We start from the raw sequence: 94,925 nt of genomic DNA, 5'->3' as shown, positions 1-94,925 counted from the left end.
GCGGGAGGCGGGTGCCCGGTGCCGGAAGGCGGGGGTGGAAGCCGGAGGCCGGAAGGTGTGCCGGGCGCTGGGCGCCGGGGTGCCGGGGGCGGGAGCCCGGTGTCGGAGGGCGGAAGCCGGAGGGCGGAAGGTGGAGACCGGAAACGGGAAACCGGAAGCCAGGAGCCGGAAGCCGGAGGGCGGAGGCCGGAAGGTGGGCCGGGTGCCGGGTGCCGGGTGCCGGGTGCCGGGTGCCGGAGGGCAGGCCGTGCCCCAAGTGCCCTGCGCCGGGCGCGAGTTACGTCAGTTTCCCGCCCGGCGTGACCATGCGACCGGTGCCGCCAGCTCGGACTCCAGCGCGTCGAGTCGGGAACGCACCGGTGCCGTCGGCCGTATCGCCGCGAGCGCCCGCCAGACGTCGAGGTCGTCCTCGCCCCACGGCGCGTGCGCCCAGTCCGCCAGCAGGTCGGGGTCTCGGCGGGCGATCAGCGCCGTACGGAGGCCGTCGGCCAGGCGGGTCCTGAGCCGGACCACCGCCGGTGCCTGCGAACCGGGCAACAGCGGACCCGTGTACGCACTCGCCGCTCCCGTGACCGCGCCCCCTTCCAGGCGCCGCTCTACGATCGCCACGTCGGACTCGACCGGCGACGTGAGCCGGTAGGGACGCGAGGCGAGCAGGCCCGGGCCCAACAGCCGCCGCAGCCGCGCCAGTTCGGCCCGCAATGTCACCGGCGGCACCGACTCGTCCTCGTACAGCGCGCACAGCAACTCGTCGCCGGTCAGTCCCTCGGGATGCCGGGCCAGCAGCACCAGGATCTCGCTGTGCCGACGGCTCAGCCTCATCTTGCGCCCGTGGAGGCACAGTTGGGCCTCGTCCCGGCCGAGCGCCGTCAGCTCGGGCCCGTCGGCATACGTCTGCTCCGGGGCGAGCAGCGCCAGTTGGGACTCGGCGGCCCGCGCCACCGCCTGCACGAAGCCCAGACTGTGCGGATGCGCCAGCCCGTCCCCGCCGGTGATGTCCACGGCACCGAGCACCCGCCCCGTGCGCGGATCGTGCACCGGAGCCGCCGCACACGTCCACGGCTGCACCCGCCGGATGAAGTGCTCGGCCGCGAACACCTGCACCGGCCGGTCCACGGCGACCGCCGTACCCGGTGCGTTCGTCCCGACCGCGCTCTCCGCCCAGCGCGCACCCGGCACGAAGTTCATCAGGCCCGCCTTGCGCCGGGTCGCCGGATCCCCCTCGACCCACAACAGCCTGCCCTGCGCGTCGCACACCGCCAGCAGATGCTCGCCGTCCGCCGCGAACGTGCCCACCAACTCCCGTATCAGCGGCATCACCCGCGCCAGCGGATGCTCCGCGCGATAGACACCCAGGTCACCGTCCGTCAGCTCCACACTGGCCGTGCCCTCGGGACCGACACCGGCCCGCGCGGAACGCCGCCAGGAATCGGCCACCACCGACCGCACCGGCTGCGGCACCGTGCCCGCCACGGCGAACGTCTCGTGCGCCCGGCGCAGCACCCGCACCCGCTCGGCAGGGTCGGCCCCCGGCTCCAGGGCCACCCACGGATCGGTCAACTCAGCCTCCCCTGAAGTCGATCCAGCGACGATACGGCGACGATATGGCGGTGATACCGCGCCGACACGACAGCGATACGGCGTCGCGACGGCTGCGCACATCGTTACTCCGCAGACGGATCCGGACAACCGTTTCGACCAGGGCCGACCCGAACGAACCCCATCGTGCTCGGAACAGACTCGGAACCGGCCCGGATCCACCTCGGCTCAGGCGAAATTGACCATCCTTATGTAACGCGTCCAATCCCAGTTCGGCCCCGGATCGGTGTGGTCGGTGCCCGGTACCTCGTAGTGCCCGATGATGTGCGCGCGGTCCTTCGGGAGCCCGTACTTCGCGCAGGTAGCCGCCGCCAGCTTGGCCGACTGCTCGTACAACGCGTCGGTGAACCACTCGGGTTGATCCACCCAGCCCTCGTGCTCGATACCGATACTGCGCGTGTTGTAGTCCCAGTTCCCCGCGTGCCAGGCGACATCGGCCTCCCGCACACACTGCGCGACATGCCCGTCGGCCGATCGCACGAGGTAGTGCGCGGACACCTTCTTCTGCGGATTCTGGAAGATGGACAGGGTTTTGGGATACGTCTCCTGCGTGACGTGGATGATCACGTAGTCGAGGGCATAGGCGCTGGGGCGGTTGGACGCCGTGTAGTTGGAGGTGCTCGCCGGCTGCCACTCGGCCCCCGGATAGTCGACGGCCTGAGTCTGCGCGCCGGCCTGTGGGTCGGGAAGTAACGCGTACGGTACGGCGGCCAGCGCGGCACCCTTGAGGATGCGCCGCCTGCTGGGGAGCGGTCTTGAGCGGTCCACTGCGGGTTGCCTTTCAAGGATGTTCGGGGCGTTCGGGTCAGGGGTGTTCGGGGTTTTCGGGGTGAGCGGCGGGCTCTCAGTGCCGGAATGCCGCCGCGGTCTCACGCAGCCGCGCGTGCAGTCCGCGATGCGTCTCGCGCGCGGGCAGCCATTCCTTCCGGATCTTCGCCACACAGGTGTAGTTGGTGTCGCACACGTTGGCCAACGGCGACTCGACCGCCTGAGTTGCGAACTGGTAGGCGTCCAGCTCGCTGAACCCGTAGTCGCGCACCAGCCAACGCACCAGGTCGAGCTGGGAGATCCGGAACGCGTCCTCCAGCGGGCGTGCCGAACCCGTCGAGATGATGTGCGTGTCCGACTCGATGCGCGGCCAGGGTGTGGCGACCCCCTTGAGCAGCTCCACGATCACCACGGTGTTCATCGCGCACTCGACGGCGACTCCACAGGTCTCGCCCTCGCCCTGCCGGGCGTGCCCGTCACCGAGGCTGAGCAGCGCGCCCTCTACGTTCACCCCGAGGTAGCAGGTGACCCCGGCCCGCATCTCGGGCGTGTCCATGTTCCCGCCGTGCGCGTCGGGCACCAGCGCCGAACGCACCTCGAGATTGGCGGGGGCCACGCCCACTGTGCCGTGCATCGGGTCGAGGGGCAGCTCGACCTCGATGTCACTGTCCCGCGCGCGGAACAACGCCGTGCGGCGGGTCCGGTCCAGCTGCCAGATCCAGACGGTCTCCGGGAGCGGCGGCTGCAGCGTCGCCGTGGTGTGGGTCGAGGTGAGCGCGCCGAAGAGGGGAACCGTGGTCGAGGCGGCCCAGTCCCGGGCAGGTTCGATCGACACGAAGTGCACGGCGACCGTGTCGCCCCGCTCCGCGCCCTCCACATGGAAGGGGCCGGTCTGCGGGTTGAGGAACGGGAACTCGCACACCTCGGACACCAGGTCCTTCTCGGACCGCACCCGTCCGGCGAAGCAGTCCTCCGTATACAGGTCGAGGACCGTGCCGGGCGCGATGCGTGCCACGGGCGGGGCGCCGCCGAACGTCCAGGCGTACTCGCCCGGTTCGGGTCGCACCGTCAGGATCCGGGGGTCGTTCATGGCTGTACTGCTCCGTTCTGCGGATGACCGGTGGAGGCGGTTTCGTCGAGATGGACACGTGCGGTTTCGGCTATTCGCTCGGGGTGCCGTCGTAGCAGAACGAGCAGGACCACGACCCCGGCCGCCATCCAGATGCCGACGACCGGACCGGCGTAGGACACGGGAGCGGTCAGTTCGGTCACGAAGTCGAAGGCCGGGAGGCCTGCCGCGGTGAGCAGGGCGGGGACGAACGCGACGATCCCGAGGAGGGGGACCAGCAGGTGCCGTACCGGCTTGAGCAACTCGCGTCTGCGGCGCAGGAAGTAGCCCGCGCAGGCCAGGTTCACGACGATGTAGACGGCGATGACGACCGTGACGATCACCGTGGCCAGGAGGAGGAACGCGGTCACCGGGTCGTAGCCGAAGCCGAGGCCCAGTACGGCTCCCACCGCGACTCCGGTCTGCACGGCGATTCCGGCGACGGGAGAGCGGTGGCGTGGGTGCAGGGTGGCGAGGACGCGGGGGAGTACCCGGATGCGGGCCAGGGCGAAGGCGGTGCGGGTCGAGACGGTGGCGCACGCGTTGGCGTTGGCGATCGTCGAGTTGACCACGGCCAGGAACACCAGCACCCAGAAGAGCCCGAACGACGCGCGTGCCACTCCCTCCCAGGACGCGGCTCCGGAGGCGCCGAATCCGCTGAAGCGGTCGGGCCCGAAGTACACCGTCATGGCGTAGGTCGTCAGCACGTAGAACAGGCCGATCCCGAGGGCCGCGCCGAGCACCGCGCGGTGCATCGTCCGGCGCGGGTCCCGTGTCTCCTCGGCGAGCGGTGCGGCGGCCTCGAATCCGGCGAACGCGAGCACCGTGTAGACCGAGCCGGCGAAGACTCCGCCGAGCCCCGAGTAGTCCTTGCCGGTGTGCGAAGTACCGAACACCGAGAGGGTGTTGTCCCCACCTGCCTTGACGATCAGCCAGACGGCGAATACCAGGAAGACGACGATCTCGAAGACCCCGAGGACCGTGCCGAAGCGGGCCGAGGCACGCGCGCCGAACCAGCCCGCAGCCGCGATGATGGCGGCACCCGCGAGCGCCCACGGCCACCACAGGCTCTCCGGATATGAGGACCACTCCTGGTGCAGGGTGCCCGCCGTGGTGAAGCCCAGTTGGAGGAGCAGCAACGGCGGGACCAGTGCCTCCACGAAGACATATCCCCAGCCGACCAGGAAGCCGACGGCCGGATGCAGTCCCTGCGCCGCATAGGTGGCCACCGAGCCGGCGGCGGGCAACTCCCGCGCCAACTCGGCCACGCAGGACGCGGTGAACAGGCAGGCCACCAGCGCGATCAGCACCGACAGCGGCAGACTGCCGCCCGCGAAGGCCGCGCCCGACGGGATCGACGCGGCGACCGCGGCCGCCGGCGCCATTGCCGTGACACTTTGAAACAGCACCTCACGCAGCCCGACGGCATCCCGCCGCAGCCCCTGAACTGTCTCCCCCGACACGTGAATCCCCCCTCGTCCACCCGCGTCTGCACTCACACCCGCACACCGTCGTCACGACACGGCGGCTGCGCCTCGCGTGAATCACGGTACGGCGCTTGCGGGTTGGGCAGTAGGGCGTGCCGTGCTTCCGTGGACGACGGCGGAACTGTGGATAACTCGATCACTCGGACGGGCGAACTCGGCCGTGTTTCAGGCCTGTTCGGCCGCGATGTCCCCAGCTCGGCCGGCCACGATTTCCCCAGCCCGTTCGGCCACCGCCGCCGGATCGTCGAGGACGGCCCGCACCACCGAGTGCGCGGCCCCCAGCAGGGGACCCTCGGGCCCCAGCCGCGACACGGACACCGGACAGGCGGGCCCCGCCGTGCGCCGAGCCAACTCGGCCTCCAGCGCCGGCAGTAGCCAGGGCGCGAGCCCGGACAGCGCGCCGCCCAGCACCACCAGCTGCGGATCGAGCAGGTTGACCGCGCCCGTGAGCGCGATGCCCAGCGCCGTACCGGCGTCGTGCAGGGCACCCCGTACCGCCTCGTCGCCGTCGGCGGCGCGCGTCGCGAGCAGACCGACCCGGTCCGCGCCGGGCTCGAGACCGGCGGCACGCAGCACGGCCTCCTCGCCCGCGTACTGTTCGAGGCATCCACGCCCGCCGCACGCGCACTCCGGCCCGTCCGGACGCACCGGAACATGCCCCAACTCGCCCGCGAATCCCCTTGTTCCGCGCAGCAGCCCCCCGTCGACGACGACCGCGGCGCCGATGCCGATCTCGGCCGACACATGCAGGAAGTCGCGCGGAGTGGTGTCGCCCAGCCAGAGTTCGGCGAGCCCGCCGAAGTTGGCCTCGTTGTCCACAGTGGGCGGGAGTTCGGCGGGCAGCAGGGTGCCGAGATCCGTGTCGTGCCAGTCGAGGTTCGGGGCGCGGACGACCGTCCGGCCGTCGCGGGCCACCAGACCGGGCACGGCGACCGCGAGCCCGGCCGGCCACAGGCCCTCCGCGTCCGCCTCGGCGACGACCTGCCGTACCAGCGCGGTGAGTTCCGCGAGCACCGGCTCGGGGGAGCGGCCGCGGTTCACGCAGTGCCGTACGGCACGGGCGCGTATCTCGCCGCGCAGATCGACCGCGCAGACCGCGAGATGGTCGACGCCGATCTCCGCGCCGATCCCGGCCGGACCGCGCCCGCTGACGGCGAGCGCCGATCCGGGGCGGCCCACCCGGCCGGGCCGCTCGGGGCCCAGCTCTTCGAGCAGCCCCGACCGGATCAGCTCGTCCACCAGTGTCGACACCGCCGCACGGGTCAGCCCGATGCGCGAGGCCACGGCCGCGCGCGAGAGCGGGCCCTCGGCGCTGACCGTGTGCATCACGCGCGCGAGGTTGCGCCGGCGCATGCCCTGCTGGGTGTCGGGCAGGGCACGCCCGGACCCGGCGGGGTGCGCCTCGTGCAGCGGTGCGGTCATGCCTCCGTCAGTCCTCGGTCGGTGTGCGTCAACGGGCTTCCGGCCCCCGTTCGAGCAGCGGAGCCGCGTCGGAGAGTACCCCGGAGATCCTGGCCAGCGTCGCCTCGTCGCGCTCCACGGCGTCCAGCACCGGCCCGGCGGCCGTGTTCCAACGCCGGGCCACCGCGGCCGGATCCTCGCCGGTCAGCAGCCCCGCGGCCTGCGCGGCGGCACCGAGCGCGACCAGCTCCTTCGCCTCGGGCACCTGGACCGGACGTCCCGACAGCCGCCGTACGGTCTCCTGCCAGGCCGTGCCCCGGGCGCCACCGCCGATCAGCAGCAGGGGCGTGGTGCGGTCGGCGTCCTCGTCGAGGACCAGGTCGAGCGCGCCCAGCAGGGCGTGCACGGCACCGTCGTAGGCGGCCTGGAGGAGCTGGCCGCCGGTGGTGTCGTGGCGCAGGCCGTGCAGCAGGCCCGAGGCGTTGGGGAGGTTCGGGGTGCGCTCGCCGTCCAGGTAGGGCAGCAGCGTGACCGACGTGCCGGGTTCCACGGCTTCCCGGTCCAGGCCCAGCAGGGCCGCGACCCGGTCGACGGCGAGCGTGCAGTTCAGGGTGCAGGCCAGGGGCAGCCAGTCGCCGTGCGCGTCGGCGAAGCCCGCGACCGTGCCGGAGGGGTCCGCGGGGCGGTGCTTCGACACCGCGTACACGGTGCCCGACGTGCCGAGGCTGAGCACGGGGACGCCGGGGCGCAGCCCGAGACCCAGCGCGGCGGCCGCGTTGTCGCCGGTGCCGGGGGCGACCAACGTGCCCTTGGAGAACGGCAGGTCGTGGCCGTCGCGCACTGTTCCGGCCACCTCGCCCGGCCGCACCACCCGGGGCAGCAGCGCCGGGTCGAGCCCGACATGCCGGAGGATCTCCTCGTCGTACGACTCGGTTCCGGACGCCCACCAGCCGGTGCCGGAGGCATCGCCCCGGTCGGTCGTGCCCTGTCCGGTGAGCCGCTCGGTGAGGTAGTCGTGGGGGAGACGTACGGCCGCCGTTGCGCGCACCGACTCCGGCTCGTGCTCGGCGAGCCAGGCCCACTTCGTGACCGTGAAGGAGGCGCCGGGCACGCTGCCGGTGCGCTCCGCCCAGGCCTTCGGGCCGCCCAGTTCCTCGATCAGACGGCGGGCCTGCGGCGCGGAGCGCACGTCGTTCCACAGCAGCGCCGGGCGCACCGGCTCGCCCTGGGCGTCCAGGGTGACCAGGCCGTGCTGCTGGCCGCCGATCGACACGGCCGCCGCCTCGTGGGCCGCGTCCCCGCACTGGCGCAGTGCCTCGCACAGGGCGTCCCACCACTGGCGGGGATCGCTCTCGCGGCCCGCCCCCGAGGAGACGGTGTGCGGCGCTTGACCGCTCGCGACGATCCGGCCGGTGGACACATCGACGACCAGCGCCTTCGTGGACTGGGTGGACGTGTCCACGCCGACGACGAGCGGACCCTCGGCTGCTGACATCGGGCTCTCCCTGTTTTTTCCGCGGCTCTGCGGGCTCTGACCTGGTGTTTTCAAGGCTGTCCGGGTGCGGTGACCCGTACCCCACTCCTTCAGGGACACCTTGTCCCTTCCCAGAGCTGCGTGTGCATACTAATTTGTAAACCGCCATGACGAAATAGTCGCAGCGAAGCAACAAGGAGCCGCGTCATGAACTACCAGCCCACCCCCGAGGACAGGTTCACCTTCGGCCTTTGGACCGTCGGCTGGCAGGGAAGGGACCCGTTCGGCGACGCCACCCGCCGTGCCCTCGACCCGGTCGAGACGGTGCAGCGCCTGTCCGAGCTCGGCGCCCACGGTGTGACCTTCCACGACGACGACCTGATCCCCTTCGGGTCCTCGGACACCGAGCGCGAGGCGCACATCAAGCGCTTCCGCGAGGCCCTCGACGCGACCGGCATGAAGGTGCCGATGGCGACCACGAACCTCTTCACGCACCCGGTCTTCAAGGACGGCGCGTTCACCGCCAACGACCGTGACGTGCGCCGCTACGCCCTGCGCAAGACGATCCGCAACATCGACCTCGCGGTCGAACTCGGCGCTGAGACCTACGTCGCCTGGGGCGGCCGCGAGGGCGCCGAGTCCGGCGCCGCCAAGGATGTACGCGTCGCTCTCGACCGCATGAAGGAGGCCTTCGACCTCCTCGGCGAGTACGTCACCGACCAGGGCTACAGCATCAAGTTCGCGATCGAGCCCAAGCCGAACGAGCCCCGTGGCGACATCCTGCTCCCCACCGTCGGCCACGCCCTGGCGTTCATCGAGCGCCTGGAGCGCCCGGAGCTCTACGGCGTCAACCCCGAGGTCGGCCACGAGCAGATGGCCGGGCTCAACTTCCCGCACGGCATCGCCCAGGCACTGTGGGCGGGCAAGCTCTTCCACATCGACCTCAACGGCCAGTCCGGTATCAAGTACGACCAGGACCTGCGCTTCGGCAACGGCGACCTGCGTGCCGCCTTCTGGCTGGTCGACCTCCTGGAGAGCGCCGGTTACGCCGGCCCGAAGCACTTCGACTTCAAGCCGCCGCGCACCGAGGACCTCGACGGCGTGTGGGCGTCGGCGGCCGGCTGCATGCGCAACTACCTGATCCTCAAGGAGCGTTCGGCCGCGTTCCGCGCCGACCCGGTGGTCCAGGAGGCGCTGCGCGCCTCGCGTCTGGACGAGCTGGCGCAGCAGACCGCGGCGGACGGCCTCAAGTCGCTGCTCGCGGACCGCTCGGCCTTCGAGGACTTCGACATCGAGGCGGCCGCCCAGCGCGGGATGGCCTTCGAGCAGCTCGACCAGCTCGCCATGGACCACCTCCTGGGAGCACGCGGCTGACCGCACGCACGCGTGCGTCACTCACGAGCCCGTCGGTGTCCGTGAGTTGTCGATCGTGACCGACCCCCGCGCGGAATGCTCCGGAATCATGCGATCCATGGCATGAGCCCGTATCAACCACCGCGCGGGGGTCGCGCCATGACCTCCACGAAGGCGACCCTTGACGGTATGGCCATGCCGCCCGTACCGCCTCGACCGCCCGGGCCACCGGACGCCACCCCGCCTCAGGGAGGCGGCTTCGGACCACCTCCCGAAGACTTCGGGCACGGATCAGGAGGTGACTACGGGGACTACGGACCGCCTCCCCGCAGGCGCCCCCGTCCGCTGTTCATCCTGCTAGCCGTGATCGTGGCAGCCGGGGCCGTCGTAGCCGTCGTGCTGATGGCCTCCGGGGGACATGACTCACCGGACAAGAAGGCGCCCGCCGAGACCAGTGCGAGCACGAGCCGCAGCCCGTCCCTCACCCTCCCGACGAAACTCCCCACCAGCCTGCCGACCAAGCTCCCGACCGCGCTGCCGTCGAACTTCCCCTCGGAGCTGCCGAGCGAGGTTCCCAGCGACATCGAATCCCTGCTCCCGTCCCTGTTCGGCTGACTGCCACAGGAGTCGACGCGGACTCAGATGCCGTGCGGCAGCTTCAGGTACACCACAGTCGTCTCGATGCCGCTGTCGACCAACCGCCCCTGCGCGTCGAACGCGCCCGCGCCGTCCGTCATCCCGAAGTCGTTGTCATTGATCAGGGCGAGCGTGTCGTGATCCACGCGCGCGATGCCCTCGATCTTCTGCGGCACCCCGGAGACGGTCCCCAGGTCGACGATCAGCTTCTTGGCCAGCACCGGGACACCCGCGGCGGCCGGGTCGTCGAGCTGCTCCAGCGACGGGGACGTCGTGTCGTCGTCGTAGCGACCACCGAGGATGTTCGACTTGCGCCCCAGCTGGACCAGTTGGAGCCGGGCCGCCTTGTCGGTGCGCTCCTCGACGAGCAGTCGGTCGTCGCCCACGGCGACCACCGAGGAGATCTTGAGCTCGGAGGTGTCGTCCTCGCTGGGGTCGACCACGTTCACCGGGTCGAAGCGGTACGCGTACTCCGCCGTGACCGCCTTCTTCTTCGTCGAGAAACGCAGCAGGCGGGTGTTGAGCGACGCGTCCCCGGCGTCCCCGTCCGGCAGCGACAGCGGGCTCTGGAGGGCCATCACCAGGTCACCGCCGGGCAGTTGGGCGAGCCCCTCGAAACCGCGGTTGGTCTTCCGGTGCAGCAGGACGGACGGCAGCGCCTCCACCACGGGGTAGTCGGTACCGGTCAGATGCAGCCCCTTGGGCACGTACCGCGTGAGCACCTTCCCGCGCGCGGAGACATGCACCAGGGAGGGCCCGTACTCGTCGACGAGCCAGAAGGATCCGTCCCCGGCGCGCACGATGCCTTCTGTGTCCAGCCCGTTCGGGTTGTACGACAGCGCCGTCTGCGCATCGTAGGAGTACGGCGCCTCGTCGCGCCCTTGCTGGTTCGACAGCCCGGTGACGGCCTTCCCGGAGGACGTGGTGATCGGGATGGCGTCCAGGACCTTCACCGTGTCTCCGGATACACGGATCTTCACGATCGCCGGGTCGAAACCGGGCACGGGGAACGTACGGCGCTTCGTCCCGCCGACCTTGATCTGGCTGTTGGGCCCGCGGTCGGTGATCGTCCAGAACTCGCCCTTGCGGCCGGCCGGGTAGATATCGCTGCCGATACCGCCGAGGTCCACTCCCCGGTCGTTGCCCACCGTCCCGGGCAGCAGCGCGTTGCTGAACGCGCCGAGCGGAATGTCGCCGAGCGTCGCCGTCCGCGTGACATGGGCGGCCTCGGCCTTCGCGGGGGCTCCCACGGCCGTACCGGCCGCCACGAGGGTGACCACCACGGCGAGCGGCACACCCACCGCGACGGGACGACGGACGCGGCGTCGGACGAGGTCGTGCGGGGACATCGGGCCTCCTGAGGACAAGTTCGCTGACAGCGGCCAGGGTTGGGCGTCATGAGGAACGGTGCTCGACGGCGAGGTGAATCCAGGGTGTCGGCCGCTTGTCGGGCGGGCGTGGCGCCTGCGAGGGGGCGGCTGCAATTCGATCGCGTCCTGTGGCGCTGTCGGCTAAACAGGCGCCGTGGATGATCCCTACCTCCTCCGCACGGCCACCCAGGGAGCACGCCTCCGCTGCGACAAGCGCGCTGTCCGCTTCCGTCCCGGAACCGACTTCGGCGACGGAACCATCCGACTCCAGGAACGCGGAGGCGCGAGCGCGTCGCGTTTCGCGCTTCACCACGACGCGGACGGCCGGACGACGGGATACGCCCTCTACCGGATCAAGCAGGACGCATCAGGAGGCGGCGGGAACGCGATACGGGTCCGTCGGAGTTGGCGACCGCCTCCCGGCAGGCGTACGCCCGCCCTGTGGCGCTTCCTCGCCGGTATCGACCTGGTCTCCTGGATCGAGTACGAGGGGGCGGTGGACGAGCCGCCGGCGCACCTGCTGACCGATCCGCGTGCCGCGCGGTCGACGCCGGTCGATCGCCTCTGGGTGCGACTGATCGACGTCGACCGAGCGCTGGAGGCACGGCGTTACGCGGGCACACTGGATCTCGTCCTCGACATCGAGGACGCCTTCTGCCCCTGGAACACGGGCCGTTACCGGTTGCCGAACTCGGAGCGGCCTTCCTCGGCGGCACCACGCTCGCGTCCCTCGCCGGGGCCGGTCTCGTCGAGGAGTTGCGAGCCGGAGCCCTGTCCCGGGCGACGACGGCGTTCCGCGCGGACCGGGAGCCGTTCTACCCGGGAGGCTGGGCGTTCCCTGCGTACTGACGACAGCGGGTGGGGAAGCGCCTAGTGGGCGGCGCCGAACCAGCGGGGGAGCCGGCTCAACAGTTCCTCCTGGTCGTCACCGACCCACGCCACGTGGCCGTCCGGACGTAGAAGTACCGCGGGTGTGTCCAGTTCCTCGCTGACGTCGACTACGTAGTCGACGCGATCCGCCCACCCCGCGACCGAGAGCTTGCCGGTCTGGTCGAGCAGGAGCCCTCGGCCGGTGCGCATCAACTCGTAGAGGCGCCCCTGCTTCAGCCTCACGTCGCGCAGCCGTCGGCCGAGCAGGTCATGTCCCTCGCCGAAGTCGTAGCGGATCCCGACTGCGGTGATCATCTCGGTGACGTACTGGTTCACCTCCTCGAAGTCCATCAGTGTCGAGAACAGTTCCCGCAGTGCGGTCGCACCCGGATCGGTCCCCAGGAGCGTGATCTGCGCGCGCGTGTTGCCGATCACCCGGGCACCCACGGGGTGTCGTTCGGTGTGGTAGCTGTCCAACAACCCTTCCGGAGCCCAGCCGTTGACCGCGGCCGCCAGCTTCCAGCCGAGGTTGAACGCGTCCTGCACACCGAGGTTGAGCCCCTGCCCGCCCGTCGGCGGATGGATGTGTGCCGCGTCCCCGGCCAGCAGGACCCGGTCGACCCGGTAGCGCTCGGCCTGCCGGGTGGCGTCGCCGAACCGGGACAGCCAACGCGGCGAGTGCACGCCGAAGTCGGTGCCCGCGACGGCCCGTAGCCGCTGCTTGAAGTCGTCGAGGGTCGGCGGGGTCGCACGGTCCTCGGCAACGCCGTCGGCGGGCACGACGACGCGGTACACGCCGTTCTCGCCGGGGCTGACGCCGAACCGTAGCTGGGTCCTGCGGACTTCCTCGACGACCGCGGCAATCGTGGCAGGATCCTCGGCCACCTCCATTTCGCCCAGCAGCGTCTCGACCGTCGCGGGCTCGCCGGGGAAACCGACGCCGAGGAGTTTGCGCACGGCGCTGCGGCCACCGTCGCATCCGACGACGTAGCGCGAGCGCAACTGCGCGCCGTCCGCCAACCCGACGGTCACCACGTCCTCGGCCTGACTCAACCCGACCACTTCGCAGCCGCGCCGGATCTCGGTGCCGAGTTCGACGGCGCGCTCCTCCAACAGCCGCTCGGTGACCGGCTGCGGGGTGGCGACGCCGTACGGGTGAGCCGTGTCGGACCGGTCCGGCCAAGGCTTGACGATGCCCCCGAAGAGACCGCCCACCTGGAACTTCTCACTGACCGCGAGGAACCGGTCGAGGAGGCCGCGCTGGTCCATGATCTCGACACTGCGCGCGTGCAGACCCTGCCCGCGGGACTCCCCGGTCTGCTCGGTCAACTTCTCCAGCACGACCACGTGCACGCCGTGCAGCCGCAATTCGCAGGCCAGCATCAAGCCGGTCGGTCCGCCGCCGACCACGATCACGTCAATCATCAGAACGCCCATCCAACGAGATTGGTTTCCGGTCGCCCGCTCGGCGGGCCTGTGCTTCGAGGATCTTTCGTTTCCGCAGGTCCGGGCCTTGGTCGGCCAGTCTGAGGGACGACCCGGGCCTTGCCGCAAGCCCCCGGGTGGGCTATACCTTGGGTGTGGCAAGGAGTGGATGAGCTCCTTGCCATCGCGTTTTTCCGGGCACTTCTCCGTAAGCCCGTCCTCCGGGGACCGGGTCGGTGAGGGTGTCGTCAACCCCCCTGCGAGGACCCGGCTGACCCCCGTACGAACACGGGGGGTGCCGCCATGGTCGCGACTGGTCACCGATTCGTACGTTTGCTCAGGTCAGCCCGTTGCCTGAGAGAGCCGGAGACCGGACATGTCCCAGCCCACCGCAGTCGTCGGCGCACATGATCCGGGGGATGCCGTCGCGGCGCCCCCAGGAAGCGAGTTCGCGCCCCTCCTGCGCACGGTCAAGGGCAGAGGTCTACTGGATAGGCGGTGTGCCTGGTACGCACGCTGTATCGCCGCCAACACCCTTGCGCTGGGCGCCATCGTCACGGGCATCGTCCTGATCGGCGACTCCTGGCTGACGCTGCTTCTGGCCCCGCTGCTTGCCGTGTTCGGTGCTCGCACGGCCTTCATAGGCCACGACGCGGGCCACTCCCAGATCGCCGGCGGGAAAGGTGCCAACCGCCTCATCGGCCTGATCCACGGCAACCTGTTGCTGGGGATGAGCTACTCCTGGTGGAACGACAAGCACAACCGCCACCACGCCAACCCCAACCACATCGACAAGGACCCGGACGTCGTGGCGGACGTCCTCGTCTTCACCGGCGAGCAGGCCAAGGACCGCTCAGGCTTCCGGCGTTGGCTCACCCGCAACCAGGCATGGCTGTTCTTTCCGCTCACCCTGCTCGAAGGCGTCGCCCTGAAGGTCCACGGTTTCCAGGATCTGCGGCGCCAGCCCCGTCGAGAGCGGGCCGTCGAAGGCGCCCTACTGGTGAGCCATGTCGTGGCCTACGCGACGTTGCTGCTCATTTCGATGTCCCCGGGGAAGGCGCTCGCGTTCGCCGCGCTCCATCAGGCCCTGTTCGGCCTGCACCTCGGCCTGGCCTTCGCACCCAACCACAAGGGCATGGAGATGCCGGACCCGAACGGCGAACGGTGGGGCCATCTCCGCCGCCAGGTCCTCACTTCGCGGAACATCCGTCGCGGCGTCCTGACCGACTGGTTCCTCGGCGGCCTCAACTACCAGATCGAACACCACCTCTTCCCGAGCATGCCGCGACCCAATCTGCACCTCGCACAGCCCCTGGTGCGCGCCCACTGTCAGGATGTGGGTATCCCCTACGTGGAGACCGGGCTCGTCGACTCCTACCGGCAGGCCCTGCGCCACCTCCACGAGGTGGGAGAGCCGCTGCGCATGGAGTGGACGGAGTGACGGAGAAGCCGACGACCCGGGTACCAGTAGGGGAAGCGCCTCAGGGATGTCTCAGGGTCGCGATCCGGAACTGTGGGGAGCGCGGACCCGTTTTCAGAACAGAGAGCGGCTGCGGCCGCGGAGGAGGCGACATATGTCGAAGAGCGCGAAGATCGCCGTAGGAGGAGTGGCGGTCGGACTGATCCTGTTGATCTGGCTGCCCTGGTGGGTCGCATTCCTGATCGTCGTGGGAGTGCCGACGGCCGCTTATCTCACACTGGACCCCTCGCAGCGGCGTCGGCTGCGCCGTGTGGCGGGCAAGGAGATCGGCCGCTGACGCACCGATGCCGGACCGTGTTCCCGCCCGGCGCGCAGGGGCGGAGCACGGCACAGCACCGTTCGCGGGACTGTCGACAACAGCCCTGTGGACGGTGCTCGGGCGAGCACCGTCCACTGACCGAGGAGGGTGAAGTTCGGTAGCGGTTCCGGGACGGCTACCGGCGGGGGCACGGGGCATGCGTGCCCCGTGGACAGTGCACGGTCACGCGTGCGTAGGGCCCTGTTCACGTCGGCCGGATGCGCCCGTCCAGGCTCCGCTCGTCCAGCCTGGACGGATCTTGCCAACTGCCCCACGGACCACGGACCACGGATCCGCGCCCAAGGGCTCAACTCGGCCGTACGGCCAGCTTGTCGAGTGCTTCCAGGAGTCCGGGCAGTTCGGGGCCCCGGCCCACCGGCAGGACCTCGCCGGGCTCGTCGTCGAGCAGGACGAACGCTATGTCGTCGGTCCGGGCCACCAAAGACCAGCCGGGGCCGTCGGCGCGCAGTGTGCGTGCGTCGCCCGGTGCGAAGGACGATCTGACGCGGCCCAGGGGTGGCGGGGTGTCGACGTACGCGCGGACCTCCGTCAGCACGCGGCGGATCCCGCTGTGGCCCGTCTGAGGGCCTTCCCCGGTGCCGCCCGCGGAGGTGCTGTCCGACGCGTTGTCGTCCGGCGGCGTCTCGTCCGCCTCGGACGCGGCGGCGGGGGTGGCCGGGGTGGCGAGGGTGGCGTCTTCCGGGGTGGTGTCTGAAGCGGCCTCGTCCGTCTTCGACGCGTCGCCCGCCGCGTCCTGAGCCTCCTGCGGCCCCTGCGCCTCCTGCGCCGAGAAGGTCGAGTCGTCGATCTGCTCCCGCCACATGGCCCACTGCAGCGCGATCTCGTCGGCGCCCAGCCGTCGTTGGGCCGGACCCCAGATGGTCGTGTCCGGCGGGGCCAGCGGCGGCCGGTCCACGAGGTCGGGGTGCGGGTCGTGCGGCGGGGGCACATTGGGAGCCGCGACGGCGACCGCGAGCGGCCAGCCCGGGAGGGCGGCGACCACCGTGCGCTCGCTCGGCGACAGGTCGTACTCCATGCCGCAGTCCCAGGACGCGATGGCGACCGCGACCAGTGACACGTCGTCGATGACGACCGTCCACCGCGCCCCGTCGCCGTCCTGGCCGATCACCAGGCCGTACCCGTCGGCGAGCGGCGCCATACCGAGCGCCGCACAGGCCTCCGGGTAGTCGTCGCCCAGCACACTCGGGAACTTCGCCGGCGTCAGCAGTACCGCCGTGAGCACGTAGAGCGCATCGTCATCGGCGGCGACGGCCTCTTCGTCCGTGTCGGCCATCCCAGCCTCCCCATCATTCGTCCAATCGCGCGCACCCTAGTGTGCGCGGAAGCCCGTTGTCACGACTCCCAAGTACACCCGGAGCTGCAGTTTTCCGTCTGGACAGGGCGAAATGACCACCGGTAACCCGAACTGTCAGGCCGCCGGGAGCCCAAGAAGCGCACGAGCCACCGTCCGAGGCGACTCGTCACGCTCCCTCGCGAGCGCGACGACGGCCCGGCACGCCAGCTCGCTCACCCCGAAGGACAGCGCCTCCGGCGACACCCAGCCCGCGGCTTCGTCGATCCGGTCCTGATCGTCCTCCGCGCGGGCCGACACATAGACGGCCGCGGCCTCGAAGAGATTGTGCGGGCGCCCCTCCGGGGCGCTGCTCGCCGCCGCGCGCGTGGAGGTGAGAAATCTGGCGAAGGTCTTGCGGGGCCTGTCGAACATGCTGACCACCCTTCCCCCTGCGTGGTTTTCTGTCGCTGATCGTTCATCTACTGCTACCCAACGTAGAGTTGGAGTTGCGGCGACAGAAGAGGAACGTTGCGGTGAAGCGCGTCGAAGGCCCCGCGCGGAGACGGGTCGGCCGTCGAGTGATACCAACGTGGCGCGGAGTCAGGTCAGTTCGGCCCGGCTCGTAGCCCGCAAGATGGTGAGGCTGCCGCGCCGGAAGGGACCGTCCAACTCCCGGGAGGCGCGCGGGCTCAGCTCTCGCGCACGGCCAATGCCAGGAAGCGGGCGTCCTCGTCGACGTACGACGTCATGCGCCACCCCGAACCGGCAAGCAGCGGACGGAGATTGGGCTCCGCGCGCAGGTCGTCCGGTCCGATCTGCCGCCCCTGACGCGCCGCGAGGGCGGCCCGGCCGATCGGGTGGAACAAGGCCAGCGAGCCGCCGGGGCGCACGACACGCGCCAACTCCCGCAGATTCTCCTCCGGTTGGGGCAGGTGCGCGATCAGGCCCGCGGCGAACACGGCGTCGAGCGACTCGGACCGCAGCGGCAGCGCGGCGACGTCGGTGAGCAGCAGACGCCCGTCACGGCCGCGTCCGGCCCGTACGGCGGCTTCCAGCATGGCGGGGGTGAGATCGGCCCCGACGACCACTCCGGACCGTCCCACGGCCGCACGGAGCGGCGGCAGCGCGCGTCCCGTCCCGCACCCCGCGTCGAGCACCCGGTCTCCCGCGCGCAGCCCGAGTTCGGCTACCGCGGCTGCGTAGGCGGGGCCGTCGTCGGGAAAGCGGCTGTCCCAGTCGGCGGCGCGTGCGCCGAAGAACTCCTGGACATGTGTGTGGTCGTCGCTCATGTTCGGCATGATCCCTCACCGACACGGATGACGCTTCGGCGCACATGTTCGAGCGTGACGCGGTCGTTCAGGCACCTCTCTGTGTCACATTGCAACACCTTTCGAAATGCGCCCCCTTTGTGCACCCGTGCCCCTACTAGCGTCCCCTGGTCATGGGACACCTGGACCACGCCACCTTCGGCTGGCTGACCCCCGCGCTGTCGTACGTGATGGCCTGCATGGGCTCCGCACTCGGGTTGCGCTGCACCGTCCGCGCGCTCGGCGCCACCGGCCGGTCGCGCCGCAACTGGCTCGTCACCGCGGCCTCCGCGCTCGGCACCGGCATCTGGACCATGCACTTCGTGGCCATGCTCGGCTTCGGCGTCAGCGGCACCGACATCCGCTACGACGTGCCACTGACCGTGCTCAGCCTCCTCGTCGCCATGGTCGTCGTCTGCGCGGGTGTCTTCGCGGTCGGCTACGGCCGCGACCGGGGCCGCGCGCTCTTCCTCGGCGGCCTCACCACCGGACTGGGCGTCGCGAGCATGCACTACCTGGGCATGGCGGCGATGCGGTTGCACGGTGGCGTGAGCTACGACCCGATGCTCGTCGGGCTCTCCGTGCTCATCGCCGTCGTCGCGGCGACAGCGGCCCTGTGGGCGGCCCTTAACATCAAGTCGCCCGTCGCGGTCACCGCTGCCTCCCTCGTCATGGGCGCGGCCGTCAGCAGCATGCACTACACCGGCATGTTCGCGGTGCGCGTCCACGTCACCCCCTCCGGGGCAGTCCTGCCGGGTGCCACGGCGATGCAGTTCATCTTCCCGCTGGCCGTAGGCCTCGGGTCCTACCTGTTCCTGACCTCGGCGTTCGTCGCACTGTCGCCGACCACGGGAGAACGCGAGGCCACCGCCTCGGCCCAGCGGCCGGTGGAGAGCCTCGCCCGCTAGCCCGGCCCGCGCAGCACGCCCCTGAGAACCACTTCCGAGCGAGGAGGCCATGCGTACCCCCCGTAGGACCCCGAGAGCCGGCGCCGAGACGCCGCCCGTGCGCGGTCGTCGCGCGCACGCCGGACCACCCGCCGACGAACTCTTCGACGAGCCCCTCGACGCGCCGTCGGAGGACATACCCCCGCGCGCGGGACGCTGGCGGATACGTCCCCGCACCGTACGCGCCAAGATCGTCTGCCTCCTGATGGTGCCGGTCGTCTCCCTGCTCGCCCTGTGGGCGTACGCCACCGTCAGCACCGCCCAGGACGTCTCCCGGCTACGGCAGTTGCAGCGCGTGGACTCCGCGGTGCGCAGCCCGGTCGCGGCAGCCGTCGCGGCACTGCAGGACGAGCGGTCGGCCGCCGTGCGCTACGCGACCGACCCCGACACCGAGCAGAGCGGTGACCTGAAGAAGCTGGCGGCGAGCACGGACCGGGCGGTCGCACGGTTGCGGCTGGGCGACGACAACACCGTTGCCGACGGCGAAGAACTGCCGGCGGGAGTCGCCCGACGACTGAAGGCCTTCGTCACCGGAGCCGAGCAACTGCGGTCGCTCCGGGCCGACGTGCTCGGCCACCGCGCGGGATGGGACGAGACCTACGGGCAGTACACGAAGACCATCGCGACGGCCTTCGCCGTGGGCGGGGCGCTCACCGGAATCCCGGACGCCGACCTCGGATCCGACGCGCGCGTGCTCCTCGAATTCTCCCGGGCCGGGGAATCGCTGTCCCAGGAGGACGTGATGCTCGCCGGTGCCCGTCTCGACGGCAGGCTCGACGGGGAGCGGCTGAGGCTGTTCACCGGCGCCGTCGCCACCCGACGCACCCTCACCGACTCCGCCGTCGCGGACCTGACCGGCTCGGAACGTACCGCCTGGCAGAACCTCGCCGACACCAGCGCCTACACCGCGGTCGGCACCGTCGAGGACAAGGTCCTCGCCACCAGCTCGGGCACCCGGGCGATCGCCGCGGCTCCGGAGACGACCTGGAACAGCGCGCACGCACGCGTGCAGGCCGGCATGCGCACCATCGAGTCGGACGCGGGCAGCGGGGTCGCGGACCGCGCCGATCCGTTCACCCGAGGGCTGCTCACCTCCGCCGGTGCCGCGGTCCTGCTCGGTCTCGCCGCCGTCATCGCGTCGCTCGTCATCTCGGTGCGCATCGGACGCGGCCTCGTCGTCGAACTCGTGAGCCTGCGCAACGACGCCCTGGGGATCGCCCGCCACAAACTCCCCGAGGCCATGCGGAGGTTGCGTGCGGGGGAGGAGATCGACGTCAGGGCGGAGGCCCCGCCCGGGTCGCCCTCGGAGGACGAGATCGGACAGGTCACCGAAGCCCTCGGTACTGTGCACCGCGCCGCCCTGCGCGCCGCCGTCGAACGTGCCGAACTCGCCAGCGGCATCTCCGGGGTCTTCGTCAACCTCGCCCGCCGCAGCCAGGTCCTGGTACACCGTCAACTCAGCCTTCTGGACCGCATGGAACGCCGCTCAGAGGACCCGAACGAACTGAGCGACCTGTTCCGTCTCGACCACCTCACCACCCGAATGCGACGGCACGCCGAGAGCCTGATCATCCTCTCCGGAGCGGCACCCGGCCGGGCTTGGCGTATGCCGGTCTCCCTGACCAACGTCGTCCGCGCGGCCGTCTCCGAGGTTGAGGACTACGCGCGCGTGGAGGTACGCCAACTCCCCGAGGCGTCCGTCGTGGGTGCGGCCGTCGCCGACCTCACGCACCTGCTCGCCGAGATCGTGGAGAACGCCGCCCAGTTCTCGCCGCCGCACACACGCGTGCGGGTCACCGGGGAACCCGTGGGCAACGGCTACGCCGTCGAGGTCGAGGACAGGGGCCTCGGCATGGGCAAGGAGTCCCTGGGCGACGCCAACCGCCGCATCGAGCAGTCCGAGGCCCTCGACCTCTTCGACAGCGACCGGCTCGGCCTCTTCGTGGTCAGCAGGCTCGCCGCCCGCCACGGCATCAAGGTGCACCTGCGGACCTCGCCCTACGGCGGTACGACGGCGGTTGTCCTGCTGCCGACGGCGCTGCTGCACGGCGGTGCGGCGGAACGTGCCCCGCGCGCGGCGGTCGAGGACGGGGAGCGCGCCGTGGAACGCGAGTACGCGCGCGTGCCCACCGCACCGCAGCACCAGGAGTCCGTCCCGGCCACGGCCGACCGGCCCGCCCTGGCGGTCTCCCCACGGGCCGGGGTGGAGTCGGCGAACGACATCCCGCCTCCCGGAGTCACCACCTTGCGACTGCACCGTCCCCCCGAGGACACCGAAGGGACCGACGACCTCCCACGCCGCGTACGCCAGGCGAACCTCGCCCCCCAACTCCGCGAACAGCCCGCCGCGGAACGGGAACAGGCACCGGCGGCCGCACGCGACGAGCACCGCACTCCGGAGGTCGTACGGGACCGGATGGCGGCCTACCGCGAAGGCTGGACGCGCGGTGGCGGCAGGCAACCGGGCCGTGGTGCCACCCCAGGCCCCGCAACGGGCAGCGACAGCAGCGAAGGAGACCCCGCGTGATCCAGGACCCGAGCATGAGGGCCGCCCAGCGGTCCGGTGAACTCGACTGGCTGCTGGACGACTTGGTGCTGCGCGTGAGCGAAGTACGGCATGTCGTGGTGCTGTCCAACGACGGCCTCGCCGTCGGCGCGTCGACCGATCTCAAGCGCGAGGACGCCGAACACCTCGCCGCGGTCGCCTCCGGATTCCACAGCCTGGCCAAGGGCGCGGGACGGCACTTCGGAGCCGGTGGAGTACGGCAGACCATGGTGGAGATGGACGATGGGTTCCTGTTCGTGGCCGCGGCCGGAGACGGCTCCTGCCTCGCCGTCCTCACCGCCGTCACAGCCGACATAGGCCTGGTGGCGTACGAGATGGCACGACTGGTCAAGCGCGTCGGCGAGCACCTCTACACGCCGCCGCGCGTCGGTGCGCGGCCGCCCGCAGCCGGATGAGGCGAGAGGGCGATCCGCTCCGATGACCGAGGACACGACCGGCGCCCAACAAGAGCCGGGCAGCCAGTGGTACGACCAGGAAGCAGGGCCTCTCGTCCGCCCCTACGCCATGACGGGCGGACGTACCAAATCAGGCCCTACAGGAGTGCGTTTCGACATGATCGCGCTCGTCACGCTGGACGTGGGCGCACCCGACTTCGACGACGACACCGCGCTCGGACCGGAACACCGGGCCCTCATCGACCTGTGCCGCCCAGAAACGCAGTCCGTCGCCGAACTCGCCGCCGGAGCGGACCTTCCGCTGGGGGTGGTCAGAGTGCTTCTGGGCGACCTCCTGGAGCTCGGCTGCGTCACCGTCAGCCGTCCGGTGCCGCCCGCGCAGCTGCCCGACGAACGGATTCTGCGCGAGGTGATCGAGGGACTACGGGCACTGTGAAGAAACTTCAGAACCACTCGAACGCGTACGACGCCGACTTGTGCACCCTTTCGCTCACCGAACGGGTACGAGGCGGTCACATCGGGCAAATAGCGGTCCAACCGCCCAGGGTGAGGCCGCACTTGCCAAGATGCGTATCCACGGACGTCGAGCGTCGCCGGCACTCCCGAGAGAAGTGATCGATGGTCTCCGAGCACTCCGACGCCGAGGACGGCGAGACGACCGCCCTGGCGTTGAAGATCCTGGTCGCCGGCGGATTCGGCGTGGGCAAGACCACCATGGTGGGCGCGGTCAGCGAGATCAGGCCGCTGCGCACCGAGGAACTGCTCAGCGAGGCCGGGCAGTTGGTGGACGACACCGACGGCGTGGACCAGAAGGTCACGACGACCGTCGCCATGGACTTCGGCCGCATCACCATCAGGTCCGGCCTCTCCCTATACCTGTTCGGCACGCCGGGCCAGGACCGCTTCTGGTTCCTGTGGGACGAGCTGTCGCAGGGGGCGCTGGGGGCCGTCGTCCTCGCGGACACCCGGCGACTTGAGGACTGCTTCCCCGCGGTCGACTACTTCGAGCACCGGCACATCCCGTTCGTGGTGGCCGTCAACTGCTTCACAGGCGCCCGCAGTTACGGCGCCCGCGATGTCTCCCGCGCGCTGGACCTCGATCAGGGAACACCAGTGGTCCTCTGCGACGCCCGCGACCGCGACTCCGGGAAGGAGGTGCTGATCCGGCTCGTCGAGTACGCCGGGCGGATGCACACCGCCCGGATGCTCGACTCGGTGGGCTGACAGGGGCGTCTCACTCCGAAATGCCCTTCTGGGCCAGGACCTTGTCGACCGTGACGCGGACGAGGAGTTCGCCCGGGACCCCGTTGCGGGCACCGAACTCCTCGGCGCGCTCCTCGCCCATGTAGCGGGCCCCGATCCGGGCGGCCCAGTACCGGAGTTCGCCCGGCTCCTCCGACAACGCGGCGCGCCCCTGCAGCACCACGAAGTCGAACGGCGGCCGATCGTCGTCCACACACAGGGCGACTCGCCCGTCACGGGCAAGATTGCGCCCTTTTACCGTTTCCTTCGCGGTGTTGAACACCACATCGTCTCCGTCCAGCAGGAACCAGATCGGTGCCACATGGGGGCTCCCATCGGCGCGAACGGTCGACAGCTTGCCGGTGCGCGTGCCGTGCGAGACGAACGCCCGCCACTCCTCGTCGGTCATCTTCTGTGCCATGCCCCTATCCTCCTTGCCCGGGCGACGGAGGTGGGGAAGGCTGACGGGAGATCCTCCGGCCAGGGGGAGAGGCGACACGGGGAGGCCGGAACATGGCGCAGAACCAGGGACTGAGCTGGCTGCTTGACGATCTGACCGAGCGTGTCGAGCACGTACGCCACGCCCTGGTCCTCTCCAACGACGGGCTGGTGACGGGCGCGAGCACGGGGCTGCGCCGCGAGGACGCCGAACATCTCGCCGCCGTCTCCTCCGGACTGCACAGCCTGGCCAAGGGCTCGGGACGCCACTTCGGCGCGGGCGGCGTGCGGCAGACGATGATCGAGTTCGACGACGCCGTCCTGTTCGTCACCGCCGCGGGCAGCGGCAGCTGTCTGTGCGTCCTCAGCGGCGCGGATGCGGACATCGGCCAGATCGCCTACGAGATGACACTCCTCGTCAACCGCGTCGGCGAGCACCTCGGCGTGGATGCACGGCAGCCCGAGCGGACCCCCGTCACAGATCTCTGACCTGCGACTTCTCCGGCCTCCGCGGAGTTATCCACAGGCCTGCCACGAGATCCGCCGAACCGGTTACGGTTTGTTCATCGCAAGCGCACACAGCGTGAGCAATGGACTCCGCGGGGGAGATCGACCATGGCAGGAAACACCATCACCAAACCGTCCGACCTCTCGTGCACGCCCAGTCGTGCGGCACGAGAACTGGGGCTCAAGCGCGGCGAGTTCGACCTCGCCGTACATCTCGGACGCATCCGCACCGCGCCCGACGAAGGGGGCGGCGGCCGCCGCGTCACCCGCGCCGAGATCGACCGACTGCGCTCGGCGGACGGATTCCCCGAAACGCTCCTGGAAAGCGTCAAGACCGTGGGCACCACGGACGGCGCGGCCCTCATGGAGGTCACCTCCGCCAGGTTCACCCGCTTCGCCCGGCTGGGCCTGGTGGTGCCGGTGAGGTTCTACGTCAACCGCTACCGGGCCGTGGTCTGGCTCTATCTCGCCGAAGAACTACGGCAGTTCGCGGCCGACAAGAACCACACCTCGCTGCTGAACGGCCGCACACCCGAGGGACTGAGGGACCAACTGCAGGCCGGCCTGGATCTACGGCCCCGCAACTGGCGCGGACGGCATCTCGGGTTCCTGCTCCGTCAGGCCGACGGCCCGTGGGAGCGCGCCGGCGCCCTGGCCGCGCTGCTCGACCCCGTCCAGATCGCGGAAATCGTCCAGGACCCGTACGAGCGCGCTCACTTGAACCGCTTCCGGCCGGACCCGCCGGCCCACGGGGCTCCCGGCTCGCCCGCCTCACACATCGCCGAGCGGATCATGACGGCGGAGGACCCGGACGAGATCAGCTGGCTGCGGGCGGATCTGACCCAGGTGCTGGACGAGGCGCGCCGCCACCGCCCCGCACCACGGCCGACAGCCGAACTGACTGCACCACGGCCGACCGCCCAACTGGCCGTTCCACGACCGACGGCTGAACCGGCCGTCCCACGACCGACCGCTGATCCGGCCGAATGGCCGCCGACCGCCGAACCCGCCGAACCCGTCGGACCACCGCCGACCCTGAGCGAGCACCCGCCCGAGCCTGTGCCGGAACCCGCGCCGGAGCCCGAGCGATCACGCGGCATGTTGGGCTGGCTGCGCCGCAGAAACGCGTGAGCCGCAGCGCGCGCCCACCAACTGTGGTGCGCATTCGGCAACCGCAGCGCCCATCCGTCGGCTACAGCGCTCTGAACAGCCCTTCCTGGACGACCGAGACGAGCAGGCGTCCCTCCAGGTCGTAGATGCGTCCGCGGGCCAGACCGCGGCCGCCCGTTGCGATCGGGGACTCCTGGTCGTACAGGAACCACTCGTCCGCGCGGAACGGCCGGTGGAACCACATGGCGTGGTCCAGTGACGCCATGTCGAAGTTCCGCGGTCCCCACAGGGGTTCGACGGGGATCCGGACGGCGTCCAGGAGCGTCATGTCGCTGGCGTAGGTCAGCGCGCAGGTGTGCACCAGAGGATCGTCGCCGAGCGGCCCGACCGCGCGCATCCACACCGCGCTGCGCGGCTCGGCGTCCTTGATCTCCTCGGCGCTCCAGCGCAGCCCGTCCGCGTACCGGATGTCGAAGGGCTGACGGCGCGCCATCCGCTCCAACTGCTCGGGCAGCACGCCCAGATGGGCCCGGACCTCCTCCGACACATTCGGCAGGGACTCCGGGTCCGGGACCTCGCGGGCCGGCAGCTGGTGCTCGAAGGGACCTTGCTCAGGCTTGTGAAAGGAGGCGGTGAGATTGAAGATCGTGCGGCCCTGCTGCACGCCGGTGACCCGACGGGTGGTGAACGACCGCCCGTCCCGTACCCGCTCGACCTGGTACACGATCGGCACGCCCGGCCGGCCCGGGCGCAGGAAGTACGCGTGCAGCGAGTGCACCGGCCGGTCGCCTTCCGTGGTGCGCCCCGCGGCGACCAGCGCCTGGCCCGCTACCTGGCCGCCGAAGACCCGCTGCAGGGACTCGTGCGGGCTCCGGCCACGGAAGATGTTGACCTCGATCTGCTCCAGGTCGAGCAGGTCGACGAGCCGCTCTGCCGGGTTCGTCATGGGTGGGATTCTCCTGTGCTCACAGCTGGCCGACGTCGGTGACGCGGACGACCGCACGGCCCTCCTCGTCGGAGGCCGCGAGATCGATCTCCGCGCTGATGCCCCAGTCATGATCGCCGTTCGGGTCGGCGAAAATCTGCCGAACGCGCCACAGGCCGTGCTGCGGCTCCTCCTCGATGAGCAGGAGCTTGGGCCCGCGGGAGTCGGGGCCGGTGCCGAGGTCCTCGTACTCGTCCCAGTACTTGTCCATCGCCTCGCCCCAGGCGTCCGCGTCCCAGCCCGCCTCGGCGTCCAACTCGCCCAGCTCGTCGACATGGTCGAGGGCGGCGAGTTCGACGCGGCGGAACATCGCGTTGCGGACGAGGACCCGGAAGGCGCGCGCGTTCGCGGTGACCGGCTTGACCTGGTCGGCCTTCTCCTGGGCCTCCTCGGCGGTCATCTCCGCCGGGTTGGCCAGCTGCTCCCACTCGTCCAGCAGGCTGGAGTCGACCTGGCGCACCATCTCGCCGAGCCAGGCGATCAGATCCTGCAGGTCCTCGGACTTGAGGTCGTCGGGGACGGTGTGGTCGAGGGCCTTGAAGGCGCCGGCGAGGTAGCGCAGCACGATGCCCTCGGTGCGGGCCAGCTCGTAGTAGGAGGTCAACTCCGTGAAGGACATGGCCCGTTCGTACATGTCGCGGATCACGGACTTCGGGGACAGCGGGTGGTCGCCGACCCACGGGTGGCTCTTGCGGTACGTGTTGTACGCGTGGAAGAGCAACTCCTCCAGCGGCTTGGGGTAGCTGACGTCCTGGAGGCGCTCCATGCGGTCCTCGTACTCGACGCCGTCCGCCTTCATCGCGGCCACGGCCTCGCCGCGCGCCTTGTTCTGCTGGGCGGCCAGGATCTGGCGGGGGTCGTCCAGCGTGGACTCGACGACGGACACCATGTCCAGCGCGTACGACGGCGATTCCGGGTCCAGCAGTTCGAACGCGGCGAGCGCGAAGGTCGACAGCGGCTGGTTCAGGGCGAAGTCCTGCTGAAGGTCGACCGTGAGGCGCACGATGCGGCCCTCGGCGTCCGGGGTGTCGAGCTTCTCGACGATGCCGCCGTCCAGGAGCGAGCGGTAGATGGCGATCGCCCGCCGGATGTGCCGCAACTGCTGCTTGCGCGGCTCGTGGTTGTCCTCCAGGAGATGCCGCATCGCGTCGAAGGCGTTGCCGGGGCGGGCGATCACCGACAGCAGCATCGTGTGCGTGACCCGGAAGCGGGACGTCAACGGCTCCGGATCGGAGGTGATGAGCTTCTCGAAGGTGCCTTCCGACCAGCCGACGAAGCCCTCGGGCGCCTTCTTGCGGACGACCTTCCGGCGCTTCTTCGGGTCGTCGCCCGCCTTGGCGAGCGCCTTCTCGTTCTCGACGACATGCTCGGGGGCCTGTGCGACCACGAGACCGGCCGTGTCGAAGCCGGCGCGTCCGGCGCGGCCCGCGATCTGGTGGAACTCACGGGCGCGCAGCGTGCGCACCCGAATGCCGTCGTACTTGGCCAGCGCCGTGAACAGCACGGTGCGGATGGGCACGTTGACGCCCACCCCGAGCGTGTCCGTACCGCAGATGACCTTCAACAGGCCCGCCTGCGCGAGCTTCTCCACCAGGCGCCGGTACTTGGGCAGCATGCCGGCGTGGTGCACACCGATGCCGTGCCGTACGTAACGGGAGAGATTGCGGCCGAACTTGGTGGTGAAGCGGAAGTTGCCGATCAGCTCGGCGATCTGGTCCTTCTCCTCGCGCGAGCACATGTTGATGCTCATCAGCGCCTGCGCCCGCTCCACAGCCTGCGCCTGGGTGAAGTGCACGATGTAGACCGGCGCCTGCCTGGTCTCCAGCAGCTCGGTCAGCGTCTCGGTGAGCGGCGTCAGCCTGTACTCGTAGGACAGCGGCACCGGCCGGGTCGCCGAGCGGACCACCGAAGTGGGGCGCCCGGTACGGCGGGTGAGGTCCTTCTCGAACATCGCGACGTCGCCGAGCGTGGCCGACATCAGGATGAACTGCGCCTGCGGCAGCTCCAGGATCGGGATCTGCCAGGCCCAGCCGCGGTCCGCCTCCGCGTAGAAGTGGAACTCGTCCATGACGACCTGGCCGACGTCCGCGTGCTTGCCGTCCCGCAGCGCGATCGACGCGAGGACCTCCGCGGTGCAGCAGATGATGGGCGCGTCGGAGTTGACGGACGCGTCGCCGGTCAGCATGCCGACGTTCTCGGTGCCGAACATCTTGCACAGCTCGAAGAACTTCTCCGAGACCAGCGCCTTGATCGGGGCGGTGTAGAAGGTGACCTCGTCCCGGGCCAGCGCGGCGAAGTGCGCACCGGCGGCGATCATGCTCTTGCCGGAGCCGGTGGGCGTCGACACGATCACGTTCGCACCGGAGACCACCTCGATCAGCGCCTCCTCCTGATGGGGGTAGAGCGTGAGACCGCGCTCCGTGGCCCACGACTCGAAGGCTTCGTAGAGGGCGTCTGGATCTGCGGTCGGCGGCAACTGGTCGATGAGGGTCACGACCCCATCTTGCCTGGCGCCGTGGCCGATGGGGGAATCGGCTGCGGAGACGAAGATCGCTACCGCTACGCTGTGTCGCCGACAGAGTGTCAGGGCGCCCGAGCAACTGACCGGCGGCGTAAGAGGAATGGGGCGGGGAACGGCCATGATGGGACCAGCACACTCACTGTCGGGAGCGGCGGCCTGGCTCGGCGTCGGAGCGGCGACCGCCGCGGCCGGGCATCCGATGCCCTGGCCGGTGATCCTGGTCGGCGCCCTGATCTGCGCCGGCGCCGCGCTCGCCCCGGACCTCGACCACAAGGCGGCGACCATCTCCCGGGCCTTCGGACCCGTGTCCCGGGGCCTGTGCGAGATCGTCGACAAGCTCTCGTACGCCGCGTACAAGGGGACCAGGAAGCAGGGCGACCCGCGCCGCTCCGGCGGGCACCGCACCCTTACCCACACCTGGCTGTGGGCGGTCCTGATCGGGGCGGGGAGTGCGGCTGTGGCGATCATGGGCGGCCGCTGGGGGGTGCTGGTGATCCTCTTCGTGCACATGGTGCTGGCCATCGAGGGTTTGCTGTGGCGGGCGGCCCGCGGCTCCAGCAGCGACATCCTGGTGTGGCTGCTGGCGGCGACCAGCGCGTGGATCCTGGCCGGAGTGCTGGACAAGCCGGGCAACGGTTCGGACTGGCTGTTCACGGACCAGCACCAGTACCTGTGGCTGGGACTGCCGGTCGTGCTGGGTGCGTTGGTGCACGACATCGGGGACGCGCTGACCGTCTCCGGCTGCCCGATCCTGTGGCCGATCCCGCTGGGCCGCAAGCGCTGGTACCCGATCGGCCCGCCGAAGGTGATGCGGTTCCGCGCGGGCAGCTGGATCGAGCTCAAGGTGCTGATGCCGGTGTTCATACTGCTCGGGGGAGTGGGCTGCGCGGCGGCGCTCAACGTGATCTGAGGCCCGCCTTCAGTTCCGGCGTCAGCGCTCGCGCACACCTCAGCACTCGTGCGCACTCCTGCGCCTACGCACATCCCCGTGCCGGCTCACGTCCCGCCGGAACCCTGGGCCGCCTCGCCGCTGCCGTAGCGCCGCTCGAACTGGGCGATGCGGCCCTCCGTGTCCACCGTCCGTGCCTTGCCGGTGTAGAAGGGGTGGCTCTCCGAGGAGATCTCCACGTCCACGACCGGGTAGGTCTCTCCGTCGTCCCACTCGATGGTCCGGTCGCTGGTCGCGGTGGACCGGGTCAGGAAGGCGTATCCGGCGGCGCGGTCCCGGAAGACCACGGGGTGGTAGTCGGGCTGCTTGTCCTGCTGCATGGCTGCTCCTTCTGCGGCGACAGTGCGGTGGACGGCGAAGGGGCGGCGAACTCAGCCGTACAGGGAGTCCTCGTCCTCGTCGACGATGTGCATCGCGGCCTCCTCGGCGGAGGCGGCGGCGCCGTCGATGCCCACGTCCGTGGCGATCAGGCCGCTCTCCTCGTCCTCGTGCGCCCCTTCGTCGGGTGCCACGAGCCGGCCCGAGCGGACGTCACCGACCTCGATGTCCCGGAGTTCGCCGTCGGTGTCCTCGGAGTCGCCGAGGCCGTCGCCGTCGGACACGGCGAGATCCGGGACCTCCTCGGCGAGGCGCTGGTCGAGCGTCTCGCCGTGCTCGCGCCCGGCCGCCGTCACGTCGTCGCGTTCCACCGCCCAGGGGCGGTCCGGTGGGGACCAGCCGCGGTCGAGGGGGTCCTCGACACCGTCGGCCACCAGGGTGTCCTCCGCGTCGAGCAGACCCGCGTCGTCCTGCACCTCGGATCCGTCGGGCTGGTAGACATCGTCTCCCCATCCGTCGACGCTGTTCACGGGTACCTCCAGGTGGTGGGGACCGGCCCGTTCTCATCCCAGCCTTCCACCCCTTTTCCCCCGGGCGCAACGGCAGGCGCCCGGTTCCGGTGCGGTACAGCGCCCCGGAAGGGGCGCGGGGCTGTGACATATGCGGCTCCGCCGCGTGGGCGCGACCAGCCCCCACCGGCCGGCGGGTACTCACCGGCCCGCAGATCAGTCACCTCTCTCCCCGACCAGCCCCCACCGGCCCGCAGGATTCCACCGGCCCGCAGCTCAGTAACCGCTCGACCAGCGGAGCTACCCGTGCCACGACTGCCACAGCGCCGCGTACGCCCCCTCCGCCGCCACCAGCTCGTCATGGCTCCCCAACTCGCTGATCCGCCCGTTCTCGACGACGGCGATGACGTCTGCGTCATGGGCGGTGTGCAGACGGTGGGCGATCGCGACGACCGTGCGGCCGTCGAGGACGCGGGCCAGGGAGCGTTCGAGGTGCCGGGCCGCACGCGGGTCCAGGAGCGAGGTCGCCTCGTCCAGGACCAGCGTGTGCGGGTCGGCCAGCACCAGCCGGGCCAGCGCGATCTGCTGGGCCTGGGCCGGAGTGAGCGCGAGCCCGCCCGAGCCGACCTCGGTGTCCAGGCCGTCGTCCAGTGCCCGCCCCCACCCGTCCGCGTCGACCGCGCCCAGCGCCGCCCACAGCTCGGCGTCGGTCGCGTCGGTCCGGGCGAGCAGGAGGTTGTCGCGCAGGGAGCCGACGAAGACGTGGTGCTCCTGGTTGACGAGGGCCACATGGGAGCGGACGTGTTCCGCGGTCATCCGGGAGAGTTCGGCGCCGCCGAGGGTGATCCGGCCGTCCCGGGGTGCGTAGATACCGGCGAGCAGCCTGCCCAGGGTGGACTTGCCCGCGCCCGAGGGGCCGACCAGGGCCAGCCGGGTACCGGGCGCGACCTCCAGGGACACCTTGCGGAGCACGTCGACGCCCTCGAGGTAGCCGAAGTGCACCCGGTCCGCGTGCACGTCCCGGCCCTCGGGGGACAGACCTGCGTCCCCGGCATCGGGCTCGATGTCGCGGACGCCGACCAGCCGGGCCAGCGAGACCTGGGCGACCTGGAGCTCGTCGTACCAGCGCAGGATCAGGTTCACCGGGTCGACGAGCATCTGCGCGATCAGGGCACCCGTCGTCAGTTCGCCCACATCGATCCAGCCCCGCAGGACGAACACCCCGCCGAGCATCAGGACCGAGCAGAGCACCGTGACATGGGTGACGTTGATGACCGGGAACAGCACCGACCGCAGCCAGAGCGTGTAGTTCTCCCAGGCGGTCCACTCCTTGACGCGGCGCTCCGAGAGAGCGATCCGTCGGTCGCCGAGACGGTGCGCCTCGACGGTCCGGCCGGCGTCCACGGTCTCGGCGAGGGCCGCGGCCACGGCGGCGTACCCGGCGGCTTCGGAGCGGTAGCCGGCCGGTGCGCGCTTGAAGTACCAGCGGCAGCCGATCACCAGGACCGGCACCGCGATCAGCACGGCGGGCGCCAGTTCCGGCACGGTGACGACCAGGCCGCCGAGCAGCAGCACCGCCCACACCACGCCGATCGCCAGTTGCGGCACGGCCTCGCGCATCGCGTTGGCGAGCCGGTCGATGTCGGTGGTGATGCGGGACAGGAGGTCGCCGGTGCCCGCCCGTTCGAGGACACCCGGGGGCAGTCCGACCGACCGTACGAGGAAGTCCTCGCGCAGGTCGGCCAGCATGTGCTCGCCGAGCATCGCGCCCCGCAACCGCACCTGCCGGATGAACAGGGCCTGGACGGCGAGCGCGACCACGAACACCCCGATGGTCAGGCCGAGATGAAGCTCCCGCGCTCCGTCCGACACCCGCTCGACGAGATCGCCGAGCAGATAGGGCCCCACCATCGAGGCGACCACGGCGACCGTGTTCACGGCGACGAGAAGGAGGAAGGCACGGCGATGCCGCTGGAACAGTTCGGACACGTAGGCGCGTACGGTCGCGGGGGCACCGACCGGCAGGGTGTTCGCCGTGGTCGGGGCCGCCGGGTCGTAGGCCGGGGGCGCCACGCCGATCATGCGCTCTCCTCGATTTCTTCCAGTGCGCTCCGCAGCGCGGCTTCGTCGTCCAGGGAACCTCGCAGGGAGGCATCGTCGTCGTCCGAGGCACCCCGGAGGGGACCCTCGTCGTGTTCCGCGGCACCCCGGAGCGGGGCATCTCGGGATCCCAACTCGCTCCGCAGCACGGCCTGTTCATCGCGCGACGCGGACTCCTCCTCCGTCTCCCGCGTCACCACGGCCCGGTACCGGGGCTCGCTCCGCAGCAGTTCGCGGTGAGCGCCGACCGCCACCACCGCGCCCTCGTGCACCAGCACGACCCGGTCCGCGTGGTCCAGGAGCAGGGGCGAGGAGGTGAACATCACCGTGGTCCGGCCGGTTCGCAACTCCCGTACGCCGTCGGCGATCCGGGCCTCGGTGTGGGAGTCGACGGCGGACGTCGGCTCGTCCAGGACGAGGACCTCCGGGTCCGTGATCAACGACCGCGCCAGGGCGAGTCGTTGGCGCTGTCCGCCCGACAGCGAACGTCCGCGCTCGGTGATGCGGGCGTCCATCGGGTCCTCGGTGTCGAGCGACCCCTGCACGAGCGCCACCAGCACGTCCCCGCACTGCGCGGCGGCCAGCGCCTCCTCCGCGCCGACCGCACCCGAGGAGGGCACATCGAGCAGCTCACGCAGCGAACCGGACAGCAGCACCGGGTCCTTGTCCTGGACGAGGACGGCGGTGCGCGCCGAGTCGAGAGGGAGTTCGTCGAGCGGTACGCCGTCCAGGAGTACGGAGACGCCCTCCTCGGCGGGGTGCCCGCCGAGGCGTTCCGCCAGCCGCCCGGCCGCGTCCGGGTCCCCGCACACCACGGCGGTGAGCCGGCCGGAGGGGGCCAGCAGACCGGTGTCCGGGTCGTACAGATCCCCGGCGGGGGCCTCGGCCGCGCGTGTTCCCCCGGTGTCGGTGACCCGCTCCAGGGACAGCACGTGCGCGGCGCGTTTGGCCGAGGGCCGGGAGAAGGAGTACGCCATGGCGATCTCCTCGAAGTGCCGCAGCGGGTAGGACATGACCATCACCGCGCTGTAGACGGTGACCAGTTCGCCGACGGTGATCCGTCCCTCGCGGGCCAGCCGCACGCCGTGCCAGACGATCGCGATCAGCAGCAGCCCCGGCATCAGCACCTGGATCGCGGAGATGACCGCCCACATCCGGGCACTGCGCACGGCCGCGTGGCGTACCTCCTGGGAGGCGCGGCGGTAGCGGTCGAGGAACAGTTCCTCGCCGCCGATCCCGCGCAGCACCCGCAGTCCGGCGACGGTGTCGGAGGCGAGTTCGGTGGCGCGGCCGGCCTTCTCGCGCTGCACGTCGGCGCGCCGGGTGGCGCGGGGCAGCAGCGGCAGCACGGAGACCGCCAGCAGGGGCACCCCCACGGCGACGACGACACCGAGCGCGGGCTGGTACACGAACAGCCCGACGCACACGATGACGATCGTCAGCGCGGCGGCCAGGAAGCGGGACAGCGCCTCCACGAACCAGCCGATCTTCTCGACGTCGCCTGTCGACACGGCCACCACCTCACCGGCGGCGACCCGCCGGGTCAGCGCCGAGCCGAGGTGGGCCGCCTGGCGGGCCAGCAGTTGCTGGACGCGGGCGGCGGCCGTGATCCAGTTGGTGACGGCGGCCCGGTGCAGGAAGGTGTCGCCCACGGCGATGCCCGCCCCGCACAGCACCATCAGCCCGCCGGTCAGGGCGAGTCGACTCCAGGAGCGGTCGACCACGGCCTGCACGGCGAACCCCACACAGAACGGCAGCGCGGAGACGGACACGAAGTGCAGCAGCCCCCAGGCCAGGGACTTGAACTGTCCACCGAGCTGATTCCGGCCGAGCCACCACAGGAATCGGGGCCCCGAGCGCGCGTCCGGCACACCCGGGTCGGGATACGGAAGGTCTTGAATCTGCATGACGTCCCAGTGGCTCTTGTTCAGGCGGGAAGGGGGAGGAGGGAACCGCGGAGCGCGGCGACGGACCGCGAGCGGAACGCGGCAACAAACCGTGAAAGGTTCGCGTCGCAGCGTGGTCGGAAGCAAGCGGTTTTCCCTGGCAGGGGTCAGAACCGGCGTTCACCCATCAGGGGCGAGATGTCCGTGACCTCACGCAATGCCGCCGAATGCGATGTGACCATGGCCCGATGCAGAGTGGCGGCACACGACGTGCGACGGTCGCGATGGCGGCTCTCGGTTCTCTTCTGACGATGACGACCCTGTCCGCGTGCGGCAGCGCGCACACCGGACACTCCGGCGGCCGGGAAGGGAGACCGGGCGCCCGGGCGACCCACCCGAGACCGGTCACCACCACCGCGGCCCCGGACCCGACCCGCATCCCGGACGTCGGCGACCGGCTCCAGCGCGCCATCCCCGCCGACACCGGCCAGGTCCTCACGGTCTACGGCAACGGCAACGACTCCCCGGACTCCACCGCCGTCCTGTTCACCAAGAACGGCAACACCTGGGAACGGGCCGCCAGTTGGCCCGCGCACAACGGCAAGCTGGGCTGGACCACCGACCACCACCTCGGCGACAAGCGCAGCCCCGTCGGCGTGTTCACGCTGACCGCCGCGGGCGGTGTGCTCGATGACCCCGGCACCGCACTCCCGTACTCCCAGGACGAGTCGTACGAGGCACCGCGCGACTGGGACGAGTCGCACTGGCACGACTTCGACTACGTCATCGCCATCGACTACAACCGTGTCCCCGGCACCCCGCCCGACGACGCGGAGCAGCCCGAGGGCGAGGACAAGGGTGGCGGGATCTGGCTGCATCTGGACCACGGCAGCGGTACGTCGGCCTGCGTCAGCCTGTCCAAAGAGGCGATGGAGTATCTGCTGCGCACGCTGGACCCGGACCGGCATCCCGTGGTGCTGATGGGGGACAGGGCGGACCTCAAGGGGTAGAACACCGCCCATGAGAAACCGGATAGTCATGTCCATGCTCGCCGGGGTGACCCTCCTGGCGAGCACCCTCCTCGGGGCGAGCCCCGCACAAGCGGCCGAAGCGAAAGCTCAACTGGTCGGCTCGAAAGCCCAAGCAGCCGACGCGAAAGTCCAAGTCGCCGACGTCCCCGCCGACGTCCCCGCCGAGTTCGGCACCGACTGGCACGACCCCCTCACCGCCGCCGCGCCGATCGCCAAGCCCGCGACGAAGTCCTGCCAAGTCACCCTCGCCGACACCGAGTTCCGCGACTTCACCCCGTACAAGGGCACTTACACCCCGCCCAAGGCCTGCGGCGACCACTGGAGCAAGGTCGTGCTGCGCCTGGACGGCACGGTCAAGGGACGGCAGTACGACCGACTCGGCTATCTGCACGTCGGCGGGGTCGAGATCCTCCGTACGTCGACGCCGGAGCCGTCCCCCGACGGCATCGCCTGGTCCGTGGAGAAGGACGTCACCCGCTACAGCGCCACCTTCCGCACCGCGCAGGACGTCGAGATGCTCATCGGCAACGTCGTCGACGACACGTACACCGGAGTCATCGGCGTCAAGGCCACGCTGACGTTCTACGAGGGCAGACCTGCCGCGGCGCAGACCCCCGACCGTGTCCTCACCCTCGCCGCCGACTCGACCCTCACCACCCCGCGCAACACCGAACGCATCGTGGCCGAGGTGTACGCCACCGGATCCGGCGGCGGCTGCGAGGAGTTCTGGTACCTCGCCGTGCCCGACTCGGCGCCGTACTCCTGCCAGGCCGACAAGGGCCCCTACCGCGAGGTGCAGATCAAGGTCGACGGCCAACTCGCCGGAATCGCCGCCCCGTTCCCGAACGTGTGGACCGGCGGCTGGTCCGACCCCTTCCTCTGGTACGTCATTCCCGGCCCGCGCGCCTTCGACGTCAAGCCGATCGAATACGACCTCACACCCTTCGCCGGTCTCCTCAACGACGGCCGCCCGCACCACATCGACGTCTCCGTCGTGGGCGTGCCCGAGGGGCAGAGTGGGTGGAGCGCGCCGGTGAACGTGCTCGTCTGGCAGGACGCGCAGCGCGCCCACGTCACCGGAAAACTCACCCTCGACCGGGCGGGCGAGCTCGCCAACTCCTCGATATACACGCCCGGTTCGGAGGAACGCGTGGACACCGACGCGGGCCACCGGCTGACCACCGCCGGGTATGTCGACACCTCGCACGGCCGGGTGCGGACCACCGTCGACCGGACGCTCGCGAACACCTCCGTACACCGTTGGATCGACGGCGAGAACATGGACGGGCTCGACGCGACCTGGACGGACGACGAGTCGGTGACCGTCGACGGACGTGGACCGGCCCGGACGACGGCCACGCACCGGACGTACACGATGAACGGCGCGACGACGATCGGGACGGACGACCGGCTGCGTACCGTTCTCACGCTGGGCGACCGGGCGGCCGTCGTCGATACGCGGGACGGGCGTCGGGCGGGGTGGTCGCGGTTCGACGACACCTACAGCGGTGACGCGACCTACACGCTGAACGTGCCCCGCGACCAGCGGCACGCAGTCGGGACGTCGAGTGAGCGCTACCGGCTGTACGGCTCGGGCGGTTGCTACGACCGTTCGCTGTCGACCGCGCAGGGGGTGCTCACGGAGGACCACAGCGGCTGCTGAACTGCTGTGCGTGCGATGCGTCACTCAGATGTGTGATTTACACGGCCGTCACACGGAGGTTTTCCGGGCGATCAACAACGGCTTCAAAGTGTCCACTCGGAAGCCGCTTTCCGTATCGCAGAAGTCGCCCCCCATCGACTTCCGCGAACGACCGTCCCCCCTCAAGGAGTGCCCGTGCCGCCGTCCGTCCCGCCTCTGCCGCGACGCGTCGCACGCATACTGCGTACCTCACTCTTCGCGCAGGTCGCCTGCGCGCTCGTCCTCGGAATCCTCGTCGGAAAGCTGTGGCCCGACGTGGCCACGGACCTCCAGCCGCTCGGCGACGGATTCACCCGGCTCATCAAGACGATCATCTCGCCGCTCGTGTTCTGCGTGGTCGTCGTCGGCATCGCCAAGGCCGGTGACCTCAAGGCCTTCGGCCGGATCGGCCTCAAGGCGCTGATCTGGTTCGAGGTCGCCAGCACCGCGGCGCTGATCATCGGTCTGGTCCTCGCCAACGTCGTCCAGCCCGGTTTCGGGATGCACGTCGATCCGTCGACGCTCAACACCTCGGCGGTGGACGCGAAGACGGGCGGCGCCGCGCTGCCCTCGACGACCGAGTTCATCGTCAACGCGCTGCCCACCAGCTTCATCGGCGCCTTCGCCGAGAACTCCCTGCTCCAAGTCCTCATCCTGGCCTGCCTGGTGGGCGCCGCACTGCTCCACCTCGGCCACACCAAGGTGCCGCAGGTCCTGCCCGCGATCGAGCAGGCGCAGGAGATCATCTTCGCGATCGTCGGCTTCGTCATGCGACTCGCTCCGCTCGCCGTCTTCGGCGCGATGGCCGTCCTGGTCGGCCAGTACGGGCTCGGCGTGATCAAGACCTACGCCAAGCTGATCATCCTCTGCTACGTCGCCGCCGCGCTCTTCCTCGTGGTGCTTGCCGTCGCTCTCCGCATGGTCACCGGGCTCAGCCTCTGGAAGTTCCTCCGCTACATCCGCGAGGAGATGCTCCTCGCGCTCGGCACCGCCTCCACCGAGTCCGTCATGCCGCGCGTGATGCAGAAGCTGCGCAAGGCCGGCGCCCGGGACGACGCGGTCGGCCTGGTGCTGCCCACCGGCTACTCCTTCAACCTCGACGGTGCTTCGCTCTACCTCTCCATCGGCACGCTGTTCATCGCCCAGGCCGTCGGCGTCGACCTCAGTCTCGGCCAGCAGATCACCGTCGTCCTGGTGCTCATGCTGACCAGCAAGGGCATGGCCGGCATCCCCGGTTCGGCCTTCCTCGCCCTGTCCGCGACCGCCTCCTCGCTGGGCGCGATCCCGGCCGGCGCGGTCGCCCTGCTCCTCGGCGTGGACCGCATCATGGACTCGATGCGCGTCGTCACCAACCTCCTCGGCAACTGCGTCGCCGTCTTCGCGGTCTCCCGCTGGGAGGGTGCCCTCGACATCGAGCGGGCCAAGAAGGTCCTCGACGGCGAGATCACGGACGTAGAAGAAGGTGAAATCACGGCCGGAGAGGAAGCGGCTGTGCCGGAAGAAGCCGTAGAAGAGACCGTTCCGGAAGAGGCGGAGATCCCCGCGCAGCGCGTCAAGGAGACTGCCCCCGAGGCCAGTTGAGGGTGAGTCGGTTTGTCGTGGCGGGCTGCGGCTTCTGCTCCGTTTCTACGGTGGGGGAGTCGCGGCCCGTTTTTCGGTGACCCGGGTGGGGCGGTTTCCTACGCCTCGGTGTCTATGAGGTCGACCGGGTAGTCCTGGTCGAAGTCGGCCGAGCGGCTCACCGATTCCCATGTGGCCGCCTGGGCGATCTGGTCGCGTGAGTAGTTCTGCGCCATCTCGACCGCGATGACACCCAGGAGGAGATGGGAGGGGAGGTTCGGCTGCTTGACGAGCCGGACCAGGATCTCCCCGGCGCGCTTCGGGTCGCCCGCGGCGACCACGGGGCCGTCGAAGAGGCGGATCAGCGCGCCGACGGTCTCGTCGTACTCCGGCGCCACCTCCGGGATCTGCATCGACGAGCCGGCCCAGTCGGTCGCGAAGCCGCCCGGTTCCACGACGAGGTACCTGATGCCGAACGGTGCCGTCTCGGCCGCGAGCACGCGCGTGAAGCCGTCGACCGCGAACTTGGCCGCCTGGTACGAGCCGAGTCCGGGGTTCCCGCCGACCCGGCCGCCGATGGACGAGAACTGTACGACCGTGCCCGCGCCCTGCGCCTTCAGGAACGGGAGCGCCGCCGTCGAGACGTTGTAGACGCCCCAGAAGTTGGTGTCGAACTGTCGGCGGAAGTCGTCCTCCGGTGTCGTCTCGACCGGGGAGAGATTGGCGTACCCGGCGTTGTTGACGACCACGTCGATCGTGCCGAAGCGGTCGACCCCCGCCTGTAGAGCCGTCGTTGCGGCCGCCCGGTCGGTGACGTCGAGCGCGACGGGGAGTACGTCGTCGCCGTACTTCTCCACGAGGTCGTCCAGCTGCTCCGGCTTGCGGGCCGTGGCGACGACCTGATCGCCGGCCTCCAGGGCCGCGACGGTGAGGTTGCGGCCGAAGCCGCGGGACGAACCGGTGATGAACCATGTCTGAGTCATGCAGCTAGCAAAACACCGTTTCGTTATTAGTGCAACCCTGTTGCGCTAAATTAATGCAACCAAGTTGCGCTACGCTCTGGGTCATGAGCACGCCCAGTCCCCAGCGCGCCCGCAGCGCGGCGGCCAAGCAGCAGCGCGAGCGGGCGATCCTCGACGCCGCCCGGTCCCTCGGCGCCGAACGCAGTGTGCGCGAGGTCACCCTCACGGACATCGCCGCCGCCGTGGGCTTGCACAAGTCCGCCATGCTGCGGTACTTCGAGACCCGGGAGCAGATCTTCCTGGCGCTGACCGCCGAAGGGTGGGAGGACTGGTCGGCGGAGCTTCGGGTGCGGTTGAGCGAAGTCGCCGACGGGGATTCCGACGCGGTCGCCGCCGTCATCGCGCAGACCCTCGTCGCGCGGCCGTTCTTCTGCGATTTGCTTGCTCAGGCGCCGTTGAACCTGGAACGCAACGTCTCGCTCGACTCGGTGTACGAGTTCAAGACGGTCGTACTCGGCGTAGTCGCTTCGCTGGCAGCCGAGTTGTGCCGGATGCTCGCGATCACCGGGCGTTCGGCCGTCGATGTGATCGCCACGGCGACGAGCATGGCCGGTGCGCTGTTGCAGATGGCCGCCCCAGGGACCCGCCTGCGCACGCTCTACGAATCCCGCCCCGAGTTGGCGCACGCACTGGTCGACGTCGAGCCCCAACTGACGCGCATCCTGGCCGCGTTGCTGACCGGGCTGCGCACTGCTGAGGCGCCAACACAGCCTCCGGCGGAGGCGTGAGTCGAGGCAGGGCGGGTGTGAGCTGGAGCCATGGGCCGCGGCTCACAGCATCGGCGAGTGGCCCCGCGTACTGGCGAACCGGCTGCGGTAGTGCGTCGGTGTCGTGTCCAAGTGGCGGGCGAAGGCGCGGCGGAGAGTTTCGTCGGTGCCCAGGCCACTGTGGTGCGCTGCGGAGGTGACGCTGTGGCCTTCGAGGAGGAGATGCCGGGCGCGGTCGAGACGGACCCGTTCGACCCAACGGGCGGGCGTGGTACCGAGTTCGGTACGGAAGAGGCGTGTCAGGTGGCGGGGGCTGACTGCCACGGTCGCCGCCATCGTGGGGAGGCTGTGGTCGGCGGCCGGGTCGGCCAACACCGAGGCGACCAGCGACCGTAGCGGATCGGTGCGCGGTGGTGGGGTGGCGGTCGCGGCGGAGAACTGGGACTGCCCGCCCGGGCGTTGCATGAAGACGACCAGCTCGCGCGCGATGTCCCTGGCCACGTCCGCGCCGTGATCGTCCTCGACGAGGGCGAGCGCCAGGTCGATCCCGGCGCTGATGCCCGCCGAGGTGACGAAGTGCCCGTCGCGGATGTGGATGGCGTCCGGCTCGACGCGCACGAGGGGGTAACGGCGGGCCAGCGTCTCGGCCTGCCGCCAGTGGGTCGTGGCCGACCGGCCGTCCAGCAGGCCCAGTTGGGCGAGGACGAAGGCGCCCGTGCAGACGGACGTGACCCGCGCGGTGTGGTCGGTGAGGGTGCGGGTCGCGGTCAACAGCTCATCCTCGACGGACTGTTGGGCCAGCCGGTCCCCTCCGGCGACCACGACGGTGTCGACCGGTCCGGCGTCGATCGCGGTCATCGTGCCTGTCAACGTCAGCCCGTTGGACGCGGTGACCGCGCCGCCGCGGGGCGAGACCAGCACCAGCTCGTAGGGATGCCCCAGCTTGCCCGACTGGTGCAGCACCTCGGCGGGGCCGCTGACATCGAGCATGGTCACGCCGTCGAAGACGATGAATCCGACCCGATGCGTCATGCCGGAAGCCGCGTCTGAAGCCATGCCGGAGGCCACGCCTGGAGCCATGTCCGAATCTGTGGTTTTCCTGGCTGTGAGGACATGGCTCCAGCGTACGCCGCTGACGATCCTGGAGGCATACGGCATGCAACGGCATCCAGGAGAGGCAAGAACGATGAGTGAAGTGATCGCAGGCGTGGAGATCCCGGACACCGCCCTGGTGCGGGAGGCGACCGAGCTGGTGCGCGAGGCGGCGACGCCGTTGCTGTTCGACCACTCCCGGCGGGTGTTCCTGTGGGGAGCCCTGCGCGGCCGGGAGCAGGGGCTCGGATACGACCCCGAACTGCTCTACGTGGCCGCGATGTTCCACGATCTCGGGCTCACCGAGAAGTTCCGCCGCACCGATCAGCGCTTCGAGATCGACGGCGCCGACGAGGCCCGCCGGTTCCTGCACGCCCACGGCATCACCGGTGAGCCGGCCGACCGGGTCTGGGCGAGCATCGCCCTGCACACCACGCAGGAGATCCCGTTGCACATGTCGGCCGAGATCGCCCTGGTCAACCGGGGTGTGTCGCTGGACGTCGTGGGCATCGGCTACGACGCCGTCTCCGACGAGGAGCGCGCGGCCGTCGTGGCGGCACATCCCCGCCCGGACTTCAAGAACGGGATCCTCGCCGCCTTCACCGAGGGCATCAAGGACCGCCCCGAGACCACCTTCGGCAACATCAAGGCGGATGTACTGGAGCACTTCGTGCCCGGTTTCGTACGCGGCGACTTCGTCGAGCGCATCAAGGACTCGAACTGGCCCGAGTAAGGACTTGAACCGGCCCGAGTGAGGAGAGTCCGGCCTCCGGAGGGAACGGCGGCGCGGGTCAGCAGGAGTGCCTGTGCCCGTGCCCCTGCCCTTGCGCCGCATGCTCATGTCCCTCGTGCGCACCGGTCGGCCCGTCCACCAAGGTGTCCAGCAACCCCCGCAACACCTCACGCTCCACATTCGTCAGCGGCGCCAGGATCTCGTGTGCCGCGCCCCGCCGCGCACCCCGCAGCTCCTGCAGCGCCTTCCGGCCGTCGTCCGTGATCTCGATCCGGATGACCCGCCGATTGGACGGATCGGGCACCCTCCGCACCTTGCCGCTCGCCTCCAGGCCGTCGACCAGCGTCGTCACGGCACGCGGCACCACCTCGAGTCGCTCGGCGAGGTCGGCCATGCGCGGCGGGGAGTCGAAGTGCGCGAGGGTGCGCAGCAGTCGGGACTGGGCGGGGGTGATGCCGAGGTCGCGATGCTCCAGATGGCGCTTCTGGATGCGCTGCACCCGGCGGGTGAGCCGCAGCAGCTGATCCGCGAGCAGGCCGTCGGAATCGGGGGTGGTCATACGGGAACAATATCAGGACCTTGTGCATTGTGAGTATAGGTAACAATGAGCTATGCTCCATCAGGTCTCATCGCTCCACGAGTTCTGAGCACTTGACCAGTCCTGATCGCCTCACCATCCGTAGGAGACCATGCCCCGCGACGACATCAACTGGACACCGTCCCCCGGCGCCCCGACCGACGAACCCCGGCAGGTGCGCCGCATCCTCAAGCTCTTCAAGCCCTACCGCGCCCGGCTCGCGGTCGTCGGCCTCCTGGTCGGCGCCGCGTCCCTGGTCACCGTGGCGACCCCGTTCCTGCTGAAGGAAACGCTGGACGTCGCCATCCCGCAGAACCGCACCGGCCTGCTGAGCCTGCTCGCGCTCGGCATGATCCTGAGCGCCGTCCTGACCAGCATCTTCGGCGTGCTGCAGACCTTGATCTCCACGACGGTCGGCCAGCGCGTCATGCACGACCTGCGCACAGCGGTCTACGGCCGACTGCAGCGCATGTCGCTCGCCTTCTTCACCCGGACCCGCACCGGCGAGGTCCAGTCCCGCATAGCCAACGACATCGGTGGCATGCAGGCCACCGTCACCTCCACGGCCACCTCCCTGGTCTCGAACCTGACCAGCGTGGTCGCCACGATCATCGCGATGATTGCCCTGGACTGGCGGCTGACCGTCGTCTCGCTGCTGCTGCTCCCGGTCTTCGTGTGGATCAGCCGCCGCGTCGGCAACGAGCGCAAGAAGATCGCCACCCAGCGCCAGCGGCAGATGGCCGAGATGGCCGCCACGGTCACCGAGTCGCTGTCCGTCAGCGGCATCCTGCTCGGCCGCACCATGGGCCGCTCCGACTCCCTCACCCGGTCCTTCGCCGAGGAGTCCGAGGGCCTGGTCGACCTCGAAGTCCGGTCGAACATGGCCGGGCGCTGGCGCATGTCCGTCATCTCGATCGTGATGGCCGCGATGCCCGCCGTCATCTACTGGACGGCCGGCATGACCCTCCACCTGGGTGGCCCGGACGCCTCGATCGGCACGATCGTCGCCTTCGTCTCGCTCCAGCAGGGCCTGTTCCGCCCGGCCGTCAGCCTGCTGTCGACCGGCGTCCAGATCCAGACCTCGCTGGCGCTCTTCGCCCGCATCTTCGAGTACCTCGACCTGCCGATCGACATCACCGAGCGCGAGAACCCGGTCCACCTCGACAGCATCAAGGGCGAGGTCGCCTTCGAGGACGTCGAGTTTCACTACGACGACAAGAGCGGCGTAATCCTCGACGGCATCGACATCACCGTCCCGGCCGGCAACAGTCTCGCGATCGTCGGCCCGACCGGCGCCGGAAAGTCGACCCTCGGCTATCTCGTGCCCCGGCTCTACGACGTGACCGGCGGCCGGGTCACCCTCGACGGGGTCGACGTCCGCGACCTGGACTTCGACACGCTCGCGCGTGCCGTCGGCGTCGTCTCCCAGGAGACGTACCTCTTCCACGCCTCGGTCGCCGACAACCTCCGCTTCGCCAAGCCGGACGCCACCGACGAGGAGCTGTACACGGCGGCGCGCGCGGCGCAGATCCACGAGCACATCGCGGGCCTGCCCGACGGGTACGACACGGTCGTCGGCGAGCGCGGACACCGGTTCTCCGGCGGCGAGAAGCAGCGCCTGGCCATCGCCCGCACCATCCTGCGCGACCCGCCCGTCCTCATCCTGGACGAGGCGACCAGCGCGCTGGACAACCGCACCGAAGCGGCCGTCCAGGACGCCATCGACGCCCTGTCGGCCAACCGCACCACGCTCACCATCGCCCACCGGCTGTCCACGATCCGGAGCGCCGACCAGATAGTGGTCCTCGACTCCGGGCAGATCGCGGAGCGGGGCACGCACGAGGAACTGCTCGACCAGGACGGGCGGTACGCGGCTCTCGTACGCCGGGATGCCCAACTGGAACCGACAAGCTGAAGATATGCCGGGTTTGTGACGATATGCGGGTTACCGTGCCCGCATGCAGATGAACACTCCGCCACGGAGCACGATTCGACTGACCCGCAGGGGCCGGGTCGCCCTCATCGCGACGGGGGCCGTCGTGGCCGGCACCGCCGTGGCGGTGCCGCTGCTGAGCCTGGAGAGCGAGGGGGACGCACGGCCCACATCACTGGTGATCCCGGAGGGCTGGCGCTCGGGCCAGATCTACGCAGCGGTGGACAAGGTCCTCGCGCTGCCGGTCGGCACCACGAAGAAGTCGATCGCGAAAGCCGGCCTGAAGCTGCCGAACGACGCGGAGGGCAACCCCGAGGGCTATCTCTTCCCGGCGACATATCCGTTGAAGGAGAAGGCGACGCCCGAGTCGCTGCTGTCCTTCATGGTCAACACCGCCAACCAGAAGTTCAACGGCGCTCCGGTCGCCGCCGGCGCCCAGCGCAACGCGATGAACGTGTACCAGGCGGTCACCATCGCGAGCATCGTGCAGGCCGAGGCGGCCTCCAAGGCGGACATGGGAAAGGTGGCGCGGGTCATCTTCAACCGCCTCGAACGCGGCATGCCGCTCCAGATGGACTCGACCATCAACTACGCGCTGAACCGCGCCACGTTGAAGACCACCACCAGCGACACCCGGCTCGACAGCCCCTACAACTCCTACCAGCGCATGGGCCTGCCGCCCACCCCGATCGACAACCCGGGCGAGGACGCGATGCGCGCCGCGATCAACCCGCCCCCGGGCGACTGGCTCTACTTCGTCACGGTCAAGCCCGGCGACACCCGTTTCGCGGCCACCTACGAGGAACACCAGCGCAACGTCGCCGAGTTCAACGCCGCCCAGAAGAACGCGGCTCAGAAGAACAGCGCGTCGCCCACGAAGTGACCCGAGCGGGACGAGGTCGGGCGGCGCTCGGCATTCCGGCCGGCGCCGCCTGATGTGTCACGGGAGTGCGCGGAGTCGATCGCGGACGGGTGGGGCGGCGCGGCGTCAGGTTCATGTGCGCGTTTCGGGGTGAGTGGCTTGTGTTTCGTTGGCGGGTGCGGGTGCGCTGTGGCTGGTCGCGCAGTTCCTCGCGCCCCTCAAAAAGACCCTTGGCCAGCCGGTAAGCGCCCCGAACAACCTCAGACCGCCACCGGCTCCCCGGCCAGCAACCGCCTGATGTCCCGCACAGCCGCGCGCCCCGCCCGGTTCGCGCCGATGGTGCTTGCGGACGGCCCGTAGCCGACGAGGTGGACACGCGGGTCGGCGACCGCACGGGTTCCCTCGACGCGGATGCCGCCACCCGGCTCACGGAGCTTCAGGGGTGCCAGGTGGTCGATCGCGGCGCGGAATCCGGTTGCCCAGAGGATGACATCGGCGTCCACATGGCGACCGTCGTTCCAGTCCACCCCGGTCGGCGTGATCCGGTCGAACATCGGCCGGCGGTCCAGCACTCCGTCCGTGATCGCCTGCCGGATCGCGTCGTTCAGCGGCAGCCCGGTCACGGAGACGACACTCTTCGGCGGCAGCCCCTGCCGCACCCGCTCCTCGACCAGCGCGACGGCAGCCCGGCCCACGTCCTCGCTGAAGGGACCCTCGCGGAAAACCGGCGGACGCCGGGTCACCCACGTCGTCGCGGCGGCGTACGGAGCGAGCTCCATCAGATGCTGCGTACCGGACGCGCCCCCGCCCACCACGACCACCCGCAGCCCGGCGAACTCCTCGGGCCCCGGGTACTGCGCGGTGTGCAACTGCCGCCCCCGGAAGGTCTCTTGACCGGGATAGCGCGGCCAGAACGGCCGGTCCCACGTGCCGGTCGCGTTGATCACCGCCCGCGTCGACCACGTACCGTCCGACGTCTCGACGAGCAGCCGGCCACCCTCGCCTTCCCGTACCGCCTTCACATTCACCGGCCGCCGTACCCGCAGGTCGAAGGCCTGCTCGTACGCGGCGAAGTACTCGGCGATCACCTCGGCGGACGGGCGGGCCGGGTCCGCGTCCGTGAGTTCCATGCCCGGCAGCGCGTGCATCCCGTGCACCTTGCCGTACGTCAGCGACGGCCACCGGAACTGCCAGGCGCCGCCCGGCGCGGGCGCGTGGTCCAGCACCACGAAGTCGCGCTCCGGCTCGAAACCGGTGCGCCGCAGGTGATAGGCGCCGGCCAGACCCGCCTGCCCGGCGCCTATGACGACCACGTCGACCACACGCGTGTTGTTCACGCCTGTACGAACAGCACCGCGGCCATGGATCTTCCCGCGCTCAGCGCCCGCTCCCCACGAGGAACGGCACCCCCGCCCGCGCCGGCCCCTCGACCAGCCCACGCGCCGCCAGCTCGGGAATCACACCCTCGCCGAACCAGTACGCCTCCTCCAGATGCGGATACCCGGAGAGCACGAAGTGTTCGACACCCAGCGAGTGGTACTCCTCGATCAGGTCGGCGACCTCGGCATGGCTGCCCACGAGCGCGGTGCCCGCGCCACCCCGGACGAGACCGACCCCCGCCCACAGGTTCGGGTGGATCTCCAACTCGGCCCGCGAACCGCCGTGCAGGGCCAGCATCCGCTGCTGGCCCACCGACTCGCTGCGCCCGAGCGCCGCCTGCGCGGCGGCGATCGTGTCCGCGTCCAGGTCGTCGAGCAGCCGGTTCGCGGTCGCCCACGCCTCGGCCGACGAGTCCCGCGAGATGGTGTGCAGCCGTACCCCGAACCGCACGTCCCGCCCCTTCCGCTCGGCGAGCCCGCGAATCCAGTCGATCTTCTCCTTGACCTGCGCCGGCGGTTCTCCCCAGGTGAGATACACGTCCGCATGCCGGGCGGCCACCGGCCCGGCCGCCGCCGACGACCCGCCGAAGAACACCTGCGGCACCGGATCGGGCGGCAACGCCGTCAGCCCGCCCTCGACCTGGTAGTGCACACCGTCGAAGTCGTACGGCTCTCCCCGCCACGCCCCTCGTACGACCGACAGGAACTCGTCCGTACGGGCATACCGCTGATCGTGGTCGAGACGGTCGCCGAAGCGACGCTGCTCGGCCGAGTCGCCACCGGTGACGACATTGAGCAACAGCCGCCCCCGCGTGAGGCGTTGATAGGTCGCCGCCATCTGCGCGGCCAGCGTCGGCGAGATCACCCCGGGCCGGAACGCCACCAGGAACTTCAGCCGCTCGGTGTGCTGGGCCAGCGCCACGGTGGTCAGCCAGGCGTCCTCGCACCAGGTGCCGGTCGGCGTGAGCACCGCCTCGAAGCCCAACTGCTCGGCCGCCTTGGCGATTTGGGCGAGGTACTCGATGTCCGGCGGACGCACCCCGCGGACCGCCCCCGCGCGGTTGGGCCCGTAGGCGTGTCGGTCGACGAGCGTACGGCCGTCGCCGCCCGTCGGCAGGAACCAGTGGAGACGCACCGTCATGTCACTTCTCCTTGTAGACGCGCGGCGCGGTCGTCGAGGCCGGCAGGCTGCCGTTGAAGCGGGTGTCGACGAACTCGGCGAAGTCGACCTTGCGCGGGATGAGTTTCAGACCGGTGAAGGTGTCGGCGATCTGCTGCTCGGAGGCGATCAGCGGCTTGTCGACGGCCACCGAGATACGGGAGGCGTTCGTGCGCTTCACCGAGGCCAGTGCCACCGCGTACGGCAGCCCGGTGTCCTTCGCCCACACCTTGGCCCACGCGTCGGGGTGGTCGTAGACCCAGTCCTGTGCGCGCCGCAGTCGTGCCAGATAGTCCTTGATGGCCGCGGCCTTCTTGCTGTCGCCGAGCGCGGAGGGCGCCGCCACCTGGAAGTTGAGCCCGTTGACCAGGCCCTGACCGGTCGTCAGGATGCGGCCCTGTTTGGCCTGGAGGACCTGCGAGGTGTACGGGTCCCAGACCGTCCACGCGTCCACCTTGCCGCTGGTGAACGCGGCCAGCGCGTCGGCCGGCTGCAGGTACTTGACCTTGACGTCGCTCAGGGTGAGCCCGGCCGCCTTGAGGGAGGCGATCAGCTGGAAGTGCGCGGACGAACCCTGCGCCACGGCTATGGACTTGCCCTTGAGCTGCTGCGGCTCGGTCAGCTTGGAGTCCTTCGGTACGAGGATGGCCTCGCCCTGGGAGTTGCCGTGCGAGGCGGCCACCACCTTGATCTTGGAGCCCGCGCCCGCCGCGAACACCGGCGGGGTGTTGCCGACGGCGCCGATGTCGACGGCCTTGGCATTGACGGCTTCCAGGAGCGGCGGACCCGAGGTGAACGTGGACCACTTGATCTTGTAGTCCAGGTTCTTGAGCTCACCGGCGGCCCGCAGTACCGCCTCCGAACCGCCTTTCTGGTCACCGACGTTGAGCGTGAGGGAGCCCTTGCCGTCGGTGCCGGTCGAGGTCTCGGCGGCCGAGTTCCCGCCGCAGGCGGTGAGCAGGAGGGTGAGGGGGAGGAGCAGGGCGGCGGGGACGAGGCTTCGTCGCATGGGGGATCCGATCTCGGTAACTGGGTTGACGCGTGGGGGAGTTCAGGCGGCTTCGGCGGCGGTGTCGACGCCGAGGCGTTCCAGGAGTCCGGCGCGCAGTTCGGCGAACCGGGGGTCGGTGATGTCGCGCGGCCGGTTGAGGTCGATGTGCTGCTCGTGTGCGATGACGCCGTCGTCCATCACCAGGACCCGGTCGGCGAGCAGCACGGCCTCCTCGACGTCATGGGTCACCAACAGGACGGCGCAGCCCCGCCGTTGCCACAACTCGCCCACCAGCCGCTGGGCCTTGATGCGGGTGAGCGCGTCGAGCGCGCCGAACGGCTCGTCGAGCAGCAGCAGATCGGGCTCACGCACCAGGGCACGCGCCAACGAGGCACGCTGCGCCTCACCACCGGACAATGTCTTGGGCCACGCGTCGGAGTGATCCCCGAGCCCGACCTCCGCCAACGCCCTTTCCGCTACGGCCCGTTCGGGCTTCCCGGGCAGTCCCAGCAGGACGTTGCGCCACACCTTCTTCCACGGCATCAGCCGGGGCGCCTGGAACGCGACGGCCTTGCGACGCGGCACGAGGACCGTGCCCTCGATGTCCCGGTCGAGCCCGGCGAGGATGCGCAGCAACGTGGACTTGCCGCACCCGCTGCGGCCCAGCAGCGCCACGAACTCGCCCTGCTGTACGTCGAGTTGGAGCTTGTCGATGACGGGACGGCCGTCGAAGGAGCGGGTCAGCCCCTCGACCCGTACCGCCTGCGTGGTCACCGGCGAGGGGGTCGCCGCCTGCGGGCTCACCGGCCCGTGAACGTCGGTCGCCATTGCAGCAGCAGCCTTTCGAGGGTGCGGACGAGGAAGTCGGCCAGCAGGCCGAGGAAGGCGTAGACGATCAGGCAGACCACGATCACGTCGGTCTGCAGGAAGTCCCGGGCCTGCACCATGAGGAAGCCGATACCGGCGTCCGCGTTGATCTGCTCGGCGAAGACGAGCGCCAGCCAGGCGATACCGAGGGAGTAGCGCAGCCCGGTCATCGCGTTGGGCAGCGCGCCCGGCAGCACCACATGCCGTACGAGCCCCCAGCGGGACAGCCCGAGCGACTCCCCGGCCTCGATCAACTGGCTGTCCACGCCCCGGATTCCGGCGTAGACGTTGAGGTACAGCGGGAAGGTCACACCGAGCGTGATGATGGCGACCTTGGGAGCCTCGCCGATGCCGAACCAGATGATGAACAGCGGGATCAGCCCGACGAAGGGGACGGTCCGCAGCATCTGCACGGGGGCGTCGACCAGGTCCTCGCCGACCCTGAACAGGCCGGAGACCAGGGCGAGTCCGGTGCCGATGACGGTACCGAGCAGCAGCCCGATGGCGACCCGCTGGAGCGAGGTGGTCATGGCCGAGGCGAGCGCACCGCTGTCGATCAGATCCCAGCCGACCCGGGCGATGCGTCCGGGCGAGGCGAGCACGTCGGAGGTCAACATGCCTGTGCTGCTGAGGAGTTGCCAGAGCGCGAGCAGCACGAGGGGGCCGGTGGTGCGACGCAGCCAGCGGGGGACGCGGGTGCGGCGGGAGGAGGTGGGGACAAGGGGGACGAGATCGAAGGAGGAGCGATCGTCCGTATCGGTCTTCGGTGAGCCGGATATAGGAGAAATATCCGGCTCTGAGGAGTCGGGTGGGGCATGGCTGATGCTCATGGGTGCTCCACGGGTGGGGGAGAGCGTCCGGTGAGAAGGGAGGTACGCCTCAACGCCGCCGTGCCGCGACGGTACGCACGGGCACGGCGGAGTACGGGAAGAGAGAGGGTGAGGCGGAAGAAGACGTCAGCAGCCGCGGCGACACGCGGCGGAGGCCACCCGCAGCAGGTCGATGTGACCGCGCGTGGTGAGCAGAACTGAACGCAACATGCGGCCGAAACTAGGTCAGATGGCGTGCCACGGTCAACGGTGTCTCGCAGGCTGGACCCCTCGTATCACAGGCCGGTCGATCGGCGAGGCGTGGAACCCGGCGGATGGGTCAGGATGAGAGGCATGTCAGCTGCCTTCACCACCCGAGTCCTGAACGTCGCCACCGGATCCAGGGAGCGGGTCATGGACCTGACCCGCGACTGCGAGGCCTTTCTCCAGGAGGTGGCGACCGGCCGTGACGGCCTCCTCAACGTCTTCGTCCCCCACGCCACGGCGGGCGTCGCGATCCTGGAGACGGGCGCCGGCAGCGACGACGACCTCCTCGCCGCCCTGCACACCCTCCTCCCCTCCGACGACCGCTGGCAGCACCGCCACGGCAGCCCGGGGCACGGCCGCGACCACGTCCTCCCGGCGTTCGTACCGCCGCATGCGACCTTGCCCGTGGTGGGCGGGCGGCTGGAGTTGGGGACGTGGCAGTCGGTGTGTCTGGTCGACACGAATCGCGATAATCCGAACAGGCGGGTTCGGCTGTCGTTCCTCGGCTGAGGGCCGGGGCGGGGCGGGGTGTGGTGACCGTGGGTGTGATCAACGCGCACTCGGCAGGCCTATAAGCCCTCGTTCAGTCGACGGCGAGGATGGCCTTGGCGATCTCCTCGGGGTGTGTGAGCAGGCCCTCGTGGGTCCCGGGTACGGCGCTGGGTGTCGGCCCGGCGCGCTGGGCGAAGAGTTCGCCCGGGTGCGGCAACGCGTGGTCCTCGTCGCCGAGCAGGTAGTGCAGCGGGATGCCGAGGGTTGTCACGGCGGGTCTCTCGGCCGGGTCGAGGAAGTAGTCCCCGGGCATGGGTGTCAGGAGGTCGGCGACCAGTTGCTGAACCTCGGGCGCGGCACCCTGCATGAGGATGTGCTGGACGAACTCAAGGGTGGGTGCGTTGGCCGCTGCCGAACGGCTCCTGGCCGAGGGCACCTCGTTCTCCGCCTTGTCGATGCAGTGCATCGCGGACGAAGCCGGCGTAGCCAGGTCCACGCTGTACCTGTACTTCAAGGAGAAGAGTGCCCCGCTGATTCGTCCGGCCAGTGGTCTCGAGAGCGGCTCGTACCGGTTGATGAGCAGCTGGTCGCCGGACCGGCCGGACGCGCTCAACCGTCTGGCCGACACCCTCGAAGAGGTCATCGGCCACTACCGGCAGCGGCGCCACGTACTGCGCGCCATGCTGGAAGCGGCGGACCGTGACTCAACAGCGGGCCGACTCCGGGCCGACGAGCCCGATCCCTTCCAGGAGCTGTGTCAGCGCTGGATCGGGCAGGCGCAAGCGACAGGACGGACATCCGCCGCCGTCGACCCGGCCACCGCCGGCCAGGTCATCGTGCACGGTGGCTTCCGGGTGATCGCGCATCAGGTTCTGACGGGCGATCCTGATCGCGACGCGACAGTGGCCCGCGAACTGGCCGCCAATCAGTGGTACGGAGCCTTCCGGCGGCCGGGCTGAATCCGCGTCAACCCGTAGCTCCGTACCACTGATTGCAGGCGGAGCGCCGACGTGGCACGCACCGCAGGCCTGCCGTTCTCCGCGCGCCTTCGTCAGTAGACGGACAGCCCGTACGCGCTCAGCACTTCCTGGATCGGCTGGTAGTACGTGGTCCCTCCCGTGCTGCAGTTCCCGGAGCCTCCGGAGAGGATGCCGATGACCTTGTCGCCGGCGTAGAGCGGTCCGCCGCTGTCGCCCGGTTCGGCGCAGATATTGGTCTGGATCAGGCCGTAGACGACTGCTCCGCTCCCGTAGTTGACGGTCGCGTTCAGTGCGGTGACCACGCCGCAGTGGACACCGGTGGTCGCCCCCCGACGGCAGACGCTCTGGCCGACGTACGCGGTCGCGGTGCCGGTGACGTCGACGGATCCGATGGTGCCGGGGTGTGGGACGGCCGTGTTGGTGTAGCGGACGACTCCGAAGTCGTTGGTGGGGTAGCTGGTGGCGGTCGTGGTGCCGATCGTCGTGGCCATGGCGGAACTGGTGTACCAGGTGGACGCGCCGTCGGTGCAGTGGCCGGCGGTGACGAAGTAGTACACGGAGCCGCTCTGCACGTTGACCCCGGCCGTGCAGCGCCCGGTGGACGTGTAGACGCCGTCGCCGCCCGACACGAGGGTGCGCAGTGAGCCGTCGAGCCGGTCGAGGGACATGGCACCCGCGAACTGCCGGGCGGCGCCGCGCAGTTGGAGCAGGTCCGGGTCCGAGACCGTGGAGTCGGCGAGCACCCGCAGCTTCCCGGTGTGCTCGTCGAGGGCCCAGGTCGTCCCGGCGATTGCCAGCGACTCGACGGCAGAGGTCACGCGGGTCACCGAGGCGGCGGCCGGTGCGGCGCCGACCGCAGGCGCCGCGGACGCGCCGGTGTCGGACACCGCGAGGACGGTCACGACGAGCAGGCTCAACACCGAGGCGATCATTCGTGAACGCCCGATGGTGGTACGGGGTGTTCTCATCAGCCAGTCTCCCCCGAGGTCGGTAGGTCAGGTCGGAGCACGTCCGATGGGGCAACGGGCGTGCTGCGCCTGAGTGTTGTGCTGCTGTCAGTGTGCTCAGCCTTGCCCGGCGGGGGTAGGCGGACTTCGGCCGAAGGGGTCGGCCCGCCGTCCCGGCCTCCCGGCTGCCCGGGCGGATGACCGCTCCGGGCAGCCGTACCGCCTTGATCAGGTGGTGAAGTGGTGAGTGCCGGAGCCGACTCGGTACACCGCGCAGTCGTCCTCCTGGCGCAGGTAGGTCCCGTGCGTGTGGGTCACCGCGTCCGGGGTGGACGTGGGGATCCACACCTCGGCGGTCGTGTTGGGTGGCACCGCGCAGGTCAGCGTGAACCGGCCGGACCGCTGCCGCCAACCGGTGGAGACCGGGCCGTAGACCGAGGTGAACGTGGCGCGGGCGGTGGTGACGGTTCCGCCGGGGCGGGGGCGGATGACGATCTCGCGATAGCCGGGCCGGCCCGCGGAGATGCCGGCGATGTTCGTGTACATCCATTCACCCACCGAGCCGTAGGCGTAGTGGTTGAAGGAGTTCATGCCCGCGTCCTGGAAGGTGCCGTCGGGCCGGATGGAGTCCCAGCGTTCCCACATCGTGGTGGAGCCCCGGTCGATCTGATAGCCCCAGCTGGGGAAGGAACGCTGTTGCAGGAGGCGGTAGGCGACGTCGGTGTGGCCCGTGTCGGTCAGGACGGGCAGCAGTCGGGGAGTACCGAGGAAACCTGTCGACAGGTGCCAGTCCTTGGCCTCGATCAGAGCGACGAGACGGTCGGCCGCGGGCTTCCGCGACGTGTCCGGCAGCAGGTTCATCGACAGCGCCAGGACGTAGGCCGTCTGTGTATCGCCCTTGATCCTGCCGTCGGAGGTGACGTAGGCGTTCTGGAAGGCCGTTCGTATCCGTTCGAAGAGATCGAGGTAGGGGGCGGTGTCCGTGCCGAGTTCCCCGGCCATGCGGGCCGCGAGGTCTGCGCTGTGCGCGAAGTACGCGGTGGCGATGACGTCCTTGGGGGTCTCGTCCTCGACGTTCAGCCAGTCGCCGTATCCCCGGTCCGGGCGCAGTAGTTGGTCGCTGTTCTGCTCGAGGTACGCCAGCCAGGTCTGGACGGACGGCCAGGCGTCCGCGAGGACTTGGCGGTCGCCGTACGCCTGGTAGAGGGACCAGGGGACCGTGACCCCCGCGTCGCCCCAGCCGGCCGTGCCGTTGCCGACCGTGCCGACCATCGGTGCGACGTCCGTGAACGCGCCCTCCGCGGTCCGGGAGTCCCGAAGATCGACGAGCCACTTGGACAGGAAGCGGGCCGACTCCATCGTGTAAGCGGCCGTGGGTGCGAAGACGTTGATGTCTCCCGTCCAGCCCAGGCGCTCGTCGCGCGCGGGTGTGTCGGTCGGAACGGAGAGGAAGTTGCCGCGCTGGCCCCAAGTGATGTTGTGGTGAAGCTGGTTGAGCATCGGTACGTCGGTCTCGAAGTCGAGGGTGAAGGGGGCGGACGTATGCATCACGCGGCCGGTGACGGCTCTCGCCGAGGGGGTGCCGGGGAATCCGGTCACCTCGACGTAGCGGAAACCGTGGAAGGCGAAGCGGGGCTCGTAGACCTCCTCCTTTCCACCGCCCTTGAGGGTGTACGTGTCGGTCGCCGCCGCGGTCCGCAGGTTCGCGGTGTAGACGGTGCCGTCGGGGTTGAGCACCTCGGCATGTCTGAGCCGGACGGTCGTGCCCGCGTCGCCCGACACGCGCAGCCGCACCGAGCCGACCATGTTCTGGCCCAGGTCCAACACGTAGACACCGGGCCTGGGTTGGGTCACGGTCTTCGGTGTCAGCTCCCGCTCCACCCGCACCGGACCGTCCACCTGCGCGACGATCAGGTCGGGACCGAAGTCGCCGATGCCACCCATGCCCCGCACGCCGAGCCAGCCCGTGTCGTCGAAGCCGGGCGAGGCCCAGCCAGGGGTCTCCTTGCGCGCGTCGTACGTCTCGCCGTCGAGCAGATCGGCGGTGACGATCGGCCCTGCGGCGGCCCGCCAGTCGGCGGACGACGCGATGCGCTCGCTCGTCCCGTCCGCGTACTCCACCTCCAACTGGGCCAGGAGCGCCGGGACTTGACCGTACTGACCGGGCCCGAACATGCCCACGTTGCCCGCGTACCAGCCGGGTGCCAGATACGCCCCGATGGCGTTGGCGCCGGGCCGCAGGAGTTCGGTGACGTCGTACGTCTGGTATTGGACGCGGGTGCGGTAGTCCGTCCAGCCGGGAGCGAGCTGATCGAGGCCCACCCGGCTGCCGTTGAGGTGACTCTCGTACAGGCCGAGCGCCGTGGCGTACAGGCGCGCGTGGGCCACCTTCCGGTGCGGCAGCCGGAACTCGTGCCGCAGTTGGGTGACGGCGTACGACACCGGCACGACTCGCCCCCACGGTCCGCCACCCCAGGCCGCTGCCACCCGGACCGCCGGCCAGCCCGCGTCGTCGAACCCCAACTCCCGCCATCCGTCGGCCGGTTCCTGATCCGTGGTCTTCCAGGAGGCGTCGGTGAACACCTTCTGCTCACCGGAGGCGGTCCGGACGACAAGGGCGGCGACGAGCCCCGCCGGGCCCTCCGTCGCGTTGGTGGCGGCGACGGAGATAACGTTGTCACCGGCCCGCAGGCGCTCCAGTACGTCGATCACCGCCGGGCGTTTCCAGTCCTCGTTGTCGGTGTCGAGGTCGGTGTGGGTGACCTCAACTCCGTTCAGGGAGACGGCATATACGTTGTCGGCGGTGATGGCGAGCGTGGCCGACGTGATTCCGTCGGGGAGTTGGGCGGTGTGGCGGAACCAACGGGTGGCCGCAGGAACGCTGTTGGTCGGATCGCCCTCGGGGAACCAGATCCACGAACCGCCCTCGAAGGACGGCGCGTCCACGAGGGCCGCCGGTGCGGAGATCCAGTCGGCGGTCCACTGTCCGGCATTCATCAGGCCGGTCTCCCACCACGAGGGCGCGCTCCAGCCGGAGACCTGCCCGTCGGCGTCCCACACGCGTACGGACCAGTGGTAGCGCGTGCGGGGTCTGAGTCCGGGACCTCCGTAGGACACGAGGACCGACTCGCCGGACGTGACCTTCCCGCTGTCCCAGACGTCCGGGCGGGACAGGCCCGACGCGGTGGTGGCGACACGGATCTGATAGGCGCTCTGGCGCGCGCCCGTCCGGGCGGAGGTCAACGGCCAGCTCAGCCGGGGGCGTTGCGTATCGATCCCCAGTGGGTGCTGGACGTACTCCACGGTCGGCGCCGTGACACGCAGCCCGTCGCGCTGTGCCTGTGTTCCCGCCTGTGCCTGTCCGGATGCTTGTGCGGCCATCGCCGGTACGCCGTCCACGGTCGCTGCCGCGACCGTGGCGACCGCACCCGCGAGCATGTTCCTCCTGCTGATCACTACGACTCCTCACTCGCACGGAATGGATGAATCGATTCAGACTTGAGAGGCGTGGGTAACGTAGAGCCTGGTGAGGTCGGGGTCAATCGGTGTGCAAGTGTTTTCGCTACACGGCTACTTCACGATTGTTTCGGGCGGAGTCGGCGGGCGAAGCGGATGCGAGGGCATTGAACGGTTTCAATCGGAGTCGGCAGACCCTTGGGCCGATCAAGGCTCGACAAGTCGTGATGAGGGTCAAGCGCGTTTCAGTGCCTCAGTGCCTCAGTGCCTCAGCGGGAGGGGCGGGAATTCATGGTCCTGCCAGAGCCGGCGCGAGTCCTGCTCGGGGAAGGCGGCGCCTTGTGCGGGCCAGGCCGGTTCGTGGAGGTAGGCCCGTCCGCCGCCCCTTGCCTGGCTCTCGGCCAGCCGGAGTGAGGGAATGCGGAACAGCCGGTCGGAGCGGACCAGCGCCCAGAGCTGTTCGGCGGAGGTGTTCGGGAACGCGGAGCGGTAGGCCGGCTCGGCGTTCGGGTCGGGGCCGTGGACGGCAAGCGCGCGCGATGCTCCCTGTTCGGCCACCGCGCCCGGCCGCGGAGGCAGGAACAACTGGTACTCGTCGCGCGTGTGGCCGGCGATCAGCTCGATGTCGCGGCCCGCGCCGTCGGCCAGGGCCTGCCAGGGGGTGGTGGGCAGTACGTCGCCGTCCACGACCGGGCCGAACAGGCTGGGGTGGTCGGCCAGTTGGCCCCATCGGCCGGCGCGAGGTCGTTCGGCTCGACCGTGGAAAGGTCGGTCGCCGTGGGGCGTAGACCGCGCCCGGCGGCGATGACGGCGGAGACGTCCGCGGCCGACTCCGGGGAGAGGAAAGGGGCTCCGACGCTCTGGGCGATGGCCCTGTGGAACAGGCCGGCTGCCGAGGGCATGGCCGGCGCCCGCCGCGAGGTTCAGCAGGGGGCGCGGTACGAACTCCACGCTGCACAGGCCGTACGCCGCCGCGAACACCAACGCAGCGCGGCTGTCGAGCCGGCGCCGGCCGATTCGCCGAAGACCGTGACCTGATCGGGGTCGCCGCCGAACTCGGTGATGTTCTCGCGCACCCACTCCAGCGCGGCCACCTGGTCGAGCAGACCGCGATCGGCCGGGGCGCCGTCGATCGCGGCGGAGCCTTCGGCACCGAGTCGGTAGTTGCAGCTGACGAGGGCGGTGATCTGCGAGCAGGCGGTGCGGTCGGCGGTGACGACGGCTTGACCCGGCCCGTTCACCCTCACCCGGCCGACACCGACCATCCCAGAGGCCGGCTCAAGCAGAAGCCCGGGTCACCTCGGCGTCGTACTGCCTGGCCTCGAAGTGAAATGCCGGAAGCTGTGCCTCGCCTTCAGGTACCTGCCAGTCGGACCACTCCACGATGTCCCCGTGCCGCCGCACGAACACCGAGAGGTGGCCGCAGCAGCCACCCGTGCACTCGGGTTCCCCCAGCACCACGCGTCTTCCCTCCGCGGTCGCCCACAGCGGGCTGCGACTGTTGGCGGGCAGTGCCTCTTCCACGAACGGGCCGCGGCCTCCCTCGCCGACCGGCTCCGCCACCACATCTTTGCCATCGATCAACAACCGCACCTGGGCAGCCCATCGGGACCCTGGTGGCAACGTCTTGATCTCCAGGCGATTGAACATCGGACCATCCTGGGGGCCAGTTCTGACGGGCTGGAGTTACGGCGAAATGGACGCGATCATCGCGCATCGCCCGTACTCTACGAATCGGCGGTCGCTCAGGTGACCGCGTCGCACGCCTCTCCGGATCGGGCGCGATGTGTCGGGGTGCGGCCTCATGAGATCACGGGGAAGCCATGTCTGCCGCATCGAGTCTCTCCTGCCGTGTAGTTCTCAGCTACGCACGCCTGGATGAAGCGCACCGGCAGACTTTCCGGAAGCACGTCGCGGATCTTGAACGCAGCGGTGTCCACGTCTTCGACGATCGGGACATTCCGACTGGCGTCGACTGGGAACCCGTTCTCTTCGATGAGATGGAACGGGCCGACATCATCGTCCTGCTCCTCACACCGAACTTCGTCGCCTCCGAGTTCTGCATGGACAGCGAGCTTCCGATCGCGGAACGACGGTGGAAAGCCGGTGAATGCCGACTGTTCCCGGTGAATGTCGCACCCTTCGACGTGGCGAAGGACTCCTTCCTCGGCAGACTCCAACGAACGCCCAGCGACAAGTCTTTGACGGAATACAGGACCGCGGCGCCCAAACAGTGGAGAGAGGTGGCCCGTCAACTTCGGAAGCTGGTCGAAGGCGTGAGCGACGCCCGCGACCGAGGGGCCGCTCCGACGTCGCGTCCGACGGACAGCGGAACCGGTGCTCCCGGAGGCCAGGGAGCCGCGACAGGCAACCACATCACGGGAAGCACGGTGCACGGTCCGGTCTGGCAGGTCGGTGAGGTCAACGGCGGCATGACCATCAACTACACGCAGCCTCCCGCCGCCGACGGGCCGGACGATCCGCCGAAGTCCCCGTGACCGGTCGGCGTGGCGCGGGTCCGCGCGGGGCGGGAAGGACGGGTGAGTCGAGTGAGTTCCTCTCCGCCTGTCCACAACATCGTCTCTGACAGCACGATCGGGACCCTGATCCAGGTCGGGGTGCTCAACGGGCCGCTTCACCTCAAGTTCGTCCAGCAGGCTCCCGAGCCCGTTGATCCCCTGGAACTGGCCGCCCACACGCTCGCCTTGAGCGTGTTCTCGGAATGGCGCGCGGAAGCCAACGCGTGGGGTATCGCCCATGCGGCGCCGATGAGGATCCGTTGGCGGGCGAGTTGGCCCGACGCCGGCCATCCGTACACGGGATACGGGGACGGGGGAGGCGACGTCGATCATGTCGGCACCATGGCCGAGGCGTTCCTGACGCTCACCCGACAGCGCCTGGTCGTACTGGGCGAGTCCGGTGCGGGGAAGACGACCCTCGCGGTCCTTCTGACGCTGGACCTGCTCACCCGGCGGATCAAGGAGGCCGGCGAAGGCCCGGTGCCCGTGATCCTCCCGCTGGAGACATGGAACGCCGAACGCGACCACCTCCACACCTGGCTGGCGGCAAGGATCGCCGAGGAACACCCCGGCCTGCCGAGGATCGACGGCCGTCACCCGGCCGAACGTCTGGTGTCCGAAGGGAAGATCCTGCCCGTGCTCGACGGGCTGGACGAACTGCCCCCACACCGTCGAGCCATCGTCGTAGAGGCTCTCCACCACGCGTTGCGGGACGGCGATCCGCTGATCCTCGCCTCGCGTCCCGCCGCATACCGAGAGGCGGCCAGCCACCTGGGAGACCTCCCCGCGACAGCGGTCGTCGAAGCCATGCCCGTCACCGGCCGGGACGCGTTCACCCACCTGACGGGCGCCATCCCACGGTCGCACCTGGAACGGTGGCAACCGGTCCTCGACGAACTGCTGAAGAGCCCACCGAAGCCGGTCGCTCTCGCGCTCTCGAACCCCCTGATGCTCTGGCTCGCCCGCCGGGTGTACGCACGGTCGCACACCGAGCCCGTGGAACTGACAGACACGGGACGTTTCCCCGACCGTGCCTCGATCGAGGAGCACCTGCTGGAAGGCATCGTGCCCGCCGTCCTCAGCCCGCTGCCCCACAGTCCGGACCGGCTGCACGCCCCTGGTCGATGGAACACCGGCCGTGCCCGACGCTATCTGGGCTTTCTGGCCACTCACCTGGCCAGACGCCACGAAACCGACTTCGCGTGGTGGCAGTTGTACCGCAACCCCGTGGTGCTCGCGGTCACGCCGTTCGTCCTCGCGGCGGTGTGCGCGGTGATCGCTTGGGGCGTCGGCGCCATGGGCACGGTCCTCGCCGGCACCCGATCCGGGACGGAGTCCACGCGTCCCGGGACGGAACTCGCCTTCTCGACCGGCCTGGTCCTGACTGGACTGCTTCTGGCGTTCCAACGGTTCTGGTTCCGGCGCTTCGACGGACGGCCACGGCGACTCGCCAACCCGTTCCGTGTCGGCGCCGCGCTGCGCTCGGCGAGCCGAGCCGTCTCCGTGGGCAGAGCGGCGAAGGCCGTCTCGATCGTGATCGGCTCGACGACGCTGCTGTCCGCGTGGGCGCTGGCCACTGCGTACACGGCACCGCTCATGGTGATGACAGTGTGCTCCACGCTGCTCTCACCGCTCGTGCTCGCCGTGATCTCCGCACCGTCGGACACCGAGGACGCGAGCGGCCCCGACCGACTGCTTCGGGACGAACGCCGCGCCCTGGCGCTGTCGTTGGCCACTGTCGCCCCGCTCATCGGCGTGGGGCAGGGGGCGATGGACTGGCTTTCGCCGGAAGTGTCGGGTACCGGCGTGGTGTGGGCACTGCTCGGCTGGACCGGAGCAGCCGTGGTGCTCGTGCTGTTCAGCCCCTGGAGCCGGTGGCTGCTGGCGAAGACGTCTCTGGCGGTGCTCGGCAGAGTTCCGTGGTCGCTGATGGAATTCCTCCGGGACGCGCACAAGGCCGGACTACTCCAACGCGGCGGCGGGACATACCGGTTCCGCAACGCACGCCTTCAAGAGCACTTCTCCGGACGCCGCGGGCAGGGCGGTGGGGCGCTCCCTCCGGCAGCGCCGGGTCCGTCCACCGGCGGCCGGCGTGACTTCTCCTCGGCCGGCCCATGGCCTCCGGGAAAACACCGGGTCGCCACCCGGGAGCTTTTCGCCGGCATCGAAAGAACTCCCTTGGCGGAGCGGCCGAATTGGGAGGTACGCGAGGACGGGCACAGCTTCCGGGTCCTGGGGCGTCAGCGTGGAATCACGCTGGCGCACTGGAACACCGTCGCTTGGGTCGCCCCCCTGCACTTCGTGCTCTTCGCGGCATACGGAGAGTGGAGAACCGGCCTGTGGTGGGTGCTGTTCTGGGTCGGAGTGGGCGTGGTCGTGACACTCGTCGGATCTCTGAGAAGGGCCGTGCTCCTCGATCTTCAGCTGACTCACGACCGGCTGGCCTACACGGTGGGCCGCCGTAGTGGCGTGATCGCCTGGCGCGACATAGCGCGTGTCGAGGTGTCCAAGATGTCGTTCCGGGGCTGGGCGGGTTCGGGGTACGGAATAGTGATCGCGTTGCACCCCGGTGTTTCCACCCCTCATCGGAGCCTGAAAGTGGGTGCGGGCCGATATGCCGTACTGCCTCTGATGTCGATCACTTCTACGGTCCCGGCGGACCTGGAGACGGCCATGGCGCGATTCGCGGGAACGCGCTGGCGTGTTCCCGCGGCGGGGCCCAGCGAGATCTGATGACGAGCAGACAAACGATCATCCATCGCGCAGGAGGTCACTCAATTGACCGAGGGACTTGCGGAGTTCCAGCCACAGGTCCTTCAACGTGTTGGTGTGCCGCCTGCTTTGCTTCTGAGTGCTTGGCGCCGGTGTCAATGTCACGTACGTGAGGAATGCGTCCGCAGCACCGATGAACTCTTCGCTCAGCGACCGGAGTGCGGCTCTATCCGAGGTGTTCATCATGGACAGAAGTTGGATCACTGTGTCGTTGTACCTGCCCAGGGATGTCTCGAACTCGGCTTTCTGTCGCAAAAGGGCGGATTGCATCGACGAGAGTCGGCTCAGCTCATCCAGATGCTGTATTGCTTTTACGCGCCTGCCCGCCGAGCGTCCTGGAATGCCGCGGCGGCCATGAGACGGGACCTCAGCCCTTGTCGGCGGCCAGAAGATCGGCCAGCCAGCTCCTCAACCTCTCACATTCGGTTTGAGCCTGAGTGACCGTGGCGGATGGGGAGTTCGGCGAGGTGGCTCTGTCGAGCATGCGTCTGATCTCGTCGACGAGGGCGTGCACGCGGTCCGGGGTGTGGGGGTGAGGGGCGCGGGGGCGTGCCAGTTCTGCTCTCAGCGCCGATGTACTCAGGGTCCAGGTCCGCCAGTCGGTCCCGTCGAACCGGGTGGTGTCCAGCACTCGCCTCACCTCGTCCCAGCTTCCGTGAGCCGTTGGTCCGTGAGTCGTCGACCGGTCCCCGCCGCCATTCCCTGTGGGGCGCTGCCTGTCGACCGCCCTCCTCGCGGAGAGCCGCGCCGAGAGGTCGAGGACGATCGCGTCCTGGTCCTGGTCCGGGGGTGAAGGAGCAGAGACGTTACTCCTCGACGGCAGCGACTGCTGATGCTCTTTCACGCGGGCTCTCAGGTGACTTGTCACGGCCATCCAGGCCTTGTCTCTGGACGGGGATCGCCAGTCGACGATGGGGCGATCTGCTGGGATGTGCTGGAGTTTGCCGAGTGGATTGTCGTCGCCGAGATCGACCGGGCCGAGATTGACCGGGACGATGACGCACTGACGTGCATTGTGCCTGACCAGGGCAGGCTCCAAAATGGTCGCGCGGCAGGAAGCTGAGCTCACGAAATCTGCTGAGACGAGAAGGACGACGATGTCCGCCGACTCCAGCCGGCTCAGCAGTACCTGTTTTCTCGGCTCACCGGGGATGATCCTCTCAACGTCGAATACCTCGATCAGACCCTCCTCGATCAGACCGGTCAGATGTCGACGAAGAGCTGCGAGATGCTGACGGTCCTTCTGGGCGGAACCGATGAAGACATATGTCCGGCCTACTGTCACAGCACGAGTGTGGCAGCAGCCCCATGTGTCCGCGCCCCACATCCCGCACACAGTGCCGCGGCCGCGAGTCTCAGAGGCATCGGTGCCGGGCCCGGGACCGGCGCCCGCACTGGCGCGTCCGTACTGATCCAGGCCCGAACAGGCCTTTGGCTCGCCCATTTTCGGAGCGTTCGGCACAAAACAGACTTAAAGAGCGCGGATTCATCTGGCACTCTGGAGAAGTTTCCGGGGAGGGAAGCAGGGGAGGGAATCATGCGAAAACTGATCGCGGTCGTGGGCAGCGCCGATCCTGCGCGCGCCTATCAGCAACCCGTCGCCCATGTGGGGAACGTGCCCCGGGCCGGCGAACAGATCGGCAGAGCGCTGGCCGAAGCGGAGTGCGATCTCGTGGTCTATTCGAGCGAGGCGCAATTCGTGGAGGGCAGTGTCGTCACCGGATATGTCTCGCACGGAGACATTCGGCACGGATCGATTCAGGTCCGGCCCCCGTACGGAGACGGCGAGACGAATTTCCCGATGCTGGCGGAAAAACCCGAGGTGTTCGACACTCGTTTTGAGACCGGCGACGACTGGGAGATCAGTTACTACCGCTCGCTCCGTGAGGTGCACGGCGTTGTCCTCATAGGCGGTGGCCGGTCGACCTTTGTGACCGGGCTGGTCTGCCTCGCATTCGGTATCCCGCTGTACCCGGTGGCCGCCTTCGGCGGAGCGGCGCGCAAAGTATGGGACATCATGAACCGCGTCCCCCACGACGCCAGCGCTGCGGAAGTGTCCTTCATGGGCGCGGAATGGCGCGCGGACACAGCGCCCCGCCTGATCGAGTCGCTGCTCGCCCAGGCCCGGCGCAGAGAGGCCCGGGACCGACAGCAGGCCCGTGCCCGACGCGGTGCCGCCTGGTCCAACGCGCTCGGCATCATCCTGGGCCTGATGCTCCTCTGCCTCGGTCTGGGCATGATCCCGCTCGCGTACTCCTTCGACTCGAACGCTCCGGTCAACCTGACCGCCCTCATCGTGGGCGCCCTCGCCACGGGCACGGCCGGTGCCATCATGCGCAACACCTTCGATCAGGGAGAACAGTGGGCCCGGACGGCCGCCCTCGGCATGTCCGCGGGAGCCATCTCCTTCCTGCTCTTCGTCTCCGCTCAACTCGCCGCCTCTCCCGAGACGTTGGCGGGTGATGGAGTCAGGCGGCTGTTGTTCTTCGTGCTGACGGTGGGCTTCGTCTCCGGTTTCACGTTCGACGCGGTGTACGGCCGCCTCAAGCAGACGGAACCTCCCGTCCCCCAACTGCCCTCGTCTCAGCCCCCTCCGCCCAATTCGCCGTAGGGGAGGGCGCGCCAGAGACGCCGACTCGCCTGCTACCTGCGGGAGTTGTGAAGTCCGGCCGGTGATGGTGGAAGCTTCCGCATAGTGGTTCGGGCAGGCGTCGCCCCGCACGTCTGCGGCAGGGCACTCCATGCCCGTCAAGCACTACCCACACATCAGGGCACTACGTACAAGGGAAGATCCTTGCAGCAATCCTCGCGTAGAAGATCACCCCGGAAGTTGCTGGCCGCGATCCTGGCCGGCGGCGCCGTCGCCGCGGGCTGTTTCGCCGTTCTGCCGTCGACGGCGCAGGCCGCGCAGCCCCCGGGCGCCGACCGGCAGGCCTCCTTCACCGACGCGGCCAAGGAGTTCGGCGTACCGCTGCCCGTGCTCCTGGCCGTGTCGTACCAGGAGTCGCAGTGGGACGACCACGACGGGCACTACAACACCTCGGGCGGATACGGCCCGATGAACCTGATGGACGTCACCGCGAAGATGGTGTCCGGGGGCGCGACGGGTGCCGTCGGCCGAGGTGACCTCGCCGCGCTGACGGCGGACCCGGCCCTGCACACCCTCGACGCGGCGGCCGACCTCACCGGCACCCCGGCGGCGAAGCTGCGTACCGACGACCGCGAGAACATCCGCGCCGGTGCCGCCCTACTCGCCTCGTACCAGAGGGAGTTGAAAGGGAAGAGCTCCGCCGATCCGGCCGACTGGTACGGAGCGGTGGCCAAGTACAGCCAGTCGTCGGACAGGAAGGCCGCGCAGCTCTTCGCCGACCGTGTCTTCACGACCGTGTCCTCGGGTGCCTCGCGGACGACGGTCGATGGGCAGCACGTCCGCCTCGCGGCGCAGCGCGCGGTCCACCCCGAGACGGGGCAACTGTCCGAGCTGAAGCTGAAAGCCGCCGTGACGGCCACCGACACCGAGTGCCCGCCCACGGTCGACTGCACCTTCCTCGCCGCGGCCGCCTCCAACGGGCAGGTGGCGGGCCGGCCGGACGACGGAGTGCAGATCAAGTACATCGTCCTGCACGACACCGAGTCGTCGTACGACGCCGCGATCAAGACGTTCCAGACGGCGGGGTCCGGTGACTCGGCGCACTACGTCATGCGGGCCTCGGACGCGGCCGTCACGCAGATGACGCACGCCAAGGACATCGCGTTCCACGCCGGCAACTACTGGTTCAACATGCACTCCGTCGGCATCGAGCACGAGGGCTACGCCGCGCACGGTGCCACCTGGTACTCGCAGGCGCAGTACCAGGCGACGGCCGATCTCGTGAAGTACCTCGCCGCGAAGTACGACATCCCGCTCGACCGCGAGCACATCATCGGCCACGACAACGTGCCCGGCCCGCAGGACAGTTACGTGCGGGGCATGCACTGGGACCCCGGCCCCTACTGGGACTGGACCGCGTTCATGGACATGGTCGCCCCGACGAGGGCGGCACACGCGGACAGCGCCGCCCGCCGTGTCCCGAGGGTGGGTTCGGCGGTCACCATCAGCCCCGAGTTCGCGACCAACGAACAGACCGTCCAGGTCTGCCCGGCCGACGACCCCACGGGCGCCACCACCGAGTGCACCGAGAACACCGCGCCCGCCAACTTCCTTCCGGTGCGCACCGCCCCGAGCGCGGACGCGCCCCTGTTCGCCGACCCGGCCATCCACCCGGGCGCGAGCGCGGGCACCGACTCGATCCACGACTGGGGCAGCACTGTCCAGGCCGGCCAGCAGTTCGTGGTCGCCGACGTCGACGGCGACTGGACCGCCATCTGGTTCAGCGGCGCGAAGGTGTGGTTCCACAACCCACGCGGCGTCAACACCTGTGCCGCGCCCGGCGCCACGGTCCTCCACTCCGGCGACCAGGCCGCGAGCCTGTACGGCTCCGGCTACCCGCAGGCGTCGGAGTATCCCTCCGGCCTGTCCCCGTCCACCCAGAAGCCCCTGACCGTCTACGCCTTCCCGGCGGGCCAGGCCTACGTCGCCACCCAACCGCCGGTCAGCGCCGACGACTTCTTCGTCTCGGGCGACACCTATGTCACCGGCGCGGCCAAGTACTACACCGTCCAGTACAACCACCGGGTGGTCCTGGTCGACGCCTCGCAGGTCTCCTGAACCGTCCGGTGGGGAGCCGGCCGGCCCGCTACCCGGTGACCCCGGCACGAGCCAGGCAGCGGGCCAGGTCCGAGCGGGAGCGGACGCCCAACTTCCGGTAGACCCGGGTGAGATGCGCCTCGATCGTCTTGCGGGAGAGGAAGAGCGACGCGGCCGCCTCCACGTTGCTGAGGCCCTCACCTATGGCCCGCGCCACCTGCAGTTCCTGCGGCGTGAGCAGGGCCACCGCGGGCGGTTCGTTCCCGTGGACGGCGGAGCGGTGCCCGGCCGCCGCGACCTCCGCCTCGGCACGGACCGCCCACGGAACGGCGCCCAGCACGGTGAACGTCCGCTGCGCGAGCAGCAGCGGTTCCCGTGCCGCGGACGGCCGCCTGAACCGGCGCAGCGCCTCTCCGCCGACGAGCCGGGTCCGAGCCGACTCGAAGGTCATCTCCTTGTCCGCATGGACGCGTTCCGCGACGGCCAGCCAGTCGGCGGCCTCCTCGGCGGACCGCGCGAGCAGCACCCGGCAGCGGGCGTGCGCGGCGGCCGGCCAGGCCAGACCGGTCGCCGCCTCGCGCTCCCGCAGCCAGTCCGCGACGGCGACGGCCCCTTCCCTCGCCCCCGTCCGCAGACAGGCCTCGGCGAGGTCGGCCACCCACGGCATGAGGCAGGGATTGACCAGCCCCGTCTCCTCCGCCAGGGCGAACGCCGCCTCCAGGTGCGTACGCGCCGCCTCCGGATCACCGGCGGCGAGCGCGGCCGTACCGAGCGCACCGCGGGCGAACAGGGCCAGGCCGCGCAGTCGGCCGCCGCACCAGCGCTCGTACTGCGCCACACGCTCCTGGCAGTCCGCGAAATCGCCGCGCAGGGCGTCCAGTCGCGCGAGCTGGACCAGCGCGTACCCCGTCATCGCCAGATGCCCGAACTCCTCGGCCCAGCGCAGCGCCTCGGTGGTGTCCGCGCGAGCCAGCGGCCAGCGCGACCACATCTCCACCTGGCCCCGCGCCAGCAGCGCGTACGGCAGGAGGGCAGGGGAGTGGTCGCGGCGCATCCCCTCGATCACCGTGTCCAGCACCCGGCGGGCGAGGTCTCCCTCGTCGGTCCAGGACAGGCCCTGCGCGATCTCCATCGTCACCTGACGTTCCTCGGGACCCGTCCGGCCGCGCGTCTCCTCCAGCAACGCGAGCAGAGTCGAACGGCCTTCGCGCACGTCGCCGCCCAGAACCTGCGCCCGGGCGCGCATGACACCGGCCTGCCGGCGCTGGATGCCACGGGTGCCGTCCGCCAGTTCCTCGCAGCGTGCGGCGATGTCGCACGCCTCGCGTATCCGCCCGTCCATCGTCGCGGGCACCACCGCGGCCCCGTACAGCTGAGAGGCACGTGCGGGGTCCACCGACTCCACCGTGCGGGCGGCGCCGACCAGCAACTGGTGCGCGCGGCCCGGATCCCCGAGCCAGGTGCAGGCCTGGCCGCGCAGGAACTCGATGTCCGCGGTGAGCAACGGGTCCCGGCTGTGCGACAGGGCCTGTTCGCACCACTCGGCGGCGTCGCGCGCCGTACCGCCGTAGAAGGCGTCGTGCGCGGCCTCGAACAACCGGCGGGCCGCGTCCGCGGGATCCGGTGACAACTCGGCGGCACGTCGCCAGCCGGGCGCGGCGGCCGCCAACGCCCCGCGCTGCCGAGCCTGTCGGGCATCGGACACCAGGCGCGCGGCGACCGACTCGTCCGGACCGGGAGCGGCGGCGGCCAGGTACCAGGTCTGCAGCTCGCCCGAAGTCAGCGTGGCCAGCCTCCGGTAGACCTCCAGCCGCCGGACCGTGGCGCACTGCCCCAGGACCACCGGCCGCAGCACGGGATGCCGCAGCTCGCAGGCGCCGTCCCGCATCCGCACCAGCCCGGCCGCCTCGGCCGCGTCCAGATCGGCGGTCGTGAGTCCTTCCGACGCCAACACCCGTTGCAGCAGTGGCCATTGCGGGGTCCGGCCGGCGGCGACGTACAGCAGTGCCTCCCGGCTGCGCGCCGGCAGCACGCGCAGCATTCCGCGCCACGCCCGCTCCACCAGCGGCCCGGGCGCCTCCCACGAGTCGTCCCACGGCACCGCTCCGCACGCGCGGGTCCGGGCGAGCGCCGCCGCGTACTCCACCAGGACCAGGGGATTGCCGTTCGCCAGCCGTACGATCCGGTCCGCCGCCCGATCCGCCCGGTCGAGCGCCTGCCGCCGTAACAGCGTCCAGCACTCGTCGTCCGTCAGCGGCCCGAGCGTGGTGTGCGGCACGCACTCCTGGATCCCGTCCTCCGCCTGCCCTCCGCGCGTCGCCATGACCAGGGCCACGCGCTCCGTGGCCAGCCGCCGGGCCACGAACTGCAGGACCTGGCGCGAGGAGGGATCGGCCCAGTGCACGTCGTCGACGAGGACCAGCAGCGGCCATTCCTCCCCGGCCGCGGTCAGCACGCCGAGCGCGCCCGCGCACACCGCGTACGGGTTCGACTCGGCCACGTCCGTGAGCGCGAGACAGCCCTCGACGGCTCTGCGCTGGGCCGAAGGCAACTCGTCGAAGTGGTGGCGGAACGGCAGCAGCACATCTGCGATCACCGCGTACGGCAGCACGGCCTCCGACTCCACTCCGCAGGCCCACAACACCCGGGCGCCCTCGCCGCGGGCGGCCGCGTGGCGCAGCACCGTGGTCTTGCCGATCCCCGGTTCACCGCTCAGCAGCAGCGCGCCGCCCCGCTGCGGCAGGGCGTCCACCAGACCGTTCACCAGATCCCGTTCGGCACGCCGGCCGACGAGGCCCACGGCTCCCGGGACAGACGGCACCTCGTCCGGCCCGGTGACACAATGCCGCCCGTGCGCACCCGAGTCGCCCGGTACGCGGACCGGTTCGTATGCCACTCCAACCGCCGGCACGTCGGTCATCGCTGTTTCTTCCATGACGCCCCCGTACACCCGCCGCTCCATTGCGGCGTTCCGTCATGTCTCCAGAGTGCCCCCGGGAGGGCGATCGGCGTGAGGGGTCGGGACGGTCCTACGACGGTCTCCGTACGGTGCTGTCCGTGCGGTGGGCCCATGACGCGTAGGACCTGCCGGTGCATCCGGCGCCGCGGGCGGGGCAGGTGACGTAGGCGTTCCGGCGTGCGTGCTGCTCAGGAGGGCAGAAGCACATGTCCGAGGCGGAGGCAGGGAGTTCCCCGAAGCCGTGGTGCGAGCGTTCGGGAATGCTCGCGTGTTCCTAGACCTGGAAGGGACACGGGATGGCTGAGCAGGGACAGTTCCGGCGAGTGATCACGAACCTCACGCACGGCGGACACGCGATTCTCGACAGTGCGGACGAGGCGGAGAAGACCGCCCAGACCCAGGAGAGCCTCAGCACGCGCAGCACGGTGGTTCAGGAGTCCACCGACGACGCGGCGCACGTGGGCACCACTTCCTTCGACTACTTGTTCCCCGACCTCGCGAAGAAGTTCCCGGACAACCACCTGCCGAACGACGACGTCGCCAAGGTCGTCAAAGCCCTGCTCGCACTGGGCTCGGCGATCGTGGAGACCCCGGACGAGGTGGCCGACCCGGCGCTCAACTCGCCGATTCCGCCGATCTACACCTACTGGGGCCAGTTCATCGACCACGACCTGACGGCCGCGACCGACCGCGATCTGGTGATCAACATCACCGATGAGAACCTGCCGCCCGTGCCGCCGGACGAGGTGGTCGAGAAGCTGCAGAACCTGCGGGTCCCCACGCTGAACCTCGACTCGGTCTACGGCGACGGGCCGTTCACGGCGCCGGTGGCGGGCCAGGACGCCGTTCCCTACGACGGGATCAAGTTCCGGCTGGGCCTGCTCGCGCCGGTTCCCGCCGCTGTGGGCGCGCTGATCCCGCCGGTCGACGACAACCAACGGGATCTGCCGCGCAAGACCGACCGCACCCCGCTCGTCGGCGACACACGCAACGACGAGAACCTCGTGGTGGCCCAACTGCATGTCGCTTTCCTGCGGTTCCACAACGCGGCGGTCGACTGGGTGCGCGACAACGAGCCCGAGTTCGAGTCGGACGTCGAGATCTTCCGACGGGCCAGGGACCTCACCCGGTGGACCTACCAGTGGTTGAGCGTGCACGACTATCTGCGCACCGTGGCGCGCCCCGACGTCGTCGACCTCGTGGACACCGCGGAGGGGAACCTGCTCGACCTGGACCGTCGCGGCACCTACATGCCGATCGAGTTCTCGGTGGCGGCCTTCCGCTTCGGCCACAGCATGGTGCGCGGCGCCTACGACTGGAACCGCAACTTCGGCCGCCCGGGCGACAGGGCGCCCGTGTCCACCCTGGACCAGCTCTTCCAGTTCACCGGCAAAGGCGGTTTCGCCGGCGGGCTGACGACGCTCCCGTCGAACTGGCCGGCGGAGTGGGACCGGATGGTCGACAAGAACAGCCAGTTCGCCAACCGCTTCGCCCGGCTCATCGACACCAGGCTCGCGCCACCGCTCGCCGACCTGCGCGGCGAGGGCAACGACCCGGGCCTGGCCGAGCGGATCAAGAAACTGCTCAAGCACCTCGCCCAGCGCAACCTCCTGCGCGGCTACCGGCTGGCCGCCCCCACCGGACAGGCGGTGGCCGAGGCGCTCGACGTCGCACCCCTCAGCCGCGCGGAACTCGAACAGGACAGCAGCGACGGGGTCAAGAACGCCCTGGGATCGGCCGGCCTGCTCGACAGGACCCCGCTCTGGTTCTACATCCTGAAGGAGGCCGAGGTACGGGAGTTGGGCCGCCGACTGGGCGAGGTCGGCAGCCGTATCGTCGCCGAGACCATCATCGGCCAGATCCGCAAGGACCCCGGTTCGTACGCCAACCGGACGAGCTGGAGCCCGGCACAGGGCGTCCTGCTCCCGAACGGCCGACCGGTGCGCACGATCGCGGACTTCCTCCGGTTCGCCGGCGTCCTCTGACCCGACGACATCCTTATCCTTCGAGCCGCGACCCCGTGCCCCCGCCGACCTGCCTCGGCGGGGGCACGTTCCGCTCGGTAGGGAGTTCCCGGAAGCGCCGTACGGCCCGCTCCCCGGACCATGCGCGCATGAACCTACGAGAGCAGCAGCAACGGAACATGACGGAGCGGTACCGGGACACGCTGGACCAGCGCGAGGACATCCGGCGACGGCAGGTGGAGACCGGCACGCCCTTCGCCGCCGACAGCGACGAACAGCTGCGGGCCCGCGCTGAGCGGCTGGTGGACAAGCTTGAGGTCGATCCCGGGGAACTGGCGCCTGTGCCGTCCGGCGCAGGGCCGGTGCGTCCCGCCGTCGTCTTCGAACGGATCCTCGGCGCCGCGAACGAGTTGCAGAACGTCAACTTCCTTGCCCGCGGGGCCCGTGCGGCACGCGCGGTCGCGCGCATCTCCGTCGTGGACGGCGGCGGAAAACTGGCCTGGCACGGCACCGGGTTCCTTGTGGGGGAGCGCCTGCTGCTCACCAACAACCACGTGCTGCCCGACGTGGCGGCGGCGACCGGGTCCTTCGCGGAGTTCGACTACGAAGCCGACGTCGACGGTGCGCCCAAACCGGTTGACACCTACGACCTGGCCCCGGGCGAGTTGTTCGTGACGGACCGCGCGCTCGACTACACGCTCGTCGCGGTCGGGACGGGCTCCGACGGGAAGCGGCCCGGCGCGACGTACGGCCGACTGAGGCTGATCGCGCAACAGGGGAAGATCGTCATCGGCGAGCCGGTGAACATCGTCGGCCACCCCGACGCGCGGCCGAAGGAGGTCGCGGTCCGCGCCAACGAACTGCTCAACCAGCTGCCGCAGTTCCTGCACTACCGCACGGACACCAGGCCAGGAAACTCCGGCTCGCCCGTGTTCAACGACCAGTGGGAGGTCGTCGCGCTGCACCACGCGAGCGTGCCCGATCCGGACGGGGCGGGCTGGATCGCCAACGAGGGAGTCCGGGTCAGCGCCATCCTGCGGCACCTCACGGAGGCCGGGCCACCACCGGAACAGAAGCCGCTGCTCGCCGAGTTGGGCCCCCAGGCGGTACCGGTCGGGCCGGCGCCGACGGACGACCGCCGCGTCGGGACGGCCGCGGGGGCCACCACGGCTCCGGAAGTCCCAGCCGCCCAGGTGGTGTCGGCCCTTGTGCAGGACGCAGCCGAACGCGCTCAGGAACGGCACGGCCTCACCGGCCGGACCGGCGCAGGCCGGCGCATCGTGTTCCTGCACGGCCGCGGTCAGCAGGGTCACGACCCCGCCGCCCTGCGCGCCGGATGGTGCGACGGCCTGGACATCGGGCTGGCGGCGGCGGGCCTTCCTCCCCTGGACCCCGCCGACGTCTGGTTCCCCTTCTACGGCGACGCGTTGGCCTCCGCGACGGCCGGCCGCGAGAGCGCCCCCGTCGATACGGCGACGACCACGGCCGAGGCGTACATGCCTGCCGACACCGGCGCTGTCGACGTGTACGCCGCGCTGCTCACCGATGCCGCCGACCGCGCCGGGATGCCCGCGTCGGAGCAGGAGCCCGCGGACGCGCAGGAGTCGAGCCTGCTCGGCGGGGCGGTCGCCGCGCTGCAACGGCCGCTGTCCTGGATCGCGGCCCGCAGCGGGCTCGACGACGTCGTGATCGCGATGGCGTTCCACGACGTCGCCGCCTACCTCGGCAGCAGGTCGGCACGCGACGCCGTACTGGAGGCGGTGCTGGCCGGGCTGCCCAAAGACGACGAGTTCGTGCTGGTCAGCCACAGTCTCGGTACCGTCGTCGCGCTCGATCTGTGCAACAGGCTGCCCGGGCACGTCTCGGTACCGCTGCTGGTGACCGCCGGCAGCCCGCTCGGGCTCGACACCGTGTACGAGCGGTTGCTCGCCGGTGGCCCGGTCCGGCCCGGCCAAGTGGACGTGTGGGTCAACGCGTGGGCGGCCGCGGATGCCGTCGCCATCGGCTGTCCGTTGGGAAGGAGCTGGCCACGGGTGAGTGACCTGCTCTGCGCCAATCGGAAGGACAAGGCACACGACATCAAGCAGTACCTGTCCCACGCCCTGGTCGCAGCCGAGATCGGCCGCGCCGTCCGAGAGTAGTCCGGAGAAGTCCGAGAGTAGTCCGGAGAAGTCCGAGAGTAGTCCGGCGAAGGAGGTCGGCGGCGCGCGGCGAGGGATCCGGCCGAGGTCTCTGGAAGGATCTCCGGCATGAGCGATAACCCCCAGCGCCTCGTCACCGTCGACCGCACCGCCCCCGGCCGCTTCACCGCGACCAACGCCCGCGGCGGCACCATCGACTTCGGTACCGCCGTCGGCGGCGGTACCGAGTTCACCCCGGTCGAGCTGCTGCTCGCCGCGATCGGCGGCTGCACCGCGGCCGACGTCGACGTCGCCACCACCCGGCACGCGGAGCCGGACGGGTTCACCGTCACCGTGACCGGCAACAAGGTCAGCGACGACCTCGGCAACCGGATGACCGACCTGGCGGTCACCTTCGCCGTGAGCTTCCCGGAGGGCGAGGCCGGGGACCGGGCCCGCGCGATCCTGCCCCGGGCGGTCACCGTCTCCCACGACCGGCTGTGCACGGTCAGCCGTACGGTGGAGACCGGCACGCCAGTCACCGCGACGATCAAGGATGTCTGACCACCCTTCGTTCGCTGCCTCTGCGAGCAGGTGACAAGGGTGCGGTCGTGAGCTGCGTTCTTGTGAGCACCGCCTGATCCCGTAGCCCCGACCGTCCTACGGTCCGGCCATGAACACCAGTCGCAGCAAAGGAAGTTCGTGGCGCGGAGCCGCGAACGCAGGACGTACGTGGCGCGGTGCCGCGCTCGCGGCGCTGTTGACCGCGGGCGCGCTCACCGCCGCCGCTCCACAGGCCCAGGGAGAGAGCGCCCGCACCGAGACCCCGGTCGCGTCGACGCATCCGGCCGACGGTGTGGTCGAGTCGGTGGTGCGGGTCAAAGTGCCGTTGCCGCAGTCGTTCGGCGCCCGTCCGGCGGCGTGCGACTGGCTGTCGTATCTGCGCTACCGCGCCGCCGACGGACCGAGCGCGTCGGCCGACGCCGACCGGATCCTCGTGGCCCAGCCCGGCATCCTGGAGGGCGCCGGTGCGTTCGACAGCGTCGCCCGCGACACGGTCGCCCAAGCCGCCGCGCAGGGACGGCACATCGAGTTCTGGGCCTTGGACCGGCGCTCCAACTGCCTTGAGGATCCCACCGGTATCGCCTCCGGCGACCAGCACACGGCCGTCGACTACTACTACCGGGGCAAGGCCGTCGGCGGCCGGACCTTCGCCGGGTTCGTCGGCAACGACCAGCTCGGCTGGATGGCCAAGCTCGGCATCCAGCAGACCGTACGGGACGAATACGACCTGCTCACCGCCGAGTTGCCCGACCCGACCCTGCGCAAGAACAAGGTGCTGTGCGGCGGCCACTCGCTCGGCGGCGTCATCACCGGGTACTTCGCGGCGGCCGACTTCGACGGCAACCCCGCGACCACGGCGGACGCCGGGCAGAACCAGTGCGCCGGGTACTTCGCCCTCGACACGACGATCTCCACCGACCTGGCGGATCTCAGCGGCAGCATCCCGGACGACACCAACCTGCCTGATATCGGGCTCGGTTACGGCGTCGTACGGGCCGGGCTCGACAGCGGGGTGTTGCCGCGCTCGCTGTCAGCGCCCGTGCTGCTCAACCCCGAGACGATGACCCTGCTCGCCATCGCCGGCCTGGGCGCCGTACAGAACCCGGGCGGTGAGTCGGACCTGCTGTCCACTCTGCCCTCCAACGTCAACATCGAGACCACGAACCGCTTCCTGTTCTCCAAGGACGCTGCCACGTTCCTCACCGGATCGCCCTCGGTGAAGGACTTCCGGCTCACCAACGACGCGGTGCTCGGGGCGCTGATGGACGACAACTCCGTACCGCTCGCGTTCCTGCAGAGCAGCGTGGGCTTCTTCGACGGCGGTCCGATCATCGACAAGAACTTCCCCGCCACCAACGGGAGTTCGGACAACTCGCTGCTGTTCGGCGTCGAGTACAAGGCGATTCCCGCACAGCCCCACGGGCCGCTCTACACCTGGCGCAATTACGACCGTGTCGGCGCCGCCGACGACCCCGGGTACCGGTCGGCCGACGGCACCCCGTTCACCAACGCCTCCAAGGAGGTCACCGACATCCACGAGCTCGCCCGGAGCATGGGGGAGCAGCCGCTGGACTTCACCGAGCAGTACTTCCCGACCAAGCTGGTCACCGACCTCGAACTGGCCACCTCACCGCAGGTGAAGCAACTCCTCGTGCACCCGGGCGGGCTGACGGCCAACCCGACGCTCACCGTGCTCGCGGGCGACGGGCTGCTCGCGGGCCGCGTCCCGGCCGGCCTGAACCCCGTGATCGCCCCCGGATACCAGCACCTCGACGTACTGACCGCCGCGCCCGTCCAGAACGACGGCCGCCCCGAGGTGGTCTCCAGCAGCCTCGCGGCGTTCGCCGCGTCACCCAAGTAGTCACCCCAGTAGGCGTCCCTGTACGGCTGTTCGCGCACGCAGGTAGGGCCCGGGAGGATCAACTCCCGGGCCCTACGGTGTCTCTCGGGCCTACAGCCTTGCTACGGCTCAGACCTTGCCGGCGGCGAACGTGGCCGCCGCGTCGGCGTCGGCGGTGTAGCCGAGGTGTGCCCCCACGTCGGTCCCGCCGTTCTGGCAGATGGGGTCACCGTTGGCGCAGAAGTCGATGGTGCGGCTCTGGTAGGTGCCGGTGACGCTCTTGCCGAGGGCCCGGATCGGGTTGCCGAACAGCAGCACCGCGGCGACTCTCGGCTCGACCGCGGCGGGGATGGTCGCCACGATCGGGCTGCCGACCACCGCTCCGGCGCTGCTGATTCCGATGGAGTTGTCGACGACGTTCGCGCCCTGCGAATAGCCGACGAGAATGAAACGCTGATTCGGGCAGGCTGCCGCTTGTGCGTTGACGTGGTTCACCACATCGAGGTTTCCCGTCGCGGCGGACGTGAGGGAAAGGTCGGCGGGATAGTTCACCGCATAGCTGGAGAGCGTCTTTCCGGTGATTTTCTTCTGGAGTGCGGAGAACACCGGGTCGCCGACGATCAGGCCGAGTGTGCCCGGCTCGAAGGTGCCGCGAGCCGCCACCACGTCGAGATCCGAGCAGGTGGCGGCCGATGCGGCGGTTGCGGAGAGGGTGGCGAGCCCGGCCCCGCCGACCAGCGAGAGCGCGGCTAGACATAAGCGAATACGCATGGGAATCCTTTGAGGGTGGGGCGCGTGAAGCGCCTGTGGAAAGGACTGTCCCGAAGGTATTCGCGTTCCCGTGTCCGGTGTTATGGACGGGAATTCAGAAACTCTCTCTGTTTTTGTCGGCTCGTGAGTCGCGGTCACTGCCCCGTGAGTCGCGGTCGCCTTCCCGCAAATCCGCCGAACGCAGCGCGAGGATCAGATCGAGACGGGTGCCCGGGTCGTGCAGGGACGCGCCGAAGAGTTTCTCCAACTGGCGCAGGCGATAGCGGACCGTCTGCGGGTGGATATGGAGCCGCGCGGCGACATCGGGGACGTTGCTGCCGCTGAGCAGCCAGGCGAGCAACGTCTCGGCCAGCCGCGGGCGTTGGCCCTCGGACGCGGCATCGAGCGGCGCGAGCGCCCGTAACTCCAGCTGGGCGAGCAGCGGTTCGTCGCTGTGCAGCAACAGCGTCGACAGATGGTCGGCGCACAGCACCACACCCTGCCGGGGCAGCACCCCGCGGCCCATCAACCCCAACGCCCGTGTGGCCCAGTGCAAGGACCGCGCGGCCTCGACGACCGGCACCGTAGGACCGATCGCCGCCGGACGGCCGCCCAGGCCGAGGACGAACGACCGCCCGCCGAACCGGCCGTAGCCCTCCGGATCCGGCACCAGCACGCGCGGCGGCCGTGACTCCATGTTCGCCAGGGCGCCCGGCATCGCCGGCGGCCGGTCCTCCGCGCCCGGGTCCGCGGGGCCCGCCAGCGCGATGACGGCGACCCGCGCGGGCACCCGCCACCGCGCGCCGTGCGCCAAGTCCTGCAACGCCTCCGGGGCCACCGGCCCCTCGCCCAGCAGGAGTTCGAGCAGCCGTCGGCGCCGCCGCTCGACCTCGTCCGTGCTGCGGGACTGCGCCTCCGCGTATCCGGCGGCGGCAGCCTCCGCGACCTCGTGCACGGTCCGGAACGCCAGCTCGCCCAGCGCGGCCACCACCGCGGAATCCAGGCCGAGTTCCTCCGCCGTACGGCCCATCAGCCGCCAGGCGTGCAGCCCGCCCACGCGGATGGCCGACTGAAGCGCCTCCAGGCTGCGGCCTTCCAATGCCTCGCCGCGCCCGAGTTCCTCGTAGTACGCCGCCGCCATCGCGGCGTTCTGGCCGTGCGGGTCCGCGATGTGGTCGACGAACAGCGTGAGCGCCTGCACCACCCCGGATCTGAGGTTCTCGCGATAGGTGCCGTCGGCCGGCCGCGCGTACTCGGGGACATGTCTGCGCACCACGTCCTCCACCTCGTCGGAGACGGCGGCGAGTTGGGCACGCAGCAGCTCGGCCAGGTCGGGCGGAACCAGAGCGGTCTCGGGCTCGGTGGGTACTCCGCGCGGGGTGGGGACAGCCACGACGGACACTCCTTTCCCCCGGAGGCGGCTCGCCCACGGACTGTTGCCCGTGGGACGAGGGGGACGTCCCGTGTTGGACGGCCGTCCCCTGCGCTCCGTTCCGTGCCCCGGCTGCACCGACATCACTCCGGCAGCCCCAGCGCACCGGCGAGCATCGGCCACGAGGCCGTGAACTCCCCTTTCCAGTAGGCCCAGCTGTGGCCACCTCCCGAGTAGAAGTGCGCGGTGACCGGAATGCCGAGCAGGGCGAGAAAGCCGGTGAAACTGTGCGCGGAGGGCCACAGCAGACTCTCCAGCGCCTCGGGCAGCCAGTCGCCCGAACCCCCGGCCACACCACTGCCGTTGGACACGTACAAGGGTGTCCCGCGCAGCCCGTCGGCCCGGGCGCGCGGATTGGCGGCCTGCCAAGTCAGCAGGTCCAGAAGGGGGTTGCCCCAGAGAGTGCGGGGTGCCAGGTTCTCGCGGGCCACGATGGCGTCGATCAGCGAGGGCACCCCGGGGGCTGTGGTGTCGAGGATGCCGCTGTACGACGCGGCGGCGGTGAACGCGCCCGGGTGACGGGCCGCGTGCGCCATCGCTCCGTAGCCCCCGGTGGACACCCCGGCGACGGCCCGCACACCGGACGCCCGATAGTCACGGGCCAACAGCGCCGGAACCTCCTGGAGTTGGAAGGTCTCGTAGTCGGGACCGTCCCGCCACGCGCTCGGGATGCCGGTCGGCCCCGCGTCCGGCATCGCCACGATCAGCTCGCGGCCCTCGGTGAACGCCTCGATGTCCGTCTCCCGCGTCCAGGACGTGTAGTCGTCGTGCGCCCCGTGCAGCAGATACAGCACGGGATACGTCCGCCCGGGCTGCGCGGCGAAGTCCGAGGGCAGGATCAGCCGCACCGGCGCGCTGCGGCCCAGCGCGGGCGAGGACACGGACACGTCGAACGTACGCGCCGAGATCTGCGTCGCGGCCCGGGCCCGGCCTACGGAGGCCGTGGCGCCGAACAGCACGGCAAGTCCCGTGGCCGCGGCGGCCCTTGTGACGGCGCGGCGGGATATCCCGTGGGGGTGGTGGTGCGGCATGGCGGCTCCTCAGGCTGGTTCGGCGGGTCCCTCCGGCAAGGCGAGCACCCGCCGCAGATGGGCGGCGATCTCGTCGACGCACGGCGGGTCGAGCAGCGACAGGTGATGCCCCGCCACCGGTACGACCGTCAGACGCGGGCACAGCTCGTCCCAGCCGAGCGCCTCGTCGTCCCGTTCGTACGCCGGGTCACGCACGGTGTGCGGAGCCGGTTCGGTGGCCCGGTACAGCACCACCCGCCCCTCGTACCGGCCCGGTTGATGCGCCTCGCCGATCCGCAGATCCAGGTACGAGGCACGCTGATGCTCCAGCGCGGCCGGCGGCACCTCCACGGCCCCGCGCAGGGCGCGCAGCACGAGGTCGATGCGCTCGCGGTCGTCGTCCAACGCCACGAGATCGTCGTAGGGCAGGGGGAGTTGGACCCCGTAGGTGTCGGCGATGTGCTGGGCGAAGCCCGTGAGATGCGCGCGGACGCGGTCGGCGGGCGTGCGGTCGGGCTGGGGGAGGGGGCGTACGGAATCGATCAGCGCGACGAGTTCGATCTCCCGCCCGGCGGCGGTGAGTTGGCGCGCCGTCTCCTGCGCCACGAAACCGCCGAAGGACCAACCGACAAGCACACAGGGCCCGTTGGGATCGGCGGCGGTGATCGTCTCGGCGTAGCGGCGGGCCTTCTCGGAGACGGTGTGGGCGTCCTCGATCCGGTCCAGCCCGTGCACCGGCCGGTCCTCACCGAGGCGTTCGACGAGTGCGCGGTAGACGTCGGTGGTACCGCCTGCGGCGTGGAACAGGAAGAGCGGAGGGAGAGCGGACGGCGCGTCGCCCAACTGGCTTACCCGGTCCGCCACTTCGGCGACCGTGTCGGCGTCGAACAGATCGCGCAGATGCAGTTCGACACCGAAGTCGCGTTCCAGGGCGGTGCGGATACGGACGGCCATGAGGGAGTCCAGGCCGAGGTCGGTCAGGGCCGTGGTCGGGGTGATACGGGCCGCCGGGTGGCCGGTGACGGCGGAGATGTGGCGGCTGATGCGGGCGGCCACCGAGTCTTCGGTGGCCGGGGCGGGCTCGGCCCAGCGGTGTGCGGCGGGCGCAGTGACGGGAGTCCGGCCGTCGGTCCACCAGTACCGGACGTGCCGCCAGCGCGGTGTGGGGAGGTCGATGACCCGGCCGGACGGGAGAGGCAGGTCCAGTCCCGCCGCGTACAAAGCCCCCAACTCCCCCAAGAACGCGGCAGATCCGCCCGCGTCGCGCCGCAGTGTGCCGACGCTGAGGGCGCCGGGCACGTTGTCGGCGATGGGCCGGGCCAGGACCGGATGCGGAGAGATCTCCACGAAGGCGGTGTGCCCGTCGGCCGCAGCGGCGCCGAGGGCCCGGTCCAGACGCACCGGCCGACGCAGGTTGGCGGCCCAGTGGTCGGCGTCGAACTCGCAGGCCCCGCGCGGGTCGTCGAGGACGGTGGAGTGCACAGGGATGCGTGGCGACCGCCCCCTGACGTCGGCAAGAGCCTCGACCAGTTCCGGCAACAACGCGTCCACCTGGGGCGAGTGCCCGGCACCGACGACCCGCATGGCCCGAGCGGCACGCCCTCGCTCCTCCAACCGGCGCACCAGCCGGGCAACGGCCATCTCGTCACCGGTGACGACCTTCTGCCGCGGCGAGGAGTGGACGGCGACGGACACACCTGGGAAATCCCGTTCCAGGGCGGCCAGTTCACCGTCATCCAGGTCTACGACGGCCATCGCGCCCCCATGCAACCGCCCCAGCAGCCGCGCCCGTACGGCGACGACCCGAGCGGCGTCCGCCACGTCCAGCGCGCCCGCGCAGACGGCGGCGGCCACCTCGCCCAGGGAGTGGCCGATCACGGCGACCGGTTCGACGCCGTACGACCGCCACAGCTCGGCGAGTGCCAACTGGACGCCGAACAGGACGGGTTGGGAGACGTTCAGTCGGTCGAGCTCCCCGGCGGAGGTCAGGTGCTCGTGGAGGGAGAAGTCGAACACGTCGGAGAGCTGCGCGTCGAGTTTCTCCACGGCGGCAGCGAAGGCCGGTTCCTCCAGGAGGAGTTGGCGCCCCATGCCGGTCCACTGGCTGCCGTACCCGGAGAACACCCATACCGGACCCGGTCCCACGCGATCACGGTCACCGGTCACCACCCGCGCGTCCGGACCGTCTCCTCGTGCCAACGCGCCCAGAGCTTCGGCCAGTTCGCCCCCGCCGCCCGCGACGACCGCGGCACGTACGGGTCCGCGCCCCGCCCGTCCTGCGAGGGTGCGCGCCACATCGGCGGGGCGGGCGGCGTTCCCCTCGGGCGTGCGGAGCCACGCGGCCAGACGGGATGCGGTGTCGCGGACCCGCTCGGTGTCGACGTCGGAGAGGAGGTGGAGCCGGGCGGCGGGCTCTTCCGGCAGGGGGAGCGCGGGCCGCCATTCCTCCAGTACCGCATGGGCGTTGGTGCCGCCGAACCCGAAGCCCGAGATGCCGGCGGTGGCCGTACCGCCGTAGCGGGGCCAGGGTTCGGGCTCGGTGACGACGCGCAGGCGTGCGTCGTCGAGGGTGTTGCCGTGCAGCGACGGTGGGACGAGGTCGTGGTGGAGGGCGAGGACCGTCTTCACCAGGCCGCTGATGCCGGCCGCGGACTCCAGATGACCGAGGTTCCCCTTCACCGAGCCGAGCAGCAACGGCTGTTCGGGGTCACGTCCCGCGCCCAGTACCGCGCCGAGCGCGCCCGCCTCGATCGGGTCGCCGAGCGGCGTGCCGGTGCCGTGCGCCTCGACGTAGTCGATGTGGGCCGGGGTGAGTCCGGCTCGTGCGTACGCGGTCGCCAACAGGGCTTGCTGGGCCGCGGGGTTGGGGGCCAGTAGGCCGTTCGAGCGCCCGTCGGAGTTGACGGCGGTGGCGCGGATGACGGCGAGCACACGGTCGCCGTCCCGTTCCGCGTCGGACAGCCGTTTCAACAGCACCGCCGCGCAGCCCTCGCCGCGTCCGATGCCGTCGGCGGCCGTGGAGAAGGGTTTGCAGCGGCCGTCCGGGGCGAGAGCGCCGGCCCGTTCGAAGGCGACGCCGACGACGGGGGACAGGAGGATGTTGACTCCGGCGGCGATCGCGGTGTCGGTCTCGCCGGTGCGGAGGCTGACGCAGGCCTGGTGCACGGCGACCAGGGAGGACGAACAGGCCGTGTCCACCGCCATGTTGGGCCCACGGGTGTCCAATACGTACGCCAGTCGGCCCGCCGTCACACTGAGCGCCGCGCCCGCCGGGGCCCACGGGTCGACGGCGTGCGCGTCGGCGCCGGTGAGCTGTCCGTACTCCGGGGCCGAGACACCGACGTAGATGCCGGTCGCCGTGCCCGCCAAGGACGTTGCGGGGACGGCGGCGTGGTCGAGGGTCTCGCGGACGACCTCCAGGAGGATGCGCTGCTGGGGGTCCATCACCGCCGCCTCGCGCGGGGTGATGCGGAAGAAGTCGGCGTCGAATCCGGCGATGTCGTCCAAGTGGCCGCCGTACAAAGGAGTTTCGGCGGGCGGGAACGCCGTGAAGGCGCCCCATCTGTCCTCGGGGACGCGGCCGATCGCGTCGACGCCGTCGAGCAGCAGTTGCCAGTAGTCGGCCGGTCCGCGCACCCCGCCCGGCAGCCGGCAGCCGACCCCGATGACCGCCACGGGCTCGCCCGGCGCCACGGCAACAGGGGCCTCCGGTACGGCAATTCGCGTGGCCGTACCGCACACCCGCTCCACGAGCGCGTCCACGGTCGGCGCCTCCCACAGCAGGGTCGCCGGCAACTCGTGTCCCGTCAGCGAGGACAACTCGCCCGCCAGCACCACCGCTTCCCGCGAGGACATGCCGAGCTCGGCCAGCGGTCGGTCCAACGGGACGTCGTCGACAGGGGTGTTGTTCCACTCGGCGATCCGTTCCGCGATCCGGCGGCGCAGCAGCGTTCTCGTGTCGGCGGCCGTCATACCGCGGTCTCCGCCGCGTAGGCACCTTCCAGGTACCGGGTGCGGGTCAGGGCACGCGACACCTTGCCGCTGGTGGTGCGGGGCACGGTGCCCGGTGCGACGAGGACGACCTCGGCGAGTCGTAGCCCGTGCCGGGCGGCGACGGCCGCGCGCACGGCACGCGTCAGGTCCGGTACGTCGATGTCGGCGAGGCTGGTCGTGCGCGCGTGCTCGGCGACGACCACGACCCGTTCACCCGCGCCGCCCGGCACCCCGAACGCGGCGAGCCGGTCGCGTCGTACGGCGTGATGGGCGTCCTGGGCGGTGGCCTCCACGTCCTGCGGGTAGTGGTTGCGGCCGTCGACGACGATGAGGTCCTTGAGCCGGCCGGTGACGATCAACTGCCCCTCCAGCACGGTCCCGAGGTCGCCGGTGCGCAGCCAACTGCCCGGCGCCTCCTCGCCGAGTGTGGCGCCGAAGACACGGTCGGTCTGCGCCGAGTTGTTCCAGTAACCGCGCCCCACGTTGGGACCCTGCACCCAGATCTCCCCGACCTCCCCCTCGGCCAGCACGGCATGGGCGACCGGATCGACGATGCGTACACGCTGCCCAACTGGTGTTCCGCAGCCCACAAGTAGCACCGCTCGCGGGTCCTCGGGCCGCGCGGGCAGGGCCTTCCCGGCGGCGAGGGCGTCCCGGTCGAGGGCGAACCGGCCGAGCGGTCGGCCGGGCCGGGCGGCGCTGACGAAGACCGTGGCCTCGGCGAGCCCGTACGACGGGCAGTGCACCTCCGCCGCGAGCCCCTGCGCGGCGAACGCGGCCCGGAAACGGTCGGCGGTGCCGGGCCGGACGGGTTCGCTGCCGTTGATCAGCGCGGCGACCCCGTCCAGCCGCAGCCCCTCCTTCTGCGCCCCGGTGACGGCGGAGGCACAGTAGTCGTAGGCGAAGTTGGGCGCGGCACTCAGCGCCCGCGGATGCGCGGCCAACAGCCGTAGCCAGCGCGCCGGTTCGTGCAGGAACGCGGCCGGGTCCATGAGCACCGACAGCAGTCCCCGTACGACGGGGGCCGCGACGCTCAGCACCAACCCCATGTCGTGGTAGAGCGGCAACCAGCCCACGCAGGTCGCTTGGTGCGTGTCGGCGCCGTAAGCGGCAAGCGCCTGGCGGGCGTTGGCGACGACGTTCGCGTGCGTGATCTCCACGCCGGCCGGTGCGCGGGTGGAGCCGGAGGTGTACTGGAGGTAGGCGGTCGCGGCCGAATCCGGCGCCGGTGCCTGCCAGTTGAGGGCGGCGGAGTCGGGGACCCGGTCCGCCGCGAGGACGGTGACCCGCGCGCGCTCGCAGAAGTCCGTCACCTCCTCCAGAGCCCGTCCGGCGGTCAGCACGACCGCCGGACGCGCGTCGCCCAACACCCCGACCAGCCGGTCGCCCTGCCCCGGCAGACCGGGCGGATACAGCGGAACGGCGACCATCCCGGCCGTCAGCGCGGCCAGGAAACCGGTGATGTAGTCCGTCCCCTGTGGGCACAACACGGCTACCCGCGCACCGGGTTCGGCGTGCTCGGTGAGCCGGGCGGCCAGCGCCCGCACGCGCAGATCCAGCCGCTGCCAGGTCAGCGTGCGGTGCACGCCGCGGGAGTTGGGGGCGGGATGGTCGACGAACGTGAACGCCCGGCGGTCCGGGGTGAGTTCGGCCCAGTGCCGTACGTACTCGGGCAGAGTCCGGTACGCGGGGGCGAACGGGGGTCGGCGGCTGTCCATCGGGCGGGGCTCCTCACATCGCGGTACGACGCGGTGTCGACTGGAGAGCTGGAGAGCTGGAGAGCTGGAGAGCTGGAGAGAGTGAACAGGGCGGTCAGAGCGGGATGTTGCCGTGCCGTCGCTCCGGCATCGGGGCGCGCTTGCCGCGCAGTGCGCGCAGGGCGCGGCCGACATGGGCGCGGGTGTCGCGCGGCGCGATCACGTCGTCGACGTACCCACGCTCGGCGGCGAGGTACGGCGTCCCGTGCGTGGCCTCGTACGAGGCGACCAGGTCGGCCCGCAACGCCTCGGGGTCGGCCGCGGCGGCGAGTTCACGCCGGTGCAGCACGCCCACGGCACCCTCCGCGCCCATGACCGCGATACGGGCGGTGGGCCAGGCGAGGTTGAGGTCGGCGCCGAGGTGCTTGGAGCCCATCACCGCGTATCCGCCGCCGTAGGCTTTGCGCACCACCACGGTGACCTTCGGGACGGTCGCCTCGGCGTACGCGTAGAGGAGTTTGGCGCCGCGCCGGATGATGCCGCCCCGCTCCTGACGGACACCGGAGAGATAGCCGGGGACGTCGGCGAAGGTCAGCAGCGGGATGCCGAACGCGTCGCAGAACCGTACGAACCGCGCGGCCTTCTCGGAGGCGTCGATGTCGAGGACACCGGCGAGGTGCAGCGGTTGATTGGCGACGACCCCGACACTCGCCCCCTCGACCCGGGCCAGCGCACAGATGATGTTCGGCGCGAACAGCTCCTGGATGTACAGGAGTTCACCGTCGTCGACGACCGAGTGCAGGATGTCCCGCATGTCGTAGGCCTGACCGAGCCGGTCGGGCACGACCGCGTCGAGCGGAGCCCCGTCGGCCACCGAACCGGGCGTGAACTCCGGTGGCCGCTCAAGGTTGTTGGCCGGAAGGTACGACAGCAGATCGCGTACGGTGTCGAGCGCGTCCTCCTCGTCGGCGGCGAGGAAGTGGGCGTTGCCGTTCACGGAGTTGCTGGTGCGGGCGCCGCCCAGCTCCTCGGCGGTGGTGCGTTCACCGGTGACCGCCTCGATGACGTCGGGGCCGGTGACGAACATGTGCGAGGCGCCGTCCACCATCACGGTGAAGTCGGTGATGGCGGGGGAGTACGCGGCGCCGCCCGCACACGGGCCCAGGATGACGGAGATCTGCGGGATCACCCCGGACGCCTTTACATTCCGCCGCACCAACTCGGCGTAGAGAGCAAGGGAGTTGACGCCCTCCTGGATGCGGGCGCCGCCGGAGTCGTTGAGGCCGACGACCGGGCAGCCGGTCTTCAGGGCGAGCTCCATGAGGGCCACGGTCTTCTCGCCGAAGGCCTCGCCCATGCTGCCGCCGAAGACCGTCGAGTCCTGGGCGAAGACACAGACCGGCCGTCCGTCGACCGTGCCGTACCCGGTCACGACCCCGTCGCCGTAAGGGCGTTGGGCACCGTCGCCGAGGGATCTGGCCCGCACGAACCCGCCGGTCTCCGCGAACGACCCCGCGTCCAGCAGCCGTTCGATCCGCTCCCGCGCACCGAGAGCACCGCGTCTTCTCGGCGCGGCTGTGGCCACAGCCTGCGCCCGACGGTGTTCCAGATCGCCGATGCGTCCGGCGGTGGCGTCCGCCGTGGGTGTCACTGCCGTCAGGGATGTCGTCGCCTCTAGCGTCACAGCCACCTCCGAAGTGGTTCTCGAATATGGCAGCGATTCGGGAGCGGACCGAGGGATCGCCGTTCTGTTTGCGGGAGTTGAGTCCCGGGCGACGGAGGTTCGTCCTGAGGTGACAAGGGAGTGACGGTCGTTCGCCCCGGCACATAGCCGACTGCGGTCCAGACCATTAGTGTGGTCATGTCACTGGCAACGTTTCCATCCCGTCTTACGTGCCCCCACCGATGTGACTACAGGAGGACCCCGGATGAGATCGTCGATGAGACGGCCGTTGACCGCGGCCGACGAACGGCTGTTGACCGCGCCCGACGGAACCGCGAACCGCGCACTGCGCCCGCTGGCCCTCGTGTTGACCGCGCTCCTGCTCGGCGTCGCGGCACTCCTCGGCGCCCCGCAGTCCGCGCAGGCCGCGGCGGGCACGGTGTCGGCGTACCCGGTCCCCTCCATCTACCCGGCGTCCACCGACTACAAGTTGACGGTCAACGGCACGTCCGTGCCTGTCACCAAGTACACCGGCTACGACATCGCCCAACTCGCCCTGGGCACGGGCACCGCCACCATCTCCGTGACCAAGACCAACAACACGGCCATCGGCTCGTACAGCATCAGCCCGCAGAAGCTCGGCATCACCGGAACCGTCAGCGGCCCGACGCTCACCTTCACCGTCCAGAACGACGAGTACCTGATCGTCAAGCTCGACGGCCGCCCCAACCTGGTCATCGCCGCCGACCCCGCCGAGACCAACCGCCCGGCGACCAGCGGTACCGGCATCTTCAACGTGCAGAGCGCGCCCTACTCGGCCCAGCCGAACACCGGCGCCTACACCACAACTCCCTTCCAGAACGCCCTCAATGACGCCGCCGCGTACGGCTCCGCCAACGGCACGCAGGGCATCGTGTACGTCCCGGCCGGCGTCTACACCCTCGGCAACCTCTACCTGCGCAGCAACCTCGCGTTCTACCTCGCGCCCGGTGCGGTGCTCCGCTACACGGGCGAGGCCAGCCACTATGTGGTGACCGGACACAAGACCTCACAGGGCCGAGACCTCACCTGGTTCATCTCCACCCGGTACTCCTCGACGAACATCAAGATCTACGGCCGCGGCATCATCGACGGCAACGGCCAGGCCGCGCTCGCGCCCTCCAACCTCGGCGTGAACCTCCTCGCCCCGATCTACACGAGCGGCTTCACCGTCGACGGCATCACCTTCCGGGAGTCCAGCAGTTGGGCGGTCATCCCGCTGCGCTCCTCGGACCTGGCCTTCCGCAACATCAAGCTGTTCAACAGGTTCGACATGGGCGAGAACGACGGCATCGACGTCATGGAGTCCACGAACGTCACCGTCGACCACGCGATCGGCATCGGCCTCGACGACCCGTTCAGCACCAAGACCTGGCCCGACGTCGCCGACATCTACAAGAGCGTCCCCGGCACCGCCCGCCCGCTGGACAACGTCACCTTCAACGACCTTGTCTCCTGGACCTATTGCTACGGCGTCAAGGTCGGCCAGGGCGTCTACGAGTCGCAGAACAAGGTCACCTTCCAGCACGTCGTCGTCTACGACGCGGCCGTCGGCATCGGCGTCCACCACAAGTACGGCACGGCGAGCGCGACGAACATCAAGTTCGACGACATCGACATCGAACGGCTCAGCTTCAGCAACGACGGCAACCGGACCTGGCTCGCCATGATGACCGGCAGCACGGCGGGCATCGGCCCGGTCACGGGCGTCACGATCTCCAACGTCCGTGTCCGCAACGCCGGTACGACCGCCGCACGCGTCAACGGCCTTCCTGGCGCGCCTATTTCGGGCGTCGCACTGAGCCACATCGTGATGCCGGGTAGCACGACCGGCGCGACCACCCTGAGCCAGGCCAACCTCACCAACCTCTCGGACTACGGCAGTCTGACCATCACTCCCTGAGGTCAGCCGGCCAGGGGCGTCGCTCCCCGGGGTTCGGCCCAGCTCGTAGACAAGGGTCTCCGGGCCGGACCGTCAGCGACGAGATGCGGCGGTGGACAGCCGGTCGAACGGCTCGACGCCACCGGGTGTCCCGTCGTCCAGCGCGAGCCGTACGGCCGCCGCGAGGTCGGCGTCCGTACGGTCCGTGCGGGCGGCGGCCCGGTGTCGTCGGTCATGACGTGGACGGAGTCGGGCAGACACGGCAGGGCGGGCTCCTCGGGGGCGGGACGACCATGGGTCGGACATGGGGTGCGTATCGGGAACGGGAGCCGTGGGGTTACGGGTGTTTGTTGCGCCGCAGGTGTTGGTTCGGTTGGGCGCGGCGGTGCCGAGGCTTGGGGGGGGCGAAGTCGAGTCCGGAACAGGCTGCGTGGCAAAGGGAGTTCGCAGCACGGGCGTGCTCTTTTGGACGGGCTCGGTCGACGCCCGATCACGGGCCCCGGTGACTGCCGCAGCGTCACGTCACCCCGCCCCCGACCCCCGACCCACCAGGCAACGCCCGCGGATGCACCGGAAAGAAATGCCGCACCCCGCCCCCGCACACCTCCAGCGCAAGCTCGCAGAACATCGCGTTCGCCCAGCCGAACCACTCCCGCGTGAACCGACCCGGCGCGTCGACATGGAAGCTCTCGTGCATCAGGCCGGTACCGGCGGTGGTGGCGGCCAGGGTCTCCAGGGCTCGCGCCGCCTCACCCGCGTCGCCGGTCAGGCCGGCGGTGGCGATCGCCAGCGGCCAGATGTGCCGGTCCGGCGTGTGCGTACTGCCGACACCGGACGCGTAACTCCCGCTGAAATAAGAGGGGTTCGCCTCGGAGAGCGCGAAGCGCCGCGTGGCCCGGTACAGCGGGTCCTCGGGCGCGCACCAGCCGCTCAGCGGGAGGCTCAGCAGACTCGGAAGGTTCGCGTCGTCGCAGAGCAGCGCCGAACCGAGCCCGTCGACCTCGTAGGCGAGGACGGCCGCACCGTCGATCTCCGTCACCGCGTGCGCCAGGATCCCGGCGTCGATCTCGTCGGCCAACCGCCAGCACTCATGGGCGAGTTCGGTGTCGTCGAAGACCGCCGCCGCCAGCTCCGCCAGCCCGTGCAGACTCGCCGACGCCAGCGCGTTGGCCGGGACCGGATAGCCGTAGGCACACGCGTCGTCGCTCGGCCGGAAGCCCGACCAGGTCATCCCGGTCCAACCGACCGCCGCACCAAGGCCGTTGAGAGGCAGGCTGTCACCGGCGAACGGGCCGGACGGCCGGACGAACCGGTAGGGCGAGTGCGCGTGGGACTGCTCCGCCCGCCACAGCCGCACGATCAGCCAGGCGGCGCGGTGGAACGCCTCGTCGAGATGGCCCTCGCGGCCGGTCGCCCGCCGGATCGCGTACGCGAGCTGCAACGGGGCGCAGAGCGAGTCGAGTTCGTACTTGCGCTCCCACACCCAGTCGCCCGGCGTGGGCAGATCGCCGGGTTCGCCGTGTGCGCCGGTGGGACCGTCGTTGAAGGCGTTGGCATACGGGTCCTGGAGTACGCAGCGGATCTGCCGACGCGAGACCCCGACCAGGACGTCGCCGATCTCCGGGTCCGTGGCCACCGCGAGGTAGGGGCGGACCTGCGCCGTACTGTCCCGCAGCCACATCGCCGGAATGTCGCCGGTCTTCACGAACACCTCCGACGACGTGTCCGACACCCCGGCCGCCAACCCGTGCGCCGGACCGCTCGACACCCCGCCCGGCAGACCCCTCGTCAGCCCACCTGACGGACCACCCGAGAAGCCGTCCGACAGGCCCCCCGGCTCCCCGCCCGCCGAAGCCCCCCAACTCATCGACGTAGCCCACGTATTGATCAGGCACCGCTCGACGATCTCCCCCGCCGGACCACCCCCCAGCTCGCCGGCCAGCCGCCGCCCCAGCGTGCTCAGCGACTCCGGAACTGCCCACACTGTTCCGGATGTTGATCCGGGAAACGTTACCATCGCGCCTCTTGACTCCCTCATGTGGCGTGCGCCACGGTGTGATCGCCAGGGAATGGAAACGTTACCTTGAGCGGGCCGACGACCACCAGACGGTCGGGCCCGCGCGATCCGAGTGATCGTCAACTCCTCGGAGGAAGAAGGTGAGCGCGTGTGACAGCCGCTCCGCACCAAGAGACGCGAACCGCCGTACCGCCCGTGGACAGGCCGCCCGGCCGGGGGAGTCCGGGGCGCCTGGGACTACCCTGGCGACGATCGCCCAAGAGGTCCTCGGACACCCTGGCCGCGTACGTGTTCCTGGCACCGGCGCTCATCGGCTTCACGGCGTTCGTCGTCTACCCGCTGTTCCGGTCCGCGTACTTCGCGCTGACGACGTACAACGGCCTGACGGACCCCAAGTTCGTCGGCCTGGACAACTTCCACCGCATGTTCACCACCGACCCGTCCTTCTGGCCCTCGGTGCGCGCCACGCTGCTGCTCGTCGTCCTGTACGTGCCGCTGTCGCTGGCGATCGGGCTGGCCCTGGCGGTGTTCTGCAACCAGCGGATGCGAGGCGTCGGCCTGCTGCGCACCCTGTGCTACCTGCCGGTCGTGCTGCCCGTGGTCGCCACGATCACGCTCTGGAAGTTCGTCTTCAACCCCCAAGTCGGCCTGGCCAACCAGGTGTTGAAGTGGTTCCATCTGCCCACCAGTGAGTGGCTGTCGGGGGACGACTCCGCGATGCCGTCCATCGTGATCGTCATGCTGTGGAGCGTCGGCTCCACGATGATCATTTTCCTCGCCGCGCTCCAGGCGGTCCCCACCGAGCTGTACGAGGCGGCCAGACTCGACGGCGCAGGACCGCGCACGGTGTTCTTCCGCATCACCCTGCCGCTGATCAGCCCGATCATGATCCTTCAGGTGGTCCTCCAGATGGTGACCGCCCTTCAGGCGTTCAACCAGCCGAAGATCCTCTCGCCGGACAACCAGGGTGGTCCCGGGTTCAGCACCAGGACCCTGATGCTGTCGATCTACGACAACGGCTTCCCCAAACTCGGCCAGGTCTCCCAGTTCGGCTACGCCTCCGCCCAGGTGTGGGTGCTCTTCCTCGTCATCGTCGTCGTGATCGCCGCCACCGCCCGCTTCTCGTCGATTTGGACCTACAGTGACCACGTCTCCTGACGTCACCAGGGCGCCGACGACCGCGCCGACGCCGGCCGCCCCACCGACGAAGCCGCCCCGCAGAGCCGTACGCAAAGCATCCTGGTACGCGACCGCGCTGCTGATCAGCTCGGTGATGATCCTGCCCATCCTGTGGATGCTGACCGTCGCGCTGAAAGGTCCGTCGGCGGTCTTCGAGGTCCCGCCGAAACTGCTGCCCCACGAGTTCCACTTCAAGAACTTCATCGACGGCCCGAAGGCCATCCACTTCCCGCGCCTGCTACTCAACTCCCTTGTCATCACCGGGCTTTCGGTGATCGGCGGGGTGATGACCTCGATGATGGCGGGCTACGCCCTGGCCCGGCTGCGCTTCCCCGGCCGCAAGGTCTGGTTCTACGTCTTCGTCGGCAGCATGCTGCTGCCCCCGGTGGTCGGCATCATCCCGCTGTTCCAACTCTTCAAGGACATCGGCTGGTACGACACGTGGCTGCCGCTGATCGTCCCGGCCTTCCTCGGCGGCAATCCGCTCTTCATCTTCCTGGCCCGGCAGTACTTCCTGTCGATCCCGCACTCCATCGACGAGGCGGCCAAGGTCGACGGCGCGGGACACGTGCGGATCTTCTTCAGCGTGATGCTGCCGATCACGAAGCCCGCCTGGATAACGATGTCAATCCTGGCCTTCCAAATGTCCTGGAACGACTACCTCAACCCGCTGATCTACCTGTACTCGTCCCAGAAGTGGCCGCTGAGCGTGGGCATGGCCTCCTTCGTCACCCAGTTCGCCGGCCAGACCCCGGACTGGAACCTCTACATGGCCACCAACCTGCTCTACATGCTCCCGCCACTGATCGTGTTCTTCGTCGCCCAGCGCTACTTCATCCAGGGCCTGAGCGCCCTGGGCACCGTCAACCAGCGCTGACCGGCGCCGATTTGGACCCCGACCCACCTACGAGCCGTATGCCAGCCAGGTATCAGGAGGCCACGATGAAACGATGGATCCGTTGCGCCGGAGTGTTGCTGTCGGCGGGGGGACTGCTCGCGACGGCGGCCTGCGGCGGCTCGTCCGGGAAGCAGTCGGACGGCAAGGTCACGGTCACCCTCATGACCTGGGAGTCCGCCGCCACCAACAAGGCCATCGACCAGGCCCTGACCGGCTTCCACGACCCGAACATCACGGTCAAGCGCGTCGACACCCCCAACGGCAACTACAGCGACAAGCTCGCGGCCCTCACCCAGGCCAAGAAGCTCCCCGACCTGTTCTGGTGCGGCAACGACACCGAGCAGCAGTACACCAGCCAGGGCCTCCTCACCGACTGGGCCTCCCGGCTCTCCGGCTCCAGCGACTTCGGCGCGAGCAGCTTCGTCTCGTCCACGATGAAGAACTGGAAGACGGCCGACGGCAAGATAGGCGGCGTTCCCTCCCTGCTGAACACCTACGGCATCTGGTACGACATCGACGCCTTCAAGGCCGCCGGAATCACCGTGCCCGCCGCCGGCTGGACCTGGGACCAGATGTTCGACGCGGCCGCCAAACTGCACGCCAAGGGCGCCAAGTACGGCCTGGTCGCCGACGCGCTGACCTCCACGGACGGCCCGTTCTCCCTCAGCACGTACGCCCTGTCGGCGGGCGGCAAGCCCTTCGCGGACAACGTGCACCAGCCCACCAGGACGACCATCGACGCGACGTACACCGAAGGCGTCAGCAAGGTCGTGGCGGGCATCAAGAGCGGGGCCATCGCGCCTCCCGGCTACGACATCAGCAACCAGCAGGGCCTGTTCGCCGCCGGACAGATCCCGATGCTGTGGAGCGGCCAGTGGTTTGCCGCCGGCTTCCTCACCGACAAGCCGAAGATCAAGTACGGCTTCGCGCCCCTGCCCCAGGTGACCAAGCCCGCCACCCTCTACGACGCGGTGGGCATCTGCACCCCGTCGTACACCCAGAACGCGGACGCCACCTTCAAGGTCCTCAAGTACCTCGACTCCACGGTGTGGACCAAGGTGCTGCCCGACTCCCCGGTCGCCGCCCCGGCCTATCTCTCCGCCCAGAACGCCTACTTCGGCGCCCTCGACAAGGCCGGTCAGACGACCGTCGCGGCCACCGTCAAGGCGGGACTGAACACCCCGACCACCATCGGCGTGCGCTTCACCACCCAGTGGGCCAGCCAGTCAAATGACTTGATCACCGCCTACTGGCCGGACATTCTCAACGGCAAGAAGCCGCTCTCCGACCTTCAGACGATGACCGACAAGATCAACGATGTGATCAAGAACAACAGTTAGCGTCCCGGGCCGAGCGGCGGGCCGGGACCCGATACGTATCCTGAGGGCGGTCCCGGCCCCGGTACGCGATGGAAGGTTGGTCTTCAACTCACGTGAGCAGTCGTCCCCCGCACCGTCAGAACACCAGGCCCACGATGCGCGATGTCGCGGAGCGGGCCGGAGTCGCCGTCGTCACCGTCTCCCGCGTCGTCAACGGCATCGGCACGGTCCGCGAGGAGACGGCCGAGCGCGTGAACGCGGCGATCACCGCGATCGGCTACCAGCGCAACGAGATCGCGCGCTCCCTGCGCCCCGGCCAGAACTCCATGACCATCGGGCTGCTGCTGGGCGACCTCACCAACCCGTTCTACGCCTCCCTCGCCAAGGCCGCTGTCGAGGTCGCCAACGAGGCAGGCTACGCGGTCCTGTTGAGCACCGCCGACGAGGACCCCGAGGTCGAGCGCCGGGCCGTGGGCGAGCTGATCGGCCGCCGGGTCGCCGGGCTCATCATCGTCCCCGACCAGGGCGACCACGCCTTCCTCAACGAGATCAACGGCCACGACCACGTCCCCATCGTCTTCGTCGACCGGCCGGCCACCGGCGCCGAGGCCGATGTCGTGCTGGTCGACAACGAGGACGGCGGCCACAAGGCCACCCAGCACCTCGTCGACCAGGGCCACCGCCGCATCGCGATCCTCGTCGCACCCTCGTACTACAGCACCGGCCGACGACT

General features: G+C 70.1%; 79 protein-coding genes (1 of these 79 cut by a window edge). 35 read left to right on the top strand and 44 right to left on the bottom strand.

What is annotated here, in order from left to right; translation table 11 throughout:
* Window positions 1–282 precede the first annotated feature (282 nt).
* The 6 genes from SPR02S_RS40275 to xylB all read right to left on the bottom strand — a co-directional run bounded on the left by SPR02S_RS40275 (window position 283) and on the right by xylB (window position 7,858).
* Window positions 283–1,560, bottom strand: coding sequence for a GAF domain-containing protein (locus tag SPR02S_RS40275; RefSeq protein WP_019062701.1), 1,278 nt, complete (start codon window positions 1,558–1,560; stop codon window positions 283–285).
* A 207-nt stretch (window positions 1,561–1,767) separates the two neighbouring features.
* Window positions 1,768–2,367, bottom strand: a complete 600-nt coding sequence (locus SPR02S_RS40270; protein ID WP_019062700.1) for an N-acetylmuramoyl-L-alanine amidase — start codon at window positions 2,365–2,367, stop codon at window positions 1,768–1,770.
* A gap of 76 nt (window positions 2,368–2,443) precedes the next feature.
* Window positions 2,444–3,457 (bottom strand): acetamidase/formamidase family protein, encoded by a 1,014-nt coding sequence (locus SPR02S_RS40265; protein ID WP_019062699.1) that lies wholly within the window; start codon window positions 3,455–3,457, stop codon window positions 2,444–2,446.
* Window positions 3,454–4,938, bottom strand: a complete 1,485-nt coding sequence (locus SPR02S_RS40260) for an APC family permease (RefSeq protein ID WP_026151295.1) — start codon at window positions 4,936–4,938, stop codon at window positions 3,454–3,456. Before SPR02S_RS40260 ends, SPR02S_RS40265 begins: the two co-directional genes overlap by 4 nt.
* Window positions 4,939–5,127: 189 nt before the next feature.
* Window positions 5,128–6,384 carry an ROK family transcriptional regulator gene (locus SPR02S_RS40255; protein WP_019062697.1) on the bottom strand — a complete coding sequence of 419 codons (1,257 nt, stop codon included), beginning with the start codon at window positions 6,382–6,384 and terminating at the stop codon, window positions 5,128–5,130.
* Between the two features lie 28 nt (window positions 6,385–6,412).
* Entirely contained in the window at window positions 6,413–7,858 is a 1,446-nt protein-coding gene (gene xylB / locus SPR02S_RS40250) for a xylulokinase (RefSeq protein ID WP_019062696.1), read from the bottom strand.
* Between the two features lie 186 nt (window positions 7,859–8,044).
* Here xylB and xylA point away from each other — a divergent pair, with 186 nt between their 5' ends.
* Window positions 8,045–9,211 carry a xylose isomerase gene (gene xylA / locus SPR02S_RS40245; protein WP_019062695.1) on the top strand — a complete coding sequence of 389 codons (1,167 nt, stop codon included), beginning with the start codon at window positions 8,045–8,047 and terminating at the stop codon, window positions 9,209–9,211.
* Between the two features lie 342 nt (window positions 9,212–9,553).
* Complete coding sequence (locus SPR02S_RS40240) at window positions 9,554–9,805, top strand: hypothetical protein (protein WP_019062694.1); 252 nt, start codon at window positions 9,554–9,556, stop codon at window positions 9,803–9,805.
* A gap of 23 nt (window positions 9,806–9,828) precedes the next feature.
* Here SPR02S_RS40240 and SPR02S_RS40235 read toward each other — a convergent pair whose 3' ends face one another.
* The gene (locus SPR02S_RS40235; RefSeq protein WP_019062693.1) at window positions 9,829–11,175 is read right to left on the bottom strand and encodes an esterase-like activity of phytase family protein; all 1,347 of its coding nucleotides are present in this window, start codon (window positions 11,173–11,175) and stop codon (window positions 9,829–9,831) included.
* Between the two features lie 175 nt (window positions 11,176–11,350).
* On the opposite strand from SPR02S_RS40235, the gene SPR02S_RS57385 reads away from it, so the two are divergent.
* Window positions 11,351–12,070 carry a sterol carrier protein domain-containing protein gene (locus SPR02S_RS57385; RefSeq protein ID WP_052347121.1) on the top strand — a complete coding sequence of 240 codons (720 nt, stop codon included), beginning with the start codon at window positions 11,351–11,353 and terminating at the stop codon, window positions 12,068–12,070.
* On the opposite strand, the gene rox is transcribed toward SPR02S_RS57385, so the two are convergent.
* Window positions 12,067–13,491 carry a rifampin monooxygenase gene (gene rox / locus SPR02S_RS40225; RefSeq protein ID WP_026151294.1) on the bottom strand — a complete coding sequence of 475 codons (1,425 nt, stop codon included), beginning with the start codon at window positions 13,489–13,491 and terminating at the stop codon, window positions 12,067–12,069. The genes SPR02S_RS57385 and rox overlap by 4 nt on opposite strands.
* 376 nt (window positions 13,492–13,867) lie before the next feature.
* Between rox and SPR02S_RS40220 the strand changes: the two genes are divergently transcribed.
* Together SPR02S_RS40220 and SPR02S_RS40215 are read left to right on the top strand one after the other, a co-directional pair.
* Window positions 13,868–14,932, top strand: coding sequence for a fatty acid desaturase family protein (locus tag SPR02S_RS40220; protein ID WP_019062691.1), 1,065 nt, complete (start codon window positions 13,868–13,870; stop codon window positions 14,930–14,932).
* A gap of 133 nt (window positions 14,933–15,065) precedes the next feature.
* The gene (locus SPR02S_RS40215; RefSeq protein WP_019062690.1) at window positions 15,066–15,248 is read left to right on the top strand and encodes a tail-anchor membrane protein; all 183 of its coding nucleotides are present in this window, start codon (window positions 15,066–15,068) and stop codon (window positions 15,246–15,248) included.
* A gap of 328 nt (window positions 15,249–15,576) precedes the next feature.
* Here the strand turns inward: SPR02S_RS40215 and SPR02S_RS40210 are convergent, their stop codons facing one another.
* The 3 genes from SPR02S_RS40210 to SPR02S_RS40200 all read right to left on the bottom strand — a co-directional run bounded on the left by SPR02S_RS40210 (window position 15,577) and on the right by SPR02S_RS40200 (window position 17,852).
* Window positions 15,577–16,563, bottom strand: a complete 987-nt coding sequence (locus tag SPR02S_RS40210) for a hypothetical protein (RefSeq protein ID WP_019062689.1) — start codon at window positions 16,561–16,563, stop codon at window positions 15,577–15,579.
* Window positions 16,564–16,698: 135 nt separating this feature from the next.
* Entirely contained in the window at window positions 16,699–16,995 is a 297-nt protein-coding gene (locus tag SPR02S_RS40205; protein WP_026151293.1) for a hypothetical protein, read from the bottom strand.
* A gap of 257 nt (window positions 16,996–17,252) precedes the next feature.
* On the bottom strand, window positions 17,253–17,852 hold the full coding sequence (locus SPR02S_RS40200; RefSeq protein ID WP_026151292.1) for a class I SAM-dependent methyltransferase: 600 nt from the start codon (window positions 17,850–17,852) through the stop codon (window positions 17,253–17,255).
* A gap of 152 nt (window positions 17,853–18,004) precedes the next feature.
* Here SPR02S_RS40200 and SPR02S_RS40195 point away from each other — a divergent pair, with 152 nt between their 5' ends.
* The 5 genes from SPR02S_RS40195 to SPR02S_RS40175 all read left to right on the top strand — a co-directional run bounded on the left by SPR02S_RS40195 (window position 18,005) and on the right by SPR02S_RS40175 (window position 23,002).
* Window positions 18,005–18,778, top strand: a complete 774-nt coding sequence (locus SPR02S_RS40195; RefSeq protein WP_019062686.1) for an MHYT domain-containing protein — start codon at window positions 18,005–18,007, stop codon at window positions 18,776–18,778.
* A 49-nt stretch (window positions 18,779–18,827) separates the two neighbouring features.
* Entirely contained in the window at window positions 18,828–21,344 is a 2,517-nt protein-coding gene (locus SPR02S_RS40190; RefSeq protein ID WP_026151291.1) for a sensor histidine kinase, read from the top strand.
* A complete protein-coding gene (locus SPR02S_RS40185; protein WP_019062684.1) occupies window positions 21,341–21,778 on the top strand; it encodes a roadblock/LC7 domain-containing protein in 438 nt (145 codons plus the stop codon). Before SPR02S_RS40190 ends, SPR02S_RS40185 begins: the two co-directional genes overlap by 4 nt.
* A 22-nt stretch (window positions 21,779–21,800) precedes the next feature.
* A complete protein-coding gene (locus SPR02S_RS40180; RefSeq protein WP_026151290.1) occupies window positions 21,801–22,214 on the top strand; it encodes a DUF742 domain-containing protein in 414 nt (137 codons plus the stop codon).
* Between the two features lie 182 nt (window positions 22,215–22,396).
* On the top strand, window positions 22,397–23,002 hold the full coding sequence (locus SPR02S_RS40175) for a GTP-binding protein (protein WP_019062682.1): 606 nt from the start codon (window positions 22,397–22,399) through the stop codon (window positions 23,000–23,002).
* A gap of 10 nt (window positions 23,003–23,012) precedes the next feature.
* Here SPR02S_RS40175 and SPR02S_RS40170 read toward each other — a convergent pair whose 3' ends face one another.
* A complete protein-coding gene (locus SPR02S_RS40170; RefSeq protein WP_019062681.1) occupies window positions 23,013–23,441 on the bottom strand; it encodes a PPOX class F420-dependent oxidoreductase in 429 nt (142 codons plus the stop codon).
* Between the two features lie 92 nt (window positions 23,442–23,533).
* Between SPR02S_RS40170 and SPR02S_RS40165 the strand changes: the two genes are divergently transcribed.
* Together SPR02S_RS40165 and SPR02S_RS40160 are read left to right on the top strand one after the other, a co-directional pair.
* Window positions 23,534–23,947, top strand: coding sequence for a roadblock/LC7 domain-containing protein (locus tag SPR02S_RS40165; protein WP_019062680.1), 414 nt, complete (start codon window positions 23,534–23,536; stop codon window positions 23,945–23,947).
* A gap of 126 nt (window positions 23,948–24,073) precedes the next feature.
* On the top strand, window positions 24,074–25,096 hold the full coding sequence (locus tag SPR02S_RS40160; protein ID WP_019062679.1) for a DUF6397 family protein: 1,023 nt from the start codon (window positions 24,074–24,076) through the stop codon (window positions 25,094–25,096).
* Window positions 25,097–25,157: 61 nt separating this feature from the next.
* Here the strand turns inward: SPR02S_RS40160 and SPR02S_RS40155 are convergent, their stop codons facing one another.
* Both SPR02S_RS40155 and SPR02S_RS40150 read right to left on the bottom strand, forming a co-directional pair.
* The gene (locus SPR02S_RS40155) at window positions 25,158–26,021 is read right to left on the bottom strand and encodes an acyl-CoA thioesterase (protein WP_019062678.1); all 864 of its coding nucleotides are present in this window, start codon (window positions 26,019–26,021) and stop codon (window positions 25,158–25,160) included.
* Between the two features lie 19 nt (window positions 26,022–26,040).
* A complete protein-coding gene (locus SPR02S_RS40150; RefSeq protein ID WP_019062677.1) occupies window positions 26,041–28,554 on the bottom strand; it encodes a DEAD/DEAH box helicase in 2,514 nt (837 codons plus the stop codon).
* Window positions 28,555–28,699: 145 nt separating this feature from the next.
* Between SPR02S_RS40150 and SPR02S_RS40145 the strand changes: the two genes are divergently transcribed.
* Window positions 28,700–29,491 (top strand): metal-dependent hydrolase, encoded by a 792-nt coding sequence (locus SPR02S_RS40145; protein ID WP_019062676.1) that lies wholly within the window; start codon window positions 28,700–28,702, stop codon window positions 29,489–29,491.
* Between the two features lie 86 nt (window positions 29,492–29,577).
* On the opposite strand, the gene SPR02S_RS40140 is transcribed toward SPR02S_RS40145, so the two are convergent.
* The 4 genes from SPR02S_RS40140 to SPR02S_RS40125 form a co-directional block, all read right to left on the bottom strand.
* The gene (locus tag SPR02S_RS40140; RefSeq protein WP_019062675.1) at window positions 29,578–29,850 is read right to left on the bottom strand and encodes a type B 50S ribosomal protein L31; all 273 of its coding nucleotides are present in this window, start codon (window positions 29,848–29,850) and stop codon (window positions 29,578–29,580) included.
* Between the two features lie 51 nt (window positions 29,851–29,901).
* Entirely contained in the window at window positions 29,902–30,378 is a 477-nt protein-coding gene (locus SPR02S_RS40135; RefSeq protein ID WP_019062674.1) for a DUF5709 domain-containing protein, read from the bottom strand.
* A 279-nt stretch (window positions 30,379–30,657) separates the two neighbouring features.
* Complete coding sequence (locus SPR02S_RS40130; protein WP_019062673.1) at window positions 30,658–32,439, bottom strand: ABC transporter ATP-binding protein; 1,782 nt, start codon at window positions 32,437–32,439, stop codon at window positions 30,658–30,660.
* On the bottom strand, window positions 32,436–34,364 hold the full coding sequence (locus SPR02S_RS40125) for an ABC transporter ATP-binding protein (RefSeq protein WP_019062672.1): 1,929 nt from the start codon (window positions 34,362–34,364) through the stop codon (window positions 32,436–32,438). The genes SPR02S_RS40130 and SPR02S_RS40125 overlap by 4 nt, the downstream gene beginning before the upstream one ends.
* 227 nt (window positions 34,365–34,591) lie before the next feature.
* Between SPR02S_RS40125 and SPR02S_RS40120 the strand changes: the two genes are divergently transcribed.
* The 3 genes from SPR02S_RS40120 to SPR02S_RS40110 all read left to right on the top strand — a co-directional run bounded on the left by SPR02S_RS40120 (window position 34,592) and on the right by SPR02S_RS40110 (window position 38,636).
* Complete coding sequence (locus SPR02S_RS40120) at window positions 34,592–35,353, top strand: L,D-transpeptidase family protein (protein WP_020684261.1); 762 nt, start codon at window positions 34,592–34,594, stop codon at window positions 35,351–35,353.
* 112 nt (window positions 35,354–35,465) lie between these two features.
* Window positions 35,466–37,037 carry a peptide-N4-asparagine amidase gene (locus tag SPR02S_RS40115; protein WP_373283399.1) on the top strand — a complete coding sequence of 524 codons (1,572 nt, stop codon included), beginning with the start codon at window positions 35,466–35,468 and terminating at the stop codon, window positions 37,035–37,037.
* Window positions 37,038–37,211: 174 nt separating this feature from the next.
* A complete protein-coding gene (locus tag SPR02S_RS40110; protein ID WP_019062669.1) occupies window positions 37,212–38,636 on the top strand; it encodes a C4-dicarboxylate transporter DctA in 1,425 nt (474 codons plus the stop codon).
* A 98-nt stretch (window positions 38,637–38,734) separates the two neighbouring features.
* Here SPR02S_RS40110 and SPR02S_RS40105 read toward each other — a convergent pair whose 3' ends face one another.
* Entirely contained in the window at window positions 38,735–39,598 is an 864-nt protein-coding gene (locus tag SPR02S_RS40105; protein ID WP_019062668.1) for an SDR family NAD(P)-dependent oxidoreductase, read from the bottom strand.
* Between the two features lie 83 nt (window positions 39,599–39,681).
* Here SPR02S_RS40105 and SPR02S_RS40100 point away from each other — a divergent pair, with 83 nt between their 5' ends.
* Window positions 39,682–40,365, top strand: coding sequence for a TetR/AcrR family transcriptional regulator (locus SPR02S_RS40100; protein ID WP_019062667.1), 684 nt, complete (start codon window positions 39,682–39,684; stop codon window positions 40,363–40,365).
* 42 nt (window positions 40,366–40,407) lie between these two features.
* Here the strand turns inward: SPR02S_RS40100 and SPR02S_RS40095 are convergent, their stop codons facing one another.
* Window positions 40,408–41,424 carry a GlxA family transcriptional regulator gene (locus SPR02S_RS40095; protein ID WP_373283395.1) on the bottom strand — a complete coding sequence of 339 codons (1,017 nt, stop codon included), beginning with the start codon at window positions 41,422–41,424 and terminating at the stop codon, window positions 40,408–40,410.
* Between the two features lie 106 nt (window positions 41,425–41,530).
* Here SPR02S_RS40095 and SPR02S_RS40090 point away from each other — a divergent pair, with 106 nt between their 5' ends.
* Window positions 41,531–42,169 carry an HD domain-containing protein gene (locus SPR02S_RS40090; protein WP_019062665.1) on the top strand — a complete coding sequence of 213 codons (639 nt, stop codon included), beginning with the start codon at window positions 41,531–41,533 and terminating at the stop codon, window positions 42,167–42,169.
* Between the two features lie 58 nt (window positions 42,170–42,227).
* Here the strand turns inward: SPR02S_RS40090 and SPR02S_RS40085 are convergent, their stop codons facing one another.
* On the bottom strand, window positions 42,228–42,728 hold the full coding sequence (locus SPR02S_RS40085) for a MarR family winged helix-turn-helix transcriptional regulator (RefSeq protein ID WP_019062664.1): 501 nt from the start codon (window positions 42,726–42,728) through the stop codon (window positions 42,228–42,230).
* A 130-nt stretch (window positions 42,729–42,858) separates the two neighbouring features.
* On the opposite strand from SPR02S_RS40085, the gene SPR02S_RS40080 reads away from it, so the two are divergent.
* Together SPR02S_RS40080 and mltG are read left to right on the top strand one after the other, a co-directional pair.
* Complete coding sequence (locus SPR02S_RS40080) at window positions 42,859–44,661, top strand: ABC transporter ATP-binding protein (RefSeq protein ID WP_019062663.1); 1,803 nt, start codon at window positions 42,859–42,861, stop codon at window positions 44,659–44,661.
* A 43-nt stretch (window positions 44,662–44,704) separates the two neighbouring features.
* Window positions 44,705–45,562 carry an endolytic transglycosylase MltG gene (gene mltG, locus SPR02S_RS40075; protein WP_019062662.1) on the top strand — a complete coding sequence of 286 codons (858 nt, stop codon included), beginning with the start codon at window positions 44,705–44,707 and terminating at the stop codon, window positions 45,560–45,562.
* Between the two features lie 239 nt (window positions 45,563–45,801).
* Here the strand turns inward: mltG and SPR02S_RS40070 are convergent, their stop codons facing one another.
* From SPR02S_RS40070 to SPR02S_RS66305, 6 genes are all read right to left on the bottom strand, one after another.
* Window positions 45,802–46,878, bottom strand: coding sequence for an NAD(P)-binding domain-containing protein (locus SPR02S_RS40070; RefSeq protein WP_019062661.1), 1,077 nt, complete (start codon window positions 46,876–46,878; stop codon window positions 45,802–45,804).
* Window positions 46,879–46,918: 40 nt separating this feature from the next.
* Window positions 46,919–48,061 (bottom strand): LLM class flavin-dependent oxidoreductase, encoded by a 1,143-nt coding sequence (locus SPR02S_RS40065; RefSeq protein WP_019062660.1) that lies wholly within the window; start codon window positions 48,059–48,061, stop codon window positions 46,919–46,921.
* Between the two features lies 1 nt (window position 48,062).
* Entirely contained in the window at window positions 48,063–49,088 is a 1,026-nt protein-coding gene (locus tag SPR02S_RS40060; RefSeq protein WP_019062659.1) for an ABC transporter substrate-binding protein, read from the bottom strand.
* Between the two features lie 42 nt (window positions 49,089–49,130).
* Entirely contained in the window at window positions 49,131–49,898 is a 768-nt protein-coding gene (locus SPR02S_RS40055) for an ABC transporter ATP-binding protein (protein WP_019062658.1), read from the bottom strand.
* A complete protein-coding gene (locus SPR02S_RS40050) occupies window positions 49,871–50,767 on the bottom strand; it encodes an ABC transporter permease (RefSeq protein ID WP_026151288.1) in 897 nt (298 codons plus the stop codon). Before SPR02S_RS40050 ends, SPR02S_RS40055 begins: the two co-directional genes overlap by 28 nt.
* Window positions 50,768–50,893: 126 nt before the next feature.
* Window positions 50,894–50,977 (bottom strand): putative leader peptide, encoded by an 84-nt coding sequence (locus SPR02S_RS66305; protein ID WP_350495123.1) that lies wholly within the window; start codon window positions 50,975–50,977, stop codon window positions 50,894–50,896.
* A gap of 123 nt (window positions 50,978–51,100) precedes the next feature.
* On the opposite strand from SPR02S_RS66305, the gene SPR02S_RS40045 reads away from it, so the two are divergent.
* Window positions 51,101–51,523 (top strand): secondary thiamine-phosphate synthase enzyme YjbQ, encoded by a 423-nt coding sequence (locus SPR02S_RS40045; RefSeq protein ID WP_019062656.1) that lies wholly within the window; start codon window positions 51,101–51,103, stop codon window positions 51,521–51,523.
* 73 nt (window positions 51,524–51,596) lie between these two features.
* Here the strand turns inward: SPR02S_RS40045 and SPR02S_RS63575 are convergent, their stop codons facing one another.
* Complete coding sequence (locus tag SPR02S_RS63575) at window positions 51,597–51,971, bottom strand: hypothetical protein (protein ID WP_162473576.1); 375 nt, start codon at window positions 51,969–51,971, stop codon at window positions 51,597–51,599.
* Here SPR02S_RS63575 and SPR02S_RS40035 point away from each other — a divergent pair.
* Window positions 51,961–52,464, top strand: a complete 504-nt coding sequence (locus SPR02S_RS40035) for a TetR/AcrR family transcriptional regulator (protein WP_026151287.1) — start codon at window positions 51,961–51,963, stop codon at window positions 52,462–52,464. The two genes, SPR02S_RS63575 and SPR02S_RS40035, sit on opposite strands and share 11 nt — an antisense overlap.
* Window positions 52,465–52,556: 92 nt before the next feature.
* Here SPR02S_RS40035 and SPR02S_RS40030 read toward each other — a convergent pair whose 3' ends face one another.
* The 5 genes from SPR02S_RS40030 to SPR02S_RS40010 all read right to left on the bottom strand — a co-directional run bounded on the left by SPR02S_RS40030 (window position 52,557) and on the right by SPR02S_RS40010 (window position 58,481).
* Complete coding sequence (locus SPR02S_RS40030; RefSeq protein ID WP_026151286.1) at window positions 52,557–53,453, bottom strand: S1 family peptidase; 897 nt, start codon at window positions 53,451–53,453, stop codon at window positions 52,557–52,559.
* A gap of 207 nt (window positions 53,454–53,660) precedes the next feature.
* Entirely contained in the window at window positions 53,661–56,888 is a 3,228-nt protein-coding gene (locus SPR02S_RS40025; protein WP_026151285.1) for an alpha-L-rhamnosidase, read from the bottom strand.
* 261 nt (window positions 56,889–57,149) lie between these two features.
* Window positions 57,150–57,575, bottom strand: a complete 426-nt coding sequence (locus SPR02S_RS65865) for a carboxylesterase/lipase family protein (protein ID WP_026151284.1) — start codon at window positions 57,573–57,575, stop codon at window positions 57,150–57,152.
* Window positions 57,576–57,811: 236 nt separating this feature from the next.
* Complete coding sequence (locus SPR02S_RS65860) at window positions 57,812–58,129, bottom strand: carboxylesterase family protein (protein WP_281169925.1); 318 nt, start codon at window positions 58,127–58,129, stop codon at window positions 57,812–57,814.
* Between the two features lie 37 nt (window positions 58,130–58,166).
* The gene (locus SPR02S_RS40010; protein ID WP_245607696.1) at window positions 58,167–58,481 is read right to left on the bottom strand and encodes a hypothetical protein; all 315 of its coding nucleotides are present in this window, start codon (window positions 58,479–58,481) and stop codon (window positions 58,167–58,169) included.
* A 230-nt stretch (window positions 58,482–58,711) separates the two neighbouring features.
* Here SPR02S_RS40010 and SPR02S_RS40005 point away from each other — a divergent pair, with 230 nt between their 5' ends.
* Both SPR02S_RS40005 and SPR02S_RS40000 read left to right on the top strand, forming a co-directional pair.
* Complete coding sequence (locus SPR02S_RS40005; protein ID WP_019062650.1) at window positions 58,712–59,386, top strand: toll/interleukin-1 receptor domain-containing protein; 675 nt, start codon at window positions 58,712–58,714, stop codon at window positions 59,384–59,386.
* 51 nt (window positions 59,387–59,437) lie between these two features.
* Window positions 59,438–62,140 (top strand): NACHT domain-containing protein, encoded by a 2,703-nt coding sequence (locus tag SPR02S_RS40000; RefSeq protein WP_019062649.1) that lies wholly within the window; start codon window positions 59,438–59,440, stop codon window positions 62,138–62,140.
* 18 nt (window positions 62,141–62,158) lie between these two features.
* Here the strand turns inward: SPR02S_RS40000 and SPR02S_RS39995 are convergent, their stop codons facing one another.
* Both SPR02S_RS39995 and SPR02S_RS39990 read right to left on the bottom strand, forming a co-directional pair.
* Window positions 62,159–62,383 carry a hypothetical protein gene (locus SPR02S_RS39995; protein WP_158697961.1) on the bottom strand — a complete coding sequence of 75 codons (225 nt, stop codon included), beginning with the start codon at window positions 62,381–62,383 and terminating at the stop codon, window positions 62,159–62,161.
* Window positions 62,384–62,546: 163 nt separating this feature from the next.
* The gene (locus SPR02S_RS39990) at window positions 62,547–63,464 is read right to left on the bottom strand and encodes a toll/interleukin-1 receptor domain-containing protein (protein WP_019062647.1); all 918 of its coding nucleotides are present in this window, start codon (window positions 63,462–63,464) and stop codon (window positions 62,547–62,549) included.
* A 252-nt stretch (window positions 63,465–63,716) separates the two neighbouring features.
* Here SPR02S_RS39990 and SPR02S_RS39985 point away from each other — a divergent pair, with 252 nt between their 5' ends.
* Complete coding sequence (locus SPR02S_RS39985) at window positions 63,717–64,790, top strand: hypothetical protein (protein WP_019062646.1); 1,074 nt, start codon at window positions 63,717–63,719, stop codon at window positions 64,788–64,790.
* 183 nt (window positions 64,791–64,973) lie between these two features.
* The gene (locus tag SPR02S_RS39980) at window positions 64,974–66,887 is read left to right on the top strand and encodes an N-acetylmuramoyl-L-alanine amidase (protein WP_043258816.1); all 1,914 of its coding nucleotides are present in this window, start codon (window positions 64,974–64,976) and stop codon (window positions 66,885–66,887) included.
* Between the two features lie 28 nt (window positions 66,888–66,915).
* On the opposite strand, the gene SPR02S_RS39975 is transcribed toward SPR02S_RS39980, so the two are convergent.
* A complete protein-coding gene (locus SPR02S_RS39975) occupies window positions 66,916–69,786 on the bottom strand; it encodes an AAA family ATPase (protein WP_043258815.1) in 2,871 nt (956 codons plus the stop codon).
* A 335-nt stretch (window positions 69,787–70,121) separates the two neighbouring features.
* Between SPR02S_RS39975 and SPR02S_RS39970 the strand changes: the two genes are divergently transcribed.
* The 4 genes from SPR02S_RS39970 (at window position 70,122) to SPR02S_RS39955 (ending at window position 76,334) form a co-directional block, all read left to right on the top strand.
* Window positions 70,122–71,810: a peroxidase family protein gene (locus SPR02S_RS39970; protein ID WP_019062643.1), complete on the top strand. Its 1,689-nt coding sequence runs from the start codon at window positions 70,122–70,124 to the stop codon at window positions 71,808–71,810.
* Between the two features lie 128 nt (window positions 71,811–71,938).
* Window positions 71,939–73,930 (top strand): serine protease, encoded by a 1,992-nt coding sequence (locus SPR02S_RS39965; protein WP_043258814.1) that lies wholly within the window; start codon window positions 71,939–71,941, stop codon window positions 73,928–73,930.
* Window positions 73,931–74,038: 108 nt separating this feature from the next.
* Complete coding sequence (locus SPR02S_RS39960; RefSeq protein WP_019062641.1) at window positions 74,039–74,473, top strand: OsmC family protein; 435 nt, start codon at window positions 74,039–74,041, stop codon at window positions 74,471–74,473.
* Between the two features lie 109 nt (window positions 74,474–74,582).
* A complete protein-coding gene (locus SPR02S_RS39955) occupies window positions 74,583–76,334 on the top strand; it encodes a hypothetical protein (protein ID WP_043258813.1) in 1,752 nt (583 codons plus the stop codon).
* 108 nt (window positions 76,335–76,442) lie between these two features.
* Here the strand turns inward: SPR02S_RS39955 and SPR02S_RS39950 are convergent, their stop codons facing one another.
* The 6 genes from SPR02S_RS39950 to SPR02S_RS39925 all read right to left on the bottom strand — a co-directional run bounded on the left by SPR02S_RS39950 (window position 76,443) and on the right by SPR02S_RS39925 (window position 86,846).
* Window positions 76,443–77,084, bottom strand: coding sequence for a cutinase family protein (locus tag SPR02S_RS39950; protein ID WP_026151282.1), 642 nt, complete (start codon window positions 77,082–77,084; stop codon window positions 76,443–76,445).
* A 94-nt stretch (window positions 77,085–77,178) separates the two neighbouring features.
* The gene (locus SPR02S_RS57370) at window positions 77,179–78,456 is read right to left on the bottom strand and encodes a PucR family transcriptional regulator (RefSeq protein ID WP_019062638.1); all 1,278 of its coding nucleotides are present in this window, start codon (window positions 78,454–78,456) and stop codon (window positions 77,179–77,181) included.
* A 122-nt stretch (window positions 78,457–78,578) separates the two neighbouring features.
* The gene (locus SPR02S_RS39940; protein ID WP_019062637.1) at window positions 78,579–79,526 is read right to left on the bottom strand and encodes an alpha/beta hydrolase; all 948 of its coding nucleotides are present in this window, start codon (window positions 79,524–79,526) and stop codon (window positions 78,579–78,581) included.
* Between the two features lie 9 nt (window positions 79,527–79,535).
* The gene (locus SPR02S_RS39935) at window positions 79,536–83,477 is read right to left on the bottom strand and encodes a type I polyketide synthase (protein ID WP_026151281.1); all 3,942 of its coding nucleotides are present in this window, start codon (window positions 83,475–83,477) and stop codon (window positions 79,536–79,538) included.
* The gene (locus tag SPR02S_RS39930; protein WP_019062636.1) at window positions 83,474–85,216 is read right to left on the bottom strand and encodes a fatty acyl-AMP ligase; all 1,743 of its coding nucleotides are present in this window, start codon (window positions 85,214–85,216) and stop codon (window positions 83,474–83,476) included. Before SPR02S_RS39930 ends, SPR02S_RS39935 begins: the two co-directional genes overlap by 4 nt.
* A 94-nt stretch (window positions 85,217–85,310) precedes the next feature.
* Window positions 85,311–86,846 carry an acyl-CoA carboxylase subunit beta gene (locus SPR02S_RS39925; RefSeq protein WP_019062635.1) on the bottom strand — a complete coding sequence of 512 codons (1,536 nt, stop codon included), beginning with the start codon at window positions 86,844–86,846 and terminating at the stop codon, window positions 85,311–85,313.
* Window positions 86,847–87,135: 289 nt separating this feature from the next.
* On the opposite strand from SPR02S_RS39925, the gene SPR02S_RS39920 reads away from it, so the two are divergent.
* Window positions 87,136–88,800 carry a glycosyl hydrolase family 28 protein gene (locus SPR02S_RS39920; protein ID WP_019062634.1) on the top strand — a complete coding sequence of 555 codons (1,665 nt, stop codon included), beginning with the start codon at window positions 87,136–87,138 and terminating at the stop codon, window positions 88,798–88,800.
* A gap of 72 nt (window positions 88,801–88,872) precedes the next feature.
* On the opposite strand, the gene SPR02S_RS63570 is transcribed toward SPR02S_RS39920, so the two are convergent.
* Together SPR02S_RS63570 and SPR02S_RS39915 are read right to left on the bottom strand one after the other, a co-directional pair.
* Complete coding sequence (locus tag SPR02S_RS63570) at window positions 88,873–89,040, bottom strand: hypothetical protein (protein WP_158697960.1); 168 nt, start codon at window positions 89,038–89,040, stop codon at window positions 88,873–88,875.
* 256 nt (window positions 89,041–89,296) lie between these two features.
* Complete coding sequence (locus tag SPR02S_RS39915; RefSeq protein ID WP_026151280.1) at window positions 89,297–90,763, bottom strand: glycoside hydrolase family 125 protein; 1,467 nt, start codon at window positions 90,761–90,763, stop codon at window positions 89,297–89,299.
* A gap of 321 nt (window positions 90,764–91,084) precedes the next feature.
* Here SPR02S_RS39915 and SPR02S_RS39910 point away from each other — a divergent pair, with 321 nt between their 5' ends.
* From SPR02S_RS39910 to SPR02S_RS39895, 4 genes are all read left to right on the top strand, one after another.
* Window positions 91,085–91,954 carry a carbohydrate ABC transporter permease gene (locus tag SPR02S_RS39910; RefSeq protein WP_019062632.1) on the top strand — a complete coding sequence of 290 codons (870 nt, stop codon included), beginning with the start codon at window positions 91,085–91,087 and terminating at the stop codon, window positions 91,952–91,954.
* A complete protein-coding gene (locus SPR02S_RS39905; protein WP_019062631.1) occupies window positions 91,938–92,852 on the top strand; it encodes a carbohydrate ABC transporter permease in 915 nt (304 codons plus the stop codon). Before SPR02S_RS39910 ends, SPR02S_RS39905 begins: the two co-directional genes overlap by 17 nt.
* 65 nt (window positions 92,853–92,917) lie before the next feature.
* Complete coding sequence (locus SPR02S_RS39900) at window positions 92,918–94,213, top strand: ABC transporter substrate-binding protein (RefSeq protein ID WP_019062630.1); 1,296 nt, start codon at window positions 92,918–92,920, stop codon at window positions 94,211–94,213.
* 92 nt (window positions 94,214–94,305) lie between these two features.
* A protein-coding gene (locus SPR02S_RS39895) for a LacI family DNA-binding transcriptional regulator (protein ID WP_245607695.1) crosses the window boundary here: on the top strand, window positions 94,306–94,925 show its 5' portion. The gene runs 412 nt beyond the window's last position; only the first 620 of its 1,032 coding nucleotides appear in the window; its start codon is at window positions 94,306–94,308; the stop codon falls past the right edge of the window.

It is taken from the genome of Streptomyces prunicolor NBRC 13075 (assembly GCF_000367365.1).
In the GTDB taxonomy this organism is placed as follows: Bacteria; Actinomycetota; Actinomycetes; order Streptomycetales; family Streptomycetaceae; genus Streptomyces; species Streptomyces prunicolor.
The sequence above is the reverse complement of the archived record's forward strand: the minus strand, read 5'-3'. Positions and strand labels throughout refer to the sequence as shown.

What these genes read in the sequence shown, in the direction of transcription:
- SPR02S_RS40265 (WP_019062699.1), bottom strand. Translation starts at nt 3,457, where the DNA reads ATGAACGACCCCCGGATCCTGACGGTGCGACCCGAACCGGGCGAGTAC.
- SPR02S_RS40255 (WP_019062697.1), bottom strand. Translation starts at nt 6,384, where the DNA reads ATGACCGCACCGCTGCACGAGGCGCACCCCGCCGGGTCCGGGCGTGCC.
- xylB (WP_019062696.1), bottom strand. Translation starts at nt 7,858, where the DNA reads ATGTCAGCAGCCGAGGGTCCGCTCGTCGTCGGCGTGGACACGTCCACC.
- xylA (WP_019062695.1), top strand. Translation starts at nt 8,045, where the DNA reads ATGAACTACCAGCCCACCCCCGAGGACAGGTTCACCTTCGGCCTTTGG.
- SPR02S_RS40235 (WP_019062693.1), bottom strand. Translation starts at nt 11,175, where the DNA reads ATGTCCCCGCACGACCTCGTCCGACGCCGCGTCCGTCGTCCCGTCGCG.
- rox (WP_026151294.1), bottom strand. Translation starts at nt 13,491, where the DNA reads ATGATTGACGTGATCGTGGTCGGCGGCGGACCGACCGGCTTGATGCTG.
- SPR02S_RS40220 (WP_019062691.1), top strand. Translation starts at nt 13,868, where the DNA reads ATGTCCCAGCCCACCGCAGTCGTCGGCGCACATGATCCGGGGGATGCC.
- SPR02S_RS40215 (WP_019062690.1), top strand. Translation starts at nt 15,066, where the DNA reads ATGTCGAAGAGCGCGAAGATCGCCGTAGGAGGAGTGGCGGTCGGACTG.
- SPR02S_RS40210 (WP_019062689.1), bottom strand. Translation starts at nt 16,563, where the DNA reads ATGGCCGACACGGACGAAGAGGCCGTCGCCGCCGATGACGATGCGCTC.
- SPR02S_RS40205 (WP_026151293.1), bottom strand. Translation starts at nt 16,995, where the DNA reads ATGTTCGACAGGCCCCGCAAGACCTTCGCCAGATTTCTCACCTCCACG.
- SPR02S_RS40200 (WP_026151292.1), bottom strand. Translation starts at nt 17,852, where the DNA reads ATGAGCGACGACCACACACATGTCCAGGAGTTCTTCGGCGCACGCGCC.
- SPR02S_RS40195 (WP_019062686.1), top strand. Translation starts at nt 18,005, where the DNA reads ATGGGACACCTGGACCACGCCACCTTCGGCTGGCTGACCCCCGCGCTG.
- SPR02S_RS40190 (WP_026151291.1), top strand. Translation starts at nt 18,828, where the DNA reads ATGCGTACCCCCCGTAGGACCCCGAGAGCCGGCGCCGAGACGCCGCCC.
- SPR02S_RS40180 (WP_026151290.1), top strand. Translation starts at nt 21,801, where the DNA reads ATGACCGAGGACACGACCGGCGCCCAACAAGAGCCGGGCAGCCAGTGG.
- SPR02S_RS40175 (WP_019062682.1), top strand. Translation starts at nt 22,397, where the DNA reads ATGGTCTCCGAGCACTCCGACGCCGAGGACGGCGAGACGACCGCCCTG.
- SPR02S_RS40170 (WP_019062681.1), bottom strand. Translation starts at nt 23,441, where the DNA reads ATGGCACAGAAGATGACCGACGAGGAGTGGCGGGCGTTCGTCTCGCAC.
- SPR02S_RS40165 (WP_019062680.1), top strand. Translation starts at nt 23,534, where the DNA reads ATGGCGCAGAACCAGGGACTGAGCTGGCTGCTTGACGATCTGACCGAG.
- SPR02S_RS40160 (WP_019062679.1), top strand. Translation starts at nt 24,074, where the DNA reads ATGGCAGGAAACACCATCACCAAACCGTCCGACCTCTCGTGCACGCCC.
- SPR02S_RS40155 (WP_019062678.1), bottom strand. Translation starts at nt 26,021, where the DNA reads ATGACGAACCCGGCAGAGCGGCTCGTCGACCTGCTCGACCTGGAGCAG.
- SPR02S_RS40145 (WP_019062676.1), top strand. Translation starts at nt 28,700, where the DNA reads ATGATGGGACCAGCACACTCACTGTCGGGAGCGGCGGCCTGGCTCGGC.
- SPR02S_RS40140 (WP_019062675.1), bottom strand. Translation starts at nt 29,850, where the DNA reads ATGCAGCAGGACAAGCAGCCCGACTACCACCCCGTGGTCTTCCGGGAC.
- SPR02S_RS40130 (WP_019062673.1), bottom strand. Translation starts at nt 32,439, where the DNA reads ATGATCGGCGTGGCGCCCCCGGCCTACGACCCGGCGGCCCCGACCACG.
- SPR02S_RS40125 (WP_019062672.1), bottom strand. Translation starts at nt 34,364, where the DNA reads ATGCAGATTCAAGACCTTCCGTATCCCGACCCGGGTGTGCCGGACGCG.
- SPR02S_RS40120 (WP_020684261.1), top strand. Translation starts at nt 34,592, where the DNA reads ATGCAGAGTGGCGGCACACGACGTGCGACGGTCGCGATGGCGGCTCTC.
- SPR02S_RS40105 (WP_019062668.1), bottom strand. Translation starts at nt 39,598, where the DNA reads ATGACTCAGACATGGTTCATCACCGGTTCGTCCCGCGGCTTCGGCCGC.
- SPR02S_RS40100 (WP_019062667.1), top strand. Translation starts at nt 39,682, where the DNA reads ATGAGCACGCCCAGTCCCCAGCGCGCCCGCAGCGCGGCGGCCAAGCAG.
- SPR02S_RS40095 (WP_373283395.1), bottom strand. Translation starts at nt 41,424, where the DNA reads ATGGCTCCAGGCGTGGCCTCCGGCATGGCTTCAGACGCGGCTTCCGGC.
- SPR02S_RS40090 (WP_019062665.1), top strand. Translation starts at nt 41,531, where the DNA reads ATGAGTGAAGTGATCGCAGGCGTGGAGATCCCGGACACCGCCCTGGTG.
- SPR02S_RS40085 (WP_019062664.1), bottom strand. Translation starts at nt 42,728, where the DNA reads ATGACCACCCCCGATTCCGACGGCCTGCTCGCGGATCAGCTGCTGCGG.
- SPR02S_RS40080 (WP_019062663.1), top strand. Translation starts at nt 42,859, where the DNA reads ATGCCCCGCGACGACATCAACTGGACACCGTCCCCCGGCGCCCCGACC.
- mltG (WP_019062662.1), top strand. Translation starts at nt 44,705, where the DNA reads ATGCAGATGAACACTCCGCCACGGAGCACGATTCGACTGACCCGCAGG.
- SPR02S_RS40065 (WP_019062660.1), bottom strand. Translation starts at nt 48,061, where the DNA reads ATGACGGTGCGTCTCCACTGGTTCCTGCCGACGGGCGGCGACGGCCGT.
- SPR02S_RS40060 (WP_019062659.1), bottom strand. Translation starts at nt 49,088, where the DNA reads ATGCGACGAAGCCTCGTCCCCGCCGCCCTGCTCCTCCCCCTCACCCTC.
- SPR02S_RS40055 (WP_019062658.1), bottom strand. Translation starts at nt 49,898, where the DNA reads ATGGCGACCGACGTTCACGGGCCGGTGAGCCCGCAGGCGGCGACCCCC.
- SPR02S_RS40050 (WP_026151288.1), bottom strand. Translation starts at nt 50,767, where the DNA reads ATGAGCATCAGCCATGCCCCACCCGACTCCTCAGAGCCGGATATTTCT.
- SPR02S_RS66305 (WP_350495123.1), bottom strand. Translation starts at nt 50,977, where the DNA reads ATGTTGCGTTCAGTTCTGCTCACCACGCGCGGTCACATCGACCTGCTG.
- SPR02S_RS40045 (WP_019062656.1), top strand. Translation starts at nt 51,101, where the DNA reads ATGTCAGCTGCCTTCACCACCCGAGTCCTGAACGTCGCCACCGGATCC.
- SPR02S_RS40035 (WP_026151287.1), top strand. Translation starts at nt 51,961, where the DNA reads ATGCAGTGCATCGCGGACGAAGCCGGCGTAGCCAGGTCCACGCTGTAC.
- SPR02S_RS63575 (WP_162473576.1), bottom strand. Translation starts at nt 51,971, where the DNA reads ATGCACTGCATCGACAAGGCGGAGAACGAGGTGCCCTCGGCCAGGAGC.
- SPR02S_RS40030 (WP_026151286.1), bottom strand. Translation starts at nt 53,453, where the DNA reads ATGAGAACACCCCGTACCACCATCGGGCGTTCACGAATGATCGCCTCG.
- SPR02S_RS40005 (WP_019062650.1), top strand. Translation starts at nt 58,712, where the DNA reads ATGTCTGCCGCATCGAGTCTCTCCTGCCGTGTAGTTCTCAGCTACGCA.
- SPR02S_RS39985 (WP_019062646.1), top strand. Translation starts at nt 63,717, where the DNA reads ATGCGAAAACTGATCGCGGTCGTGGGCAGCGCCGATCCTGCGCGCGCC.
- SPR02S_RS39975 (WP_043258815.1), bottom strand. Translation starts at nt 69,786, where the DNA reads ATGACCGACGTGCCGGCGGTTGGAGTGGCATACGAACCGGTCCGCGTA.
- SPR02S_RS39970 (WP_019062643.1), top strand. Translation starts at nt 70,122, where the DNA reads ATGGCTGAGCAGGGACAGTTCCGGCGAGTGATCACGAACCTCACGCAC.
- SPR02S_RS39965 (WP_043258814.1), top strand. Translation starts at nt 71,939, where the DNA reads ATGAACCTACGAGAGCAGCAGCAACGGAACATGACGGAGCGGTACCGG.
- SPR02S_RS39960 (WP_019062641.1), top strand. Translation starts at nt 74,039, where the DNA reads ATGAGCGATAACCCCCAGCGCCTCGTCACCGTCGACCGCACCGCCCCC.
- SPR02S_RS39955 (WP_043258813.1), top strand. Translation starts at nt 74,583, where the DNA reads ATGAACACCAGTCGCAGCAAAGGAAGTTCGTGGCGCGGAGCCGCGAAC.
- SPR02S_RS39950 (WP_026151282.1), bottom strand. Translation starts at nt 77,084, where the DNA reads ATGCGTATTCGCTTATGTCTAGCCGCGCTCTCGCTGGTCGGCGGGGCC.
- SPR02S_RS39940 (WP_019062637.1), bottom strand. Translation starts at nt 79,526, where the DNA reads ATGCCGCACCACCACCCCCACGGGATATCCCGCCGCGCCGTCACAAGG.
- SPR02S_RS39935 (WP_026151281.1), bottom strand. Translation starts at nt 83,477, where the DNA reads ATGACGGCCGCCGACACGAGAACGCTGCTGCGCCGCCGGATCGCGGAA.
- SPR02S_RS39930 (WP_019062636.1), bottom strand. Translation starts at nt 85,216, where the DNA reads ATGGACAGCCGCCGACCCCCGTTCGCCCCCGCGTACCGGACTCTGCCC.
- SPR02S_RS39920 (WP_019062634.1), top strand. Translation starts at nt 87,136, where the DNA reads ATGAGACGGCCGTTGACCGCGGCCGACGAACGGCTGTTGACCGCGCCC.
- SPR02S_RS39900 (WP_019062630.1), top strand. Translation starts at nt 92,918, where the DNA reads ATGAAACGATGGATCCGTTGCGCCGGAGTGTTGCTGTCGGCGGGGGGA.